This window comes from Paenibacillus ottowii, assembly GCF_006874425.1.
Classification (GTDB): Bacteria; Bacillota; Bacilli; order Paenibacillales; family Paenibacillaceae; genus Paenibacillus; species Paenibacillus ottowii.
The window spans coordinates 1-96617 of sequence record NZ_VIJZ01000014.1; the positions used below are offsets into that span (position 1 = coordinate 1).

Sequence of the window (96617 nt, forward strand, 5' to 3'; positions counted from 1 at the left end):
GTTCCACACGTACCCATCCCGAACACGACCGTTAAGCCCTCCAGCGCCGATGGTACTTGGACCGCAGGGTCCTGGGAGAGTAGGACGTTGCCAAGCAACAACAAGTAAAGAGGACCATGATCTTATTGAGATTATGGTCTTTTTTTTGCATATAAGTATAATTCAGAAACATCCTTACAAAAGTAAGGTAACATTTTTGTTACGGAATGTAAGAGCAAACCCTGTATAATATAGGTATTGAATCCCATACACATACGCTGCTATATTGCAGAATTATGCAAGCTCCATTATAGGATTTTGTATAGTCAATCAGGCTGGTAAGGAGGGAAGATCATGCGGCGAAATAAATGGCTTGCTCTATTGGTGCTATTGAGTGTCGCTGTCGCGATTCTTACCGGGTGCGTGGAGGAGGAGCCTTCTTGGACATCGTTTGAGGGCGCTGCTAATGAGAAGACGTTTCCGGTTCCCAAAGAAGCTAGTAAAACCGATCGGGCCAGCAGCAATTCGGACATGGACTATGTACGCTATGCACTACCAGCGTTGAAGGAAAGCGATAGTCTACCTGCTCCTTATTTGGAGGAGATTGCAGCTTGGGGCTGGACTGAGGAACCGAGTTTATCTACTTCGAACCAGAAGGTGTTCCAGAAAAATAAACACATGGTGCATTTGTCAGTGCATGATGGTTCTTTTACCGTATTAGTTCCAAAAGACAAAAAAGCTGCTGTGAAGAGTAAAAGTGTAGATCTTAATTAGGGTTAGGGTTAAGGTTAAGGTTAAGGTTAAGGTCTTCAAAGAGGTATGCAATATAAGATGTATTGTAGGGTCAGAGTTAACTCATAGCGTATTGTTTGCTATGTGTATAATGATGAATGATAAGATGGGGAAGCACTTGAAACTGCCGTTTTGCAGAAAGTGGCTTCCTTTTATATATTTGTATATCGACCGAATTATCTACATAATAATGAAGTAGAACTGTAAGTAAAACCATATTTAATCATAGAATAAAGCAATTATAGAGGATAAAATATAAGAAAAGGAGCAACCGACTTGGGTTGCTCCTTTTTATGTTTTAGGCTGAATTGATGGTTGAGGGAATATACGAGTTGAAGTCCTGATCTGTACAGATACTAAGTGGACTGACTTTTACTGTTGATAGTAGGAGGCTTCTTCATCAGTGAGCTTCAACATGCCGTCTTTTCTCTCCCCTGTAAGCCGACCCAAGACGTACAAACGCGGTGCAATGAGCCATAGGTGCCAAAAGAGTAAGGATACGGTAAAGGCTGGTGGAGACCAGAGAATGAACACGGCTGATAAGCAAATACCAATCCAGAGTGTATGTATGTGTACACGGCGAAAAATACTATAGCCTATGTACTGGTCTGTCATATAGCCTAGCCATGGCAACCTGCGATGAAACGTCCAGCGTTTGCGAAAGGCTGTCCCCTTACCTATGTATAGGACAGATCGCGAAATTACGAAGTGTACCCATAAGGTTAGTAAAAAGGCAAGAGCAAACAAAAATACACTCGTCCAGGAAAAGGCCAGAAGCAGAAAGAGAAGCATAATAACAGGCAGTGTGAGGTGACTCCATATCAGCTGACGCGGTATATTGATTTTCTTGATGAGCTTGTAGTGATAGTAGGTAGCTTTGGTTCCGGTTTCTTCTATCATGCGAACAGTCCTTTCATTAATCTGCTGCATCACAAGTGCTTCCCGTCCACAGCCGGAAAAAGGGACGGTACTTCGCTCATGCCGCTTTAATAAGCATCAATTGTTTTTTATAAATGTGTAGAACGACGTCATCTAGTGTTAGCTAATCTATTCTATAATTATGGGGAAAGCCTTCACAGATGAAGTAGCACAAGGCTTCAATGAAAGGGTATCCAGACATAAAAGCTTTTCTTATTATATCGGCATATGCGGCTGTTTTTTTAAACATACGGGGTACAAACACCATAATAGCCCAAGAGGAATATATATAGGGTGTATCGTCAAACTGGGCTATGAAAAGGTTTAAAATAGTAGAAAGTGACCCATACTAATAGTAAAAGAAACAAGGTGGGATGGATATGCATGATCAAGGTGACCACCGCTGCATCATATGCGGACAACACAAACATGAAGGCATTTTTATCGTTTCCGAGTTTATCTGTGATACGTGTGAAGCCGAAATGGTGCACACGGATGCAACTGATGCCAAATATCATTTTTTTATTGACCAACTAAAGCAAATTTGGGTACAGAAAAATGCATAATAACCTTCGCTAGCTAGTGTTTGAAGGGTTGCAATCTAAGGTCTGTCGATACGGGCCTTTTTTTCTGTGAGTAAAAGTAGGATTCCGCTTGATTTTACGATAAAATAGGGTAGATATAAAGCTTTGTTTGGAAGGATTGCAGAATGATGGGGAAAAAGGCGGTTCATGCACCATTAGTGGAAGCTCTAATACGTTACAGATCTCAGGGAAATGCTTCTTTCCATGTACCTGGTCACAAGAATGGACAAGTCTATAGGCATGAGGAATTGGCAGCTCTGTTGCAAGAGGTGATGTCTATTGATGCAACGGAGATTACCGGACTGGATGATTTGCATCACCCAGAAGACGTGATCCGTGAAGGACAGGAGCTGGCTGCGAAGTGCTTTGGTGCAGAAGAGAGCTTTTGGCTTATTGGAGGCAGTACGGTTGGCAATTTGGCTATGATTTTAACCGTATGTACGGAGCCGGGAGATGTACTACTGGTACAGAGAAATGTACACAAATCTGTTCTGAACGGTCTCATGTTATCAGGGGCCAAGGCCGTATTCTTAGAACCGGAAATAGATACACTAAGCGGGCTAGCAGTTGCTCCATCGACAGACACGATCAAGGCTGCACTTAAGGCCTATCCATTGGCTAAAGGAGTGTTACTCACGCTGCCCAACTATTATGGGATGGGGCATGATCTGACGGCTACAGCTAAAGCCTGCCATGCAGCCCATGTGCCATTAATGGTAGATGAAGCGCATGGTGCTCATTATGGGCTACATCCTCATCTGCCAGTCTCTGCTCTTTCCTGTGGGGCTGATGTAGTCGTCCAATCGACACATAAAATGCTTTCTGCTATGACTATGGGAGCTATGTTACATGTTCAAGGACCGAGAATTCATCGAGAACTGCTCCGTCAGCGGCTGGCTATGGTGCAAAGCTCCAGTCCTTCGTATCCATTAATGGCCTCGCTGGATTTGGCAAGATGGTATATCGATGCTTATGGCACGGATGCTTTTACTGAGGGCTTAGCGGCTGCAGACGCCTTTAGAAAGGGGCTGGAGCAGCTTCCACGCTTTCGCTTGCTAGAGCCTACACAGCAGGCAAATGAAGAGTGTAAAGCACGGAAAGGGATCTCAGAGGCCTTGGATAGTGCTAAGAAGAGGAGAAGCGGTTACTCAACTCAGGACCCTTTTAAAATGGTGCTGTATGATACATGGGGTGTACTAGATGGCTTTGGGTTAAAACGTGAGCTGGAGACTTACGGATGTATTCCGGAGATGAGTGACGAAAAGCATGTTGTTTTATTGTTTACATTAAGCTCTACAGCTAGGGATGCGAGTCACCTGTTGCAGGCTCTTGTGCATATAAATAATGATATAGGATTTAAGGGGACGGCTCGTGAGCCGGAGTTAGCAGGGAAAGAGCAGCAGAGACTAGAATTAGATTTTTCCACGTGGAACAATGATGAAATGAAGGCTTACTCCAGTCCAGTGCAGTTTGGGCTTCAACCGATTCATCCGGATCAGATGGAGATCGTGCCTGTGGAGGAATCGGCCGGCAGGATAGCTGCTGAAATGATTATCCCATATCCTCCAGGTATTCCGCTGCTATATGCGGGGGAAACGGTCACGCAAGCGATTGCTCTGCGGATGAACCGTCTACGTGAGCTGGGAGCTAAATGGCAAGGGGTAGCAGATGAAAGTATGCTTACAATTCGGGTATTCCGTTTACAATAAAGATTAGATGCTAGAGAATGAACAAATACAGAAGACTGGATAAAAGAAGCATACACAGCCTGTAGGTGACTTTTATTTTTCAGGCAGGAAAGCAGGGAATAACATGAATCGCAAAGGCATTTTTATTACGCTGGAGGGGGGAGACGGCTCCGGTAAGACAACCATGATCCAACGGCTAGCAAAGTTTATGGAGGAAGAGGGACATCCAGTCGTTACGACGAGGGAACCGGGCGGCATCGAAATTTCTGAAAAGATTCGTTCTATCATTCTGGACCCTGCACATACCAGTATGGATGCCAGAACAGAGGCGCTTTTATATGCGGCGGCGCGGCGCCAGCATTTGGTGGAGAAGGTGAAGCCGGCTATTGAACAAGGAGCTATCGTATTATGTGATCGTTTTGTAGACAGTAGTCTGGTCTATCAGGGGTTTGCAAGAGGGATTGGCATTGAAGAGGTAGCTTCGATTAATCGCTTTGCGGTAGATGATTGGGAGCCTGATGCCACGTTTTACCTGGATATAGAACCCGAATTAGGATTGGCAAGGATTAATGCGTCACGGGGAGAGGAAATGGATCGCCTTGATATGGAGAGCATATCATTCCATCATAAGGTGCGAGAGGCTTATCTGGAGCTGGCTCGCAAATACCCAGAACGAATTACGGTTGTGGATGCATCTCCTGCACCGGAGCAGGTAGAGCAAGTATTGAGGGATTTGCTGAAAAAGCGGTTTATTCAGAATTTTACCGTATAATTGTCGAAGGATATACGGTAAAATTGAGCTAGGGACAAGGTGTCTCTAGTATGACTTGAAGGAGGAATACAGGATGAAGCTGATTATTGCGATTGTACAGGATAAGGACAGTAATAGATTATCCAGCGGACTGGTGAAGGCTAATTTCCGTGCTACCAAATTGGCCAGTACAGGAGGATTTCTGCGTGCAGGCAATACGACATTTATGATTGGTGTTGATGACAATCAGGTAGACTCGTTGATGAATGTCATTCGCAGCAGTTGCAAGGTACGTGAACAGCTGGTCACACCCGTTACCCCTATGAGTGGGACGACGGACTCCTATCTGCCGTTACCTGTTGAAGTGCAGGTGGGTGGAGCGACCGTTTTCGTGATGCCTGTAGACCGTTTCGAGCATTTCTGAAGCTTCACAATAGAACCTATTCTGCCGATAAGATAGGGGAAATACCCATTTCTCACCATATGATGGGAATGAGGGGTAGGTCCACTAATACGGCAGCGCTACAGCGCAGCCCCCGGAAAAGCCGAAGAGCTCCTGAGTTCTCTATTGAACTGTTCGTGAAGAGGATAAATGCAAGGCGTCCGAGGAGAAAGCAGGTTTATATGAAAATAAATCCGGGCTACCGCCCTTTACACAGTACATTGTCTACAAATGAAACGAGTGCCAAGCCAATTCAGCCGAAAAGTTTCTCCGATGTTATGCAGCAAAATGGGGAACAGGCTTCGAAGGAGGAATTGAACCGGCGCTTTAAGGAAATCCAAATGCAGGGAGACCGGCTTGCTCGCTCAATGACGATTCGTGAGTTGAAGGCCTATAAGATGCTGGTCAAACGGTTTCTGGAAGATACAGTTCGGCGAGGTGTGTCTATGAAGGACACAAAGGGCTGGGATCGTCGGGGACGCAGTAAGCGTTATAAGCTGATTGATGAAGTGGATGACATATTGCTCAAAATGGCAGATGAGCTGCTCGAAACGGAGCAAGGGAAAATTGAGCTTTTACAAGGAGTCGGTGAGATTAGAGGCTTGCTGATTAATCTTTCATTTTAAAGGCAGTCTTAGGTTATAAATGAATACAGACGGGCTGTTGCCACGATGGAATAATCTGCTTGCTGATCATGCTGGCAGATTATTTTTGACTATATGCATGTGGGCAGACGTAATATGCAAACAGCAGTATAGTTATACTGAAGAATCATGATTTGAAGGTGAGATCATCGGAATAGCAACAAACTCGCCCAGGAAAACAACGATTAGCTGATGGTTCATCGTTGTTTTCAGTGGAGAAAGAGAGGGAACATGTCTTTCCAACATATATTGGGACAGGATGTAGCCAAAAAAATGCTGCAAAGTGCATTGCGGAATCACACAGTCAGCCATGCATATGTTTTTAGCGGGCCGCAGGGAAGCGGGCAGATGAACATGGCACAGACCTTTGCCAAGGCTTTATTTTGTGAGCGGCAGACGGATGATGCATGTGGAGAGTGCTTGTCATGCCGAAAGGTAGAACACGGGAATCATCCGGATTTGCACATTGTAGAGCCCGAGGGGGCAACGATTAAAATTGATCAGATTCGCGGTCTTCAACGGATATTTTCATATAAATCCGAAAGCTCCAATCCGAAGGTATATATCATTCGGCAGGCGGATACCATGACAGTGCAAGCTGCTAATAGCCTGCTTAAATTTTTGGAGGAGCCGCAGGTTCCTGTGGTCGGTATACTCATTTCTGAAAATGGACAGGCATTGCTGCCTACAATTCAATCGCGGACACAGCAGGTACCTTTCCACGCTTTACAGCCAGAAGTGATGATGCAGGCGTTAATTGGGGAAGGCTATACGGCAGGGCTTGTCCGGTCAGTGGTTCATATGGCTTCAGGACTGGAATCATGTAGAGAAATTCTCCAGCAGAATTGGTTTGCAGAAATTAGAAACGTAGTGTTACAATTAGTGAAGGAGTCCATGAGCCGGGGGAGTTCGTCGATTATTCTGGCTCAACAGAAGATTTTTAAAACTGGACTTTCTGAACACCTGGATATTCTGTTTCATCTGTTTCATTTGTGGTTCAAAGATATGCTTCATTTCCGTTACGGAAGGCACGAAAGCATTGTTTTCATAGATCATTTGGAGTCCGTCTCCAAATTGGCAATCACCCGCAGCACGGAACAATGGGTCTCTTATATGGATTTGGCCGCGAATTGCAGAAAGAAGCTCCGTTTTCACGTCAACGGACAATTATGCGTGGAGCAGCTTCTGATTGGGTTGTCCGATACAAGCGGTTCTATCACCGGCTAACAGAAAGGCGCGCTTGTTCCACTCTGCACAATCCGCGACGCCAGGTTCCCGGTTTGTGCGACAGTGAGACTTCAATTGCGGCCATTCGTACAATGTCGGCTACAAATGAGGTTTAGTGGCATACAAGGGGGTTAATTTTTGTATAGTGTAGTGGGTGTCCGTTTCAAGAAGGCGGGCAAGACTTATTATTTTGATCCGCTGGATCTTCCAGTGGAGAAAGAAAACTGCGTCATAGTAGAGACCGCACGCGGGATTGAATATGGCAAGGTTGTGGTGGGCAAAAAAGAAGTAAATGATTCAGATGTTGTCCTACCCTTAAAAAAAGTCATTCGTATTGCCGGAGATGATGACGCTCTTGTTGTAGAAGAGAATAAATTGGCGGCCAAGGATGCGTTCGGTACGTGTTTAAATAAAATTAAAGACCATAACCTTAAAATGAAGCTGGTAGATGTGGAATTTACATTTGACCGCAATAAGATCATTTTTTATTTTACGGCAGAGGGTCGGGTTGATTTTCGAGAGCTTGTAAAGGATTTGGCCAGCATTTTTCGTACACGAATTGAGCTGCGGCAGATCGGAGTACGGGATGAGGCTAAAATGCTTGGTGGAATCGGACCTTGCGGACGTATTCTGTGTTGTTCCTCATGGCTGGGAGATTTTGACCCGGTATCTATTAAGATGGCGAAGGATCAGAGCTTGTCGCTGAATCCGACGAAGATTTCCGGGTTGTGCGGAAGGTTGATGTGCTGCCTCAAATTTGAACATGATAACTACGAAAGCATGCGAGAAGAGCTACCTCAGGTAGGCAAGATGGTTATCACCTCTCTGGGAGAAGGTAAAGTCGTAGGGATCAATGCAGGCCATCGTACGGTACATGTTCAACTGTTTGAGATCAGTAAGGTCAAGGAACTTCCAATGGACGATGTAGTCGTCAAGTAAACCATTAGGTTGCTTCGGGGTGGAAACTTGGATAAATTAAATGTTTTTGCGCGTATTCACGAAATGGAAACCCAAATGGGACAGTTGCATAGCGATCTGGGTGAATTGAAACTGGCAGTAAAAGAGCTGCTGGAGGAAAATCAACGACTAACGATTGAAAACGAACAGGTGCGCAAGATGCTCAAACGTGAAGCCTCTGGAGAAGAAAAGACGGCAAGTAAGCCGAAGGCTTCTCCTACGATCGTCGTTAAGGATGAAGAGGAGACGGGTGAGGTCGTGGGCGAAGGCTACGACAATCTGGCAAGGCTGTATCATGAAGGATTTCATATATGCAACGTGTATTACGGACATTTGCGAACGGAAGGCGATTGCCTCTTCTGTCTGTCATTTTTGAATAAATAAAAACAAGCCGTAGGAGTAAGATGCCTACGGCTTTTTTGTAAGAAAGTATGAGTAAAAATGCGATTTTAGTTATAGGACAGGAGAACATTATGTACGAAAATGAAAAGAAGTCTGAACGAATTGATGATTTGCTTTCACATAATCTGCGTATTATCCAAAGTGATGAAGTGTTCAGCTTTTCGATGGATGCAGTCTTGCTGGCACGATTTGCTGGTATTCCGTATCAGCGTGGGAGGATTCTGGATCTGTGCACAGGTAACGGGGTTGTTCCCCTACTGTTGACGACACGCACCAAAGCATCTATTGAAGGAATTGAGATTCAACCACGCTTGGCAGATATGGCTAGGCGGAGTGTCAGTTTGAACGGATTAGAAGAAGCGATACAGATCCGGGAAGGAGACCTGCGCGAGCTGGTTCAAATTACGGGACATGGCGTGTATGATGCGATTACTGTGAATCCTCCCTACATGCCGCTAAATGGTAGCGATATCAAGCTGAATCCTCATCAGGCCATTGCCCGCCATGAGGTGAACTGTACACTGGAAGAAGTCATTCAGGCATGTACCCAGCTTGTCCGTAATGGAGGGAAAGTATCAATGGTTCATCGCCCACAGCGGCTAGGTGAGATTATAACCTTGATGCGCAATTATAATTTGGAGCCCAAGCGGATACGTTTTGTTCACCCACGGGTTCATATGGAAGCAAATATGGTGCTTGTTGAAGCAATGCGTGACGGCAAACCGGAGGTTCGTCTGTTACCCCCACTCATTGTATATCAGGAAGATAGGAACTATACTCAGGAAATAAGAGAAATCTATGGAGAAGTCAGCAAGGGGGATTCCGTGTGACGGCAGCTGTACAAAAAAGCTTTAGTAACCGTGAGGAGGAACGGGGGAAGTTATACCTCGTTGCCACACCCATTGGCAATCTGGACGATATGACCTTTAGGGCGATTAACACTCTAAAGTCATGCAGTATTATCGCTGCCGAGGATACACGGCAAACACGCAAACTGCTCACACATTTCGACATCACGCCGGAAATGCTCTTCAGTTACCATGAACATAATAAGGCTGCCAGTGGGCCTGAGCTGATACGTTATATAATAGAAGGAAAAAATTTGGCGCTGGTTAGCGATGCTGGCCTACCAGCCATTTCCGATCCCGGTTCGGATCTGGTCAAGCTGGCACTTGAAGCAGACATCAGCGTTATTCCTATCCCCGGGGCAAATGCGGCACTATCGGCTTTAATCGCTTCAGGCCTGGATACGGAGAGGTTTACCTTCGCTGGTTTTCCACCAAGGGAAAAAAAGGATTTGGAAAAGTTGTTGCAATCATTTCAGGTATCCCATGGCACGATTCTTTTTTATGAATCGCCTCATCGAATTGTTAAGACGTTGACGGTATTAAAGGAAACATTAGGATCACGCAAAGTGGTGCTTGCCCGTGAACTGACCAAGCTGCATGAGGAATGGGTGCGGGGAACGGTGGAGCAGTGTCTTGCAAAACTAGAGGAAAACCCGCCGATTGGTGAATACTGTCTGGTTGTTGAGGGGAAAAACGAAGCAGAAGAGGAACAGGAGCGTCAGGCATGGTGGCAAGACTTATCTTTGGAATCTCATGTCGCGCATTACGAGTCAGAGGGGCTTACCCGCAAGGATGCCATGAAGCGTACAGCCACAGACCGTTCAATTTCCAAGAGGGATGTGTACAACGCACTCCTATGAGTACGTGTCTAAACAAAAAAGGGCCTTCCAACGGTTGGGTTCAAACCGTGGAAGGCAACAAGGAGTATATATGAAAAAGGTTAGAATTAACAATCTCTGATAAGTCTATTATATACTAAAATTCTCAGTTTGTCACAGGTGTTGGGATTTCAGAAATGCAATCTTGGCAAACAATTTTCCCTTTGAAGTAAATTACGTTCTCAGCATTGCCGCAGAAGATACAAGCAGGCTCGTATTTTTTAAGCATGATGCGCTCACCATCAACGTAAATTTCCAAAGCGTCTTTCTCTCCGATTCCCAGGGTACGGCGCAATTCGATTGGAATAACTACACGTCCGAGCTCGTCAACTTTTCTTACAATACCAGTGGATTTCATCATAATAAATCAGGCTCCTCTCGCCGTTTAAAATAATATAAGTGTCATGATTCGACAAAATTTTCTCTTTTCTGATATTTACTATACCAACGATTCCCAAAACAGTCAACCTAAAAAAAGTAGTAACAGCCTAATTATGCAAAAGTATTTAGAACAAAGAGCTTTATTCATGTACCTTACCTTATTTTACGGATGATTTGCCTTATTGTCGATTTGGAAATGTCGAAAAGTGATAATTCGACAAAATACGACAAACAATGTCGAATAAGGGAGAGCGTTTAGGATTTTATTGTATTTTAATCCATTATTCCGAATATTAAAGGAGTTGATATCTTGCACCAGCCACTCAGTGAAGAAAAGGTTTTTAAGGACCCGGTACATAATTACATCCATGTTCAGGATACAGTGATATGGCGGTTAATCAATACACCGGAGTTTCAACGTTTACGGCGTATTCGCCAGTTAGGCACATCTTACCTTACGTTTCATGGAGCCGAGCACAGCCGGTTTTCACACTCATTGGGCGTATACGAGATTACCAGACGTATTATTTCTCAATTTGAACGTGGAGATTTCCCCGACTGGCCGAAGGAAGAGAGACTAGTCGCTCTGTGTGCCGCTCTGTTGCACGATGTGGGGCATGGGCCCTTTTCTCATTCGATTGAAGAAGCCTTTCATATGAACCACGAGGATTGGACATGTCGCATCGTACTGGGCGACACGAAGATCAACGCAGTGCTACGGCAAGTCGATGAGAAGCTGCCACAACAAGTGGCTGCGGTTATAGCCAAAACGTATGATAAGCCGATCGTAGTCAATCTGGTAACAAGTCCGCTGGATGCTGACCGTATGGATTATTTGTTGCGGGATGCTCATTCGACAGGTGTTAACTACGGGACGATTGATTTGGATCGTATTTTACGTCTGCTGCGTCCGCATAATGGGCGAATTGTTGTGAAGGAGTCGGGGATGCATGCAGTCGAAGATTATCTAATGTCACGCTATCAGATGTACTGGCAAATTTATTTCCATCCTGTAACACGCAGCTCGGAAATCCTGTTACGTAAAATTTTCAAGAGAGCAAAGGAATTGTTCAAAAACGGATATGAATTTGGTTTTCTGCTTGATCCGCTGCCTGATCTGTTCAAAGGAGAGCTTACCGTGGAGCAGTATTTGATGCTCGATGAGTCTTTGATTCAGACAGTGTTTAGCCAATGGAAACGAGAAAAGGACGAAATTTTAAGTGATTTGAGCAGTCGGTTTATGGACCGTAGATTGTATAAATATGTAGAGATTGAAAATATGGATACAGATACCGTTAACCATATTCGAGAGGCTTTGGAAAAGGCTGGATTGGACCCGGAGTATGATCTTGAAATTGATTTTCCGACAGATCTTCCTTATGATGTGTTTCGACAGGGCGGTTCAACGGACAATCAGATTTTGCTGCTCGGACGTCAGGGCGAGGTGCGGGAAATATCTGAAGTTTCGGAAATCGTACGTTCAATAAGTGGTATTCACCGAGGGAAATATCATATGTATTTTCCCCAGAATAAACTGAACGGGGTAAAAGACAGGCTTCCTTCCGAAATAAGTAATTATTTTGTCAAACAATAGACAAATATATAGAAATGTAAGTAAAAAGAGGAGATGAAAACCTTGGATTTATTCGACACTCATACTCACTTGGATGCACCACAATTTGACGAGGATCGTGAAGAAGTTATAGCACGTGCTGTCGAATCAGGAGTAACACGGATGATTAATATCGGATTTAATCGTGAGACCATTCCATCCACCATGAAGCTAGCTGAGACGTATGATTTTATTTATGCGGCCGTTGGATGGCATCCGCAGGATGCTATTACAATGCAGGAAGGGGACTTAGAATGGATTGCATCGTTATGCAGTCATAAAAAGGTTGTAGCGATCGGAGAGATCGGTCTGGATTATTATTGGGATACATCACCAAAGGATGTGCAGCAGCAGGTACTTCGAAATCAAATTGGCCTGGCACGTGAGCTCAACATGCCAATTGTTATCCATAATCGAGATGCACATGAAGATATTGTGAGGATTTTACGGGAGGAAAAGGCGAGCGAGATTGGCGGGGTTATGCACTCCTTTTCAGGGAGCTGGGAGACAGCCAAAATGGTGCTGGATATGGGTTTCCACCTTTCATTCGGCGGGCCTATAACGTTCAAAAATGCCAAGCAGCCAAAAGAGGTGCTGGCCCAGGTTCCGCTGGACCGTCTGCTTATTGAAACGGACTCACCTTACCTGACACCCCATCCGTTTCGCGGGAAACGAAATGAGTCAGCACATGTGAGACTGGTGGCAGAGGCAGCCGCCCAAATTAAGGGAATTACGGTGGAGGAATTGGTATCCATTACTACCCAAAATGCCTTGGAACGATTTGACATTAAGTGAAAAAGCGAAGAAAACAATCAAAATAAAGAGTTAGACGGAGCTAATTATGATTTTGTTGCAGTAAACTCAGGAATATTACAAACTTTTAACCGAATTTTTTAAAAAATGTACTTGAAACCTGCTTTACAACATGCATGCAAACAGGATATCATCTTTTCAGTGAATTGTTGTTGAGTGTAAACATCAACAAATCATTTCATGAACCAGTCTCGCTGAGTCCCTTTTACAGGGAACGGGGGAACCGATATGGCTTACAGTACGTCCGGCGTATGTGCAGGAGAGAATGTCTCTTCAGCAGCCGGCTCGACCGAAATTCAAATCCTGGATGGGATTGAACAGGTAGAGAAGCCGTATTTCGATTTCTTTCTGGGTCTTCGGGGTGAATGTGAAGGCGACCGCCATGAGCGGTTGACCTAAGCTAGGGCGACTCTCTACGTCCGAACCCGACAGCTAACCCCGTAAGCGTAACAAGAGAGAAGCCAACTCGTGCATGAGTTTTCCCGCATATTCACACATGTCGGAAGCCACGAAAGAGCTCTCTAGTCTCTTTCTTTGGCTTTTTTTGTTGTGAATAAAAGAAAATCTGTCATCATACTGTGGTTAAACAGGGGAGGACAGCATGCCGCGAAGACGGGTACATGGTGCAGGACAGTCGCAGTACGGGCTTGTCTTGTAGAAAATCTGTTATAGTCACGTCAACGATCAACTATGTCTTACTCCAGACGGCGGGCTATGTAAGGAGGACGGAGGAAATGGGCATTTTCCGAAAAGGGGAGACCACCCATGAGTCACGCTCATCCAGCATGTCTTACGTATTGCGTTGGAAGCAAGAGAATGTGCGCCAGGCGGTTTTGGTTGCTATTTTTCTAATCGCACTAACGATTATGATTTCAATTCTGATGTACACGCAATCTAAAAAACAAGTCTTTTTTGTCATCGATGGTAAGGCATCTGCGGTAGAAACCCGGGAATCCAAGCTCCAAGATTTGCTCAATGAGCATTCTATTTCACTTCAGCCGCATGATACAATATCCATGCCGCTTAACGGAGCAGTACAGGATGGGGACCGCGTAGTTATTAAACGTGCCAATCAGGTTAAAGTGTCCTCAGGCAATGAGACGAAAAAGCTGTACACAACAGAAAATACAGTAGAGGGTGCGATTCGCACATCGGGCTATAAATTATCATCAATCGATAAAGTTTACCCTGCATTGGATGCCTCTGTTTCGGCTAACATGGACATAAAAATCGTCCGTGTGAAGAAACAGCAGGTTGCACAGAAAAAACAGGTGCCTTATCAGGTCATCAAAACGGCCGATCCAAGTCTCTATAAAGGCGATAATCGAGTCATTCAAAGTGGCAAATCGGGTGTGGTAGTTCAGCATGTTCAAAAGGTATACCATGATGGAAAGCTGGTATCCAAACAGCTGATCAACAAGGAAGTCACACAGAATCGCGTGGATAAGGTAATCGCAGTAGGAACGAAGAAAAAACCGGTCGTTCTGGCTGCTTCCGTTGGCCCTAGAGATGCGGTTAAGGCGACAACGGTTAGTTCGGGCAATGCTGTCCGTAAATCAGGTATTAATTTTAAATATAGCAAGGTTTTACAGAACGTCTCCATGACGGCGTACTCCTCACAGGAGTCAGGTATCGGTACACGTACGGCCTCCGGCACGCGTGTCACGGAAGGACGTACCATCGCTGTCGATCCGAGTGTAATTCCAATCGGCTGGTGGGTGTATATTGAAGGGGTGGGCTTCCGCCGTGCGGAGGATACCGGTGGCGCCATTAAAGGCCACAAAATCGATGTGTATTATGAGAGTTTGAGCCGGGCTAACCAATTTGGTCGCAAGCACGGTAAAACCGTATATGTGATCGGACCTGTAAAGCCAGAAATCAACTAAAACAGGTTGTGTATGTTGAGGGCAATGCGATAGTATTAACAACATAGTTATGCCATGCTAAGAAGAGGATATCCTCTTCTTATTTTGTTTTCAAAAGCAGGGAAAGATAAATATATGTTGCTGTGTAGCAGTGGAGGTAAATGAAGATGATCAAGGAAGTGATCGTGGTAGAAGGCCGGGATGACACGGTAGCCATTCGCCGTGCTGTCGAGGCAGATACGATAGAAACTGGCGGTTCAGCTATTAATAAAATGACGCTGCGCAAAATTGCATTGGCGCAGGAACGGCGGGGGGTCATTATTTTAACTGACCCTGATCATGCAGGGGAGCGTATCCGTAAAATCATTGCCTCCAAGGTCCCGGGCTGCAAGCAGGCTTTTATACCTGAGGCAGAGGCGACACGCAAAGGGGATATTGGCGTGGAGAATGCCTCGCCAGAAGCCATCAGACATGCCCTCGCGCGGGTACATACGACAGTAGAGGATGCCGAACCACTGATTGAATGGGCAGACTTGATTGACGCTGGACTTATCACTCACCCAAATGCTGCTGCACGCCGAATGGCCTTGGGGAATATACTGGGTATTGGCTATTGTAACGGAAAGCAGCTACATAAACGGCTCTCTGTGTTTCAGATCAGCCGTGAGGAATTTGCCAGTGCGCTGGCACAAATTGAAAGTGAAGGATTGTGATATCCGTATGACAGGGATTCAAGATATAGCAACACCGCGGCGTACGAAGGAAATTATTCAAAGGCACGGTTTTTCGTTCAAAAAAAGCTTGGGACAAAACTTCCTGATTGATCAAAATATTCTGAGCAAGATTGTAAATGCTGCCGGATTGGATGATACAAAAGGCGCCCTTGAAATCGGTCCAGGGATTGGAGCTTTGACCGAGAAATTGGCGCAATCTGCTAAGGTGGTTACTGCTGTCGAGATTGATCAGCGACTGCTGCCCATTCTTGAAGAGGTGCTAGCCCCTTACGAGCATGTAAAGGTTCGTCACGGAGACGTGTTGAAGCTGGATCTGCGTGAGGTGTTTGCAGCCGATTTTGCAGACGTGAGTAAAGTGAGTGTCGTGGCTAATCTTCCGTATTACGTCACCACACCGATTCTGATGCGGTTGCTAGAGGACAAGCTTCCTCTGGAGAATATCGTCGTTATGATTCAAAAGGAGGTAGCTGAGCGTATGGCTGCGTCTCCTGGTACAAAGGATTACGGAAGCTTGAGCATAGCCGTGCAATATTACAGCGAGCCTGAGTTAGTCTGCACGGTGCCGAATACCGTATTTATTCCTCAGCCGAACGTTGAATCGGCAGTTATTCGGTTACGTGTACGAGAAGTTCCTCCGGTAGAAGTGGTCGACGAGAAGCATTTCTTTGAAGTGGTTCATGCCGCGTTTGCCCAGCGTCGTAAAACGATTTCCAATAATTTAAAAAGCCGCTTCTTCACCAAAGAGAACAGAGACACGCTGGAGCCGCTTTTGCAACAAGCTGGTATTGAACCTTCCCGACGAGGCGAAACGCTGAGTATCGAGGAATTTGCGCGTCTCAGCGCCGTGCTGTTGGAAGCCGGAATATCCTAAACTGGAACCAAACTGTGCATTCACCCATACGATATAGGAGGGGTGATACAGTGTGATGAGTTTAGGAGACTTGGTCGTTCGGAAATCGTACGGCGGTGATGTCACGTTTCGCGTTGAAGACATCCAGCGGGATAAAGCGATCATTAAGGGGACGGAATTTCGGCTACTGGCTGATTCCCCGGTGAACGATCTGGTCAGAGTGCCCGCAGACCAGATTAGCGGTAAGACTCAACAGGCCCACATCAAGGCTGGGGAGTCTCTTAATCTTTTGCAACGGGCACGCCAGCAGCAAGCTGCCCGTAGTCAGGCGGCTCTGATTGGAGAGTGGAGTGATCCAGTGGAGTCAACGTATTTTGAAATGCCGGGTAAGGTTCTTCATCTGGATGGAGATCCCGGCTATTTAAGAAAATGTCTCAGCTTATATGAACAGCTCCGTGTTCCCGCAGAGGGACATCACGTTCACGAATCGGCAATGGCGGATACGTTATACCGACTGCTTCCCCGCATTCGTCCTGATATTGTAGTCATCACCGGACATGATGGTGTGTTGAAGCAACCACAGCCTTACGATTTGTATAGCTTGAAAAGCTATAAAAATTCGCAAAATTTTGTGGCAGCGATTCAGGTAGCCAGACAATATGAACGTCATCTGGATTCACTGACAATTGTAGCAGGGGCGTGCCAGTCCCATTTTGAAGCGCTGCTACGTGCAGGAGCCAACTTTGCCAGCTCACCGGGGCGTATCCTGATTCACGCTCTAGACCCCGTTTACGTGGCTGCCAAGGCCGCTTTTACATCGATCCGTGAAACGGTCAATATGGGAGACTTGTTTCACCAGACTATCAGTGGCAGCCGCGGAGTGGGTGGAATCGAAACAAGGGGAAGCTACCGCATCGGTTTGCCAAAGCTTGAAAATTTATCAACGCTAAAAGTAACGCCTTCAGCAATCTGAGATTCAAATGTGCCTGTGTGGATTTATCTGAACGAAAGCCTCTTTTTAGAGGCTTTTTGTCATTTTTTATGTATATTATCCCTGTTCGCAAAAAATTAAATTGACAACTTATTTTTCGTGTTGTTATAATATTTAGCTTGATTTGACAATCTCTCTAAAATTCGTTATAATGGACAAGGAAAGAGGTGGTCGTTAGGCAATGGCTAAAAATACGCTGTTGGAAATCAAACGCAGTCTCGACGCACATGTAGGGCAAAAAATTTTGCTGCGGGCTAACGGCGGGCGCCGTAAGACCGTCGAACGAACTGGTGTCTTGGAAGAAACGTACCCTTCTGTTTTTATTGTCAAGCTGGATCAGGAGCAACAGACGTTTAAACGTGTCTCCTATAGTTATGCTGACATTCTTACCGAGTCGGTAGAAGTTAGTGTATATGATCCCGACTCGCATACAAGCGTAGTCGAATACTTTGAAGCACCTTAATTTACGTGATTTATACCAGCTTTGCAGGTTTAACGGCGACCTCGTCATTCTTAATGGCGGGGTCGTTTTGTATATACAAAGCAGCATGAAGCATGACATCTCTGCACATACTAAGGCGGGAATGATCTTCCTTATTCCATTGCCGAAGGAGGCGTAGCATGAGCCGAAGAAGACGGAGTATCATGTCGGAAGAGCTAAAGTACGAACTGGCCAAGGATCTTGGGTTTTACGACACGGTCAAGGAAGAGGGCTGGGGAGGCATCAAAGCCAAGGATGCAGGTAATATGGTCAAGCGGGCCATTCAACTCGCAGAGCAGGCGGCTTCTCGCAAATCGTAGCCATCGGTGGTGCTGATAAAAAGCGGGGATATCCGGGGTCAAACCAGGGCATCTCCGCTTTTTTGAACCTCATGACTTGACAGGCTGAGTCTGATATAATATGTTAAGCTGTCTTGAGGGAAAAGTTGAAGGTGGGTGAACGCCTTGAAAATATATGAAAAAGCACCGGCGAAAATTAATTTAATGCTTGATGTTCTACGTAAGCGAGACGATGGTTATCACGAGGTTGAGATGATCATGACGATGGTCGATCTATCGGACCGATTGACGATGTCCGAGTTACCGCGTGATACGATTATTATTTCAAGTCAAGCTGGGTACATACCGTTGGATGAAAAGAACTTGGCTTTTCAGGCTGCGCGTCTGATCAAAGAACGTTATAACGTGTCTACAGGCGTCCATATTCATCTGGATAAGCATATTCCGGTGGCGGCAGGGTTAGCAGGCGGAAGCAGTGATGCTGCCGCAGCATTGCGTGGATTGAACAAGCTGTGGAAACTTGGTATCTCGGATGCGGAATTACGGGTGCTGGGTGCTGAACTGGGTTCAGATGTACCTTTCTGTATTACAGGAGGTACGGCTTTAGCGAGCGGACGCGGAGAGCTGCTCCAGCCGCTGCCAAATCCACCACAATGCTGGGTGATCCTTGCCAAGCCGCCGATCAATGTATCGACTGCTGAAGTGTATGGTCGTGTCAAAGCGGATCAGATTACACACCACCCGTCTGCCCGGCAGATGGAGCAGGCGATTCGTAACGCTTCTTTTACCGATGTATGCAACGCTCTGGGGAATGTACTGGAGGATGTGACATTAAAGCTGTATCCGGAAGTGGAGCATCTTAAAAACTCCATGATCCGTTTGGGTGCGGATGGCGTGCTGATGTCAGGCAGTGGACCTACAGTATTCGGACTGGTGTCTAAGGAAGCCAAAGTGCCACGCATCTATAACGGACTAAGAGGTTTTTGCAAAGATGTATACGCAGTACGACTTTTGACCTGATTTTAATTATTTTTTTCATATTATAGTGGCAATTGTTGTACAAATACGTACGAAGATGATATATTTACTATTAAATATTCGGATTTTACTATATCACTTACATTCCGCCAGCAACCGGCCAGTCCGCCGGTGCTTTATTGTACGAAGCGGGCGGCAGGAAAATAGATCGCGAGGAATTGTTGTGAAAAAACTTAAAAGAAGCTCACGGTTGGTGGAAATGACGCAGTTTTTATTGTCACGGCCGCATACATTGGTGCCTCTTACTCATTTTGCAGATCGATATGGGGCAGCTAAGTCGTCTATAAGTGAGGATCTAGCTATTATCAAAGAAGTATTTGAGGATGAGGGTACTGGCGAGCTTCTGACACTGGCGGGAGCAGCAGGGGGCGTCAAGCTGATTCCAAGGCTCTCCAAGCAGCATGCGCTCGCGTTTGCGAATGACTTGTGCGCGCAACTGGAGCAGCCTGATCGCATATTGCCAGGAGGTTACTTGTATCTGTCCGATTTGCTGGGCCAACCAGCGATGATGAACGAAGCGGGTAAAATATTTGCGACTGCTTTTGCCGATCGTCAGATTGATGTAGTTATGACCGTGGAGACCAAGGGCATTCCGCTTGCATATGCAACCGGAGCACAGCTCAATTTGCCAGTCGTGCTTGTACGTCGTGACCATCAGGTGACAGAAGGCTCAGCTGTAAGTATTAATTATGTTTCTGGATCACAAAAGAGCCTGCATACCATGTCTTTATCCAGACGTGCGATGCGTGAGAAATCACGTGTGCTCATTGTAGATGACTTTATGAAGGCCGGCGGCACGATACAAGGAATGGTCGATTTGTTAGCTGAGTTTGATGCTGAGGTAGCGGGTGTCGGTGTACTGGTAGAGTCGGGTGAGGTGGAGAACGAAGAGCGCCTGCTGCACGATTATATTTCACTGGCAAACCTGACCGCAGTCGATTCTCGAAGCAAGCAAATTACAGTCAAGCTAGGGAATTATTTTGATGAGTTAACAGAGCAGTAAATTGTCACAATTCATCATAAAATACCTAAATATGTCGAAAAGAAATCTTTTCAAAAAAATTACCTGAATTTAGGATACCAATTGTCCGAAAAAAGAAGGAATTCGAAATGCTGTGTGGAATGTATACACCAAGTCCTATTTGGAAAAAGGTGGTGAAACACACATGCAGATTACGGATGTTAGACTCCGCCGAGTGAACTCAGAAGGCAGAATGAAGGCGATTGCATCCATTACAATTGATAACGAGTTTGTTGTTCATGACATCCGAGTTATCGACGGTAATAACGGGATGTTCGTAGCTATGCCAAGCAAACGGACCCCTGACGGAGAGTTTCGCGATATCGCTCACCCGATATCCTCTGGAACTCGTGAAAAGATTCAAGCCGCTGTATTGACTGAGTACGAACGTGCAGCTGTGGATGAGGAAGTTGCTATTGAAGAAGGCGCTTAATTCGCCTAAATCAGGATTGGGGTACAAAAGAAAAAGAGAGCCACTAACTGTGGCTCTCTTTTCTTTTTGCCTGGAATGAGATATATTCTTTAGTGAGTTAACAGTCAGTTTTAAGGCAACTTGGAGCCATCCGGGCTGCTGAAGCGGCTTTTTCATAAGACAGGGACTGGGCAGCGATGCGTCCCGGGGATGAACGTCCAGCACAAGCTGGCCTGAAAAAATAGCCATTAACCAAAGGTTCGCCGTTATTTTTCAGGAGGATTGTGAAAAGTTAAGCAAAATCTGATCTGGGAATTAACGTTTTAGCCAAGGGGTAACTGTTATTTTCAGGATAGGAGGTTGGACTTGTTGGAAAGGTTGGCAGTCATTCTTGCCGCAGGGCAGGGAAAACGTATGAAATCCAAATTATATAAAGTTCTGCATCCGGTGTGCGGAAAACCGATGGTCGGACATGTGCTCGACACGGTTCGTGAAATCGGTGTATCCCGAAGTGTAGTCGTCGTGGGTCACGGTGCAGAGGCGGTACAGTCTTATCTGGGACCGTCGGCAGAATATGCGCTTCAGGCAGAGCAACTGGGAACGGGCCATGCTGTCAAGCAAGCCAAGGATCTGCTGGGTCAGGAACAGGGCACCACAATTGTCATTTGCGGGGACACCCCGTTGATCACAGCAGAAACGCTGGAAGGTTTGGTGCAACTGCACGAAAGCCGCGGAGCGGCTGCGACGATTCTGACCGCTGAGTTGGACGACCCCAAAGGATATGGACGAGTTATTCGTGATACTTCTGGGGCTGTGCTTAAGATTGTGGAACAGAAGGATTGTTCACCTGAGGAAGATGCTGTCCGTGAGATTAACACAGGCACCTATTGCTTTGACAATGCCAAGTTATTTGCAGCACTGGACAAGGTGACGAATGCCAATGCGCAGCAGGAATACTACCTGACAGATGTCATTGGTATTTTGCATGGCGAAGGTGAGCAAGTTGAGGCGTATTTGACAGATGACGTGTCGGAATCTATCGGTGTAAACGACAGAGTTGCTTTGTCGGTTGCTGAAGGTTATATGCGCGAGCGCATCGTTCGCAAACATATGCTGAATGGTGTCACTGTCATTGATCCGTCTTCAACCTACATCGGGAGTGATGTTGTCATTGGTTCCGATACAGTATTGTACCCGAACACATGGCTGCATGGTCACACACAAATCGGTGAAGATTGTGTGATTGGTCCGCAAGCAGAGATTCAGAATACGATTATCCACTCAGGAGCAACAGTGAAACATTCGGTGTTGAACGAAGCGGAAGTGGGTAGCAGTACATCTGTAGGGCCGTTTGCTTACCTGCGTCCAGGTGCGAAGCTTGGCGAACATGTGAAGATTGGTGATTTTGTAGAGGTAAAAAATGCGACCATTGGAGATCATTCCAAAGTGTCTCATCTGAGCTATGTCGGTGATGCCAAGGTGGGTACAAACGTAAATATCGGCTGCGGGGCAATAACGGTCAATTATGATGGATATAATAAATCCATTACAGAAATTGAAGACGATGCCTTTATTGGCAGCAATGTGAATCTGATCGCCCCGATTAAGATTGGAAAAGGTGCTTATGTTGTCGCAGGCTCCACTGTAACACATGCCGTCCCTGATAACGACCTGGCCATTGCCAGACCACGTCAAGAGAACAAAGCCGGATATGCGGACAAGATCCGCGCGCGTGCCAAAGCGAAGAAAAAAAGATCGGAATGACCTTAATCAGCAAGCTGTTGAATCTGTAATGAATGAACCAGCACGGAGGGTTTCTATTAATGACTTATTGCGATTCCAAACTCAAAATATTTACTTGTAACTCCAATCCGAAGTTAGCCCACCAGATTGCGGACTACATCGGAATCCCAATGGGGGAATCCCATACCACATCGTTTAGTGACGGTGAAATTCAGGTTAAGCTGTCGGAAAGTGTTCGCGGCTGCCATGTGTATGTCGTACAGTCCACTTGTCTGCCAGTTAATGACAACTTGATGGAATTATTGGTTATGATTGATGCACTTAAACGCGCTTCTGCCAAAAGTATCAATGTTGTTATGCCATATTACGGTTATGCTCGCCAGGATCGTAAGGCTCGTTCACGTGATCCGATCACAGCGAAGCTTGTTGCTAACCTGATTGAAAAGGCGGGGGCTCACCGCGTAATCAGTATGGATTTGCATGCGATGCAGATTCAGGGATTCTTCGATATTCCAGTCGATCATATGCTGGGAGCGCCAATTCTGGCCCAATATTTCCGTTCCAAGCAAATTGAGAACCCGATTGTCGTTTCACCCGATCATGGCGGGGTGGTTCGTGCGCGCAAGCTGGCAGACTTCCTGAGTGCGCCGCTCGCTATTATTGATAAGCGTCGTCCAGAGCCAAATGTCAGTGAAGTGATGAATATCATCGGGAACATTGAGGGGAAAACGGCTATTTTAATTGATGATATCATTGATACAGCCGGAACGATTGTATTGGGTGCAAATGCACTTAAAGAAGGCGGCGTAAAAGATGTGTATGCATGTTGTACACATGCCGTGCTGTCTGGTCCTGCGATGGAAAGACTGGAGAATTCGCCATTAAAAGAGGTGGTTGTGACGGATACAATCCCGATCGTTCACCCAAATCCGACAAGCAAGCTGAAGGTACTGTCTGTGGCTCCATTAATGGGAGAAGCCATCATCCGTGTGCATGAAGAATTGTCGATCAGCAAACTGTTTGAAATCGAATAAGCGCTGGCTCATTTAAAAAAGGGGTTGCTTTTTCCATATGGAAAAGGTAACCCCTATCAGCATGTCAGGCTAAAAGCCTGGGCGAGATATGAATGTAAAGCGTTGACGATTGTATAGTGTGTCCTCTATTTCGACGAAATGCTCATTAAAACGTGCAATGATGCCAATTTGGACATGTTCATTCCCGTCATAAATTTGGACAGGAACGGAATGTTTTAAATGATATAGAAAATGGCTGTCATATAAGAGGATATCACCTTGATTGAGCATATCGGCACGCACCTTCCTGTTCAATACAACTATTTTACCAAAAAATCAAGACTTCGAAAGAGGGTGTCAAGGTTAATGAAGTGGATTGTAGGATTGGGCAACCCTGGTCCCCAATACGAGAAAACGAGACATAATGTCGGATTTATGGCCTTAGATGCTCTGGCCTCGCGTCATAATATCCAGATTACCCAAAGTAAATGTAAGGCTTTGATTGGTGAAGGTCACATTGGTGGCGTAAAAACGGTATTGATTAAGCCTATGACATATATGAATCTCTCAGGCGAGTCCCTGCGTGCTTATATGGACTACTATAAGGCCGATATGGAAGATCTGATCGTCGTATACGATGATCTGGATACAGAGGTCGGTAAAATAAGACTGCGTTATCAAGGTAGCGCAGGCGGTCATAATGGCATTAAATCGATCATTCAGCATACAGGGACGCAGTCCTTTAATCGGATTCGTATGGGCATTTCTCGCCCAGAGCCTGGATATGCTATTGTCGATTATGTCCTAGGCACCTTTCCTAAGAAGGAAAAGGAACTGTTGACCGGAATGATAGAAGATACGTGCAACGCTTTAGAATACAGTCTGAATCATCCGTTTGAGCGGACGATGGCTGAATTCAACAAGTAAGCTCTGACGCAGGTGGACGGGCTTAAATGGAAGATTGTTGGACATACTGAAAGGTATAGAAAACTTTCAGGAGGCATATACATTACATGGTTGTTAATTATGTATGCAGACATTGTCGAACTTTCTTGGGGCGAATTGACTCCGCAGCAATAACCGAAGAAAGGTTGGGCTTCCATTCCTTGACCCCTGCTGAACGTAGAGATATAATAGCGTATAATTCGGGTGGTGAAGCGACCGTTAAGGTCATTTGCGAGCACTGCAGTCAGGCACTGGAAAATAATCCAGAGCTGAGTCTGCTCGTAAACCCGCTCCAATAACAGGTATTCAACTGGTCTGATGTACCAGCTTGAGAGGTGAAGCGGTAATTCCGCTTATGGAGCCTTGGCAGTATTGCTGAGGCTTCTTTTTCGGTTTACATGTTACTATTTATAAGCATAAAGGGGTGCCTTTTTTGTTACAAGCACTTATTCAGGCTTTTACGAAGGATGCTGATTATGCATCCATTGCGGCAGGTATATCCTCAGGCATGAAGGAACAGCTGATATCAGGTTTGTCAGGCTCTTCAAGACAGGTACTGATGGCCGCACTTGCTGCAGATACCGGACGACCGTTAATGGTCATGACACACAATATGTTTGCCGCTCAAAAAATAGCAGATGATTTGCAGGAAGCGCTTTCCCCTGATCAGGTGTTATTGTACCCTGCTAACGAGTTGGTAGCTGCTGAAGCAGCCATATCCAGTCCAGAGACATTATCCCAACGAATTGATGTATTGATCCGATGCGCCCAGGGTTTTCGTGGGATTGTTGTCGTGCCGTTTTCTGGAGTACGGCGTCTATTACCAATCCCGGAGACATGGCGTGAGGCTCGTATTGATCTAAAAGAGGGAGAAACGATTCAGCTGGAAGCGTTTTTGCTGCATATGGTTGAGATGGGATATCAGCGTGTAGAGCGTGTGGAATCTCGTGGGGAGATGAGTGTACGCGGGGGAATTGTTGATTTTTATCCAATGACGACCCGTTGGGGCTATCGTGTAGAGTTGTTTGACGATGAAATTGACTCCATCCGTATGTTTGATCCGCAAGACCAGCGTTCCATTGAAAAGGTACAGGAAGTTACTGTAACGCCGTGTAAGGAAATCATTGCAAATCACCAGCGTATGGACCAAGCTGCAGATGCCGCCGCCATATTGTTGGGGGAACAACTGGACAAAATGACAGATCGTCAAGCTAAGCAGCATTTAAAAGAGGAAATTCATCGCGAAATTGAGCTGCTGCGGGAACATGTGTATTTTGACGAAATCTATAAATATATCTCTCTGCTGTATCCTGAACGTAAAACCTTGGCAGATTATATGCCGGAAGATACGATTCTGATCATTGATGAACCAGCGCGGATGCTGGAAACAGCCAGACAACTAGAACGGGATGAGTCTGAGTGGAATCTGCATTTGCTTCAAAACGGTAAAACTCTACCACAACTGGAGCTATCGGATGACTCGGATAATCTGTTGTATAACCGGAGATTTCAAACGCTGTTCCTGTCGATCTTCCTTCGCCAGGTTCCGCATACCCAGCCGCAAAACATTTTGAATTTCATCTGCCGGGGCATGCAGGATTTTCACGGTCAAATGAATGTACTCAAGGCAGAGATGGATCGCTGGCGCAAGGCAGGCACACAGGTTATGATGCTGGCGAGTGGAGACGAACGTCTGGATCGGATGCGGCGAGTGCTTCAAGACTACGGTATTGATGAGCCAACCATGGCGATCGGTAATCTGCAAAGTGGTTTTGAGATGCCGTCTATTCATCTGGCAGTGATCACTGAGGGTGAGATGTTCTCCCAGAAACAGCGGAAAGCACGTAAGCAGGGCCGACATGTAGACAATGCAGAGCGGATTAAGAGCTACAGCGAGCTGAAGGTAGGCGACTATGTCGTACACCAAAATCACGGGATCGGGAAGTACATGGGAATCGGCACGCTGGAGGTTGGCGGTATCCATAAGGATTACATGCATGTCCTCTATGCGGGCGGAGATAAGCTGTCTGTACCGATTGAACAAATTGATCTGATTCAGAAGTATGTGGGCTCAGAGGATAAGGAACCCAAGATTTATAAACTGGGTGGCAATGAGTGGACGCGTGTTAAAAGCAAGGTCCGCAGCTCTGTTCAGGACATTGCGGATGATTTGATCAAGCTATATGCGGAAAGACAGTCAGCACCAGGGTTTGCCTTTGAAAAGGATTCGCCGGAGCAGCAGGAATTTGAAGATATGTTCCCGTACGATGAGACACGTGACCAGATTCGGGCCATTGAAGAAATTAAGAAGGATATGGAGCAGAGTCGTCCGATGGATCGTTTGCTGTGCGGTGACGTAGGCTACGGCAAGACGGAGGTGGCTATTCGTGCTGCCTTTAAGTCTGCTATTGAGGGCAAACAAGTGGCTGTGCTGGTACCGACGACGATTTTGGCACAACAGCACTATGAGACATTCCGTGAGCGTTTTTCCGGGTATCCGTTCAATATTCAGGTATTGAGCCGTTTCCGCTCGCGCAAAGAACAGAATGAGACGACCAAGGGAGTTCGACAAGGTACGGTTGATATTGTCATCGGTACTCACCGTCTACTTTCACAGGATCTGGTGTTTAAGGATCTGGGGCTGCTCATTGTTGATGAGGAGCAGCGTTTTGGCGTAACGCACAAAGAAAAGCTAAAAAAATTGAAAACGAACGTAGACGTATTAACGTTAACGGCAACACCTATTCCGCGTACACTGCATATGTCCATGCTGGGTGTACGTGATTTGTCAGTCATTGAGACGCCGCCGGAAAATCGTTTTCCAGTGCAAACGTATGTCGTTGAGCATAGCCAGACTCTCGTTCGTGAGGCAATTGAACGCGAGATGGCACGCGGAGGGCAGGTCTACTATCTGTATAATCGCGTGCAGGGCATTCAGGAGATGGCCGCCGAGATCAATGCGCTTGTCCCAGACGCCAAGGTGGGTGTAGGTCACGGACAGATGTCTGAAACGGAACTGGAGAAAACCATTTTGGATTTCCTGGATGGTGAATATGATGTGCTGGTAAGCACAAGCATTATCGAAACCGGTGTGGATATCCCCAATGTGAATACACTCATCGTGCACGATGCCGATAAAATGGGGCTATCCCAGCTGTATCAGCTGCGCGGGCGTGTAGGTCGTTCCAATCGGATTGCCTATGCTTATTTCACGTACCAACGTGATAAGGTGCTTACAGAGGTGGCGGAGAAGCGGCTTCAGTCTATCAAAGAATTTACGGAGTTGGGCTCCGGGTTCAAGATTGCGATGCGCGATTTGTCCATCCGCGGGGCGGGGAACTTACTTGGTGCCGAGCAGCATGGATTCATCGCATCCGTCGGTTTTGATCTTTACTCGCAAATGCTGGCTGAGGAAATCAATAAGCGTAAAGTCAGTGTGCTTGGAGAAGAGGACCAGTCCAATCGGAATTGGAGTACATCGATTGATTTGGGTGTCGATGCTTACCTGCCTGGAGACTATATCTATGACAGCATCCAGAAGATTGAGATTTATAAAAAGGTTGCAGCGGTCAGCACCTTTGACGAGGCTTCCGAACTGGAGGACGAATTGGTTGATCGATTTGGCGATTTGCCAGAGGCGGTTCGTCATTTGCTTGCTGTGGCTCGTCTTAAAGTATATGGACGGATGTATGGAATCGAGTCCATTGTACAGCGGGATGACAATATCGTGCTGAAATTCCATGAAGGACGCCAGCAGGCGGTTCAGACTGCCAAACTTGCCGAGATTGGCAATCGCTTTGAAAGACGTGTACAATTTGAACAGGGCACATCTATGAGCGCACGCATAAAGGGCAAAGGTCTAGATGATCCACAGTTGCTAGAACTGCTGGAGCAATTTTTGAGTGCATTGAAAGAAGCATTCACATTGAAGGAGGAACTGCAAAATGCCACAACTAAATAAAAGAAAACCTTGGAGAATGCTCTCCTTGGGCATGGCAGCGTTGCTGGCTATATCGGTGCTGGCAGCATGTACGAAGCAAGCGGATGAAAGTAAGGTCAAGGACGAGCCGAAGGACAACAGCAAGGTTGTCGTGACCTATAAGGGTGGAACGATTACCGAAAATGAGTTCAACCAAGAAATCAGCATGATGAAATTCTTGTATCCGGAATATGAGGCTGCTTTAGCTTCTGATCAGGTACGGGAGCAAATTGTAAAGCAGGAAGTAGTGTACAAGCTATTGGCAGCGAAGGCGGATGACAAAGCCAAGGAACAGGGTGCCAAACAAGGGAATGAACAGTTGGAGCAGTATAAAAAATCGGTCGGTGAAGACAAGTTTAAGAAATTTCTGACTGATCAAAAGCTGACTGAACAAGGTGTGAAAGATTACTTCACGCGTGTAATGACGGTAATTAACAGCGAAACCAATAAAGTAACGGATGAGCAGCTGAAACAGGAATTTGAGAAAAATAAAGATCAATTCACGACAGCAACTGTGCGTCATGTATTGATTAATTTCGAAGATCCAAAAACAAAGAAACAGCGCACAAAAGAGGCTACTCTCAAGCTGGCCAAAGAAGTAAAGGCGAAGCTGGACGCTGGAGCAGATTTTGCAACGATTGCCAAGAAGTATTCGGAAGACCCAGGTTCCGCATCTAATGGAGGGCTGTATGAGAATGCATCTGTAGCACAATGGGTACCCGCTTTTAAACAGGCTGCCGAGACTCAACCGATTAACAAAATTGGTGACCCTGTGGAAACAGAATACGGATATCACATCATCAAAGTGGAGTCCCGGAATGAGCCAACATTTGATAAATTGAAGGACAACGAAAAGGCTGCCCTGAAAAATAAATTGGCTGGGGAAAGTATTCAAAACTTCTCCGAAAATGATTTGGCGAAACTTGACCTGAAAATCAATCTGCCGAAGGCACCTGCTGCGAAAGAAAACAGTGGTGCAACGTCCGGTGCAGGCAGTACAACTACACCGAGCGGAACAACAAGCGGTACGAGCGATACTAAAGCTGGAACAGCCAAAGATGGAGCTGCAAGCGAAGGTAAATAACTGAACATGCATAAGGAATTGGGAACAGATGAATACTATGGTCAGATATCACCATAAACACCATGACCGCGACGTTCTTCGTGACCGCTTCTGGGGGAGTGGAAGCGTCTTTCGATACCGTCAGTAGTTTACTAAATTCTTCTTGAGAAAGTGGGGCAACATGTGAAATGAAAGCTACTGGTATAGTTCGCCGTATTGATGACCTTGGGCGGGTAGTTATTCCAAAGGAAATTCGCCGCACCTTGAGAATTCGTGAAGGAGATCCGCTTGAGATTTTTGTGGATCGTGACGGAGAAGTCATTTTGAAAAAGTATTCTCCTATTGGTGAACTTGGTGATTTCGCCAAAGAATATGCTGAGTCCCTGTTTGAAAGCACAGGCCATATTACGATGATTACCGATCGTGATACCATTATTACGGTGGCTGGAGGCTCGAAAAAAGAGTTTCTGGACAAGCAGATCGGCAGCATTATCGAAAGTAGCATGGATAATCGTAAAACTGTGCTGGAGACAGCCAGTGGCTCTTATGAGCTAACGCGAGACCACGAAGAAACACTCTCGTCCTTTGTGACGGCTCCCATTGTTTCGGGTGGTGATCCTATTGGTGCTGTTATATTGTTGAACAAGGATGAAAATGTAAAGATGTCCGAAATGGAGGTCAAGATGGCTGAAACAGCCGCTGGCTTCCTGGGCAAACAAATGGAACAGTAACACTCCGTTTCACCCCTGTATGACGTAAAGAATGGCCAAAGCCGTTCAACGTTGTACAGGGTTTTTTTTCTTTCCGGAAGAAGAGACGGTATAATAGGACTCGTAAAAATGCTTATTCCAGGTGGGAGTGGAGACGGAGAATGCAAGAGAATCGCGCCGCTTCGCGGCTGCTACGGGGCGCTGTCATTTTGACACTGGCAGCGGTAGTGAGCAAGCTTATCGGCACATTGCAAAAAATTCCGCTGCAAAATATTGGTGGCGACGGCGTGTTTGGCATTTATAATACGGTGTATCCTTTTTATACGCTGTTCATTACTATTGCAGCGGCTGGATTCCCGGCGGCCGTATCCAAATTTGTAGCTGAGTATGAGGCCGTAGGAAACCGGACAGCGGGGCAACGTGTTGCCCGGCTTTCTTCGCTTGTATTGGGCGTTTTTGGATTAATCCTAGGGCTGCTAATGTATACGTGTGCACCGCTAATCGGTCATTGGATCGATAACGCTCATGTCATTCCATCGGTGAGGGCGGCGGCAGTTGCCTTTTTATTCGTGCCGGTGATGGCGGGACTGAGGGGCTATTTTCAAGGCTTGCAAAATATGATCCCGACGGCTGTCTCCCAAGTGACGGAGCAGGCGATAAGGGTAAGCGTGATGATCGTATTGCTGCTGTTTATGCTGTCACAAGGAGCAGGGGCGGATATGATTGCCGCTGGAGCAGTGTTTGGTTCAGCAGCAGGCGGAGCAGCGGGCTTGATTGTCATGCTATTGTATTGGCGAGGGCACCGAAGGAGGCTTGAACGGCAAGGAATGATCGTGGCGACAGTGCAGGCACAGACTGATGAGCTTCAACCAGCAGAAAGCAACGGTGCTTTGCTAAAGGCACTGCTGCGTTATGCCTTGCCTGTGTGCCTTGGAGCGCTAGCCGTACCGCTAATTAATCTGGTAGATACATTTACCGTCCCTCGCTTGTTAAAGCAGGAGGGTTTGGACGATACTGCGGTTATGGTGGCCTTCGGCGTGTATAACCGAGGGCTTCCGCTAGTACAGCTGGTCATGATGTTGGCCACCACATTGTCGGCACTGTTCATACCCTCGCTGGCTGAGGCTCGGGTGACCGGAGGTACGGAGTTGGCACGTCGTCAGTGCGAGCAATCGCTGCGCTGGTTTTGGCTGCTGGGACTAGCCGCCGCGACAGGTCTGATCGTGCTGGCCGTGCCCGTCAATGTGATGCTGTATGCAGACGACACTGGCAGCACGGTGATGCGCTGGATGGCGCTGACCGCTGTAGGCGGCACGCTCAGCATCATCTCGGCTGCGCTGCTGCAAGGGCTTGGCGCGGTTCGCGCGCCAGCTCTGGCGATGCTCGTCGCCGCAGCGGCCAAGGCGCTGCTAAACTGGCTGCTCGTGCCGCAGCTAGGCACGGCTGGAGCCGCCATTGCGGGGGCAGTCGCCTATCTGCTGGCGGCTGTGATCAACATCGTGCTGCTGGCCCGCTTGGTGGGGCTGCGCGCGAGCTGGTCGGCCAGTGTGCTCAAACCGGCGGCATTGCTTGTCGCCTTGGCTGTAGCAGCCTGGGCGGCGATGTGGGGCACCAGCGCTGTGCTGGGTGCCATGGGCTGGGCTGCCGGGGGTCGTGCCACGGCAGCGGCGGAGAGCCTGCTGGGTGTAGCAGCAGGCACCGTCGTGTTCGTGATCGGCCTCGCACGCTTGAGGTTGATCACGGAAGCCGAGCTTGTGGCGGTGCCTAAGCTCGGACGCCCGCTAGCAGCCGCGCTGCGCAGACTGCGTGTACTGGCTTAGCCCGGGTTGTGCAGCTTGCCACATGAAGGCAGTACAAGCCATTTTATGAGCCTATACCACTTTGTGGTATAGTAAATGCCAAAGCAAAGGAAGCGGAAGCTGGACAGCGCCGGGTGTTTTTTCGGAGCCTGAATCCTGCTTTTGCGGAACGGAGGATTGGATATGAGCGTAACATTAACGGTCGTAGGTCTGGGCTCGGGAGATCCCGATCAGCTTACAATAGGGATATTGAACAAAATGAGGGGCGCTTCAGCGCTCTATCTGCGAACCAGGGAACATCCAGCGGTTCGAGTTCTAGATGAGTTTGAAGTGGCTTTTGAGTCGTTTGATGCGGTGTATGAGACAAAGGATTCTTTTCCAGAGGTGTACGAGGAAATTACCAGTCGATTGATGGAAAAGGCTGCTAAGGCGGCAGACGGAAGCGAAATCGTCTATGCAGTTCCCGGTCACCCGATGGTGGCGGAAGCAGCGGTGCAGTTGCTTAAGGAGCGTTGTCCTGCGCAAGGGATTGAACTAAACATCTTGGGCGGCGAAAGTTTCCTGGATGAGGCTTTTGTGCGTCTTGGTTTTGATCCGATTGAGGGCTTTCAACTGTTGGATGCAGGTACACTGGATGCAAGCTGGCTCCAGCCTCAGTTGCATACGCTGATTGGACAAGTATATGACACTTTTACGGCTTCCGATGTGAAGCTATGCTTGATGGAACGGTATCCTGACGATTATGAGGTGTATGTCGGCCACGCGCTTGGGGTAGAAGGTGAGGAGGCGGTCCACAAGGTGCCGCTGTACGAGCTGGATCGAGTAGAGGGCTACGGCAACCTATCCTTGGTATACATACCTCGCAGTGAAGATGAGGCGCTGAAACGGCGTTCTTTTGACCGTCTGCACGAGATTGTCGATATTTTGCGCAGTCCGGAAGGCTGTCCATGGGATCGTGAACAGACACATCAATCGATCCGCAAAAATCTGATCGAAGAAACGTATGAGGTCATTGAAACCATAGATGAGGATGATCCTGAGCATATGAAGGAAGAGCTTGGCGATCTGTTGTTGCAAATTTTGCTGCATGCTCAAATGGAAGAGGAAGTCGGGACCTTCAATGTGTATGATGTGATCCAGGGACTGAACGATAAGCTTATTTTCCGTCATCCACATGTATTTGGTGACAATCAAGCCAACGATGCCGAAGAAGCGCTGCAAAACTGGGAACAGATGAAGGCAGAGGAAAAACGGCTTAAAGGTACGACGGCAGCCCACCCTTCCGTACTGGATGGGGTTCCACGTGATCTGCCTGCTCTTATGAAATCGTACAAGCTTCAGAAGAAAGCAGCTAAAGTAGGCTTTAACTGGGATAGCATTGAAGGCGTATTTGATAAACTGGACGAGGAAGTAGCTGAGCTGAAGGAAGCGGTTCGTGAAGGGCATTCCATGGAAGCTCAGTTGCTTGAGTTGGGCGATGTGTTGTTTGTTGCTGTGAATGCAGCCCGGTTCATGGACGTAGATCCGGAGGAGGCGCTGTCAGCCACTAACCGCAAATTTGTAAGTCGTTTCCAGTATATTGAGCAGAAATTACGCGAGCAGGGACGTCGTCCTGAAGACAGTAGCGTAGACGAGATGGAGACTTACTGGCAAGAAGCGAAAAAGCGTTTTGACAGAGATTGATTCCTTAGATTTGATCTTTGGCTGTATAGGCCAGTAAAATGGACATATGTAGGGCTCAAAACACGCCCAACTTGAGCAGACTTGCCAATGGGCAGAGTTTTGTAGTAGGATGTTGGCTTAACTGGGGGTCGAATAAAAAAACGCCTGATATTGCAGGATTTTTAAGGACAAGCCAGAATAACTTGTAGTAATTCTGAAAATAACTGTATCTTGTAGTTGAACTTGTTACAGTGGTATTCAGGAAGGCTTCGGCCACAGTTGGACCTCACGTCTGCTCCATCTATGGATATGTAGCGTGATGATTATTTTTTGACATTTAGGAGGCTTTTATCTTATGAACAAGACAGATCTGATCAACAATATTTCCAGCAAAAGCGGTTTGAGCAAACGTGACGTTGAAGCTGTATTGAATGGCGTTCTTGGTGAAATTACAGATGCACTTGCTAGTGGCGACAAAGTACAACTGATTGGATTTGGTACTTTCGAAACGCGCAAGCGTTCCAGCCGTACAGGCCGCAATCCACAAACCGGCAACACGATTGAAATTCCAGAATCGACCGTTCCTGCTTTTAAAGCCGGTAATAAGCTTAAAGAAGCCGTTAACTAATGCGTCTTGATAAATTCTTGAAAGTCTCGCGGCTGATTAAGCGTCGTACAGTAGCCAAGGACGTCTCCGAACAAGGGAGAGTGCTGGTGAATGGACGTGAGGCCAAACCGAGCAGTGCGGTCAAAGTAGGCGATGAAATTACCGTCCAATTTGGCCAGAAGCTGGTGACCGTGCGAGTGGAACGGCTCGCCGACACTACACGCAAGGACGAGGCTGCAAGTATGTACACTTTGGTAAAGGAAGAGCCTATTGCCAGGGACAACGGTTTGAACTGGTAAGCAGGCATCTGATCTTCTCATAATGTTGTACATAGAGGCATTCCTTCATATTTTATGAAGGGATGCTTTTTTCTTTTGAATGATGAGCTTTCGTCTAATATATGCTCGTGAAAAGCCAAAGCAGTTCTAAATCATGCTCTCCCCTTCATAAGCTAAGAACAGAAGGAGGGGTACATGCCATGATTGAACAAGGGAAGTCCAAGCATCATGATCTGCGCATGCAAAGCCGCAAGCAGCTCGACATTTCAGGCGTCAGCAATGTGGAGAGCTTTGACAGTGAAGAGTTTTTGCTTCAGACCGAGCTGGGCCATCTCACCATTCGCGGACAACATTTACATATCAAAAACCTCAGTCTGGAAGAGGGGCTCCTGTCCATTGAAGGTCTGATCAATTCCCTCGTCTACCTGGAGCCTGGGGCCCCGGCCAAAAACGGAAAAAGCCTATTCGGCAAGCTCTTCAGATGAATCCTTACACACAATGGCTGACATTAACGTGGATGCTGTTGTCGGGCATAGCTATGGGAGTGGTATTTGACAGCTACCGGGTGCTGTCAATCCGCTTTCACTTTGCCCGTTGGAGTGTTCATATGTTGGACGTGCTGTATTGGGTGGCCTCGGCTTTGTTTATTTTCCGTGTGCTGTACGCGAGTAATCGCGGTGAGCTGCGGTTTTATGTCTTTTTAGGACTACTTTTGGGGGTTTGGCTCTATTTTTGGGCCTTTAGTGTTACAACCCAACGTTTTGTGGTAATGTTAATAGAGATCGTTCGCAGACTGACGTTGATCGTGAACAGCATACTGCGCATCCTGATTGTTCTTCCGGTGTTAGCGCTGTATCGGCTGTTACGCAAGCTGGTCGGATGGACATGGGCACTTATCGTGCTCCTAGGAAGGATGCTGATATACATCCTGATGCCGATTTGGAAACCGATCTTATGGTTGGTTGGTCCACTTATAGCGCGTTGGAAAACTCCAGATTCGCTCATAAAGCTAGGTATCAGACTGAAAAATACAGCAAAAAGATGGTTTGGAAGGGGGTAGTATCATGCGTAATTCGTCTGTAGATCGCCATTCATCTCCTACGTCCAAGTCCAATGCGGGCGGACGCAGGCGAATCATGATTTGGTTGCTATCGCTTGCCGCCTTTGGTAGTTGGGCTATATTCACCTTTTTTTCTCAAGGCATGATTATGGCCGATCGGAATGAACAGCTCATCCAGAAGGAAAAACAGAAGCAAGCTGCTACACAAACGGAACAACAGCTTCAAACCGAAGTAAATCGTCTCAAGGACCCTGAATACATCGGAGAAATTGCCAGAAGCAAGTACGGTCTTTACAAACCGGAAGAGACACCAATCATCGGAGATCAAAAATAGGAGCATTATCGGGCCAATGGTTAGTTGACCTTGGTTCCGCCATTTTGTATAATCAAATCACCACAGCGGGATTTTTTTGCAAAAAAATCGGTTGTATATTTTAAGGGAGGATCATTTTATTCTATGGCAATTGAAGTGGGCACCAAGTTAGAGGGCAAAGTGACAGGCATCACGCATTTTGGAGCATTTGTGGATTTGTCTGGAGGTGTCACGGGTCTCGTTCACATCTCGGAAATCGCCGATAACTATGTTAAGGATGTTAACGACCACCTGAAGATTAATGATGTTGTGACGGTGAAAGTCATTAATGTTGACAAAGACGGCAAAATCGGACTTTCCATTAAGCAAACGATTGATAAGCCGGCAAGTGAAGCCCGTCCACCAAGAGCTCCAAGACCGGAGCGTACAGGAGGAACAGGTGGAGGAGACCGTTTTGGCGGCGGAGGTTCTGGTCCAAGTCAGGGACGCGGTGGTGGTTTCAACCGCGATCGTGGAGGCCGATCTTTCAAGCCTGCACCGGGTAAACCTTCATTTGAGGATAAAATGTCACGCTTCCTGAAAGATAGTGAGGAACGCATTTCGTCGCTGAAAAAGAACACCGAAGGTAAACGCGGAGGACGCGGCGCGAAGCGTGTTTAATTCACTTTGACAACCGTATCAACCATACACGGAAAACCGTACAGTCGAAAGACTGCTACGGTTTTTTTGCGTTTTACCGACAAGAGATACGGCAGGCCATGACTGCGGATAATACATTCGGGTGACGTTGTATGGGGACATTTTTAAAATTAGCAATTCCATGAAGAAGACAAGAAGCATCCCTTGGAATATTGGATGTTTTTTTTGTCGTGTGGACATAATCGTCCGACAAACTCCAACGGTTTTCCGTCTATCTTCCGTGCAAATCGCTAGATTTGGTATCAGGATGACCGACATAGAGAGGTCGTCCAAAGCGTAGAAAGACACAACTTCCATCTGCTTCCACACGGGCGTGGCTTGGGGTACAGGGATATGGTCTGTCCTTTCGCGCGGAACGTTTTTTTGTCGGAAATTTCTTGGAATAAGCCGTGAGGTTCTGACAAACTTTCTCAATCGTTCCGGTTTAAGATGGGAACATCAAATTGATGAATGGGGTGCCTGACGCATGATGGAGAAATGGAACGTGGTACATTTTCCGGGGTTAAAATCTAGAAAGTCCAAATCCAAAGAGCGTACGGAAGGTTGGTCTTCCAGACTCAAGAAACGGCTCGATTCACATAAAGTGGTGCAATGGATAACCGCGCAAAGATGGATGCTGCTATTGTCAGCTATGGGAGTTCTACTGGGACGCGCCACTATTTTGGACGAGCTTTCTCCTTTTGCCCTCGCTTATTTTGCGGTCATTACATTCCTTCGGCGTGATCTAATGCTGCCTGTAGCTGTATCCGTTGTGATAGGCTGCCTTTTAGCTCCTTACCCATCGTTATTCATGATTGGTGGTGAGCTAATCGTATTTTATCTCCTGTATCGTGGGCTACGAACCTTCGATCGTCTGGAATTATCCTATGCCCCGCTTATGGTCTTCTTGTCTGTGTTTATGGTCAATCTATTTAATGCCGTGATGGCTCCCACTTTTACATGGTATGAGCTGGTCATTGTAGGGACGGATGCGGTACTCAGTTTTATGCTTACCCTGGTGTTCACACAGGCCATACCGCTATTTACGTATCGTAAGAAGGCAAGCCAGCTCAAAAACGAAGAAATTTTGTGTCTTATTATTCTATTAGCCTCTGTGATGACGGGAGCAGTAGGATGGACCGTTCATTCACTGTCTATAGATCATGTACTTTCACGATATTTGGTCTTGGTGTTTGCTCTCGTGGGAGGTGCTTCGCTGGGTGCCTCGGTCGGTGTGATTACCGGTTTAATATTAAGTTTGGCCAATATGTCCGCCATTGTGCAGATGAGCCTGCTTGCTTTTGCCGGTTTGCTGGCAGGGATGCTGCGTGAAGGGAGGAAAGGTGCAGTGGCCCTTGGTATGCTGCTAGGCTCCTCCATCTTGACGATCTATCTGGATGGGACTGGAGACGTGCTGACATCAACCTGGGAGAGCTGCGCGGCAATTCTATTATTTTTAATGACTCCAAAAAGTTTCTTAAAAGCGGTTTCCACCTATGTCCCGGGTACACAGGATCACGCCAAGTCCCAGCATGAGTATGCCAAAAGGGTTCGTGATCTCACTGCCGAGCGGGTGACGAAATTTTCCCGTGTATTTAGGCAGCTATCCCGCAGCTTTCATCAAATATCTGCCAGTGAAGGGGCAAAACCGGACGGAGAAATCGAACACTTTATGAATGCGGTGGCGGAAGGGACATGTGCCTCTTGCTTTAAGTGCGAGCAGTGCTGGGACGGGAAGTTTATGCAAACCCATCAGTATATGACGGAAATGATGAGTGCCATTGAGGATAATCCTGATTTGGAGCCGGAGCAGATGCCGCCGCAATGGAGCAAGGCATGTGCCAAAACAGGCGCTGTCCTGCAGGTCATGAAACAGCAGTATAGTCTCTACCAGCATAATATGCAGTGGAAGCGCCAAGTATACGATAGTCGTCAGCTTGTTGCTGACCAGCTCTCAGGTGTATCGCAAATTATGGAGGATTTAGCACGAGAAATTCAGCGGGAAGGGCAAACCATGCATCGGCAGGAGGAGCAAATCCGAGAGGCCCTTGATAGACTGGGCTTATCCATCCAATCCATCGAAATTATTAGTCTGGATGCAGGTCAGGTTGAAATTGAGATTGTCCACGCCTATACAAGGGGATTTGATGAATGCCGGAAAATCATTGCTCCACTGCTGTCAGACATACTCGACGAGCATATAGCTGTCATGCGCGAAACGGCGGCAGATCACCACCAAGGCTTGGCTACAGTTATGTTCGGTTCTGCTAAAACATATGAGATTGCTACAGGAGTAGCTAGTGCTGCTAAAGGAGGCGATTTCTTCTCAGGAGACAGCTACAGCATGATGGAGCTAGGGAATGGAACTTTTGCAGTCTCTTTAAGCGATGGTATGGGGAACGGAGAACGTGCGCAGCAAGAGAGCAGTGCAGCATTGAACATTTTGGAGGAACTACTGCAATCGGGTATGGACGAAAAATTGGCAATCAAGTCGGTTAACTCTGTCCTGATGCTCCGATCACCTGAGGAAATGTATGCTACGGTGGATATGGCGCTAATTGATCAGTACACGGCTCGGACAACCTTTATGAAGATCGGATCTACGCCAAGCTTTATTAAAAGAGGGGAAGAGGTCATTCCTGTATCTGCCAGCAATTTACCAATTGGTATTATACAGGATATCGAAGTTGATTTGGTGTCGCTGCAGCTTCAGCCGGGAGATATTCTCATTATGATTACAGATGGTATATACGATTCACCAGGTTATGCAGTTAATAAGGAAATATGGATGAAACGCATGATTCAGGAGATTGAAAGTGAGGATCCACAGGAACTGGCTGATTGTTTGCTAGAACGGGTTATCCGATACCAACAAAATCAAATCTATGATGATATGACGGTCGTCGTTAGTAAAATAGATCACTTTCACCCCGAGTGGGCCACACTCCATGTACCTGGCATGAGATGGTTGGAACGTCCACGGACGGTGAGCTAGATCGACATTGCCCGGGAAATTGCTTACTCGGTTTTAAAAATCCGCATCCTTCGTTTGAATCGTTCCGGATTAGGCAAAGATAGAATCTATCGGAATAGATTAAGAGGAAGCGGAGGCCAAAAACGATGAAGCAAATTTTGATCATTACAGATGGATGCTCTAACGTAGGTGTTAGCCCCGTTATGGCGGCTGCCCAGGCTTTGCGGGAGGGTATTACAGTGAACGTCGCCGGAGTTATAGACTATGGAACGATTGGCGAGCTTGGGAGCGCAGAGATTCAGGAGATTGCTAAAGCAGGGGGTGGGTTTAGCCAAATCGTTGGTACGAAGCAGTTGGCGCAAACCATGCAAATGATGACGCGCAAAACGGTGGTTCAAACGATTCAGCAGGCGGTTAATAGAGAGTTAACGCACATTTTAGGTGAGGGCGGTGCCCGGCATATCGGCGAACTGCCTCCAGCCAAACGAGCTCAGGTGGTAGAGGTAATGGATGAACTGACAGAAACAAGCCCTCTGGAAATTGCCTTGCTCATTGATGCAAGTGCAAGCATGAAGCCCAAGCTGCCTGCTGTAGAGGACAGTATCCGCGATTTAATGCTCAGCTTACAGTCCAGAAGCGGACTCAGTCGTATATCTGTATTTCATTTCCCAGGCGGACGAATGGGAGAAGACGCAGTTATGGATATCGGATGGACCTCTGAGCTGGACCAGATCAAATCGATATTTGGACGCTTGCGGATGAAAGGAGCGACACCGACAGGACCAGCCATTTTACAAGTGATTGATTATTACCGATATGTTACACTAGGGGAACAGAAAGATCTGGAAGAATCCTATGGCAAAGGAGAAGGGATGCTCGGTGACTACGTCGTCTGATCCCGTTCTTGCACCCGGAACGGTCATCAAGGGCAAGTGGAAGCGGAGCAGCTATGTCATTCAGCGCTTGCTGGGCCGGGGGGCGAACGGAACTGTATATTTGGTAAAAGAAGCACAGGCCGATCGGCAATTTGCTCTCAAAATGGGAAGAAACACGCTAGATTTGCAATCGGAGATTAATGTGCTGACCACATTACAGTCTCAAGGGACACAAGCTGCCCTCCAGCGGAATGGAAATCCTTCCTTTTTGTTTGAGGTGGATGATGTAGTGTTACGCAATGGGGAGATCCCCTTTTATGTTATGCGGTATGTTAAGGGAGATCCGCTTCATAAATTTGTGGCAGCCAAAGGGTCGGAGTGGTATGGTGTGGCTGGAACTGGCATACTGAATCGTCTGGCCGATCTCCATCAGGCAGGATGGGTGTTTGGCGATCTGAAACCTCAGAATATATTGGTCAATGCCTATGGAGAGGCTGAGTTGATTGATTATGGTGGAGTGTCTCTTGCAGGTCGGAGTGTTAAACAATTTACAGAATGGTACGACAGGGGATTCTGGAATGCGGGTAGTCGAAATGCTGATCCCCAGTACGACCTGTTTGCCTTTGCTCTCCTAACCATTCATATATTGGAGAGCGAATCGCTAAAGGTAGCTGCGAGCAGGCTGCCACAGCTACGTAACACGGCAGAATTGACAGTTATCATCCGTCGCAGCCGTATATTGCGCCCCTACGCCGAATGGCTGCTGGGTGCTGTGCGTGGAGAATATTCCGATACTCGTGTGGCAGCCCGAGCATGGTCGCGTCTGGCTTCCGCACATGTCAGGCAATCGTCTGTCAAAAGAGGAAATCCACGCTGGCTGGGATATGCTTTTACGGTATCGCTTTTGCTGCTTGCCGGAGCGCTCTGGATTGCGTTAAGGTAGCAGCATGACTTACATAAGATTACAGAGATCATTATCTTTACGGTCGGGAGAAAAGAGGGTCGTGAATGGGAACAACAAAACCGACCGGTGTTGTACAGGAAGTGCTCGCTTTGGCGCGAGAACATTCACTGTGGAACCCCGGAGACCGCATTGTGGTTGCTGTATCCGGTGGGCCGGATTCGGTGGCCCTTTTGCACATTTTACATGAAATATCCGTTATACATATGCCATTACAACTCGTCTGCGCACATGTTCATCATGGTTTCCGGCCAGAGGAATCGGATGTGGAGGCTGAAGAGGTACACAAATTTGCCCGAAAGCTCAATCTTCCATTTGAAATGATTCGGGTTGATGCACCAGCTTATATGAAGGAGAGCAGCAAGGGCCCTCAGGAGGCAGCCCGTGAGTTGCGGTACAGCTTCTTACATGAGACAGCTGCGAAGTGGGAGGCACAGCATATTGCAATGGCTCACCATGGCGATGATCAAGCTGAAACAGTTCTCTTGCACTTGCTGCGCGGTAGCGGACCTGCGGGTTTGGCGGGTATGCGTTTGGCGCGGAAGGAAAAAAATGTGCAACTCATTCGCCCGCTGCTTCGTATGTACAAGGCTGACTTGATTGCGTATTGCAACTTTTATGGTCTTTCCTATGTGACAGACAGCACTAATTTATCATTTAAATATCGTCGTAATGCTATCCGCATGGATGTGCTCCCTTTTTTGGGGCAATATAATGAGCAACTGACACCGTCCCTGAATCGGTTGGCCGAGACGATGGCTGACGAAAATGATTTTATGGAGACAGCTACACTGTCGGCATACGAGAAAATGGTGCATTTCAATAATGGCAGGTACATGTTTTCCATCGCTTCATACCGCCAGCTATCCGTTGCTTTACAACGGAGGTTGATTAAACTAATATTAAATTATCTGCCTTCGGACAGTGGAAATTTTGATTTTCGTAAAATTGAGACCGTTCGACTAAGACTTCTCCAAGAGACATCCTCTACATGGAGCTTGGACTTGGGCGGCGGTGCGGTTGGAGTCCGCGAATATGACCAGGCGGTTTTGTTTGACCGTACGCAAGTCGTTATGGGCGAATGGGGCTATGGACTGAGCGTATTGCCTATTTCCGGTGAGCTTGAGTTGCCTGAAGCAGGGGGTATACTCCGGTGGCGAAGAGCTTCCTATTGGGACAGAAACCGTCCAGTGAATGAGGAAGAAGCGTGGTTCGACGCAGATCAATTGACTCTGCCGTTGACTGTACGCTCGCGATTACCTGGAGATACCATGTATGTAATGGGATTAAAGGGGAGAAAAAAGGTTAAAGATATTTTTATTGATGAAAAAATACCTCCTTTAATGCGTTCCGCTATTCCCATCGTCTGCGACCACTCTGGAGCTGTTCTCTGGATTCCGGGCGTACGGCGTTCTGTACATGCTGCGGTGCAAAAGCACACGTCTTCGGTTATATATATGTCATGGCAAAGACGAGAGAGTCCGGGGCACCGGTAATTGCGCAGGAACGGCTTTCATAGTATAAACTTAGGAGGTTTACACCGTTGCAAAATGATATTCAGGAAGTATTGATCAGTGAAGAAGAAATCCAGAGTAAAATCAAGGAATTGGCCGCACAGCTTAGCGTGAAATATGAAGGGAAAAATCCATTGGTGATTTGCGTGCTGAAGGGTGCGTTTATTTTTATGGCAGATTTGGTTAAAGCTATTACGGTGCCGTTGGAACTTGATTTTATGGCTGTATCTAGCTATGGAGTATCTACCAAATCATCAGGCGTCGTTAAAATCATCAAAGATTTGGATGCTTCAGTAGAAGGACGCGATGTTCTGATTGTCGAAGATATTATCGACAGTGGTCTGACGCTGACACATTTGATTGAATTGCTTAAGAATCGTAATGCCAATTCGGTATGTGTCGTAACTTTGTTCGACAAGCCTGCGCGCCGGACCGTTAATCTTGAGGCTGACTATACCGGATTTACACTTCCGGATGCGTTTGTTGTCGGCTATGGTCTGGACTATGCCGAGCATTACCGGAACCTCCCATACATAGGGATTTTGAAGCCGGAAATCTACACCAGCTAATCTCAGCCTCCAGTCCTAGGACTAAATAGGGTCCTTTGTTGAGAAGGGCTTACAGGCTATGGTAAAATAACTTAAGTGTCTCGAGAGGAGGTAGGGGATGAATCGGTTCATCCGGAATTCTGGTTTTTATTTGATTCTTTTTTTAGTTGTGGTGGGTATCGTTCAGTTTGTTAGCAACAGTAACGAAGCCTCCGATCTCCCTAGATATGACCAATTACGGCAAGAGGTTAAAGCTAATAACATCTCTAAAGTAACGGTCCAATTTGACGGTTACGCCTATCTTGTAACCGGTGCATATAAGAAGCAGCCGGCTAATGCTAAATCAACCAATTTTTCCGTATACGTTCCGCCAACGGATCAAGCACTAAGTGAACTGGTGAATGCCAGCGAAGCGAACGGGTTTGAATACGTACAGAAGAAAATGGAAGGCGAAAGCATTTGGCTGACATTTTTGACTTCTATCATTCCTTTGGTGATCATGTTCCTGTTGTTTTTCTTCCTGTTTAATCAGGCACAGGGCGGTGGCGGCAAAGTAATGAACTTTGGCAAGAGCAAAGCCCGTCTGTATAACGAAGAGAAGAAGAAGGTTACCTTCGAAGACGTAGCAGGGGCTGACGAAGAGAAGCAAGAGCTTGTCGAAGTCGTAGAATTCTTGAAGGACCCACGTAAGTTTGCAGCTGTGGGCGCCCGTATTCCAAAAGGTGTCCTGTTAGTGGGCCCTCCGGGTACAGGTAAAACACTCTTGGCGAGAGCTGTTGCAGGTGAGGCCGGAGTGCCGTTTTTCAGCATCTCGGGTTCTGACTTTGTAGAAATGTTCGTCGGGGTCGGTGCTTCCCGTGTTCGCGATTTGTTCGAGAATGCGAAGAAGAACGCACCTTGTATCATTTTCATTGATGAAATTGATGCCGTTGGACGTCAACGTGGCGCCGGATTGGGTGGCGGACATGATGAACGTGAACAAACGCTCAACCAATTGCTCGTAGAAATGGATGGATTCGGCGCAAACGAAGGCATCATCATCGTTGCTGCTACTAACCGTCCGGATATTCTAGATCCAGCCTTGCTTCGTCCGGGACGTTTTGACCGTCAAATTACGGTTGACCGTCCAGATGTTAAAGGCCGCGAAGCGGTATTGCATGTACATGCACGCAACAAACCATTAACGAAGGATGTTAAATTGGACGTTATCGCGAAGCGTACAACAGGCTTTACGGGCGCTGATCTGGAAAATCTGTTGAACGAAGCAGCCTTGCTGGCGGCTCGCCGCAACCGCAGAGATATTTCGATGCGAGAAGTAGATGAAGCGATCGACCGTGTTATCGTAGGTACTGAAAAACGCAGCCGCGTCATCAGTGACCGCGAGAAACGAATTGTTGCTTATCATGAAGCAGGTCATACGATTATCGGTTACTTCCTGGAAAATGCCGATATGGTTCACAAGGTAACCATCATTCCACGTGGACGTGCAGGCGGATATGTCATCATGCTTCCGAAGGAAGACCGCATGCTGACAACGAAGCAGGAATTGCTGGATAAAATCACTGGATTGTTGGGTGGACGTGTTTCCGAGGAGCTGTTTATTGGTGAGATCGGAACGGGAGCCTATAGTGACTTCCAACAAGCGACAAGCATTGCGCGTAGCATGATCGTGGAATACGGTATGAGTGAGAAGCTCGGTCCGATGCAGTTCGGAACTTCCCAAGGTCAAGTATTCCTTGGACGGGACATCGGTCATGAGCAGAACTACAGTGACCAGATCGCTTATCAGATTGACCAGGAGATGAATCGCTTCATCACTGACTCTTATGAGCGTGCTAGAGAACTCCTGACGAAGTATTCCAAAGAGGTTCACTTGATCGCTCAAACTTTGCTGGAAGAAGAAACTCTGGAGCTTGAACAAATCAAACGTTTGATCGAGACAGGTTCTTTGGACGGCAATACGAATGAGGGAGAAGGAACACCAGAAAACGGTGAGCCTGTGATCGACAACATCGGAGATGTCCGTGTACGTATTCAAGGCAAGGATGAGGAGCCTAAGAATACAACGGATCAACCGAACGATATCCCTAATCTGCAAAAACCTGAGGATGATAACAATTCAGGCAATTCGGGCGGTACTCCACCGACAACAACCTGATCATCGGATGGATAGCTGAAAAAGCATATATGTAAGCTTCGGGAAACCAGATCCTATTGGTTTTCCGGAGCTTTTTTAGATATGGGAGATTATTGCTAACGTGATTTGACAGACACCGGAACGTTGTGTACATTTATTGTTAAATAAACGGCTGTCGCATACTTAGCTTAAAAGGACAACAGCCGCTGCAATCGACTTTCTATCATTTTGAACATATTCCGTGAGCGCATACTGTACAACTATGGTGTGCGCTATTCTTCTGTGAAATCAGGTGAAGGCATGATTCCAAGGTATCTAGTTGATTTTGATGTAGCGGGATTGAACCAATTGGAAGCTGACGTCTTAATTATCGGCTCTGGCATTGCGGGCTTATATACGGCGATTAAGGCTGCGGAGAATCGGAAAGTACTGCTGATTACCAAGAAAAGTTTAATGGAAAGCAACACTCGTTATGCTCAAGGAGGCATTGCTGCTGTCACATCAGACGAGGACTCACCGGCTTATCATATGGAAGATACTCTGATTGCTGGTGCAGGTCTATGTGAACCCGAGGCGGTCAGAGCACTTGTGCATGAGGGTCCAGACGGTATTCAAGAGTTAATACGGTTGGGAACGGCCTTTGATCGCGTGGGTGGTGAACTAGCGCTGACACGAGAAGGGGCGCATAGTCATCGACGCATTTTGCATGCAAATGGAGATGCCACCGGTTATGAAGTCGTGCGTGCCTTGTCACAGCAGGTTGCTGCTCATCCCGGTATTGAGGTGTGGGAAGAGTGTATGGTCATCGACCTGCTGACTGAGCATGGGGAGTGTATTGGGGCCCTCGTCCAAATGCCAGATGGAGAAAGGTCGTATATCACTGCAAATGCAACAATTTTGTGCTCAGGAGGTAGCGGACAATTATACCGTTATACGACTAACCCGGAGATCGCAACTGGGGACGGTATTGCTATGGCATATCGCGCTGGCGCGATTGTACGGGATATGGAATTCATACAGTTTCATCCTACGGCGTTATGCCATCCGGGCGCTCCAAGGTTTCTTATTTCCGAAGCTGTACGGGGAGAAGGGGCCGTGTTACGCAACATTCATGGCGAACGCTTTATGGACAAATATGATTCTCGGCAGGAGCTTGCACCCAGAGATATCGTAGCTCGTGCAATCATCCATGAGATGGAACGCACCCAATCTACGTTTGTATACCTGGATATTACACACGAACCGCCTGAGCGGGTAAAGCAACGTTTTCCAACGATTTATCAGACATGTCTGTCATACGGCTTGGATATGACGACAGGCTGGCTTCCCATTGCTCCTGCGGCCCATTATATGATGGGTGGTATCCAGACCAATCTATACGGGGAAAGCTCCATTGGGCGTTTGTACGCCTGTGGCGAGACTTCTTCCACAGGTGTCCACGGCGCTAATCGTCTGGCGAGCAATTCGTTATCAGAGGCTATTGTGTTCGCCAACAGGATTACCGAGCGACTGCCATCATTGCCGCCGCTGGTTGGACATACTTTGATATCTTACAGCGATAACCGTGCAGAGTATCAGGCTTCAACCGTCGTGGAACGGCGGCATAAGCTGCAAGAAACGATGGTTCATTATGCTGGTGTTCGTCGGCATAGAGACGGCCTGCAAGCGGCTTTAGAAGAGCTGCACGGGCAAGTGCCTGTGTTTCAGACTGTGATCGCCAGTCGGGAAGAAATCGAATTTGCCAATTTGCTTACCTGTGCTTTATTAGTAGTAGATGGTGCACTGCTGCGGGAGGAGAGTCGCGGGGCGCACTATCGTGAGGACTTCCCTGAGACAGATGATTGCGTGTGGCGAAAGCATGTCCAGCAGCGACGTGAGCAAGGGATAACGGAGGAGAGCATTCATGACATCTAACAGCGAGCTTTATGGAGAGTTTAGCGGATATCAGGAAGAGCTGACAGCACAAATTCGCAGCTGGCTGCGAGAAGATACAGGTTCCGGTGATGTGACCACACGCTGGACGATTGAGCCGGGCCACCAGTCTAAGGCTGTCATTCATGCCAAGGAGAGTGGCGTGATTGCCGGTTTACCCGTCGCTGAACTTGTATTTCGAGTAGTAGACCCTTCCTTGTCGTTCACTCCGCTAGTGACTGATGGCCAGTGGATTGAAAAGGGAACCGTTCTGGCAGAGGTGAATGGGAGTACTCATGCCATTTTGACCGGGGAGCGATTGGCGTTAAATTTACTCCAGCGGATGTCCGGAATTGCCACACGGACGCGGAGTTTTATAGATCAATTGCAGGGACTTCCCACACGCTTGGTGGACACGCGCAAAACAACGCCGGGACATCGCCTGTTGGAGAAGTATGCTGTGCGTGTAGGCGGCGGCTCAAATCATCGTTTTGGTCTGTACGATGCTGTTATGATTAAGGACAATCATATTAAGGGCGCGGGTGGGATTGCACAAGCGGTGAGCCGAGCGCGCGCGCACATCCCGCATACGATGACGATTGAAGTAGAGACGGAAAACATGACGCAAGTCCAGGAGGCTCTGGAAGCTGGGGCAGATATTATTATGCTGGATAACATGTCCGTCCCGGATATGAAGAAAGCCGTTCGCTTCATTCGTGAGCAAGCTCCACACGTCAAAACAGAAGCCTCAGGCAATGTATCGCTGGATACAGTGCGTGGGATGGCTGAAAGTGGCGTAGATGTGATTTCTGTAGGCAGGCTGACATACTCATTTCATAACCTGGATATCAGCCTTGACCTTAACGCAAAGAAAGATAGGTGACACCCATTGATTCTTGTAGTGGATGTAGGTAATACCAATATTGTTCTGGGGATGTATGAAGGGCGCGAGCTGCTGCATCACTACCGGATCAGCACTTCCAGACAGGCAACCGCCGATGAATACGGCGTACTCATACATAATCTTTTTAGTATGGGCGGCGTATTAATGGATGACATCCAGGGAGTTATTATTTCCTCTGTCGTTCCGCCGTTGGTCCGGGTATTAGAGGGAATGTGCGATAAATATATAGGCAAAACGCCGCTGATCGTTGGACCGGGAATCAAGACCGGTCTTAACCTGCGTTATGAGAATCCGCGCGAAGTAGGTGCGGATCGGATCGTGAACGCTGTTGCGGCTGTAGAACGGTTCGGCGGGCCGCTTGTTGTAGTGGATTTTGGAACAGCAACGACGTTTGATTGTATTGATGACAAGGGAAACTATCTGGGTGGAGTCATTGTGCCGGGTATCGGCATTTCGACGGAGGCACTGTATCAACGGGCCTCCAAACTCCCTCGTATCGAGCTGGAGAAACCCAAAAAGGTTATTGGTCGGAATACGGTCCATGCAATGCAGGCCGGGATTATTTTCGGTTATGCTGGACAAGTCGATGGCATTGTGAGACGCATTAAGGAAGAAATGCAGGCGGAACCCACGGTTATTGCTACCGGAGGCCTTGCAGAGCTGATCGCATCAGAGACGGAAAGCATTCAGGAAGTGCTGCCGATGTTGACGCTCGAAGGATTACGCATCATTTACCAACGTAACGCTGAATAAAAAGTAGAACCAAGCTGCCGCTGAGTCGAACCGATGATTTTATCGGTTTGGATTAGCGGCGTTTTTCGTCTATACTGAAATATGTTACGTTTTTGAACAATTCGCGTGATCTGTTGATGCAGGTTGTTTATATAGTAGGAAATGATGCTTCAAGGATGAGGAAATACTAATGAAAATAAGCAGCATAGCTGCCTTGGATTATAGGGAGGATATCAATTATGGAAAATAAGCAGGATCGACTTATTCGCGGCACCGCCATGGATGGAAGGGTTAGAGCCTTTGCGGTTCGGACAACTCAATTGGTAGAGGAACTGCGGAGAAGACACGATACTTATCCTACAGCAACCGCTGCATTGGGACGAACCCTCACAGCGGGTGCAATTATGGGTTCTATGCTAAAAGGCAATGAACGACTGACCATTCAAGTCAAAGGCGATGGACCAATTGGACAAATTGTCGTTGATGCCAACGCTGTAGGGGAAGTGCGGGGTTATGTCACTGAACCACATGTGCATTTGCCAAGCAATAGTATGGGCAAACTGGATGTAGCGGGTGCCGTAGGTACAGAGGGATTCATTCATATTATCAAGGATCTGGGGCTAAAAGAACCGTACCGCGGCAGTATTCCGATTATTTCTGGCGAACTCGGTGAGGATTTTACCTATTATTTTGCCAAATCCGAACAGACTCCGTCAGCGGTCGGTCTGGGTGTGCTGGTAGATACGGATAACTCCGTTATTGTGGCTGGCGGGTTTATTATTCAGTTGCTTCCAGGCCTGAGTGATGATGAGATTACTGCCATTGAAAATGCAGTCGGCTCCATTCCACCCGTTACTGCTCTGCTGGATCAAGGGTTGGAGCTTGAAGAAATGCTGCGTTGGATGCTGCCGGACGTTCGTGTTCTTGATGAAATGGATATTCATTTCCAATGTGAATGCTCACGCGAGCGTGTGGAAAAAACATTGATCAGCTTGGGAGAAAGTGAATTAAAGCAATTAATTGAGGAAGAAGGACAGGCTGAGGTCGTGTGTCACTTTTGTAATGAGGCTTATCAGTTTAATAAGGATGAATTGCAAAATCTGTTGGATCAAGCTAAGGCCTAACCGGATGGGCGGTGCAAGCGATGACTACACGGGAAAAAGGATTATGGACAGCTGTCATTATTCTGACCGTTAGCGTCGCCGCCTTGGGTGGTCTTATCATGCTTCGGGGGCTGTTAAAGCCGGGTGATGTAAGCAAGGATGACGGCGATCATATTGTGGCGGAGATGGGTCAGGAAGGCATATCGGAGGAACAGTGGGTAGCGGAACTGAAAAAGCGATATGGAACGAATACGCTGTTGCAAATGTTGAATCGTAAAGCCGTGCAGGCTGAAACCAAGCGTCTCGGTATCAAGATCACCCAAGAGGATTTACAGCAGGTGCTGGAGCAGGATAGTAAAGGGTACGACTCAGAACAAACCTACTTTGAGGAGATGCAGCAACAGTTTGGCTTAGATCCGGTTGATTTGCGAAATGAAGCGGAGTACCGGATTGGCCTGGAGAAAATAGCTACCGAAGGTATTCAGGTTGAGGAATCCCAGATTGACGAGTATTGGGAACAGCACCCTGAGGAATTTGCCGCTGGTAAGGAGATCAAACTGGCAGCCCTTTATGTGGCTAAAGCGGAGGAAGCAGAGGCGTTGCTGGATCGGGTCAAGCAAGGAGAAAGTTTCGACACGCTGCTTCGAGAGCATTCAGGTTCAGGTAACCCTCTCGGCGAAGATCATAGCGGACAGCTGGGATGGGTGGATGAATTTGATCCATTTCAACCGGAGGCGGTCATGAAGGCGGCGAGAGAACTAAGCTCCGGGGACGTTGCAGGTCCCATCTCCCTAAACGATGGCTATGCGGTCATTTATGTACAGGATGTCAGACTCAAGAACTCCCCGGACAAGCAGCAGATTCGTCAGCAGATTCGCCGATCTCTTGCACTAGCACAAGCCGCTCCTTTGGAAGAGGTCGAGAAGAGTCTGCGTGATAAATATGGAGCGCGTATTTTATCTGGGAAAGAGGCGTCTTCTGCTTCTCTCTAACATCGTAAAAGAAGCTTGCTTTGAAGGAAACAGGTGCGTGATAACGTGGGTAAATAGCATTTCAGCTTATTTACTTGTATTGACATTGGAATTGAAGATTGTTATGATTAGCGTATAAAACCAACTATTTTTATCGGAAATTAAATGAACGACATAAAACGAACAATGATTTACCTAGAGTCATCCGCTATATGATTTCGCAATTTTTAATATATCATCTACAGTCAGGGAGGAATTATCATGGCTAAAGTTGTTAATAACATCACCGACCTTATCGGAGAAACGCCCCTCGTTCGCCTCAACCGGATCGTACCGGAGGATAGCGCTGAAATTTATCTGAAACTGGAATATCAGAACCCAGGCTCCAGTGTAAAAGACCGTATTGCGATTAGTATGGTGGAAGAAGCTGAGCGTGAAGGTCTGCTTAAACCGGGCGGTACCATTATTGAAGCAACTAGCGGTAACACTGGAATCGGCTTGGCAATGGTTGCTGCTGCGAAGGGGTATAAAGCCGTAATTGTTATGCCAGAAACGATGAGTATAGAGCGTCGTAATTTGTTGCGTGCTTACGGAGCCGAGCTTGTGTTAACACCAGGCTCAGAAGGTATGAACGGATCTGTTAAGAAAATGGAAGAACTGTTGAGCGAGAATCCGGAATATTTCGCTGCCGAGCAGTTCAAGAATAAAGCCAATATCAAAATTCACCGTGAAACAACGGGTCCTGAGATCGTAGAAGCAATTCGTTCCATTGGCGGTACTCTGGACGCTTTTGTAGCAGGCATAGGTACTGGCGGAACCATTTCTGGTGCCGGAGAAGTGCTTAAGAAGGAATTTCCTGATATTAAAATTGTGGCTGTGGAGCCTGCTTCTTCACCATTGCTGGCAGGCGGCAAGCCAGGACCTCACAAAATTCAAGGACTGGGTGCCAACTTTATTCCTGAAATTTTAAACCGCGACATCTATGATGAAATTTTCCATGTAGAAAATGATGAAGCTTTCGAGGTAGCACGTAGAGTTGCCAAGGAAGAGGGCATTTTGTCCGGTATTTCATCCGGTGCAGCTGTTCACGCAGCTTTGAAACTTGCTAAGCAATTGGGCAAGGGCAAACGGATTGTTGTCATTATTCCAAGTAATGGCGAACGTTACCTGAGTACACCACTATACAATTTCGAGCTGTAATTATGCCGTAATTGTGTATACTATACGTAAGGAGTCCCTCATTTCCCTGTAACCAGGGGATGGGGGTCTCTTTGTAAGGAAAAGAATGCAGACTTTTGGCAAAGTAAGGGAAGGGGCAGCACACACAGATGAAATTGACAGCTAGAGTGACGGAAGCGCAGTGGCAGGCTTGGCAGAAGGAAGACTGGAGCATGCTGCCCTATATTGCTGAGTACTCATTAACCGTTAGCGGCTTACCGTCATCGTGGCGGAAGGCTTGGGAGGACTCGTCACCATATGCCTTCTTGCTAGAGAGCGCCAAGGGTGGAAGGTATACTTATCTGTCCTTGAATCCGGTTGCTGTATTGGAAGGCAAGGGGGAGCATGCAGTCTGGACTGATCTGCAAAGCGGGGAGCATGTTGATATACATGGACAACCTTTGACAGTCATGAACGATTGGATCTCCTCTTACCGTGCGCCACGTGTACCTGGTATACCTTTTTTCTCTGGGGGATTTGTGGGCTACCTGGGCTACGATGTAGCCCGCTCGTTGGAGCGTTTGCCCAATCAAGCTGCAGACGATACAGATATACCTGACTATGTATGGATGCGGGTGAATGAGTTATGGATTTATGATCACGAAGCATCATGCTTATATTGTGCTGTTCATATGCCTAATCCTGCCCACTCTTGTAACCTCAGCATTCAGACTGATTTGGCGAATGAGACTATGTTAGATGAAACCGCACCTATACTTGGCAAGCTTTATGCGGAAGCGGCCCAACGTGCAGAACACATGCTGACTCAGTGGAATAACATCATACACGCAGGAGAGACTGATCCAGCTTATCCTCATCGTTGCGCTCGACTATCCGAAGCAGGATTAGAGGCTGTTCTTCAAGAATCTAAAGGCTGGAAAACAGCTTTCAGCCAACAGGACTTTGAACATGCCGTGAAACGTGTGCAGGAATATATTGCCCAAGGGGATGTATTTCAGGTGAACTTGTCGATTCGCCAGCAACGTACGCTTACAGCCCTTCCTGAGCATATATATGAATGGCTTCGTTTATTGAATCCATCCCCTTATATGGGGATGCTGCGTATGTCAGATTTGCGGATTGTCAGTGGCTCACCGGAATTGCTGGTGAAGCTGGAGGATGGACGTGTGAGCGCCCGACCTATTGCAGGTACGAGAAGAAGGGGGCTGACACCGGATGAAGATGCTGCTATGGCAGCAGAGCTTCTTTCCAGCGAAAAAGAACGTGCCGAACATATTATGCTCGTCGATCTGGAGCGTAACGATATCGGACGGATTGCTGAATACGGGTCGGTGCATGTCCCTGAATTGCTGACTGTCGAATACTATTCGCACGTGATGCATTTGGTTTCTCAGGTCGAGGGAAAGTTAGCCCCGGGTCGTACAGCTATAGACGTAATTGCCGCTACCTTTCCTGGCGGAACTATTACAGGAGCACCCAAGGTGCGCACCATGGAAATCATTGAAGAATTAGAGCCCGTCCGACGAGGGCCCTACACGGGGTCCCTTGGATGGATTGACTATAATGGTAATATGGAATTAAATATTATAATAAGAACACTGGCTGTTAAGGGCAACATTGCCTACTTACAGACGGGTGCGGGTATCGTCATTGATTCAGACCCGTACAGGGAATATCGGGAGTGTCGGAACAAGGCCAGAGCTGTCATGAAGGCGGTACAATGTGGCGAAGAAGAAGCCGCTTTGAGCAGGAGCGGTATCACAGGAGGGTGAGTCGTATGATTTTGGTGATTGATAATTATGATTCGTTTACGTACAATCTTGTGCAATATCTGGGTGAACTTGGGGAAGAAGTGACCGTGAAACGGAACGATGAGATCGATGTGAAAGGCATAGAAGAGCTTGCACCAGAGCATATTTTGATCTCGCCGGGTCCATGCACGCCGAATGAGGCGGGAATATCGCTGGATGTGATCAACCATTTTAAAGGCCGGATTCCGATTTTCGGCGTGTGTCTCGGTCATCAGGCCATCGGACAGGCATTTGGGGGTAAGGTTATCCGCGCTGATCGGCTCATGCATGGTAAGACATCACCGATTCTCCATCACAATACTTCAGTATTTGAGGGCTTGCCTTCTCCGTTCACAGCAACCCGGTATCACTCATTGCTGGTAGAGCGCGAGAGTCTGCCTGAATGTCTAGAGATTACCGCTGAAACTGCAGAGGGCGAAATTATGGGGTTACGGCACAAGGAATTTGCTGTAGAGGGAGTTCAGTTCCATCCCGAATCCATCATTACCGACTACGGGCATCAATTGTTGCGCAATTTTCTTAAACGCAAGGTAGGCGTCTGATTTATGAAATATATCGGAGTTAACGGCGTCCTCACGGAAGCCGCAAAAGCCGTGATTCACGTTAGTGATCACGGCTTTTTATACGGTATGGGCTTGTTTGAAACATTCCGTACCTATAAAGGTGTTCCATTTTTGCTGGATCGGCATCTGCATCGACTGAAGGAAGGCTGCCAAATGCTCGGCATTCCTTTTCAACCGGATGGGGAGCAGCTTACGAAACATATCCAGCATCTGATGGCGGCAAATGGGCTGGATGAAGCCTATATCCGCTACACTGTATCAGCGGGTGAAGAGGCTCTAGGCTTGCCATCCGGTGACTATACGCGGCCCAACCATATTTTGTTCGCCAAGCCGCTGCCTTCTACAAATACTCAAACCGGGCAATCCTCAGCGCCGTCGGCGCTTCAGTTGCTGCGAACCCCTAGAAATACTCCGGAGGGTGAGGTTCGATTAAAGTCGCTCCATTATATGAATAATATTTTTGCGAAGCGGGAACTTCAGCAGTATGTCGAGGCTGTTCGTTATAAGGCTGAAGGAATGATGCTTACGGCCAATGGTTTTCTGGCAGAGGGAATAGTCAGTAATCTGTTTTTTGTGCGAAACAATACGCTGTATACTCCTGACTTGTCTACTGGAATTTTGCCAGGTATTACTCGTGAGTTTATTTTGGAGCTTGCGCATTTGCGAGATATTCCATGTGAGCAAGGGCTATACCATTGGGACGAGCTGAAACAGGCTGATGAAATTTTTATGACCAACTCTATACAAGAAATACGACCCGTGAATTTATTATTGGAGCCGGGGGGAATAGCGATCCATTTATCGGCTCCCTTAGCAGAGACCGAGTCCATAACGGCTTTGCTGTTGCACGATTATAGGCAGAAAGCAGGGATGAAGTGAATATACCAACTCTTTATGAACGCAGCTATCAAATGGGGGAGGCCGAGCTTACACTCGGACATTCTACCCAGATTATGGGCATTCTCAACGTAACCCCAGATTCATTTTCTGATGGAGGATTGCATTATAATTCAGAGATTGCTGTTTTGCATGCGTTGAAGCTCGTGGAGGATGGAGCGAATATCATTGATATTGGCGGGGAGTCCACTCGCCCGGGTCATGAACCAGTAGGTGTGGAAGAGGAACTGACTCGGGTCATTCCCGTTGTCCAGGCGATCCATCGAATTGCACCGCACATCCCGTTATCTGTGGATACTTACAAAGCCGAAGTAGCCAGGCAGGCGCTTGAAGCAGGCGCACACATTATCAATGATGTGTGGGGGTTTAAGGCAGATCCCGATATGGCACGTGTAGCAGCGGAATTTGATTGTCCGGTCATTTTGATGCATAACCGTCATGACCGTAACTATACCGATTTGGTTTCTGATATGCTGTCCGATTTAAAAGAAAGTATCCAGTTAGCACTGGACGCAGGGGTGCGTAAGGAGCAGATCATTTTAGACCCAGGCATCGGTTTTGCCAAAGATTATAATGAAAATATTCATGCCATGACTTCTCTCGATACATTGAGCCAACTGGGGTATCCGCTGTTATTGGCTACATCGCGCAAAAGGTTTATCCGTACAGCACTGGATTTGCCTGTGAATGATGTGGTGGAGGGCACTGCGGCCACCGTCGCCTTTGGCATTGCCCAAGGGTGTCAGATTGTGCGTGTGCACGATGTGGCACAGATCAAGCGCACTGTGCGTATGTGTGATGCGATGGTGTACGGGTCTAAAAATCCACTGAGTTATGGTGGGTAAAGCCCGCTTCACACATCCTTTGATTCTACGATCGCTGTTGCAACGGTATTCTTTGAATTAGTAAAACATATGACTGTAAGAATCCCGTTACAAAGGCGAGCGCTATGTACATCTTTAGTTGAGCTTATTTAGAGAAAATCAAAAAACAGGGGGCTATCCAAGATGGATAAAATGAAATTGCATCGCATGGAGTATTACGGATATCATGGCGTTTTCCCGGAGGAGCGTAAGCTGGGACAGCGTTTTTATATAGACTTGGAGCTGGAGCTTGATCTGCGTGAGGCGGGTGAGCAGGATGCTTTGGACAAAACGGTTAATTATGCTGAGGTGCATTACACCGTGAAGGATATTGTAGAAAAGGAATCTTACCAATTGATTGAAGCTTTGGGCGAACGTATTGCATCTTCCCTACTGGACACTTATACTAGTGTCAATGCACTGACTGTCAAAGTGACGAAGCCGCATCCGCCGTTTGATATTCATTTTCAGGGTGTGACGGTTGAGCTTTATCGCGCAAGAAAGTAGGAACGATACATGAATGCACATTCGACCTCTGAGGCATCAGAGGCTTATATTGCTTTAGGGGCTAATTTGGGGGAGCGTGAGCATACCCTGTATAAAGCCATTACCGCACTGGACGAACATCCAGCGATACGAGTGCTGCGCTGCTCCAGCCTGTATGAAACAGAGCCTGTTGGCTATCTGGATCAGCCTTCTTTTTTGAACATGACGGTAGCCGTCTCTACAACACTTGCTCCAGAGGAGCTTTTGGTTTATATGCTGGAGGTGGAGAGTCTTCTGGGGAGGGTAAGGCATATTCCTAACGGTCCACGAACCATTGATCTGGACTTGTTGTGGATGGAAGCGGCACAACTGGCTACGCCAGATTTGGAACTTCCTCATCCTCGTATGTTGGAGCGTGCTTTTGTGCTGGTTCCTTTGGCTGACATTGTTCCGAGCCAAGATTCGTCCGGTCTGTACAGTATCGTGCATACAGCATTGAATTCTGTGGATGGAAAGGACGGCATACAGCTTTGGAAAACTTGCAGCTGGCGCAACGACTCCGCGCCTTTCGGAAGCTAAAAGGGTTCACCCAGCAGGAGTTGGCAAACCGAACCGGCATATCTTTGACTGTATTAGGTGCTGTGGAGCGAGGTAATCGTACAGTAGACGCAGATATGCTGAACATCATCGCCCAAACGCTAGAGATTGAAGTCCGGGAATTGACGGATTAACGATAAGTATACGATATAAAAGAAGGAATAAAGGGGGGAATAGATATGTTGAAAATCGGCGATATTGAAATGAAAAACCAAGTCGTCCTGGCACCGATGGCAGGCGTGTGCAACCCTGCTTTTCGCTTGATTGCCAAGGAATTCGGTACAGGCTTGGTATGTGCAGAGATGGTTAGTGATAAGGCCATCATTCACGGCAACAAGCGTACACGTGAGATGCTGTTTGTAGATGAACGTGAGAAGCCGCTTAGCTTGCAAATTTTCGGAGGCGACCGCAAATCTTTGGTGGAAGCAGCGAAAGTCGTAGACCAGGAAACGAATGCAGATATTATTGACATTAATATGGGCTGCCCGGTTCCCAAAGTGACCAAATGTGATGCAGGTGCTCGGTGGCTGCTTGATCCAAACAAGATTTATGAGATGGTATCAGCAGTAGTAGAATCGGTAAGCAAGCCAGTTACCGTGAAAATGCGTATCGGTTGGGATAGCGAGCATATTTACGCTGTAGAGAATGCCCGCGCTGTTGAACGTGCCGGAGGCAAGGCTGTCAGCGTCCATGGTCGTACACGGGAGCAACTGTATACGGGGCATGCGAATTGGGATATTATAAGGGAAGTTAAAGAAGCGGTATCTATTCCTGTAATTGGGAATGGTGATGTGGTAACACCGGAAGATGCCCGCCGTATGCTGGATTTGACCCATTGTGATGGCGTTATGATTGGACGCGGGGCGTTGGGGAATCCATGGATGCTGTACCGTACGATTGAGTATTTGCAGACAGGTAAGCTGTTGCCCGATCCATCCCCAGAAGAAAAAATCCGTATTGCCATTCTGCATATGGACCGTCTGGTGGCGTTGAAAGGCGAAGCAGTAGCTGTGCGTGAAATGCGTAAGCATCTGGCTTGGTACCTCAAGGGGATCAAAGGTTCTGCACGTATTAAGGATGTAATTATGGAAGAAACAAAGCGTGACGATATGGTACGTATATTGGAACAGTTTGTATCGCATTTGCACATGGTGGAAAATGAAGGGCTTTCAACAGACGCTGCTTTTCCTGCGACTGTTGCGCAATAAGGAAGCTGTTCCGACTTGTGCACGCGATTGACTTTTCCAATTGCTTGCCCTATAATCGTTCAGTATAAAATCTTGATGTATACTACAATTTGTATGCAGCTCTCAAGACAACAGCAGGAAATGTTCTCATTCCCTCAGAGTGGCATATTATGTTTTGAAAGCGTGCATTCCGATGCACTTTTAAACTTTTCCCATGACAGGAGAATCGGTTGAGATGAGCGATAAAGAAGTCATTCTGACACAGGAAGGCCTTAGAAAGCTCGAAGATGAGCTTGAGAACTTAAAGTCTGTCAAACGCCGCGAAGTGGCTGAACGGATTAAGGTAGCCATCGGATACGGAGATATTAGTGAAAACTCCGAATATGAGGATGCGAAAAATGAACAGGCCTTTATTGAAGGCCGTATCATTACGTTGGAAAAAATGCTGCGCAATGCCCGTATTATCAATAGCGATGAAATTGACACCGATGTTGTGGGAGTAGGGGCAACGGTAACTGTTGAAGACTTGGAATTCGGGGATATTACAGAATACGCTATCGTAGGTTCTGCCGAATCTGACCCGCTCCAAAACAAGATCTCCAATGAAAGTCCGGTTGGCAAGGCAATTCTCGGTAAGAAAAAAGGAACTGTTGTAGATGTAACCGTTCCAGCAGGTGTTATTCAATATAAAATCGTGGATATCAAGAAATAAAACACGGACGTTGGAATTTAATGTAAAAGCTTCCTTGTGGAAGCTTTTTTTCTCTACACCCGAGACGGACCCCGGCCCGTCTATTCATATGAAGGAGCTGATTTAGCACCATGTCGGATGAAACTACTAACCAGGAACTACAGGAAAATCGCGAGGAATTAAGTGAACTATTGCAAATTCGTCGTGCCAAATTGGACGAGCTTCGCTCATTGGGCATTGATCCTTTTGGACGCAAATACATACGCACGGATGAAGCGGGCGTACTACTGAGCAAGTATGACAGCTTGACCAAGGAAGAACTGGAAGAAAAAAATATTGAAGTTAGCATAGCAGGCCGCATTATGGCCAAACGAGTAATGGGGAAAGCCAGCTTTGCTCATATACAGGATCTTAGCGGGCGTATTCAAATTTATGTTCGTCAAGATACTGTACCTGAAGCCAATTATAAAGCATTTGGTATTTTGGATCTCGGCGATATTGTTGGTGTTAAGGGCGTGCTCTTTAAGACCAAGACAGGTGAAACGACGATCAAAGTATTGGATATTGAGGTTTTGTCCAAATCCCTGTACCCATTACCGGAGAAATACCATGGTCTGAAAGACGTTGAATTGCGTTATCGTCAGCGTTACGTAGATCTGATTATGAACCCAGAAGTACAAAAAACGTTCATCACACGGTCTCGTATTATTCAATCCATGCGTCGTTATCTGGATTCGCTCGGTTACTTGGAAGTTGAAACTCCAACGTTGCACGCCATTGCTGGTGGAGCGGCGGCGAAGCCATTTATTACACACCACAATGCATTGGACACGCAGCTTTATATGCGTATTGCTATTGAGCTTCATTTAAAACGGTTAATTGTTGGCGGAATGGAGAAAGTATATGAGATCGGGCGTGTATACCGTAACGAAGGTGTATCGACCCGTCATAACCCTGAGTTTACGTTGATCGAGCTATATGAGGCATATGCTGATTATAAAGATATCATGCAATTGACGGAAAACTTGATTGCACATATTGCGCAGGAAGTACTGGGCACACAGCACATTCAGTATCAAGGACAGGAAGTGGATTTGACGCCACAATGGCGCAGAGTTTCCATGGTCGATGCTGTTAAAGAAGTGACAGGCGTAGACTTTAGTGTGCAAATGAGTAATGAAGAAGCTCATCGCCTTGCAAAAGAGCATAAAGTTCCGGTTGAACCGCACATGACATTTGGCCATATTTTGAATGCATTCTTTGAGCATTTTGTAGAGGAAACGCTCATTCAGCCAACCTTTATTACTGGGCACCCGGTTGAAATTTCGCCGTTGGCCAAGAAAAATGAGCAAGATCCGCGTTTTACGGATCGCTTCGAGCTGTTCGTGGTCGCTCGCGAGCATGCGAATGCGTTCACTGAGCTGAATGATCCAATTGACCAGCGCCAACGTTTTGAAGCCCAATTGCTGGAACGTGAGCATGGCAATGATGAGGCTCATGAAATGGATGATGACTTTATCCGCGCCTTGGAATATGGTATGCCGCCAACAGGTGGGCTGGGCATCGGCATCGACCGTTTGGTTATGTTGCTGACAGATGCGCCTTCCATTCGCGATGTGCTGCTTTTCCCGCATATGCGTAACCGTACAGTAGAATAACATAACATTATGAATATAGAGGATCAGCCGGGGTTCCCGTGTCTTGTTCCTCTTTTTCATAAGAACGGATGGAGAGGAATACTTCTGATGAAACGCAGCGTCAAGCTTAGTCGGTTCGCATCGCCCCCTTTTATATTGGTCATTGGATATTTATTGATTATTGCATTGGGGACTTTACTACTGATGCTTCCTGTTGCCAATCATGGTGGACATGCTCCGCATTGGATTGATTCGCTTTTTACGTCCGTCTCTGCTGCTTGTGTCACAGGATTAGTCGTTGTTGACGTTAATTCGACCTATACCGTATTTGGAGAAACCGTCATTTTGGTGTTAATGCAGCTGGGCGGGCTGGGTTTTATGACTCTGGCGACCTTATTTGCGCTGTTAATGGGGCGACGACTATCGTTGAAGGATCGGTTGCTGCTTAAGGAGGCGATTAACGCCGATAGTATGGAAGGGATCGTGCGCATTATTCGCAAGGTGCTGATCTTTTCTTTTACCATTGAAGCGATTGCAGCTGTCGTCTTGGCTTTGCGCTGGATGCGAGAAATGCCTGTCGGACAGGCCATATATTATGGGATATTTCATTCCGTATCTCTCTTTAATAACGGTGGCTTCGATCTGTTCGGGACTAGCTTTCAGCAATATACTGGAGATTTTGTTTTCAATATGATTGCATCTGTGCTTGTGATTTCGGGAGGATTGGGTTTCCTTGTGCTCAGCGACTTGTTCGATTTCCGTCGTACCCGGAGACTAACTTTACACTCTAAAATGGTGCTAAGCGTGTCGGGAGCGCTCATTGTAATTGGTGCGCTGGTCCTATTTATTTTTGAGTTTACTAATGCACGAACCCTGGGCGCGCTAAACTGGGAAGGAAAAGTATATGCCGCTGTCTTTCAATCCATCTCCACGAGATCATCGGGTACAAGTACAATCGATGTCAGTGGGTTAAGGCAGGCCAGTCAGTTTTTTATTATGCTGCTGATGATTATCGGTGCTTCTCCAGGCTCTACTGGAGGAGGAATTAAAACGACTACGTTTCTGCTGATGGTAGGGGCATTAATTGCCGTTATGCGAGGACAGAAGGAAATTGTGTTTTTCCGTCATAGGGTTCCTCAAGATATTATGATGCGGGCGTTGACCATCATAGTGTTGGGACTATTTATATTCTCGATTGTGGTTATACTACTCTTAATGACAGAGGATGCCCCATTTCTCTCGCTTGCATTTGAGGCGTCTTCTGCAATCGGAACGGTAGGATTGTCTCTAGGAGTGACGCCAGGATTATCCGACGCAGGCAAGCTGATTATTTGTGTGACCATGTTCATTGGCCGAATCGGTCCTCTTACGATTGCCTATGCCATTCGCCCACGTTCGACCAAGACGTTGTACCGTCGTCCCGAAGGACATGTTGTAATTGGATAGCTTATCTATATAAAAGATGCACCCATGTTGATCAGGGGTGCATCTTTTTTTATTGTACATATCATAATCCTTTATTTGCAGCATATCATGAAAAATGCCCAATTTGAGAGTAAGAGGAAATACATTAAACAAACGTAAATCCTTTGTAAAAAAACGGCTATTTGTTTCCTTTTATGTAATTATAGACAAAATACTAGGAATTTTATGTATAATATTGTATGATAGTGGGCATGAAGGGGGGGACTTAGGGGAACACCAATTTCAAAATTGAAAGGAATCGTCTAATTATGTATTTATTTATTATTAGTGCTGAGGTTTTATTTTGGGTTTTTGTAGTTGCAGGGTTAGCCGCAAGGTATATGTTTGGGTTGAAGAAATTAGGAGGTCTTCTTTTACTATTTACCCCAATTATTGATATCCTGTTACTGATTGCGGTGTTCATCACGGTGAGAAGTGGCATGGAGATTACGACTGCTACTGGCCTGGCGGCCTGTTACTTTGGTATTACGGTGGCATTTGGTCACAGACTAATTAAGTGGGCAGATGTGCGTTTCTCTCATTGGTTTGGCAAGGGACCCAAGCCTGAACGCAAGTATGGTGCTGCTCATGCAAAAGAGGAACGGATAGGCTGGTTGCTTCACCTCTTGGGCTGGGCTATAGGCAACGCTTTATTGCTCGCCATTATTGTATATGTAGGTGATCCGCAGCGTACAGCGGCACTGGAGGGCATTATGCAAACATGGGCGATCGTTCTGGCAATCGACTTTGTTGTCTCCTTTAGCTATACGATAGCTCCTAAAAAACATAAACATAAGGCTTAGCCTTAGATAAAAAGCTTCAAGCTTAGATCAGGTCAGGCTGGTTGCTCAGGATGTTCAAATCGGAGGATCATGGATGGTGAAAATGAAGTAGTTCCTTCCGATGGTGGGGTGAGTCTATCGTTACAATGGAAATATTTATAAAACTATGATATTTTTATATGGAACTCGCTTTGAAAATCACCTTATTGTTCCTCTCTACCTTTTCACACGCATGGATTCCTTCCGATTTGAACACAGACCAATAAAAACAAGGTTTACAATTTTTAAAATATTATTGTCATCTGCCTAAAACGTCGACTATATATGTTTGGCAACTGACGAGATAATATTCCAGGAAAGATTATTTATGTCTATATATGTAGACAAACGAAATTAAGTTGTTATTATGTTTAAAAATGTAAAAAAGAAAGGTGGTTTCTGTGGCAGTACTACTGAGTGGTAAGAACATTTTGATTATGGGTGTGGCGAATAACAGGAGTATTGCCTGGGGGACAGCCCAGTCTTTAGCTGCGGAAGGAGCAAATCTCATTTTTACTTACGAAAATGAGAGGGTTGCAGAACGGGTGCTAAAGCTCGCTGAAACCATTCCGGGCTCCATTGTCTGTCCTTGCAATGTACAGAGCGATGAAGAATTGGACGCGCTGACGGATTTCCTTAAGGAGAAGGTAGGCGTCTTACACGGTTATTTCCACAGTGTTGCGTTTGCTAAGGCTGAGGATTTGGAAGGTTTATTTGTCGACACTTCTCGCGAGGGATTCGCAGTGGCTCAAGAAATCAGTGCCTATTCTCTGGCTGCTGTATCCCGCCGAGTATACCCGCTGATGACGGAGGGTGGAAGTATTGTCACCATGACGTATATCGGTGCAGAACGAGCGATCAAGAATTACAACATTATGGGCGTAGCGAAAGCTTCACTGGAAGCGAGCATGCGCTATCTGTCGAATGATCTGGGTACCTATGGCATTCGTGTAAATGCAATTTCGGCGGGTCCTATACGTACTTTGGCCGCCTATGGCATTAAAGATTTTAACACAATGCTAAAGCATATTGAAGAAACCACGCCCCTACGCAAGACGGTGGATACGTCCGAAGTCGGAGATACGGCGTTATTCCTGTTTTCCCATTTATCTAGAGGCATTACAGGTGAAGTGATCCATGTAGATGCTGGATACCACATTACGGGGATGTAAGGGGGGAACGTTGTGCTTATTACGCATACGGATTGCCGTATTATCTCGCCTGAAGGGATTATGAGCAGGGAGCGTCTGGAGCGGGACGTGATGATCTTCTCACGGATGTTGGCTCTCAGAGGAATTCCCGATAACGGTAGAGTAATTCTGAAAGCGGCCAATTCCTATTGGTTTGTTGTATCGCTGTTCTCCCTGTGTCATCTCGCAGTTTCGGTAACTGTGGTGGACGAGCAGACTGTAATCGATGAGGTGGCCCAAATCTATGATGAGGCAGGTGCCTGTTGCATCCTGACCGATTCTGCTTTAGAACTTCCTCATGCTCTCGTTATTCTGATTCAAGATCTCATTCAAGAAGAAGCAGTACACCCGCATTGGGTGGGAGAGCCAAAGCCCGAACCCCTCGACTTTAATAAGTGGTGCGAGAGATCGGATGCGCTTATTCTGTATTCTTCAGGTACGACGGGAAAACCCAAGGGAATCGTAAAAGCTGGTGCAGCTTTTATGGAGAATATCAGGCATTCCATACACGCCATGAACTACATACCGTCTGACCATATGCTCCCTGTGGTGCCTTTCTCTCATTTTTATGGAATTTCACTTATCTTCTCCTGGTGGTTAACCTCATGTTCTCTCATCATCTGTAATCCTAAAAACCTCTGGAGCGTCATTGCAAGTATTACGAAAGACCGGGCGACGGTCGTAGACGCGAACCCCTCTGCTTTTTACACCTTGTTGCGTATGCTAAGCCGAAAACCCGAACAACTGGAAATGATCAAGCAATCTCCAGTCCGCATGTGGTGCGTAGGCGGCTCTCCACTTACTCAAGACCTCGAAGAGAAATTTTACAACATATTTGGACAGCCCCTGCTGAATGGTTACGGTCTATCTGAATTGGGCAACGTTACGCTGGGAACGCTGGATTGTCCGAAGGGTTGTGGCAAACCATTACCTGGTGTGGATTTGAAGATACTAGATTCTACGGGCAACCAGCAGGCAGACGGTGTCGTAGGCGAAGTGTGGATACGAAGTGCCGGATGCATGGAAGGTTATCTGAATCGTCCGGACCTGACACAATCCGTTCTACAGGATGGCTGGTTCAAGACAGGAGATCTGGGCTATCTGGATGACGGAATGCTGTATGTTATTGGTCGCAACGGTAAGACGGTCAATCGGATGGGCTACATGGTCTCTCCCGTCTATATCGAGGATCGGATTGGTTCACTAGGCTACCGTTCCTGCGTGATCACCTTAGAGGATGAGGCTAAAGGGACATTGCTTGTTGCATTCATCGAAAATGAATCTTCACAGGTCTTACCTGTGCTCCGCAAAGAGATGAATCAGGTGCTCCCTTCTTACATGTTTCCTGATCTTTTGCTTCCGCTCGATCATTTTCCCTTAAATCGCAATGGAAAAGTAGATCGTCTGGAGATGGAGCGCGTTGCTCTTGAGAAAGCTGCTTCTCGCAAGGCATAACAAGATATTTACTAAAACTGCATATAGGAAAGGGAGAATGTGCCATGAGTATAAATCCAGAACTGGCAGAAAACACACTGTTTCTGAAAAGGCATGAATCTATTCTGAAATGCCTCCATTATTTGATTGAAAATCGGCAGGAAGTGATGGATATTCTCACACAATTTTCATCCTATCGGGCCGCCAATGCAGAAATCGACTCCACGATCCTCACACTTCAAGGTGCATTACAAGAAGTGCAGACCCATCAACCAAGCTGGCAACGATCTATGGCTGTATTTATGCCTTCCAACGTCATTTTGTACTCCTATGCATTATACCTCTTGATTCCGTCCCTGTACGTTGAAAATATAGACTTTCGCCCTTCTTCTCACGTAAACGAGTACGTCAACATGCTGCATGAAAAGCTCCAAGCTGTACACGAATTACCTATCTATATTCGTAAAGTTAGCCAGAAGGTGTTCATGGAGAATTCCGTGATGCCGGCTGATATTGTGGTGTTTACCGGAAGCTACACTAATGCGGAGAAGATCAAAAAGCAGATCCGAAAAGATCAGCTCTACATTTTTTATGGGCAAGGGATAAATCCTTTTATCATTGGACCAGATGCCGATCTGGAGCTGGCGGTTACCGATGTGATTCGCATGAGATTGTTCAATTCCGGACAGGACTGCTTGGGACCTGACATCATCCTGGTACATCAAGAAGTGAGTGAGCCATTCAAAAACTTGCTGATTCAACGGCTTGATGAACTCGTATTTGGAGCCAACAATGACCCTAATGCGAACTACTCCCCTATATTCTATAAAGATACACTCTATTCGGTCTCTGAATATTTTAATACGAACGATAAGTTTATTATTTACGGCGGCGGCATTGATTTCCGTACGAAAAAGATGGAGCCAACGGTTGTATACAGTGAATTGGAGCAGAATCTGGAGATTATTGAGTATTTTTCGCCAGTTTTCAATGTAGTTAGCTACCAAGATGACGAGCAATTGATCAAGCGCATTTCCTCCAGTTATTTCAGTGAACGTGCAATGGGTTGCAGCCTATACGGATCAGAGCATTTGAGTGACGTTCTACGAAAGAAGCACACATTGACCATTAATCAAACACTTGAGGACGTGGATCAAGGCAATAAGCCTTTTGGCGGCTACGGCACGATGTCGAACTATATTTTTTACGATTATAAGCTCGTTTCGAAGCCGATCTTGATCTCGGAAATTGTCGCAGAATATTTGTCAGAAAAGAGGAGTTTGGTATGACCGCGAGCATATCCCCCTGGGATGCCATCATTGGCTACTTAAAATCGGCTGGAGTTCAGCACCTCTTTGGATTGCCAAGTGACGATCTCAATATTGTAGCGTCACTCCCCTCATCCGGTATGGATTTTATTTTGTGCAAAGACCAGCGTAATGCCGTGTTTATGGCCGCAGGCTATGCACTCACAACTAACCAGATGTCTGTATGTGTTGTGGGGAAAGGTCCTGCGCTCAGCAATACACTTACGGGACTGCTGGAGGCCAAGAACCTGGGCGCTCCGCTCTTACTCTTGGCGCTTGGCACCGGAGGAGACAAGCTGGGTACTCGATCCTTTCAGGAAGCCGATCAAATCTCACTCGTGAAGCCGCTCGTCAAATGGGCTTATCGTGTCGAGCATGTGGATCGGCTTGTATGGGCGATGGAACGGGCTGCCTTTTTGGCTATCAATGGAGCACCGGGCCCTGTCTATATCGAGCTACCTGAAAACCTGATGGACCAGCCTGTGCCAGCAGACATTCAGTTTGCCCCGCTAGAAAAGCTGTCGTGCGCTCCATCTATGCGGGAACTGGATGCGGCATGGAGCATCATTAAGAATGCCCGCAGGCCACTCGTTTTGGTCGGCGGCGGAATGAAGTCAGGGACAAGCGATGTGATTGAGCGGTTCGCTAACCAACATGGAGCAGCTGTATTCGCAACTGCTTCGGGACGGACTGTAGTGAATGAAGATCATGAACTTTTCTGTGGTGTTGCTGGGCTCTATACCGACCTTAGTCTGAGACAGATCTGGCAGGAATCCGATGTGGTCATTACGCTGGGCAGTCGATTGGAAGAAACGGCTACGTTCGAGTGGGATATTTTGCTGCAGGATACACCTTTGATTCAAGTCAATGTAGAGCTGGAGGATTTCGCGCACGAATTCAGGGGCATCAAGGTGCTTGGTGATGGATATGCGGCAGTGGAGCAATGGCTTGAACGGCGCGGGCAGGAGCCCGATAGCGCATGGCTTGAAATGATCGGGAGATGTAAACAGCAGGCCTTTTCTCAGAGGGCTAATTATCTGGAAGAGCTGAAAAGGACCCCCGGCATCCACGTCCCAGAGCTGTTGGACATGATTCAGACGGAGCTCCCTGAAGACCTGGTGCTTCTACAAGAGAACGGATTGCAGGATATGTGGTCCTACTTTTATCCATATTTCCGTTTTACCTCAGGTTCACTTTCGATTGTTCCCAGTGACCAAACGAGTCTTGGATTCGGTGCGGCCGCTGCTCTCGGGGCAAGTGTGGCGACAGAACGCCCGGTAGTAGCGCTTGTAGGTGACGGTGCATTCAATCTATTTTGTTCAGATTTTATGACGGCGGTACAGTATCAAATACCGGTAATTTACCTTGTACTTAATAATGGCGGCTACGGTTGGCTGCAAAATCAGATGAATTATAAGCATATCTCAGGACAGGCCTTCCCATTTGTTTCGGAGGCGGCCAAGACAGGAATCCAAATTCCCCAGCATGAGTTTGTCGAAAGTCTGGCGATTCGCAGCAAGGGGGAGGCTCGGGAACAGCTTCAGCTTGCTTGGCAAAAGTACAAGGAGAACAAGCTTGTGGTCGTCGAGGTATTTGCTGATCTTGCAGATGTGCATGAGAAAATTAGTCATGTATATGGCGACTTTCCTCTCTACGAGCAACAGGCTTCCAAGAATTAATTTCAGCAAAGGACGTGGGTATGGTGAGAAGACGTGTTGTAGTGACAGGACAGGGAGTCGTAACGCCGATCGGGCTTCATCTTACAGATTTCTGGAATTCACTGCTGGAAGGAAAAAGTGGAATCGGACCTGTCACTGTTTTCGATACAGCAAATATACCAACAAAAATTGGTGCACAAGTTACGGGCTTTGACCCGTTGGAGTATATGAGCAAAAAGGAAGCACAAAAGGTTGCACAGTTCACTCAATTCGCCTTGGCGGCTGCCCGCCAGGCAGTCGAGCAATCGAAGTTAGTCATTGATGAACGGAATGCAGGCCGTGTGGGTGTTATCGTCGGTTCTGGTGCAGGCGGGCTTGATGTCATAGAGGAGAACTACCGGAAACTAACAGAACTGGGTCCTAAAAGGGTTTCGCCTTATTTTGTTTCCTCAATGATGATTAATTCTGCGCCTGGCGAAATCTCTATTGCTATTGGAGCTAAGGGACCTTCGTTTGCTGTGGTTACAGCTTGTGCTACAGGAAGCAATGCCATCGGCGAAGCATTACGTACGATCCAGTACGGCACGGCTGATGTCGTAGTAGCTGGAGGAGCAGAGGCCAACTTTAGTCAGCTTGATCTGGCATCTTTTGCGAATATTCACGCTCTCTCCAGACGTAATGAAGAGCCTCAGAAGGCCAGTCGCCCGTTTGATACGGATCGCGATGGCTTTGTCATCGGTGGAGGAGCAGGGATTCTAGTGCTGGAGGAGTTGGAGCATGCCTTGAACCGGGGGGCCACCATTTTGGCTGAAGTGGCGGGTTACGGATGCACAACAGATGCATATCATATCACGGCTCCAGATCCCTCAGGCTCTGGCCCGGCAGAAGCGATTAATATAGCACTGCAAGATGGAGGCTTGACACCGCAGGAGATTGACTATGTCAATGCCCACGGTACGAGTACGCCATTTAATGACCGAATGGAGATTAACGCTATTCAAAAAGTATTTGGAGAGCATGCCCCCCGTTTGGCGATATCGTCTATTAAATCCATGACAGGCCATTTAATGGGCGGTGCAGGGGCAGTCGAATTAATTGCAACGGTACAGAGCATGATCCACAGCAAAGTACCACCGACACTGAATTGCGACAATCCCGAAGCCCCTGAACTTAATTTTGTACCGCATGTATATCAGGAACGTGAAGTCCGTGCGGCGATTAGTAACTCTTTTGGCTTTGGAGGGCACAACGTCTGTCTTGCCGTTCGTAAGTGGGAGGGGGTATAAGCCTGTGAGCGAAGAGCTAATCCGTATTGAGGATGTGCTTCCGCACAGGTACCCATTTCTTCTGCTCGATGGCGTGACCGGGTACGAAACGTCGCAATGGGCGAAGGGGTACAAGCTTGTTACCCGGAGTGAGTGGTTTATTACAGAGGCTAATCCATACATGCCTCCTATGCTGATCGTGGAGTCGCTCGCACAACTAGCGGCATTCGCTGCGATTGACAAAAGAGGTATTTCATATCTGACCAACCTCAATGGCGTTCGTTTCCATAGCTTCGCGAAGCCTGGGGACCGAATTGACCTCTATTTTGAAGTGGTCAAGCGTCGGCGTGGTTATATTCTCGGAAGTGGTCGGGCTACCGTAGGTGATCGACTGGTAGCTGAGGCGGAGGAAATTGTTTCACTTGATCAATGACGGAGTGGAAGCGCACGTTAAACTGTCTTTTTGTCCTCCTGAATGCCAAGGTGCAGCGGGAGGATTTCACATCACGGAAATAGGAGTGAAATGAGATGAATGACATGCAGTTATATGATTTAACGAATGCGCAAAAGCGTATATGGTATACCGAATTACTCTATCCGGATACATCCGTGTCACAGCTATCCGGTACAGCCAAGATGAAGGGTCATATTAATATCGCTGCCTTCATGCAGTCCATCAATTTGATTATCAAACAATATGATGCGTTCCGCATTCGTATTACCTCAGTGGATGGAGTACCTAAGCAGTATGTCGTTCCTTATGAAGAGAGACAGTTGGAGTGTCTAGATCTTACCCACATCGAAAGCATTTCCGAGGTTGAAGCCTTACTTGAGCAGCACAAAAGAAAACCCTTCCCATTATTGGACTCTGAACTCTTCCAGTTTTTAATTGTAAAGATTAGTGAGGAAGAATATTGGATTAATACGAAAATGCACCATATCATTTCTGACGGGATCTCTATGGTGGTCTATGGCAATCAACTGACAGCCTTTTATATGGATTTAATTCAAGGAAATGAACCTAAGCTGAGCGATGATTGCTCTTATATTGAATATATTGCAGATGAGAACGCATATGAGCTTTCTGACAGATACCAAAAGGATAAAGCATACTGGTTGGACAAATTTTCTGATTTGCCTGAACTGACAGGTTGGAAGTCATATAATCCGTTATCGCTAAGTACCCAAGCTGTTCGGGAGCATTTTACTGTGCCGGAGGCACTATATCGCGAGCTACAGGCATTTTGCCAGCAAAACAGGATTTCTCTGTTCCAATTCTTCATGGGTGCGATGTATATCTACATACACAAAGTGACGAATCAGCCGGATGTGGTGATCGGCACCTCGTTCGCTAACCGGGGGAACAAGAAAGAGAAGCAAAAGATCGGTATGTTTGTCAGCACGGCTGCAGCCAGAACATACGTTGACAAAGATGTAGAAGTGTTGAACTTCCTGCAGGACGTAGCCAGGGATCAAATGTCAGTCTTGCGGCATCAGAAATATCCATACAATCAGTTAATTCAGGATCTTAGAGAAATGCACGGCAACAAGGATATTCAGCGGCTTTTTGGTGTTTCCATGGAATACCGTCTTATCAACTGGGTTGATTTGGATGACGTGCGCATTTTGACGGATTACGATTTTTGCGGCGATGAAGTGAATGATTTCGTGCTTCATATCGTGGAGATCTTGGATGAAGGCGAGCTGGTACTGGATATCGATTATCGGACGAAGCTGTTCGAACGCAGTGAAGTAACGGACATGGTATCCCAGCTGCTTACGATCGCCGAGCAGATCATTCATACCCCGCAGCTTACCATCGCAGAGGTAAACCTCTTGGGAGAAGCAGAGGAGCAATCCATTCTGGCTCTTTCGGAAGGCGCTGCAGTTGATTACCCGCGTGAGAAGACGATTCATGGCTTATTTGAGGAACAAGCCGCGCGTACGCCGGATCACGTAGCTGTTCAGATGGGCGAGCAGAGTATTACATACCTAGCTCTAAATGAGCAGGCTAACCAGCTTGCGAGATATTTACGCACCGAAGGCGTGGGTGCAGATGTACTCGTGGGGATTATGGCTGATCGTTCCCTGGAGATGGTCATCGGCATGTTGGCGGTTTTGAAGGCAGGAGGGGCCTATGTACCGATTGATCCTGACTATCCTGAAGAACGTATTCGTTACATGCTCGAAGATTCAGGAGTCCGTCTGTTGCTCACCCAAAGCCATCTATGGGAGAGTACCACGTTTGACGGTAAGCTTGTGAGTCTGGACGAAACCGCAACGTATACAGGAGATGCTTCCAACCTGGAGAGCATTTCGGGACCAAACCATTTGGCCTATGTTATTTACACATCGGGTACAACGGGCAAGCCAAAGGGAACGCTGATCGAGCATAAAAATGTAGTTCGTCTGCTCTTTAATGATAACAATTTATTTGATTTCAGTTCCCAGGATACATGGACGCTGTTCCATTCGTTCTGCTTCGATTTCTCTGTTTGGGAGATGTATGGAGCGCTTCTTTACGGAGGCAAACTGGTAATTGTTCCATCCCTTACAGCCAAGAGTCCGGCAGCTTTTCTGGAGCTGTTGAAAGACAATCAAGTTACTATTTTGAATCAAACGCCGACCTATTTTTATCAGGTGATACAAGAAGAGTTAGCACACTCATCCACAGAGCTCAGTCTTAGAAAGATTATTTTTGGCGGTGAGGCCTTGAGTCCGTCTCTTCTGAAAAACTGGCGGGCAAAGTATCCTGGTGTGCAACTGATTAATATGTACGGAATCACGGAAACGACGGTCCATGTCACTTACAAGGAAATCACTGAACATGAGATCGAAGCGGGCAAAAGCAATATTGGTAGAACCATTCCAACGCTTAGCGCTTATATTTTTGATGAACACAGACGCCTGCAGCCTGTCGGAATTCCGGGGGAGCTATACATCGCCGGGGACGGTCTGGCCCGTGGGTATTTGAACCGACCAGATTTGACGGCTGAAAAATTTGTAGAACATCCGTATCGGGCGGGTGAGCGTTTGTATCGAACTGGAGATTTGGCTCGCTGGTTGCCTGACGGCAATATTGAGTATTTGGGCCGGATCGACCATCAGGTTAAAATTCGCGGCTACCGGATTGAGCTGGGCGAGGTCGAAGCCCAAATTCTCAAGGCTCCGAACGTACGGGAAACGATTGTCCTCGCGCGGGACGACGAACAGGGACAAAAATTGCTGTGCGCCTACTATGTAGCCTCCAGCGATCTTTCGCCAGGAGAATTGCGGTCTCAGCTGGCAACGGAATTACCAGCTTACATGATTCCTACTTATTTTGTCCGCCTGGAGCAAATGCCGCTTACACCTAACGGCAAGCTGGATCGCCGCGCGTTGCCAGCTCCTGAGGGCAGCGTACAATCTGGCGAAGATTATCTGGCCCCTAGAACTGCAGTGGAAGCACAGCTGGTGCTCATCTGGCAGGATATCCTTGGAGCTGCCCGCGTGGGCGTCCGTGATAATTTCTTTGAGATCGGTGGCCATTCTCTACGGGCGACGTTGCTCGTTACGCGGATTCGCAAAGAGCTGGGATGCAGCATTTCGCTGCGTGAAGTATTTCAATCGCCTACGGTTGAATCCCTGGCGCGGCTGGTGAAAGAACGCATTCCAACCGTGTACGAGTCAATTCCACAGGCTGAGAAAAGCGAAGCATACCCAGTGTCCTCAGCGCAAAAGCGGTTATACGTGCTGAGACAGATGGACGGGGGCGAGCTCAGCTACAATATGCCGGGCGCTTTCACAGTGGACGGACCGTTGGATCGCAATCGGTTAGAGTCTGTGTTCAAGGCATTGATCCAGCGTCATGAATCCCTGAGAACCGGTTTTTATATGCAGGATGGAGAGCTTGTTCAACATGTGCATAAGGATGTTCTGTTCGCCTTGGACTACACTGAGGCCTTGGTGGAGGAAACAGATACGCTCATTCACAACTTTATCCATGCCTTTGATCTGAGCCAGGCTCCATTACTGCGCGTTGGTTTGGTGAAGTTGCAGGAAGAGCGTCATCTATTGCTGTTTGATATGCACCACATCATTTCAGATGGGGTCTCCATTCAAATACTGGTGCAGGAACTCACGCAATTGTACCAAGGAGAACAACTACCGGAACTGCATATTCAATATAAGGATTATGCGGTATGGCAACGGGAACAGTCTGAGAAAGAGTGGCAAGACCTTGAAGCGTATTGGTTGCAAGCCTTTGAAGGGGAGTTGCCAGTATTGGATTTGCCTACGGACTTCCAGCGTCCTTCGGTTCGGAGCTTCGAGGGTAGCCGAATCGACTTTACATTGGATGAGTCTGGCAATAAAGCGATACAAGAGCTTGCATCCCGTACAGGTACTACACTATACATGGTGTTGTTGGCGGCTTATTCGGTGCTGCTGCACAAATATACGGGACAGGAAGACATTGTCGTAGGTTCTCCAGTAGCTGGCAGACCACAAGCAGAGCTTGAGGGCATTATCGGGATGTTTGTTAACACACTGGCCTTGCGCAGTTACCCGGCAGGAGAAAAAACCTTTCAGGATTATCTTCTGGAGGTCAAAGAAACAGCACTCAAGGCGTTCGAGCATCAGGATTATCCTTTTGAAAAATTGGTTGAAAAACTGGGCGTAGGACGTGATGTCAGCCGCAATCCGCTCTTTGACACCCTGTTGGTATTACAAAATACCGAGCAGGAAGAGCAGGACATGGATGGAGTGCACTTTACTCCTTACCCAATGGACACCGTCACAGCCAAGTTTGATTTGTCCCTTAATGTAGAGGAGAAGGGCGCTGAACTAGCCTTTGGCCTTGAGTATAGTACGGCTTTGTATAGACGAGAAACTGTAGAGCGACTGGCAACGCACCTGCTCCGGGTACTGCATGCAGTCGCGGCCAATCCTCAGTTGCAACTGGCCGAGATTGATATGATTACACCTGAGGAGAAAGTACAGATCATTGAAGTATTCAATGCGACAGCTACTCCTTATCCAAGGGATAAGACCATTCATGAATTGTTCGCGGAACAAGTCAAGCGTACACCAGAGCAGACAGCACTGGTATTCGGCGATGCCCGATTAACGTACCTTGAATTGGAAGACAAAGCGAGCCGATTGGCCCAAACACTGCGTCGTTTGGGGACGCTCAGGGAGCAACCGGTGGCTATTATGGGCGGACGAAGTATCGAGATGGTGGTTGGTATGCTCGCAGTGCTTCAGGCAGGTGGAGCCTATGTGCCGATCGATCCTGATTACCCGGAAGACCGGGTTCGTTATATGCTCGAAGATTCCGGGGCCAAGTTACTACTGGTACAAAAGGGCGAGCTTATAAATGTAGACTACGGTCTACCGATTGTCGACCTCAGCAGTGCAGAGGCGTATGCGTCTGACCTTGGTCAAGCTGAGGAAGCGGCCCAGGGGCCAGAGGGACTCGCTTATGTTATCTATACCTCGGGTACGACGGGTAGACCGAAGGGCGTTATGGTTGAACACCGGAACGTGGTCCGTCTGGTCAAAGAAACCAATTATGTGGAGCTGAACGAATCCACGCGAATTTTGCAGACGGGAGCCGTGGCCTTCGATGCCTCGACCTTTGAGATATGGGGAGCGTTGCTTAACGGCGGACAGCTTTATTTTGTGGAGAACGATGACATCCTGATTGCCGATCGGCTTAAAGCAGCTATTGCCAAATACGGAATTACAACCATGTGGCTTACTTCACCGCTTTTCAATCAGCTTTCACTGCAGGATGAGTATCTGTTCAGAGGATTGAAAGCATTGTTGGTGGGCGGTGACGTACTGTCCATATCCCATATAAACCGTGTTATCGAGGCTAATCCTGATCTTGTCCCTATCAATGGCTATGGTCCGACAGAGAATACGACCTTCTCCACCACCTACAAGATTCCGGGTCGTGCCGAAGGGGGCGTGCCGATTGGTCGCCCGATTAGTAACTCGACCGCTTATGTGGTCAATGGATCGCTTCAATTACAGCCTATTGGTGCTTGGGGCGAGCTGATTGTCGGCGGTGAAGGTGTAGCTCGCGGATACCTCAATCGTCCTGACCTCACAGCAGAAAAATTTGTCCCTAGCCCTGTTAAGGAGGGGGAACGCTGCTACCGAACTGGTGATTTGGTACGCTGGCTTCCAGATGGGAACCTGGAGTTTAAGGGAAGAATTGATGAGCAGGTCAAAATACGCGGTTACCGCATCGAACTCCCCGAAATCGAGGCTCAATTAGCCAAGGTGGAGTCAGTAGTTGAAGCCGTAGTCGTCGTTCGCGCGGATGAGCTTGGAGAGAAGCAGCTTTGCGCTTATTATGTGGCGGATCGTACGCTCACGGCAGGCGAAGTACGACTTGCCCTATCGCAGGTACTTCCAGGTTATATGATGCCATCCTACTTTATCCAGATGGATCGTATGCCGTTAACGTCGAACGGAAAAGTGGATCGCAGGTCTCTGCCAGCTCCGCAAGTAGGTGCGCATACAGGACGGAAGTATACAGCTCCTCGTACACCGGCTGAGGAAGCTTTGGCATCTGTCTGGCAAGGAGTGCTGGGTGCCGAACAGGTGGGGATCCATGACAATTTCTTTGAATTGGGCGGAGACTCTATCAAGGCCATCCAGGTGTCGTCACGGTTACTGCAAGCTGGTTATCGGTTAGAGATGAAGCAACTGTTCAAATCCCCAACTATTGCCGAGCTAGGCGCAGAAATACAAACGGCTGTGCATATGGCCGAACAGGGAGTTGTGCGTGGAGCGGCTCGCTTGACTCCAGTCCAGCAGTGGTTCTTTGGGCGGAAGCAGGCAGAGCCCCATCACTTCAATCAAGCAGTCATGCTGTATCGTGAACAGGGATTTGAGGAAACGGTCTTGCATCAGGTGTTGAAAAAACTCGCTGAGCATCATGACGCCCTTCGCATGGTTTTCCGTCAGACTGAGCATGGTTACGAGGCTTGGAACCGTGATCTTGGAGAAGGAGAGCTGTATAGCCTGTTCACTGCTGATTTACGGAATGAATCCAACCCGGTTGCAGCCATTACAACGCTGTCGGACGACATCCAGCGCAGCATCAATTTGGCAGAAGGTCCGCTGATGAAGTTAGGGCTTTTCCATTGTCAGGATGGAGACCACCTGCTGATCGTGATCCATCATTTAGTGGTGGACGGAGTATCCTGGCGGATTTTGTTTGAAGACTTCGCAGCAGGCTATGAGCAGGTGATTCAAGGACAAGCACTGACATTCCCGCAGAAGACGGATTCCTTCCGCGACTGGGGAGATGCCCTTGCTCGTTATTCGGAAAGCCCAGAAATTGAGATTCATCGGGCGTATTGGAGAGAGCTGGGGGCTCAGCCGCTCGAGCAATTGCCGAAGGATGAGGCTGTGGAAAGCCTTTTATTGCGCGATAGCGAAGTGGTGACCGCCCAATGGACTGTGGAAGAAACCGATCAACTATTGAGAAAAGCCCATCGTGCTTATCAAACCGAGACGAACGATCTGCTATTAGCCGCTCTGGGCATGGCGGTATCCAAGTGGTCTGGCATGGGTAAGATCGCTGTGAATCTTGAAGGGCATGGTCGTGAACCGATCGTACCGAATATCGATATTACCCGTACTATTGGCTGGTTTACAAGCCAATACCCAGTCATTTTAGATTTGGGAAATAATCTTGAATTGTCAGCCTTGATCAAATCTGTGAAAGAAGAATTGCGTCGTATTCCGAATAAAGGTATCGGATATGGGTTGCTTAAAACGATGGCCAGTCAAGAAGACGCTGACAGTTTCAACTTGCAACCTGAGATTTCTTTTAACTATCTGGGGCAGTTTGATCAGGATTTGCAAGGAAGCTCGTTGCAGATTTCTCCTTATCCGACCGGAAGCGCCCAAAGTCTGTCGGGAGAGCCAGCCTATGCGCTTGATATCAATGGTATGGTGACAGACGGAGCCTTGACTCTGACGATGACTTACAACGGAAAACAGTATAAGTCATCTACCATGAGACAGCTTGCTGGATATATTGAAGAAAGCCTACGGCAGCTTCTCCAGCATTGCGTAACCCAAGAGAGAACTGTGTTAACGCCAAGCGACGTACTTGCCAAAGGACTGAGTATTGCTGATCTGGAGGAACTTTCGAAGCAGACCAGCCACATAGGTGATATTGAGAATGTGTACAGTCTGACGCCGATGCAGAAGGGCATGCTGTTTCATGATATGTTTGAGCCGCATACAGGGGCTTATTTTGAGCAGGCCGCCTTTGACTTTAAGGGCAGCTTTGATCCGGCCGCCTTCGGGCGAAGTCTGGATGCGGTGGTGGAACGCCATGCTATCCTGCGTACGAACTTCTACAGCGGCTGGGGCGCTGAGCCTTTACAGGTCGTATTCCGGCATAGAGGCGCCAAATTGGTGTATGAAGACTTGCGTGAGATGGATGCTTCGCAGCGTGAAGCTTACCTGAAGACTTTTGCGGCTAAGGATAAAGCGCAGGGCTTCAATTTGGCTGAAGATGAGCTTCTGCGTGTATCGATTTTGCACACAGATGAAGAGAGCTTCCGTCTCTTGTGGAGCTTTCACCACATTGTCATGGATGGTTGGTGTGTTCCATTAATTACACAGGAGGTCTTTGAACACTATTTTGCCCTCCTGGAAGGAAGAGAACCTCAGCTGGCAGAGGTTCAGCCGTATAGCCGATATATTGAATGGCTCGAACAGCAGGATGAGGCAGCTGCGGGCGACTATTGGAGCCGATATCTGGCCGGTTACGAACAACAGACGCTTTTACCTCAAGTCGGTGGAGCAGCTAAGGGAGAAGGCTACGTAGCAGAGAAGCTGGATTATCCTGTCGGCAGGGAATTAACTGAACGCTTGGAAAAAGTGGCCAGAGATGCTCATGTCACGATGAATATATTGCTACAGTCTATCTGGGGGGTTGCGCTTCAACGCTATAACGGTAGTCGGGATGTTGTATATGGAAGTGTAGTATCAGGCAGACCGGCTGAAATTCCAGGAATTGACCGGATGATCGGTTTGTTCATTAATACAATTCCAGTTCGTGTGAAAACGGAAGAACATCTCCCTTTCACAGTCCTGATGAAGCAACAGCAGGAGCAGTATATGGCTTCTCATATGTACGACACCTACCCGTTGTTTGAAATTCAGGCTCAGACGGACCAAAAGCAGGATCTTATCTCTCATATTATGGTATTTGAGAATTATCCTGTGGAAGAGGAAGTAGAGCGTCTGGGAGGTGGCGAGGCTGCCTTTGAGATTGAGGAAGCGGAGCTTCTTGAACAAACGAATTACGATTTTAACTTAATTGTTCTACCGGGTAAAGAGATGAGATTGTTGTTCCAATACAATGCGCTCGTCTATGATCCAGCTATGATTGAACAAATCAAGGGACACTTGTTCCACCTGATGGAACAAATTGTGGAAAATCCTGCAATTTCCGTGGATGCTCTGGAATTGGTTACACAACAGGAGAGAGAGCAGATTTTGAACGTATGGGGAGACACGGAAGCCAGTTCCCAATATCGTACCACGTTCCACGGGCTGTTGGAGGAGCAGGCGGGTCGAACGCCGGACGCGACTGCCATTGTATTTGAGGACGAGGCGCTGACCTATGCCGAGCTGAACGCAAAAGCCAATGGATTGGCGAGAAGACTGCGCGCTGAAGGAATCAAAACGGGAGACCTGGTGGGGCTGATTGTTGAACGGTCAACCGATATGATCGTAGGGATGTACGGCATTATGAAAGCCGGGGGCGCCTACGTTCCTATTGATCCAGAGTATCCGAAAGAGCGGATCAACTACATGCTTGAGGATTCAGGGACGAAGATGATCCTTGCCCAAGCTCATCTGCTGGAGCATATAGGCTGGACGGGAAATGTTCTGTTGCTGGATGAACCGTCGACCTATGATGCCGATACTTCGAATTTGAAGGATACGGCCGGCTCTGATGATCTGGCTTACGTGATCTATACCTCTGGCACGACGGGTCAGCCTAAGGGCGTATTAGTAGAGCACCGGGGTTTATGCAATCTGTCGGACGTATACCGTGGACTCTTCGAAGTTACACCGCAGGATCGGATTGTTCAGTTTGCAAGCCTGTCGTTCGATGCATCGGTTTCGGAAATTTTAACGACACTGAGCCACGGCGCTACTCTGTGTATTCCTTCTACGCAAGAGATTTTGGACCATGTCCTGTTCGAGCAGTTCATGAACGATAAGGGGATTACGGTTGCGACTTTGCCACCAGCCTACGCTATCCAACTTGATCCAGAGCGTCTGCCAACACTGAGATGCCTGCTAACAGCTGGGTCAGCCACATCGGTCGAATTGATCGAAAAGTGGAGAAAGCATGTACAATACTTCAATGCCTATGGTCCAACGGAGGACTCCGTATGTACTACCATATGGAATGTCCAGAACAGTGAGGAAATCGAAGGAATCGTATCCATTGGCCAACCCATTGCCAACCATCGTGTGTATATCTTGGATGATCATTTCAGATTGCTGCCTGTCGGCGTAGCTGGAGAGCTGTGCATTTCGGGTATCGGGTTAGCACGGGGGTATCATAACCGACCTGAGTTAATGGATGAGAAATTTGTAGACAATCCGTATGCTCCAGGAGAGCGTATGTATCGGACAGGCGACCTGGTTCGTTGGCTACCGAATGGAACCATCGAGTACCTCGGTCGAATAGATCACCAAGTCAAAATTCGTGGCTATCGTATCGAGCTGGGCGAGGTCGAAGCACACATGCTCAGAGTGCCGTCCGTTCAGGAAGTCGTAGCCTTGGCTGTGGAGGGCGATGACGGCTACAAGGATCTGGTCGCTTACTTCGTAGCTGCTCAGAAGCTTGAGGTATCCGAGCTCCGAGCAGTTCTGTCGGAGATGCTGCCTGGATATATGATCCCTTCTCGCTTCATACAACTGGAGGACATGCCTCTAACGTCGAACGGAAAAATAGATCGAAAAGCGCTGCAAGGCGAGCGAGGATGGGCAGTTGCTTCATCTGAGGCTCCAAAGACACCTGTAGAAATCCAATTAGCCGAAATCTGGCAAGAGGTGCTGGGTGTAGAGAACGCAGGAGTGAAGGATAATTTCTTCCATTTTGGAGGTCATTCACTGCGTGCGGCTCTGCTAGTGTCACGAATTCGTAAGGAGATGAATCGTGAGATTAGCCTAAGGGAAGTGTTCGAGTCGCCTACCATTGAAGGATTGGCTCGTGCCATTGAGGGCCATATGACGCTTAATTTCGAAGAAATTCCTACAGCGGGAGCACGAGAGCACTACCCATTGTCCTCAGCCCAAAAACGGCTGTTTATCCTTAGTCAGCTGGAAGGCGGAGAGCTGAGCTACAATATGCCAGGCATCCTTACGGTTGAGGGAGACCTGAATCGGGAACGGCTGGAGCAGGCATTCCGTCGTCTGATTCGTCGTCATGGTTCGCTGCGCACCCGTTTTGTGACCGTTAATGGTGAACCTGTACAGCAAATCCTACCGGATGTTCCGTTTACTGTGGAATATGCGGAGTTGAGCGAGTCAGAGGCAGAAGCTGCCCTTCAGCAATTTGTCAGTCCTTTCGATCTTGGTGAAGCTCCATTGCTGCGAGTGGGTCTGATTCGAATTGCACATGAGCGCCATTTACTGTTGTTTGACATGCATCATATTGTCTCAGATGGGGTTTCTATGAATATTCTCATAGAAGAGTTTCTCCGTTTCTACCAGGAAGAGGACGTATTGCCTGCGCTGCAAATCCAGTACACAGACTATGCGGTATGGCAGCAAGAGCAGCTCGAAAGCGAGCGTCTCAAAGCCCAAGAAGCTTACTGGCTGGATGCATTCCGCGGAAGCTTGCCAGTGCTGGATTTGCCAGTAGACGAAGTTCGCCCTGCGGTACGAAGCTTTGCGGGAGATCGGATTGACTTCCAGATTGATGCTTCTCTAAGTGCTTCACTCCAGGAGCTGGCTACCCGAACAGGTTCTACCCTGTTCATGGTGCTGCTGGCTGCCTATACAGCGCTATTGCACAAGTACACGGGCCAGGAAGATGTTATTGTCGGTTCGCCGGTGGCGGGAAGATCGCATGCCACACTCGAAGGACTCATCGGTATGTTCGTAGGCACAGTGGCACTGCGTACTTATCCTGAAGGGGAAAAGCCCTTCGAGGCTTACTTGCAGGAAGTGAAGGAAACAGCCCTGCGGGCCTATGAAAATCAGGATTATCCGTTCGAGGAGCTGGTAGAGAAGCTGGAGCTTCAACGTGACCTGAGTCGTAACCCACTATTTGATACCATGTTTGTCCTGCAAAATATCGAGCAGGGAGAACAAGAAATAGAAGGGTTGCGGTTCACTCCTTACGATCATGTACACCCTGCTGCCAAGTTCGACCTCACGCTGACGGTGAGTGAAGCGGATGGGGCATTGACCTGCACGCTGGAGTACGCGACTGCAATCTACAAGCGGGAGACCGCTGAACGGATGACAGGCCACTTTGTACAGCTTATACAGGAAGTCACCGCCAATCCGGGTATGTCGCTGTCATCTCTGGATATCCTGACACCACAGGAAAAGTCGATGCTGATGAAAGATACGGACGGAGCCAGAGCAGATTATCCTCGTGACAAAACGATTCATGCATTGTTCGAGGAACAGGCTGTCCGTAATCCGGATGCAACAGCAGTCGTATGTGAAGAGGCAACCCTGTCCTACAGCGAGCTGAATGAGCGGGCTAACGGACTCGCCAGAACACTGCGCGAGCGTGGTCTGCAACCAGATGGTCTGGTTGGAATTATGGCAGAACGTTCCCTTGAAATGGTCGTCGGGATTTTAGCCATTTTGAAGGCGGGCGGAGCCTACGTCCCTGTGGACCCTGAATATCCAGAGGACCGTATTCGCTTTATGCTTGAGGATTCGGGAGCCAAGCTGCTGCTGACCCAAGCGCATCTGGAGACACGTGTCTCCTTCACCGGGGACGTCATCAAACTGGATGAGACGGTTTCCTACAAGGAAGATGTCTCAAATCTGGAGCCTGCGGCTGGACCGAATCATCTTGCCTACGTCATCTACACATCGGGTACGACAGGCAAGCCAAAGGGAACGCTGATCGAGCACAAAAATGTAGTCCGCTTGCTCTTTAATGATAAAAATATGTTTGATTTCGATGCTCAGGATACGTGGACGCTGTTCCATTCGTTCTGTTTCGACTTCTCTGTATGGGAAATGTACGGGGCATTGCTGAACGGAGGTCGTCTGGTCATCGTTCCATCGCTGACCGCGAAGAGCCCGGAGCGTTTCTTGCAATTGCTTAAGGACCAAAAGGTCACCGTCTTGAACCAGACGCCGACATACTTCTACCAGTTGCTACAGGAAGAACTTAGTCATCGCGCGGCAGAATTGAGCCTCCGCATGATTATCTTTGGTGGAGAGGCATTGAGCCCGGCCTTGCTCAAGGACTGGAGAGCGAAATATCCGCAAGTGCAGCTCATCAATATGTATGGCATCACGGAAACGACCGTCCATGTGACGTATAAGGAAATTACAGAACTGGAAATTGAACAGGGCCGCAGCAATATCGGTATCCCGATTCCGACACTGCGTGCGTACATTCTGGATGAACAATGCCGTCCACAACCGATTGGTATTCCGGGTGAACTCTATGTGGCAGGCGAAGGGCTGGCACGCGGCTACCTAAACCGACCGGAATTAACGGAAGAGAAGTTTGTAGCTCATCCGTTTGAAGCGGGCGAGCGTATGTACCGCTCAGGTGACTTGGCACGCTGGCTGCCGGATGGCAGCATGGAGTATCTCGGACGGATTGACCATCAGGTTAAAATTCGGGGTTACCGCATTGAGCTGGGCGAAGTGGAGGCGAAGCTGCTCCATGCTCCGTCTGTCAGAGAGGCCGTTGTGCTTGCCCGGGAGGATGGAAGTGGGCAAAAAGTGCTGGTCGGCTATTTCACTGCTGATCAGATGCTGACGGTGGGCGAATTGAGAACGGCCTTGGCTGCCGAACTGCCGGCTTATATGATTCCGTCTTACTTTATGCAATTGGAACAGATGCCGTTGACGCCAAATGGTAAGCTGGATCGCAAAGCGCTTCCGGCCCCAGAGGCCAATGTGCAGACTGGAGCTGTATATGAAGCGCCGAGAAACGCAGCTGAGGAGGCTTTGGCTTCCGTATGGCAAGGTGTGCTGGGAGCACAGCAGATCGGTATCCATGATCATTTCTTCGATCTGGGCGGTGACTCCATTAAGGCGATTCAGGTATCCTCCAGATTGTTCCAGTCTGGATACAAATTAGAGATGAAGGATCTCTTCAAATATCCGACAATTGCTGAGCTAAGCCCGTATCTTCAAGTAGCCGGACGCACAGCAGAGCAGGGTGAAATCAAAGGTACAGCAGAGTTAATGCCAATTCAGCGTTGGTTCTTTGAACGCCACACAGCAGAGCCGCATCATTACAATCATGCTGTCATGCTTCATCGGAAAGATGGCTTTGATGAGACTGCACTCCGGTTGACAATGGACCAAATTGCAATTCATCATGACGCGCTGCGTATGGTTTTCCGGCATACAGAAGCTGGATACACGGCTTGGAATCGGGGAGTTGACGAAGGTGAACTCTACACATTGGACATCGCTGATATGCAGCAGACAGATGACGAGGCAGCCGCTGTTCAAGCCCAAGCTGATGCCATTCAGGCGAGCTTCCACTTGGAAGATGGCCCTCTGTTCAAACTAGGCTTGTTCCATTGTAAGGATGGCGATCATTTGTTGATTGTCATTCATCACCTCTTGGTTGACGGCGTGTCCTGGCGCATCCTGTTTGAGGACATTGCAACAGGATACGAGCAGGCGTTGAATGGACAAGCGATTGTTCTTCCGCAAAAGACCGATTCGTATCTTGTATGGTCCGAGCAAGCGGCGAAGTATGCAGCAGGCCCTGCTCTGGACAAGGAACGTTCATACTGGCAGCAGATTGAGGAGACGGTTCTGACTCCACTGCCAAAGGATCAGGATCAGGAGCCAGGCACCATTCGAGATACCGAGTCGGTTACGGTAACTTGGTCTGCTGAAGAAACCGACCTGCTGTTGCGACAAGCAAACCGGGCTTATCATACGGAGACGAATGATTTGCTCTTGACTGCTCTGGGAGCAGCTATTCAGCGCTGGACAGGCATGGAGCAGGTTCTGGTTAACCTTGAAGGACATGGACGGGAAATGATCATACCAGATCTGGATATTACCCGTACTGTGGGCTGGTTCACCACCCAATACCCTGTTCTGCTGAACCTGCAAGATGGGCAGGAAGTATCTACCCGGATCAAGCGCATCAAGGAGAATTTGCGAGAGGTTCCGCACAAAGGTATCGGCTACGGTCTGCTGAAATATATGGCACCGGAAAAAGGTACTCGATTCAGCGTAGAACCGGAAGTTTCCTTCAACTACCTTGGACAGTTTGACCAGGACTTGGAGGGCAATGCTCTTAGCTTGTCTACACATTCAGTCGGTAAGGCGCTCAGCAATCATACACCACAGCAATATGCTCTGGATGTGAATGGCATGATTGCCGAAGGCCAGTTATCACTGACGATTACGTACAGCAACAGGCAGTATCGTAAGGAGACGGTAAGCCATTTTGCTGAATTATTACAGTCAAGCCTTAGCGAGGTTATCCGGCATTGTGTGGCTCAGGAGTATGCACAGCTTACGCCAAGTGACGTTCTGTTCCAAGGTCTGACCCTGGAGCAGCTTGATCGACTCACAGCCCAGACGGCCCATATTGGAGAGATTGAGGATGTGTACAAGCTAACGGCAATGCAGAAGGGCATGCTCTTCCATAGCTTGCTGGAGCCGAACTCCTCTTCCTACTTTGAGCAGGCAACGTTTGAGCTGCGTGGCAGCTTCGATGTAGATACCTTCTTCGAGAGCTTCCAGGCTTTGGCGCAACGACATGCCATACTGCGTACGGGCTTTTACAACAATATCGCGGATGTACCGCTGCAGGTTGTCTTTAAGCAACGGCCAATCCCTCTGAGCTACGTAGATTTGCGTGCCGCTACGTTGCAGGAGCAAGAGGCTCGGATCGAGGCTTACACAACTGAAGATATGGCTAAGGGATTCAGTTTGTCAGAAGATCCGCTGATGCGAGTGACTGTCTTGCAAAAGGAACAAAGCCACCTTGTATTGTGGAGCTTCCATCATATTGTCATGGATGGCTGGTGCATCCCGATCATTACACAGGAACTGTTCGATTATTATTCTGCCCTGCGTCAGCAAGTACAGCCTGTACTGCCGCCGGCTCAGCCTTATAGTCGTTATATTGAGTGGCTTGATGCACAGGATGAACAAGAGGCTTCAACATATTGGAGTCAATATCTCGAAGACTATGACGGCAATACCGTATTGCCGGAAGCTAAAACGAAATCTCAAGCCAAAGAAGAAGGCTACGTTCTGAATGAGCATGTTCTCCATTTGGGTATAGACTTGACCCATAAAATGGATGTTGTCGCCAAGCGCAGTCATGTGACCGTCAACACACTCATGCAGACAGCCTGGGGACTGATTCTCCAACATTACAATGCCAGCTCGGATGTGGTTTTCGGCGGTGTTGTATCGGGTAGACCTGCTGAGATTGCAGGGATCGAGAATATGGTGGGTCTGTTTATTAATACAGTACCTATCCGCGTACAGTCATCCAAAGACGAGGCTTTTGTCGATGTGATGAAACGTACACAGGCACATTCGTTGGCTGGTCGTGCCTACGACACCTATCCGCTGTATGAGATTCAGGGGAAAACAAGCCAAAAGCAAGACCTGATTTCTCATATCATGATCTTTGAAAATTATCCGCTCGACGAACAGGTAGAACAGTCGGGTAATCAAACAGAGGACAATCTCGAAGTCGCCAACTTCGCCATGTTTGAGCAAACCAACTATGACTTTAACCTGGTTGTCATTCCAGGCGAGGACATTAAGGTCTGCATTCGCTACAATGCTTCGGTCTACGAGCAAGAAAGCATTGCGCGAATCGGAGGACATTTGTTGCAAATGCTCGATCAGGTAGCTACTCGTCCGCAAGCGACGATACAGGAACTGGAGATTGTAACGCCAGAGGAACGGACAAACCTGCTTGACTGGGGTGGCAAGGCTCATGCTTATCCAAGTGATCAGGGCCTGCATACCTTGTTTGAGGAACAGGTGGCCCGTACACCGGATAAGATCGCGGCAATAAGTGGCGACATCCAGATCACATATCGGGAGCTGAACGAGCAGGCGAACAGACTGGCTTCGACCTTGATAGCCCAAGGACTGCAGAGCGAACAAGTAGTGGGTCTGTTGGCGGATCGGTCAGTGGAACTGCTGGTTGCCATTATGGGCGTGCTCAAAGCGGGCGGAGCCTATGTACCGATTGATCCTGAATATCCGCAGGAGCGGATTCAGTATATTCTGAAGGACTCTGGGGCTGAGATTCTGCTCACACAAAGCCACCTGACGAAGCTAGCGTCCTTTGAGGGCATGGTTATGGAATTGGATTCTCCACACATCTACGGAACTGGAGTGAATAATCCTAATATTCCTGTGAGAGGCAACGATTTGGTGTATCTAATCTATACTTCGGGTACAACAGGAAATCCGAAGGGAACCATGATTAACCACAAAGGAATCGTGAACTACATCTGGTGGGCCAATAAAGTCTATTGTGCAGGGCAACCAACGGACTTCCCGCTGTATTCATCCATTTCGTTTGACTTGACGATGACATCAATGTTTACTCCATTAATAAACGGAGGAATAGTACGAATTTATGATGGTATAGATAAAGCAGAGGTCGTTCAGCATATTTTGCGCGAAAATGCGGTGGATATTCTCAAGCTGACGCCGACGCATCTCAGTCTCATAAAAGACATGACCATTCCAGCGGAAAGTCGCATTCAGCAGCTCATTGTAGGTGGAGAGAATCTGACTACACATTTGTCCAAAACGATTACCGATCTTTTTGGTGGCAATATCAAAATCTACAATGAATACGGTCCGACTGAAACTGTCGTCGGCTGCATGATTCACCTGTACGATCCTGCGAAGGATACACGTGAGTCCGTTCCGATTGGGTTGCCGTCCGACAACATATACATTCATATCCTGGATGAACAGCTTCGTCTCGTACCGTTAGGTGTGGAAGGCGAAATGTATATCGCCGGAGACGGAGTAGCCCGAGGATACCTGAACCGTCCGGATCTTACCGCAGAAAAATTTATTAGAAATCCGTTCGCTGCGGAAGGAAATATGTATCGGACCGGGGATTTGGCTCGTCGCCTTCCTAATGGAGACATTGAGTACATTGGGCGTATTGACCATCAAGTTAAAATCCGGGGCTATCGTATTGAGCTTGGTGAGATTGAGGCCAAGTTGTTGGATATGCCGCTTGTCGAGGAAGCTCTCGTTGTTGCGTGGGCAGACGCCAATGGACAGAAGTCTCTGTGTGCTTACTTTGTAGCGGATCGGGAAATGTCTGTCAGCGAGCTGAGGAATGAACTGTCTGCCGAACTGCCTGCATATATGATTCCGTCTTACTTTGTCCAAATGGACGCAATGCCTTTGACACCAAATGGCAAGCTGGATCGAAAGGCACTGCCTGAACCAAACTTGGGTGTGAAAGCAGGGGCTGCCTTTACTGCTCCGCAGACGGATGTGGAGAACATTTTGGCTTCGATTTGGCAAGGGGTGCTCGGCGTGCCGCTTGTTGGCATACATGATAATTTCTTTGAACTTGGAGGCGACTCCATCAAATCGATTCAAGTTTCATCAAGACTTCTCCATGCAGGCTACAAACTGGAAATGAAGGATTTGTTCAGCTATCCAACAATTGCAGAACTGGCTCAGCGCGTTAGCACAGTCAGCCGAATTGCAGATCAGCGTGAAGTACACGGGACGGTAAAACTGGGTCCTGCCCAGCGCAGATTTTTCGAAGAGCAGTCAACGGATCTCCATCACTTTAATCAGTCGGTTATGCTGTACCGGCGTGAAGGCTTTAATACCGATGCACTCGCCGAGGTAATACAGAAAATTGCAGAGCACCATGATGCGCTGCGACTGGTGTTCCGCCAAGGAGAGCAAGGAGTAGAAGCCTGGAACCGCAGCTTGGATGAAGGTGAGCTGTATAGCCTCCAAATTCACGATCTGCAGGATGAAAAAGATCCGGCTTCAGCAATAGAAGCAGGTGCGGAAGCCATTCAGCGCAGCATCTCTCTGGAGGATGGGCCTCTCTTTAGACTGGGTTTATTCCGCTGTAAGGAAGGCGAGCATTTGTTGATCGTTATTCATCATTTGGCTGTGGACGGCGTATCCTGGCGAATTCTCTTTGAGGACCTACAGGAAGGCTACGAGCAGGCAGCGCGTGGAGAAGCGGTCAAGCTTCCACAGAAGACGGATTCGTACCGTGCGTGGGTTGACGGGATCACGCAATACGCCAACAGCCCGGCGGCTGAACAAGAACGCAGCTTTTGGGCAGAGGTGGAAGGAGAGGGATTTGCTCTTCTTCCAAAAGACAAGGTAGACGGTGCTCTTCTCATAAAGGACAGCAAAGCTGTTACGGTAACGTGGTCGCCAGAAGAGACGGAGCAGTTCTTGAAAGAGGCAAACCGCACTTACAATACGGAAGTTAACGATCTGCTCCTGACAGCCCTAGGTATGGCCGTTCACGAGTGGACAGGGATCGAACGTGTAGGCATCGTGCTGGAGGGACATGGACGGGAGCCTGTTGTACCAGGCTTGGATATCACTCGCACAATAGGCTGGTTTACAAGTCAGTATCCTGTCGCCCTTGAGATGGGAGGCGAAATGGAGATCGGCGCTAGAATCAAGCGTATTAAGGAAGGTCTGCGTCGTATCCCGAACAAAGGTGTAGGATATGGTATTTTGAAGTATTTGAGCGACGTATCCGCTGGCTCCTCCTTCTCGGCAGAACCGGAGATTACCTTCAACTATCTGGGGCAGTTTGACCAGGATCTTGCAGAGGGAACGATGGAGGTATCACCTTACTCGGCAGGATCTGAGGTCAGTGAGCAGATGGTACAGCATCAGGCCTTGAACATCAATGGACTGATTACCGAAGGACAACTTCAGCTTTCGGTCAGCTACAACCATCAGCAGTTCCATGCAGATTCGGTAGAGAAGTTTGTCGGTATCCTGAAGGAGCGTCTCAGTGAAGTCATTGGTCACTGTGTACGCAAGGAAAGAACCGAACTTACGCCAAGCGATGTACTTCTCAAAGATATCAGCTTGGAGGAAATCGAGGAGCTGGAAGAGCAGACACGGCACATCGGCAGCATTGAAAATGTGTATAAACTGACACCAATGCAAAAGGGAATGTTGTTCCACAGCTTGCTGGAGCCTCATTCAGAGGTCTACTTTGAGCAGGCCACATTTGAAATTCAGGGAGTGTTCTATCCTGAGGATTTCAAACGCAGCTTACAGCATCTGATGAAACGACATGCCATATTGAGAACGAATTTCCATGCTGGATGGGGCGATTTCCCTATACAGATTGTGTTCAAAGAAAGAGCATGCGATTTCGCATACGAGGATTTGCATGAGCTGGAATCCGCTGAAATAGAAGCGCGTCTTGCAGCTTATATGGAACAAGACAAAGCGAGAGGCTTTGATCTTGCGAATGAAGCCTTGCTGCGTGTTGCTATCCTACGGACTGCAAAAGAGCATTACCATCTGTTGTGGAGCTCTCATCACATCATTTTGGATGGCTGGTGTATGCCGCTTGTGCTCCAGGAAGTGTTTGAAACATACGGAGCTCTACGTGAGCAAAGGGAACCTGAGCTTCCTACAGCAGCAGCGTACAGCCAGTACATTCAATGGTTGGAAAAACAAGGCGAGGAAGAGGCAGCCTCTTATTGGAGAGGGTATCTGGAAGGTTACGAGCAGCAAACGAAGCTGCCACAGGCCGTCACACAGCCATCGGCCAAAGCAGAAGCCTACTTGTCAGAGAAGCTGGTATTCACGTTGGACGCGGAATTGACCGAGCGCCTGGAACAAGTGGCCAAGCAGCACCAGGTGACGATGAACACACTGATGCAAGCAGCCTGGGGAATCGTGTTGCAACGCTACAATAGAAGCCATGATGTCGTCTTCGGAAGTGTGGTATCGGGCAGACCTGCCGAGATTCCGGGTATTGAAAGCATGATCGGTCTCTTCATTAATACAGTTCCAGTTCGGGTTCAAGCCGAGGGAAGCGATTCGTTCTCTCAAGTAATGAAGAGACAGCAGGAATTATATTTGGCAGGACATGCTTATGATTCCTATCCGCTCTATGAGATTCAAGCACAGAGTGAGCAAAAGCAAGATTTGATTTCCCATATTATGGTATTTGAGAATTACCCGGTCGAAGAGCACCTGGAAGAGAAAATAGCCAATGATGAGGCTGAATACAAAATTACGGATGTTCAGATGTTTGAACAGACGAATTATGATTTTAACCTCATTGTGCTGCCGGGACGTAGTCTGGAGTTCTTGTATCGTTATAATGCTCGTGTCTACGATCGGGAGAGTGTGGAACGGATTCAAGGACACTTGACGAGAATTCTGACAAGCGTATCTGTACAACCTGCTATCCGTATTGACGAGCTGGAGCTGATTACGCCAGAAGAGAAATCACAAATTATAGAGGTATGGGGAGATACAGCAGCTCCTTATCCGCGTGAGAAGACCCTTCACGGCATATTTGAGGAAAAGGCTGCGCTCACACCGGATCGTACAGCACTTATTTACGGTGAAACGGTGCTTACCTACGGAGAGCTTCATCAACAGGCCAACCGCCTGGCGCGTACGCTGCGTGCTCAAGGGGTCAGACCGGATCAGCCAGTCGGCATTATGGTCGAGCGTTCGCTTGAGATGATCATTGGTATCCATGCCATTCTAAAAGCGGGTGGCGCCTATGTACCGATTGATCCGGAATTCCCTGAGGATCGTATTCGTCACATGCTGGAGGATTCGGGAGCGAAGCTTATACTGACGAAGAACCATCTTAAAGATCGTTTTCCATTCACTGGCACGATCCTGTCGCTTGATGATCCGCAGGCGTATCATGCCGATGACTCCAATCTGGAGCCAGTCGCAGGACCGGAGCATCTGGCGTATATCATTTACACGTCAGGTTCGACCGGCAAGCCGAAGGGTGTAATGATTGAGCATCACTCTGCTGTCCATACGCTGAGTCAGTTGGAAGCTGAATATCCGATGGTGGCAGATGATCGATTCCTGCTCAAAACGACATTCACCTTTGACTTCTCCGTGCCGGAGCTGTTCTGCTGGTTCTTTGGACAGGGGACGCTCGTGATCTTGCCGCCGGGCGTGGACAAAGATCCGGTTGCCCTGCTGGAGGCTGTGGATGCGAACCAAATTACGCATCTTAATTTGGTACCTTCGATGCTCAGCGTGCTCGTTCAATATTTGAAAGAAAGCAGTACCCAAGGATTCCTTACTTTGAAATACCTGTTTGCCTGCGGCGAGACGCTGCCTGCCAAACTTGTAGAAGAGTACTATAAAGTGTCTCCGTACGCAGTACTGGAAAACATCTACGGCCCTACAGAAGCAGCTGTATATGCGACTCGATATACAACGAGTCCTGAGACCGCAGCTCTAACGCATGTGCCTATCGGCAAACCGTACGCTAACGTCCAAGTATGGATGATAGACGGCGCCTCTCAGGTATCACCAGTAGGTGTACCGGGAGAACTATGCATTGCAGGCGAAGGGGTAGCGAGAGGGTACTTCAATCAGCCGGACCTGACGGCAGAAAAGTTCATTCCTCATCCGTACAAGCCGGGAGAACGGATTTACCGGACAGGCGATTTGGCTCGGTGGTTGCCAGACGGGAATATTGAGTATTTGGGACGGATCGATCACCAGGTAAAAATCCGCGGTTACCGCATTGAACTGGGAGAAGTGGAAGCACAAATCCTGAAGGTGCCGTCGGTGCAGGAGGCGGTTGTTCTAGCACTGGCTGACTCCAGCGGAAGTACTCAGCTTTGCGCATACTTTGTGGCCGAGGAGGGGCTGGCAGCTAGCGTTCTACGCGAGGCACTGGCCAGCGAGCTGCCAAGCTATATGATTCCGTCTGCTTTCGTACAGCTCGCACAAATGCCGCTGAATCCGAATGGAAAATTGGATCGCAAAGCGCTACCGGCACCGGAAACCCTTCTGCGGAGCACAGCAGAATATATCGCGCCGCGTACGCAGACAGAAGTAGAGCTCGCTCAGATTTGGTCCGAGGTGCTCGGCGTACGGGAAATCGGGATCAGGGATCATTTCTTCGAGCTTGGGGGCCATTCCCTGAAAGTATTGGGCTTGATCCAAAGGATCTCGTCTAATATGGGCGTCCATCTCCCACTCCAGACCGTGTTTAATCTGCCGACTGTGGAAGAAATGGCACATGAAATTTTCAAGCTGCAGGCAACAACTGCTGCCGATGAACAAGAAATGGAGATTATCCACTTCCCAGGGAAAGGAACGCTTAAAGTATTTTGCTTCCCTCCTCGGGTAGGTCACTCTCTGGGGTACTATGAGATGGCCAAGGAGCTGGATGGGCTTTGCGAGGTGTACGGAATGGAATTTATCGGCGATCGGTACCAGGGTCAAGATATGCTGGATCGATACATCGATGCCATCGTGGATATTCAAGCAGAGGGCCCATATATATTCTTGGGATACTCACTTGGAGGAAATCTTGCCTTTGAGGTAGCTAAAGCCATGGAAATCCGAGGTTACCATGTTGGCGACATTATTATGGTAGATGCTATGAGAAAGATGTCCAAGGATGAATCGACACCTGAGGAGCTTGAAGAGATTGTCGAGACGGTGCTGGACAGCATTAGAGAGCAGTACAAAGCATTCCTCGCAGATCCAGCGGACAGGGAGCGAGTCATGGACAAAATGCTAGTTTACTCCACCTACCGCGATGAGCTTATTAACGCAGGTGAAGTTCATGCGAATATCCATGCTATGATTGCAGAGGATGATAGTGTTGGTCCGGATACATCATTAGATAAATTGTTATGGCAACAGGCAACACTTGGCCAATACAAAGAATACGCGGTCATCGGAACGCATGATGTGCTGCTTGATTCCGGTTTTGTCGGGGAAAATGCTAAAGTACTGAGACAGATACTTGGTACAATTGCAGAAGCCTCATCTAAAAACAAGCCTATTTTGTCCTAAGATCAATCAACAAAATAGTAGTGGGCAGCAAAGACGCCCGGATTCCTTCATAATAGGAGGGACCCGGGCGTCTTTTTTTATTTTATGAAACCATCAGATGTATAGAGAAGTGCCTCTAATGATCAGTGTTTGCTTTAGCAATGGTTGACCGATAATGATGGATATTGGAGACGAGTTCACGGACGACTTGGATGACTAGCTCTGGTTGGTCGTGGATAATCATATGCTCGCTTTTCTTAGCAATAATAAATTTGCTGTTGGTAGAGATGCGGAGCATCTCGCGCTGCCCCATTTGCCAGCTTTGTTCGATTTGGTCATTTCCACGCTTACTAATACCAAACTGAGTCAAATCTTGCTGAATGCCCCGGGCAATCACACGCACAGGGAGGTTACCCAAATGCTGGCCGCGTATGGCATCTTCGGTAGTGCTCGCTAGCTTACCCTCCTCGGCAACAGAGCGAAAGTACTTGGGAGAAGCAACAATATTCACAAAAGATTTTCTATCTCGATATTCCACCCGTCCGTTTAGCATAAAATTGGGAAACAGACGAAATGCCCCTAACCTTTCTAGGACAATGGATATTAACGGTGAGGGAGTGACTTTAGGCCGTTCTTTGGCATAAATCTTATTGGTTCGGCGGGCATCATTCTCAGGCCTAGCATCCACCAGAACCAATCCCGCCACTTCGTCTCTGTACGTCTGTGCATAGAGTCTTGAGTACATCCCCCCCAGGGAATGACCTACAAGGATATAAGGAGGTTGGATGTCTGCATTCTTTAGAGCAGTATGAAGCTCCCGAACGATGTTTTTTCCGGTGCGTGGTGTATTTGCCTCTTCGCTCCATGCATAGCCTGCCCGATCATAAGATACAACGGTGGCGAAAGATGACAGCTTCTCGGGAATATCCCTCCAGGACAGGCTACTCTCCCCGCTTCCTGATTCAAGCACGATCGTTGGAGAGCCGGCACCCATTTTACGAATATGGAGACGATAGCCCCCAGCATCGACCATTCTCCCCAGAGGAGGATATTGCGATTTATCATATTTGGATGCAATCCCCTCATATACAAATCCAGAGATAACGATAAGCAGTAAGCAAGAGATAATCCCCAATACAACCTTCGTCCAGGTTCGCCTTCGTTGTTTCATTTAGCATCTACTCCTCTATAATGTCATAATTCAATTAATCAACAACTATTTCATATGAGGTAATTGCCTTGGTGGGATTGGGCTTGATGACAATGTCATATAACCATTCAATTGGGGTTCCGCAATATCTACCTATTCATTATTAAAAGCCGTGGGGGATGGCGCGGGTGTTTCTTATCTTTTATACCCATCCTTTCTTTGTCAAAACATCAATATTAAAGAAAAAAAATAATTGTGCATTTAAGAACCAAATGAACAAAGGGCCAGGGCCTAGTTACGAATATAAACATTGCAAAAGCAATTTTTTAAAAAATACTTGCATATAAAACTGTGGAATGATATACTCTAATTCCGGCCAAGAAATATAAAGGTTGCGAGCGAATGAACAAAAAAAGATTTAAAAAATGCTTGCAAAGTTGGTTCGGACATGATATGATATAAGAGTTGATGAGGCGATGGGCTGATTCAAAAAAAGTTTGATCTTTGAAAACTGAACAACGAGTGAGTAAACTGATTTTGTTCGCAAAATCAAACATGAGATATTTTATCTCGTCAGTTTCAAATGAGCTAATCGCTCTTTCGATAAACCGACTTCGGTTGGTCTTTAATGGAGAGTTTGATCCTGGCTCAGGACGAACGCTGGCGGCGTGCCTAATACATGCAAGTCGAGCGAGGTTAATTAGAAGCTTGCTTCTACATAACCTAGCGGCGGACGGGTGAGTAACACGTAGGCAACCTGCCCACAAGACAGGGATAACTACCGGAAACGGTAGCTAATACCCGATACATCCTTTTCCTGCATGGGAGAAGGAGGAAAGGCGGAGCAATCTGTCACTTGTGGATGGGCCTGCGGCGCATTAGCTAGTTGGTGGGGTAATGGCCTACCAAGGCGACGATGCGTAGCCGACCTGAGAGGGTGATCGGCCACACTGGGACTGAGACACGGCCCAGACTCCTACGGGAGGCAGCAGTAGGGAATCTTCCGCAATGGGCGAAAGCCTGACGGAGCAACGCCGCGTGAGTGATGAAGGTTTTCGGATCGTAAAGCTCTGTTGCCAGGGAAGAACGTCTT

At 47.6% G+C, this 96617-nt stretch carries 72 protein-coding genes, 2 rRNA genes and 1 riboswitch; of the genes, 70 read left to right on the top strand and 4 right to left on the bottom strand.

Annotated elements, in window-relative coordinates:
* Both rrf and FKV70_RS23350 read left to right on the top strand, forming a co-directional pair.
* Window positions 1-96: ribosomal RNA gene (gene rrf / locus FKV70_RS23345) — 5S ribosomal RNA — on the top strand; the annotation flags it as partial.
* Between the two features lie 237 nt (window positions 97-333).
* Window positions 334-753: a hypothetical protein gene (locus FKV70_RS23350; RefSeq protein WP_064795727.1), complete on the top strand. Its 420-nt coding sequence runs from the start codon at window positions 334-336 to the stop codon at window positions 751-753.
* 390 nt (window positions 754-1143) lie between these two features.
* Here FKV70_RS23350 and FKV70_RS23355 read toward each other — a convergent pair whose 3' ends face one another.
* Window positions 1144-1671, bottom strand: a complete 528-nt coding sequence (locus tag FKV70_RS23355; protein ID WP_142614751.1) for a hypothetical protein — start codon at window positions 1669-1671, stop codon at window positions 1144-1146.
* Window positions 1672-2069: 398 nt separating this feature from the next.
* Between FKV70_RS23355 and FKV70_RS23360 the strand changes: the two genes are divergently transcribed.
* From FKV70_RS23360 to rsmI, 10 genes are all read left to right on the top strand, one after another.
* Window positions 2070-2255: a sigma factor G inhibitor Gin gene (locus FKV70_RS23360; protein WP_013368656.1), complete on the top strand. Its 186-nt coding sequence runs from the start codon at window positions 2070-2072 to the stop codon at window positions 2253-2255.
* Window positions 2256-2398: 143 nt separating this feature from the next.
* Entirely contained in the window at window positions 2399-3982 is a 1584-nt protein-coding gene (locus tag FKV70_RS23365; protein WP_142614724.1) for an aminotransferase class I/II-fold pyridoxal phosphate-dependent enzyme, read from the top strand.
* Window positions 3983-4085: 103 nt separating this feature from the next.
* The gene (gene tmk, locus FKV70_RS23370; RefSeq protein WP_063208312.1) at window positions 4086-4733 is read left to right on the top strand and encodes a dTMP kinase; all 648 of its coding nucleotides are present in this window, start codon (window positions 4086-4088) and stop codon (window positions 4731-4733) included.
* 73 nt (window positions 4734-4806) lie between these two features.
* Window positions 4807-5136, top strand: a complete 330-nt coding sequence (locus FKV70_RS23375; RefSeq protein ID WP_007427998.1) for a cyclic-di-AMP receptor — start codon at window positions 4807-4809, stop codon at window positions 5134-5136.
* A gap of 200 nt (window positions 5137-5336) precedes the next feature.
* Window positions 5337-5780, top strand: coding sequence for a YaaR family protein (locus FKV70_RS23380; protein WP_063208314.1), 444 nt, complete (start codon window positions 5337-5339; stop codon window positions 5778-5780).
* Between the two features lie 249 nt (window positions 5781-6029).
* Complete coding sequence (gene holB, locus FKV70_RS23385) at window positions 6030-7025, top strand: DNA polymerase III subunit delta' (RefSeq protein ID WP_142614725.1); 996 nt, start codon at window positions 6030-6032, stop codon at window positions 7023-7025.
* A 138-nt stretch (window positions 7026-7163) separates the two neighbouring features.
* A complete protein-coding gene (locus FKV70_RS23390) occupies window positions 7164-7964 on the top strand; it encodes a PSP1 domain-containing protein (protein ID WP_063208318.1) in 801 nt (266 codons plus the stop codon).
* 27 nt (window positions 7965-7991) lie between these two features.
* Window positions 7992-8366 (top strand): DNA replication initiation control protein YabA, encoded by a 375-nt coding sequence (yabA, locus tag FKV70_RS23395; protein WP_142614726.1) that lies wholly within the window; start codon window positions 7992-7994, stop codon window positions 8364-8366.
* Window positions 8367-8455: 89 nt separating this feature from the next.
* A complete protein-coding gene (locus tag FKV70_RS23400; RefSeq protein WP_064795723.1) occupies window positions 8456-9214 on the top strand; it encodes a tRNA1(Val) (adenine(37)-N6)-methyltransferase in 759 nt (252 codons plus the stop codon).
* Window positions 9211-10092 carry a 16S rRNA (cytidine(1402)-2'-O)-methyltransferase gene (gene rsmI, locus FKV70_RS23405; protein ID WP_063208323.1) on the top strand — a complete coding sequence of 294 codons (882 nt, stop codon included), beginning with the start codon at window positions 9211-9213 and terminating at the stop codon, window positions 10090-10092. The genes FKV70_RS23400 and rsmI overlap by 4 nt, the downstream gene beginning before the upstream one ends.
* 124 nt (window positions 10093-10216) lie before the next feature.
* On the opposite strand, the gene FKV70_RS23410 is transcribed toward rsmI, so the two are convergent.
* The gene (locus tag FKV70_RS23410) at window positions 10217-10471 is read right to left on the bottom strand and encodes an AbrB/MazE/SpoVT family DNA-binding domain-containing protein (RefSeq protein WP_007428005.1); all 255 of its coding nucleotides are present in this window, start codon (window positions 10469-10471) and stop codon (window positions 10217-10219) included.
* A gap of 330 nt (window positions 10472-10801) precedes the next feature.
* Between FKV70_RS23410 and FKV70_RS23415 the strand changes: the two genes are divergently transcribed.
* The 13 genes from FKV70_RS23415 to FKV70_RS23475 all read left to right on the top strand — a co-directional run bounded on the left by FKV70_RS23415 (window position 10802) and on the right by FKV70_RS23475 (window position 23384).
* Window positions 10802-12085, top strand: coding sequence for an HD domain-containing protein (locus FKV70_RS23415; protein ID WP_142614727.1), 1284 nt, complete (start codon window positions 10802-10804; stop codon window positions 12083-12085).
* A gap of 42 nt (window positions 12086-12127) precedes the next feature.
* Entirely contained in the window at window positions 12128-12898 is a 771-nt protein-coding gene (locus FKV70_RS23420; RefSeq protein WP_081276728.1) for a TatD family hydrolase, read from the top strand.
* A 200-nt stretch (window positions 12899-13098) separates the two neighbouring features.
* Window positions 13099-13379: riboswitch (cyclic di-AMP (ydaO/yuaA leader) on the top strand.
* A gap of 271 nt (window positions 13380-13650) precedes the next feature.
* Window positions 13651-14802, top strand: coding sequence for a 3D domain-containing protein (locus FKV70_RS23425; RefSeq protein WP_142614728.1), 1152 nt, complete (start codon window positions 13651-13653; stop codon window positions 14800-14802).
* A gap of 146 nt (window positions 14803-14948) precedes the next feature.
* Window positions 14949-15494, top strand: coding sequence for a ribonuclease M5 (gene rnmV / locus FKV70_RS23430; protein WP_063208331.1), 546 nt, complete (start codon window positions 14949-14951; stop codon window positions 15492-15494).
* Window positions 15495-15501: 7 nt separating this feature from the next.
* A complete protein-coding gene (rsmA, locus tag FKV70_RS23435; protein WP_063208333.1) occupies window positions 15502-16386 on the top strand; it encodes a 16S rRNA (adenine(1518)-N(6)/adenine(1519)-N(6))-dimethyltransferase RsmA in 885 nt (294 codons plus the stop codon).
* Window positions 16387-16441: 55 nt separating this feature from the next.
* Window positions 16442-17338, top strand: a complete 897-nt coding sequence (yabG, locus tag FKV70_RS23440) for a sporulation peptidase YabG (RefSeq protein WP_063208429.1) — start codon at window positions 16442-16444, stop codon at window positions 17336-17338.
* A 199-nt stretch (window positions 17339-17537) separates the two neighbouring features.
* Complete coding sequence (veg, locus tag FKV70_RS23445; RefSeq protein ID WP_063208335.1) at window positions 17538-17819, top strand: biofilm formation stimulator Veg; 282 nt, start codon at window positions 17538-17540, stop codon at window positions 17817-17819.
* Between the two features lie 158 nt (window positions 17820-17977).
* Window positions 17978-18157, top strand: a complete 180-nt coding sequence (locus FKV70_RS23450; protein ID WP_063208337.1) for a small, acid-soluble spore protein, alpha/beta type — start codon at window positions 17978-17980, stop codon at window positions 18155-18157.
* Window positions 18158-18301: 144 nt separating this feature from the next.
* Window positions 18302-19156 (top strand): 4-(cytidine 5'-diphospho)-2-C-methyl-D-erythritol kinase, encoded by an 855-nt coding sequence (gene ispE, locus FKV70_RS23455; protein ID WP_063208339.1) that lies wholly within the window; start codon window positions 18302-18304, stop codon window positions 19154-19156.
* Window positions 19157-19337: 181 nt separating this feature from the next.
* Window positions 19338-20177 carry a pur operon repressor gene (gene purR, locus FKV70_RS23460; RefSeq protein ID WP_063208341.1) on the top strand — a complete coding sequence of 280 codons (840 nt, stop codon included), beginning with the start codon at window positions 19338-19340 and terminating at the stop codon, window positions 20175-20177.
* A 163-nt stretch (window positions 20178-20340) separates the two neighbouring features.
* A complete protein-coding gene (gene spoVG, locus FKV70_RS23465) occupies window positions 20341-20628 on the top strand; it encodes a septation regulator SpoVG (RefSeq protein WP_007428016.1) in 288 nt (95 codons plus the stop codon).
* Between the two features lie 345 nt (window positions 20629-20973).
* On the top strand, window positions 20974-22371 hold the full coding sequence (gene glmU / locus FKV70_RS23470; RefSeq protein ID WP_142614729.1) for a bifunctional UDP-N-acetylglucosamine diphosphorylase/glucosamine-1-phosphate N-acetyltransferase GlmU: 1398 nt from the start codon (window positions 20974-20976) through the stop codon (window positions 22369-22371).
* A 59-nt stretch (window positions 22372-22430) separates the two neighbouring features.
* Window positions 22431-23384, top strand: a complete 954-nt coding sequence (locus tag FKV70_RS23475; protein ID WP_010349537.1) for a ribose-phosphate diphosphokinase — start codon at window positions 22431-22433, stop codon at window positions 23382-23384.
* A 69-nt stretch (window positions 23385-23453) separates the two neighbouring features.
* Here the strand turns inward: FKV70_RS23475 and FKV70_RS27035 are convergent, their stop codons facing one another.
* Complete coding sequence (locus FKV70_RS27035) at window positions 23454-23654, bottom strand: hypothetical protein (RefSeq protein WP_063208345.1); 201 nt, start codon at window positions 23652-23654, stop codon at window positions 23454-23456.
* A 75-nt stretch (window positions 23655-23729) separates the two neighbouring features.
* Between FKV70_RS27035 and pth the strand changes: the two genes are divergently transcribed.
* The 44 genes from pth to FKV70_RS23700 all read left to right on the top strand — a co-directional run bounded on the left by pth (window position 23730) and on the right by FKV70_RS23700 (window position 94395).
* Window positions 23730-24290: an aminoacyl-tRNA hydrolase gene (gene pth / locus FKV70_RS23485; protein WP_064795719.1), complete on the top strand. Its 561-nt coding sequence runs from the start codon at window positions 23730-23732 to the stop codon at window positions 24288-24290.
* Between the two features lie 86 nt (window positions 24291-24376).
* Window positions 24377-24607 (top strand): anti-sigma-F factor Fin, encoded by a 231-nt coding sequence (gene fin, locus FKV70_RS23490; RefSeq protein ID WP_063208349.1) that lies wholly within the window; start codon window positions 24377-24379, stop codon window positions 24605-24607.
* A 134-nt stretch (window positions 24608-24741) separates the two neighbouring features.
* Window positions 24742-28269, top strand: coding sequence for a transcription-repair coupling factor (gene mfd, locus FKV70_RS23495; protein WP_064795718.1), 3528 nt, complete (start codon window positions 24742-24744; stop codon window positions 28267-28269).
* Window positions 28253-29371: a peptidylprolyl isomerase gene (locus FKV70_RS23500; protein WP_063208353.1), complete on the top strand. Its 1119-nt coding sequence runs from the start codon at window positions 28253-28255 to the stop codon at window positions 29369-29371. The genes mfd and FKV70_RS23500 overlap by 17 nt, the downstream gene beginning before the upstream one ends.
* 167 nt (window positions 29372-29538) lie before the next feature.
* Window positions 29539-30081 (top strand): stage V sporulation protein T, encoded by a 543-nt coding sequence (spoVT, locus tag FKV70_RS23505; protein ID WP_063208355.1) that lies wholly within the window; start codon window positions 29539-29541, stop codon window positions 30079-30081.
* 140 nt (window positions 30082-30221) lie between these two features.
* Window positions 30222-31880, top strand: a complete 1659-nt coding sequence (locus FKV70_RS23510) for a putative polysaccharide biosynthesis protein (protein ID WP_142614730.1) — start codon at window positions 30222-30224, stop codon at window positions 31878-31880.
* Window positions 31881-32042: 162 nt separating this feature from the next.
* Window positions 32043-33542, top strand: coding sequence for a bifunctional methyltransferase/pyrophosphohydrolase YabN (gene yabN, locus FKV70_RS23515; protein ID WP_142614731.1), 1500 nt, complete (start codon window positions 32043-32045; stop codon window positions 33540-33542).
* A gap of 334 nt (window positions 33543-33876) precedes the next feature.
* Complete coding sequence (locus tag FKV70_RS23520; protein ID WP_007428028.1) at window positions 33877-34149, top strand: HU family DNA-binding protein; 273 nt, start codon at window positions 33877-33879, stop codon at window positions 34147-34149.
* Window positions 34149-34427, top strand: coding sequence for an RNA-binding S4 domain-containing protein (locus tag FKV70_RS23525; protein WP_016818913.1), 279 nt, complete (start codon window positions 34149-34151; stop codon window positions 34425-34427). Before FKV70_RS23520 ends, FKV70_RS23525 begins: the two co-directional genes overlap by 1 nt.
* 179 nt (window positions 34428-34606) lie before the next feature.
* Window positions 34607-34891: a sporulation protein YabP gene (yabP, locus tag FKV70_RS23530; protein WP_063208361.1), complete on the top strand. Its 285-nt coding sequence runs from the start codon at window positions 34607-34609 to the stop codon at window positions 34889-34891.
* Window positions 34888-35466: a spore cortex biosynthesis protein YabQ gene (gene yabQ / locus FKV70_RS23535; protein ID WP_063208363.1), complete on the top strand. Its 579-nt coding sequence runs from the start codon at window positions 34888-34890 to the stop codon at window positions 35464-35466. Before yabP ends, yabQ begins: the two co-directional genes overlap by 4 nt.
* Before the next feature lie 4 nt (window positions 35467-35470).
* On the top strand, window positions 35471-35800 hold the full coding sequence (locus FKV70_RS23540; protein ID WP_063208365.1) for an FtsB family cell division protein: 330 nt from the start codon (window positions 35471-35473) through the stop codon (window positions 35798-35800).
* A 123-nt stretch (window positions 35801-35923) separates the two neighbouring features.
* Window positions 35924-36439 carry a S1 domain-containing RNA-binding protein gene (locus FKV70_RS23545; protein ID WP_063208367.1) on the top strand — a complete coding sequence of 172 codons (516 nt, stop codon included), beginning with the start codon at window positions 35924-35926 and terminating at the stop codon, window positions 36437-36439.
* A gap of 505 nt (window positions 36440-36944) precedes the next feature.
* Window positions 36945-39452 (top strand): stage II sporulation protein E, encoded by a 2508-nt coding sequence (spoIIE, locus tag FKV70_RS23550; RefSeq protein ID WP_142614732.1) that lies wholly within the window; start codon window positions 36945-36947, stop codon window positions 39450-39452.
* Between the two features lie 125 nt (window positions 39453-39577).
* Window positions 39578-40327: a vWA domain-containing protein gene (locus FKV70_RS23555; RefSeq protein WP_142614733.1), complete on the top strand. Its 750-nt coding sequence runs from the start codon at window positions 39578-39580 to the stop codon at window positions 40325-40327.
* Entirely contained in the window at window positions 40311-41249 is a 939-nt protein-coding gene (locus FKV70_RS23560; protein WP_142614752.1) for a protein kinase domain-containing protein, read from the top strand. Before FKV70_RS23555 ends, FKV70_RS23560 begins: the two co-directional genes overlap by 17 nt.
* A 65-nt stretch (window positions 41250-41314) precedes the next feature.
* Window positions 41315-42763, top strand: coding sequence for a tRNA lysidine(34) synthetase TilS (tilS, locus tag FKV70_RS23565; RefSeq protein ID WP_142614734.1), 1449 nt, complete (start codon window positions 41315-41317; stop codon window positions 42761-42763).
* A 47-nt stretch (window positions 42764-42810) separates the two neighbouring features.
* Window positions 42811-43350, top strand: coding sequence for a hypoxanthine phosphoribosyltransferase (hpt, locus tag FKV70_RS23570; RefSeq protein WP_142614735.1), 540 nt, complete (start codon window positions 42811-42813; stop codon window positions 43348-43350).
* Window positions 43351-43447: 97 nt separating this feature from the next.
* The gene (ftsH, locus tag FKV70_RS23575) at window positions 43448-45487 is read left to right on the top strand and encodes an ATP-dependent zinc metalloprotease FtsH (protein ID WP_063208377.1); all 2040 of its coding nucleotides are present in this window, start codon (window positions 43448-43450) and stop codon (window positions 45485-45487) included.
* Between the two features lie 279 nt (window positions 45488-45766).
* Complete coding sequence (gene nadB / locus FKV70_RS23580) at window positions 45767-47380, top strand: L-aspartate oxidase (RefSeq protein WP_142614736.1); 1614 nt, start codon at window positions 45767-45769, stop codon at window positions 47378-47380.
* On the top strand, window positions 47370-48260 hold the full coding sequence (gene nadC / locus FKV70_RS23585; protein WP_142614737.1) for a carboxylating nicotinate-nucleotide diphosphorylase: 891 nt from the start codon (window positions 47370-47372) through the stop codon (window positions 48258-48260). The genes nadB and nadC overlap by 11 nt, the downstream gene beginning before the upstream one ends.
* A 6-nt stretch (window positions 48261-48266) precedes the next feature.
* Window positions 48267-49034, top strand: a complete 768-nt coding sequence (locus FKV70_RS23590) for a type III pantothenate kinase (protein ID WP_142614738.1) — start codon at window positions 48267-48269, stop codon at window positions 49032-49034.
* 218 nt (window positions 49035-49252) lie between these two features.
* On the top strand, window positions 49253-50137 hold the full coding sequence (gene hslO / locus FKV70_RS23595; protein WP_142614739.1) for an Hsp33 family molecular chaperone HslO: 885 nt from the start codon (window positions 49253-49255) through the stop codon (window positions 50135-50137).
* 20 nt (window positions 50138-50157) lie between these two features.
* Window positions 50158-51108: a peptidyl-prolyl cis-trans isomerase gene (locus FKV70_RS23600; RefSeq protein WP_142614740.1), complete on the top strand. Its 951-nt coding sequence runs from the start codon at window positions 50158-50160 to the stop codon at window positions 51106-51108.
* A gap of 240 nt (window positions 51109-51348) precedes the next feature.
* Window positions 51349-52287, top strand: coding sequence for a cysteine synthase A (gene cysK, locus FKV70_RS23605; RefSeq protein ID WP_063208388.1), 939 nt, complete (start codon window positions 51349-51351; stop codon window positions 52285-52287).
* Between the two features lie 128 nt (window positions 52288-52415).
* Window positions 52416-54038 (top strand): anthranilate synthase component I family protein, encoded by a 1623-nt coding sequence (locus FKV70_RS23610; RefSeq protein WP_142614741.1) that lies wholly within the window; start codon window positions 52416-52418, stop codon window positions 54036-54038.
* A gap of 5 nt (window positions 54039-54043) precedes the next feature.
* Complete coding sequence (pabA, locus tag FKV70_RS23615; RefSeq protein ID WP_063208392.1) at window positions 54044-54619, top strand: aminodeoxychorismate/anthranilate synthase component II; 576 nt, start codon at window positions 54044-54046, stop codon at window positions 54617-54619.
* A 3-nt stretch (window positions 54620-54622) separates the two neighbouring features.
* Entirely contained in the window at window positions 54623-55519 is an 897-nt protein-coding gene (locus tag FKV70_RS23620; RefSeq protein WP_142614742.1) for an aminotransferase class IV, read from the top strand.
* A complete protein-coding gene (gene folP, locus FKV70_RS23625) occupies window positions 55516-56382 on the top strand; it encodes a dihydropteroate synthase (protein ID WP_142614743.1) in 867 nt (288 codons plus the stop codon). Before FKV70_RS23620 ends, folP begins: the two co-directional genes overlap by 4 nt.
* Window positions 56383-56544: 162 nt before the next feature.
* Window positions 56545-56907 carry a dihydroneopterin aldolase gene (gene folB / locus FKV70_RS23630; protein ID WP_063208398.1) on the top strand — a complete coding sequence of 121 codons (363 nt, stop codon included), beginning with the start codon at window positions 56545-56547 and terminating at the stop codon, window positions 56905-56907.
* A 9-nt stretch (window positions 56908-56916) separates the two neighbouring features.
* A complete protein-coding gene (gene folK / locus FKV70_RS23635; protein ID WP_142614744.1) occupies window positions 56917-57465 on the top strand; it encodes a 2-amino-4-hydroxy-6-hydroxymethyldihydropteridine diphosphokinase in 549 nt (182 codons plus the stop codon).
* Window positions 57417-57617: a helix-turn-helix domain-containing protein gene (locus FKV70_RS23640; RefSeq protein ID WP_063208402.1), complete on the top strand. Its 201-nt coding sequence runs from the start codon at window positions 57417-57419 to the stop codon at window positions 57615-57617. The genes folK and FKV70_RS23640 overlap by 49 nt, the downstream gene beginning before the upstream one ends.
* A 45-nt stretch (window positions 57618-57662) precedes the next feature.
* Window positions 57663-58691: a tRNA dihydrouridine synthase DusB gene (gene dusB, locus FKV70_RS23645; RefSeq protein WP_142614745.1), complete on the top strand. Its 1029-nt coding sequence runs from the start codon at window positions 57663-57665 to the stop codon at window positions 58689-58691.
* 214 nt (window positions 58692-58905) lie between these two features.
* On the top strand, window positions 58906-59382 hold the full coding sequence (gene greA, locus FKV70_RS23650; protein WP_007428055.1) for a transcription elongation factor GreA: 477 nt from the start codon (window positions 58906-58908) through the stop codon (window positions 59380-59382).
* Between the two features lie 110 nt (window positions 59383-59492).
* Window positions 59493-61019 carry a lysine--tRNA ligase gene (lysS, locus tag FKV70_RS23655; protein WP_063208406.1) on the top strand — a complete coding sequence of 509 codons (1527 nt, stop codon included), beginning with the start codon at window positions 59493-59495 and terminating at the stop codon, window positions 61017-61019.
* A gap of 87 nt (window positions 61020-61106) precedes the next feature.
* Window positions 61107-62444, top strand: coding sequence for a TrkH family potassium uptake protein (locus FKV70_RS23660; RefSeq protein WP_063208408.1), 1338 nt, complete (start codon window positions 61107-61109; stop codon window positions 62442-62444).
* Between the two features lie 287 nt (window positions 62445-62731).
* Complete coding sequence (locus tag FKV70_RS23665; protein ID WP_063208410.1) at window positions 62732-63265, top strand: hypothetical protein; 534 nt, start codon at window positions 62732-62734, stop codon at window positions 63263-63265.
* A gap of 419 nt (window positions 63266-63684) precedes the next feature.
* Complete coding sequence (gene fabI, locus FKV70_RS23670; RefSeq protein WP_063208412.1) at window positions 63685-64455, top strand: enoyl-ACP reductase FabI; 771 nt, start codon at window positions 63685-63687, stop codon at window positions 64453-64455.
* Between the two features lie 12 nt (window positions 64456-64467).
* On the top strand, window positions 64468-65928 hold the full coding sequence (locus FKV70_RS23675; RefSeq protein ID WP_142614746.1) for a class I adenylate-forming enzyme family protein: 1461 nt from the start codon (window positions 64468-64470) through the stop codon (window positions 65926-65928).
* Window positions 65929-65972: 44 nt separating this feature from the next.
* Entirely contained in the window at window positions 65973-67196 is a 1224-nt protein-coding gene (locus FKV70_RS23680; RefSeq protein ID WP_063208415.1) for an aldehyde dehydrogenase family protein, read from the top strand.
* Window positions 67193-68893 carry a thiamine pyrophosphate-binding protein gene (locus tag FKV70_RS23685; RefSeq protein ID WP_142614747.1) on the top strand — a complete coding sequence of 567 codons (1701 nt, stop codon included), beginning with the start codon at window positions 67193-67195 and terminating at the stop codon, window positions 68891-68893. Before FKV70_RS23680 ends, FKV70_RS23685 begins: the two co-directional genes overlap by 4 nt.
* A gap of 20 nt (window positions 68894-68913) precedes the next feature.
* Window positions 68914-70158, top strand: coding sequence for a beta-ketoacyl-ACP synthase II (gene fabF, locus FKV70_RS23690; RefSeq protein ID WP_142614748.1), 1245 nt, complete (start codon window positions 68914-68916; stop codon window positions 70156-70158).
* A gap of 4 nt (window positions 70159-70162) precedes the next feature.
* Window positions 70163-70570 carry a 3-hydroxyacyl-ACP dehydratase FabZ family protein gene (locus tag FKV70_RS23695; protein ID WP_013368718.1) on the top strand — a complete coding sequence of 136 codons (408 nt, stop codon included), beginning with the start codon at window positions 70163-70165 and terminating at the stop codon, window positions 70568-70570.
* Window positions 70571-70665: 95 nt separating this feature from the next.
* Entirely contained in the window at window positions 70666-94395 is a 23730-nt protein-coding gene (locus FKV70_RS23700; RefSeq protein WP_142614749.1) for a non-ribosomal peptide synthase/polyketide synthase, read from the top strand.
* Window positions 94396-94510: 115 nt separating this feature from the next.
* On the opposite strand, the gene FKV70_RS23705 is transcribed toward FKV70_RS23700, so the two are convergent.
* Window positions 94511-95545 carry an alpha/beta hydrolase gene (locus FKV70_RS23705; RefSeq protein WP_142614750.1) on the bottom strand — a complete coding sequence of 345 codons (1035 nt, stop codon included), beginning with the start codon at window positions 95543-95545 and terminating at the stop codon, window positions 94511-94513.
* Window positions 95546-96149: 604 nt separating this feature from the next.
* Between FKV70_RS23705 and FKV70_RS23710 the strand changes: the two genes are divergently transcribed.
* Window positions 96150-96617: ribosomal RNA gene (locus tag FKV70_RS23710) — 16S ribosomal RNA — on the top strand; the annotation flags it as partial.

Bases quoted from the DNA above. Each gene is read 5' to 3' on its own strand.
- tmk (WP_063208312.1), top strand. From the start codon at position 4,086: ATGAATCGCAAAGGCATTTTTATTACGCTGGAGGGGGGAGACGGCTCC.
- FKV70_RS23500 (WP_063208353.1), top strand. From the start codon at position 28,253: ATGCCACAACTAAATAAAAGAAAACCTTGGAGAATGCTCTCCTTGGGC.
- pth (WP_064795719.1), top strand. From the start codon at position 23,730: ATGAAGTGGATTGTAGGATTGGGCAACCCTGGTCCCCAATACGAGAAA.
- rnmV (WP_063208331.1), top strand. From the start codon at position 14,949: ATGATCAAGGAAGTGATCGTGGTAGAAGGCCGGGATGACACGGTAGCC.
- holB (WP_142614725.1), top strand. From the start codon at position 6,030: ATGTCTTTCCAACATATATTGGGACAGGATGTAGCCAAAAAAATGCTG.
- FKV70_RS23375 (WP_007427998.1), top strand. From the start codon at position 4,807: ATGAAGCTGATTATTGCGATTGTACAGGATAAGGACAGTAATAGATTA.
- yabG (WP_063208429.1), top strand. From the start codon at position 16,442: ATGAGTTTAGGAGACTTGGTCGTTCGGAAATCGTACGGCGGTGATGTC.
- yabP (WP_063208361.1), top strand. From the start codon at position 34,607: ATGATTGAACAAGGGAAGTCCAAGCATCATGATCTGCGCATGCAAAGC.
- rsmA (WP_063208333.1), top strand. From the start codon at position 15,502: ATGACAGGGATTCAAGATATAGCAACACCGCGGCGTACGAAGGAAATT.
- FKV70_RS23520 (WP_007428028.1), top strand. From the start codon at position 33,877: ATGAACAAGACAGATCTGATCAACAATATTTCCAGCAAAAGCGGTTTG.
- FKV70_RS23600 (WP_142614740.1), top strand. From the start codon at position 50,158: ATGACTACACGGGAAAAAGGATTATGGACAGCTGTCATTATTCTGACC.
- FKV70_RS23545 (WP_063208367.1), top strand. From the start codon at position 35,924: ATGGCAATTGAAGTGGGCACCAAGTTAGAGGGCAAAGTGACAGGCATC.
- yabQ (WP_063208363.1), top strand. From the start codon at position 34,888: ATGAATCCTTACACACAATGGCTGACATTAACGTGGATGCTGTTGTCG.
- FKV70_RS27035 (WP_063208345.1), bottom strand. From the start codon at position 23,654: ATGCTCAATCAAGGTGATATCCTCTTATATGACAGCCATTTTCTATAT.
- FKV70_RS23660 (WP_063208408.1), top strand. From the start codon at position 61,107: ATGAAACGCAGCGTCAAGCTTAGTCGGTTCGCATCGCCCCCTTTTATA.
- nadC (WP_142614737.1), top strand. From the start codon at position 47,370: ATGACATCTAACAGCGAGCTTTATGGAGAGTTTAGCGGATATCAGGAA.
- FKV70_RS23350 (WP_064795727.1), top strand. From the start codon at position 334: ATGCGGCGAAATAAATGGCTTGCTCTATTGGTGCTATTGAGTGTCGCT.
- nadB (WP_142614736.1), top strand. From the start codon at position 45,767: ATGATTCCAAGGTATCTAGTTGATTTTGATGTAGCGGGATTGAACCAA.
- tilS (WP_142614734.1), top strand. From the start codon at position 41,315: ATGGGAACAACAAAACCGACCGGTGTTGTACAGGAAGTGCTCGCTTTG.
- FKV70_RS23360 (WP_013368656.1), top strand. From the start codon at position 2,070: ATGCATGATCAAGGTGACCACCGCTGCATCATATGCGGACAACACAAA.
- folK (WP_142614744.1), top strand. From the start codon at position 56,917: ATGAATGCACATTCGACCTCTGAGGCATCAGAGGCTTATATTGCTTTA.
- FKV70_RS23380 (WP_063208314.1), top strand. From the start codon at position 5,337: ATGAAAATAAATCCGGGCTACCGCCCTTTACACAGTACATTGTCTACA.
- ftsH (WP_063208377.1), top strand. From the start codon at position 43,448: ATGAATCGGTTCATCCGGAATTCTGGTTTTTATTTGATTCTTTTTTTA.
- FKV70_RS23665 (WP_063208410.1), top strand. From the start codon at position 62,732: ATGTATTTATTTATTATTAGTGCTGAGGTTTTATTTTGGGTTTTTGTA.
- FKV70_RS23620 (WP_142614742.1), top strand. From the start codon at position 54,623: ATGAAATATATCGGAGTTAACGGCGTCCTCACGGAAGCCGCAAAAGCC.
- FKV70_RS23510 (WP_142614730.1), top strand. From the start codon at position 30,222: ATGCAAGAGAATCGCGCCGCTTCGCGGCTGCTACGGGGCGCTGTCATT.
- FKV70_RS23365 (WP_142614724.1), top strand. From the start codon at position 2,399: ATGATGGGGAAAAAGGCGGTTCATGCACCATTAGTGGAAGCTCTAATA.
- yabN (WP_142614731.1), top strand. From the start codon at position 32,043: ATGAGCGTAACATTAACGGTCGTAGGTCTGGGCTCGGGAGATCCCGAT.
- FKV70_RS23525 (WP_016818913.1), top strand. From the start codon at position 34,149: ATGCGTCTTGATAAATTCTTGAAAGTCTCGCGGCTGATTAAGCGTCGT.
- hslO (WP_142614739.1), top strand. From the start codon at position 49,253: ATGGAAAATAAGCAGGATCGACTTATTCGCGGCACCGCCATGGATGGA.
- FKV70_RS23355 (WP_142614751.1), bottom strand. From the start codon at position 1,671: ATGATAGAAGAAACCGGAACCAAAGCTACCTACTATCACTACAAGCTC.
- FKV70_RS23410 (WP_007428005.1), bottom strand. From the start codon at position 10,471: ATGATGAAATCCACTGGTATTGTAAGAAAAGTTGACGAGCTCGGACGT.
- pabA (WP_063208392.1), top strand. From the start codon at position 54,044: ATGATTTTGGTGATTGATAATTATGATTCGTTTACGTACAATCTTGTG.
- FKV70_RS23425 (WP_142614728.1), top strand. From the start codon at position 13,651: ATGGGCATTTTCCGAAAAGGGGAGACCACCCATGAGTCACGCTCATCC.
- fabF (WP_142614748.1), top strand. From the start codon at position 68,914: ATGGTGAGAAGACGTGTTGTAGTGACAGGACAGGGAGTCGTAACGCCG.
- FKV70_RS23685 (WP_142614747.1), top strand. From the start codon at position 67,193: ATGACCGCGAGCATATCCCCCTGGGATGCCATCATTGGCTACTTAAAA.
- veg (WP_063208335.1), top strand. From the start codon at position 17,538: ATGGCTAAAAATACGCTGTTGGAAATCAAACGCAGTCTCGACGCACAT.
- lysS (WP_063208406.1), top strand. From the start codon at position 59,493: ATGTCGGATGAAACTACTAACCAGGAACTACAGGAAAATCGCGAGGAA.
- FKV70_RS23680 (WP_063208415.1), top strand. From the start codon at position 65,973: ATGAGTATAAATCCAGAACTGGCAGAAAACACACTGTTTCTGAAAAGG.
- fin (WP_063208349.1), top strand. From the start codon at position 24,377: ATGGTTGTTAATTATGTATGCAGACATTGTCGAACTTTCTTGGGGCGA.
- spoVG (WP_007428016.1), top strand. From the start codon at position 20,341: ATGCAGATTACGGATGTTAGACTCCGCCGAGTGAACTCAGAAGGCAGA.
- dusB (WP_142614745.1), top strand. From the start codon at position 57,663: ATGTTGAAAATCGGCGATATTGAAATGAAAAACCAAGTCGTCCTGGCA.
- FKV70_RS23400 (WP_064795723.1), top strand. From the start codon at position 8,456: ATGTACGAAAATGAAAAGAAGTCTGAACGAATTGATGATTTGCTTTCA.
- cysK (WP_063208388.1), top strand. From the start codon at position 51,349: ATGGCTAAAGTTGTTAATAACATCACCGACCTTATCGGAGAAACGCCC.
- FKV70_RS23540 (WP_063208365.1), top strand. From the start codon at position 35,471: ATGCGTAATTCGTCTGTAGATCGCCATTCATCTCCTACGTCCAAGTCC.
- spoVT (WP_063208355.1), top strand. From the start codon at position 29,539: ATGAAAGCTACTGGTATAGTTCGCCGTATTGATGACCTTGGGCGGGTA.
- spoIIE (WP_142614732.1), top strand. From the start codon at position 36,945: ATGATGGAGAAATGGAACGTGGTACATTTTCCGGGGTTAAAATCTAGA.
- greA (WP_007428055.1), top strand. From the start codon at position 58,906: ATGAGCGATAAAGAAGTCATTCTGACACAGGAAGGCCTTAGAAAGCTC.
- FKV70_RS23450 (WP_063208337.1), top strand. From the start codon at position 17,978: ATGAGCCGAAGAAGACGGAGTATCATGTCGGAAGAGCTAAAGTACGAA.
- folB (WP_063208398.1), top strand. From the start codon at position 56,545: ATGGATAAAATGAAATTGCATCGCATGGAGTATTACGGATATCATGGC.
- FKV70_RS23475 (WP_010349537.1), top strand. From the start codon at position 22,431: ATGACTTATTGCGATTCCAAACTCAAAATATTTACTTGTAACTCCAAT.
- FKV70_RS23610 (WP_142614741.1), top strand. From the start codon at position 52,416: ATGAAATTGACAGCTAGAGTGACGGAAGCGCAGTGGCAGGCTTGGCAG.
- FKV70_RS23555 (WP_142614733.1), top strand. From the start codon at position 39,578: ATGAAGCAAATTTTGATCATTACAGATGGATGCTCTAACGTAGGTGTT.
- FKV70_RS23700 (WP_142614749.1), top strand. From the start codon at position 70,666: ATGAATGACATGCAGTTATATGATTTAACGAATGCGCAAAAGCGTATA.
- FKV70_RS23705 (WP_142614750.1), bottom strand. From the start codon at position 95,545: ATGAAACAACGAAGGCGAACCTGGACGAAGGTTGTATTGGGGATTATC.